The 115,343-nt window shown below is 49.5% G+C and carries 93 protein-coding genes, 1 pseudogene and 2 riboswitches (2 of these 96 cut by a window edge); of the genes and pseudogenes, 79 read left to right on the top strand and 15 right to left on the bottom strand.

What is annotated here, in order from left to right; translation table 11 throughout:
* Positions 1-857, top strand: the 3' portion of a protein-coding gene (locus AC506A_RS25830) for a glycosyltransferase family 4 protein (protein ID WP_495463870.1). 229 nt of this gene lie to the left of the window's left edge; only the last 857 of its 1,086 coding nucleotides appear in the window; its start codon lies off the left edge, out of view; it ends in the stop codon at positions 855-857.
* A gap of 75 nt (positions 858-932) precedes the next feature.
* On the opposite strand, the gene acnA is transcribed toward AC506A_RS25830, so the two are convergent.
* Complete coding sequence (acnA, locus tag AC506A_RS25835) at positions 933-3,650, bottom strand: aconitate hydratase AcnA (RefSeq protein ID WP_495463871.1); 2,718 nt, start codon at positions 3,648-3,650, stop codon at positions 933-935.
* A 304-nt stretch (positions 3,651-3,954) separates the two neighbouring features.
* Here acnA and AC506A_RS25840 point away from each other — a divergent pair, with 304 nt between their 5' ends.
* From AC506A_RS25840 to AC506A_RS25865, 6 genes are all read left to right on the top strand, one after another.
* Positions 3,955-5,163 carry an amidase domain-containing protein gene (locus AC506A_RS25840; RefSeq protein WP_495463872.1) on the top strand — a complete coding sequence of 403 codons (1,209 nt, stop codon included), beginning with the start codon at positions 3,955-3,957 and terminating at the stop codon, positions 5,161-5,163.
* Positions 5,164-5,233: 70 nt separating this feature from the next.
* Positions 5,234-6,424 carry a D-alanine--D-alanine ligase gene (locus AC506A_RS25845; protein WP_495463873.1) on the top strand — a complete coding sequence of 397 codons (1,191 nt, stop codon included), beginning with the start codon at positions 5,234-5,236 and terminating at the stop codon, positions 6,422-6,424.
* Between the two features lie 92 nt (positions 6,425-6,516).
* A complete protein-coding gene (locus tag AC506A_RS25850) occupies positions 6,517-6,834 on the top strand; it encodes a hypothetical protein (RefSeq protein WP_495463874.1) in 318 nt (105 codons plus the stop codon).
* Positions 6,831-7,832 carry a UV DNA damage repair endonuclease UvsE gene (uvsE, locus tag AC506A_RS25855; protein WP_495463875.1) on the top strand — a complete coding sequence of 334 codons (1,002 nt, stop codon included), beginning with the start codon at positions 6,831-6,833 and terminating at the stop codon, positions 7,830-7,832. Before AC506A_RS25850 ends, uvsE begins: the two co-directional genes overlap by 4 nt.
* Positions 7,833-7,976: 144 nt before the next feature.
* Positions 7,977-8,747 (top strand): enoyl-ACP reductase FabI, encoded by a 771-nt coding sequence (gene fabI / locus AC506A_RS25860; protein ID WP_495463876.1) that lies wholly within the window; start codon positions 7,977-7,979, stop codon positions 8,745-8,747.
* Positions 8,748-9,070: 323 nt separating this feature from the next.
* Positions 9,071-9,229: an anti-repressor SinI family protein gene (locus AC506A_RS25865; protein ID WP_495463877.1), complete on the top strand. Its 159-nt coding sequence runs from the start codon at positions 9,071-9,073 to the stop codon at positions 9,227-9,229.
* A 1-nt stretch (position 9,230) separates the two neighbouring features.
* Here AC506A_RS25865 and AC506A_RS25870 read toward each other — a convergent pair whose 3' ends face one another.
* Complete coding sequence (locus AC506A_RS25870; protein WP_495463878.1) at positions 9,231-9,575, bottom strand: helix-turn-helix domain-containing protein; 345 nt, start codon at positions 9,573-9,575, stop codon at positions 9,231-9,233.
* Between the two features lie 549 nt (positions 9,576-10,124).
* Between AC506A_RS25870 and AC506A_RS25875 the strand changes: the two genes are divergently transcribed.
* The 6 genes from AC506A_RS25875 (at position 10,125) to AC506A_RS25900 (ending at position 14,760) form a co-directional block, all read left to right on the top strand.
* A complete protein-coding gene (locus AC506A_RS25875) occupies positions 10,125-11,087 on the top strand; it encodes a hypothetical protein (RefSeq protein ID WP_495463879.1) in 963 nt (320 codons plus the stop codon).
* Positions 11,084-11,668, top strand: a complete 585-nt coding sequence (sipW, locus tag AC506A_RS25880) for a signal peptidase I SipW (protein WP_495463880.1) — start codon at positions 11,084-11,086, stop codon at positions 11,666-11,668. Before AC506A_RS25875 ends, sipW begins: the two co-directional genes overlap by 4 nt.
* A gap of 87 nt (positions 11,669-11,755) precedes the next feature.
* On the top strand, positions 11,756-12,433 hold the full coding sequence (locus tag AC506A_RS25885) for a TasA family protein (protein WP_495463881.1): 678 nt from the start codon (positions 11,756-11,758) through the stop codon (positions 12,431-12,433).
* A 282-nt stretch (positions 12,434-12,715) separates the two neighbouring features.
* Positions 12,716-13,558, top strand: coding sequence for an inositol monophosphatase family protein (locus tag AC506A_RS25890; protein WP_495463882.1), 843 nt, complete (start codon positions 12,716-12,718; stop codon positions 13,556-13,558).
* 99 nt (positions 13,559-13,657) lie between these two features.
* Entirely contained in the window at positions 13,658-14,068 is a 411-nt protein-coding gene (locus AC506A_RS25895) for a GntR family transcriptional regulator (RefSeq protein ID WP_495463883.1), read from the top strand.
* The gene (locus AC506A_RS25900; protein WP_495463884.1) at positions 14,065-14,760 is read left to right on the top strand and encodes a DUF5808 domain-containing protein; all 696 of its coding nucleotides are present in this window, start codon (positions 14,065-14,067) and stop codon (positions 14,758-14,760) included. The genes AC506A_RS25895 and AC506A_RS25900 overlap by 4 nt, the downstream gene beginning before the upstream one ends.
* Positions 14,761-15,282: 522 nt before the next feature.
* On the opposite strand, the gene AC506A_RS25905 is transcribed toward AC506A_RS25900, so the two are convergent.
* Together AC506A_RS25905 and AC506A_RS25910 are read right to left on the bottom strand one after the other, a co-directional pair.
* The gene (locus AC506A_RS25905) at positions 15,283-16,599 is read right to left on the bottom strand and encodes a glutamate-1-semialdehyde 2,1-aminomutase (protein WP_495463885.1); all 1,317 of its coding nucleotides are present in this window, start codon (positions 16,597-16,599) and stop codon (positions 15,283-15,285) included.
* Positions 16,600-16,737: 138 nt separating this feature from the next.
* Positions 16,738-17,820, bottom strand: a complete 1,083-nt coding sequence (locus AC506A_RS25910) for an LCP family protein (protein ID WP_495463886.1) — start codon at positions 17,818-17,820, stop codon at positions 16,738-16,740.
* A 261-nt stretch (positions 17,821-18,081) separates the two neighbouring features.
* Here AC506A_RS25910 and AC506A_RS25915 point away from each other — a divergent pair, with 261 nt between their 5' ends.
* Genes AC506A_RS25915 through bcp form a run of 4 tightly spaced genes read left to right on the top strand, consistent with a single transcriptional unit; the run spans position 18,082 to position 21,292 of the window.
* The gene (locus tag AC506A_RS25915) at positions 18,082-19,200 is read left to right on the top strand and encodes an ABC transporter ATP-binding protein (RefSeq protein WP_495463887.1); all 1,119 of its coding nucleotides are present in this window, start codon (positions 18,082-18,084) and stop codon (positions 19,198-19,200) included.
* A complete protein-coding gene (locus tag AC506A_RS25920) occupies positions 19,197-19,991 on the top strand; it encodes an ABC transporter permease (RefSeq protein WP_495463888.1) in 795 nt (264 codons plus the stop codon). Before AC506A_RS25915 ends, AC506A_RS25920 begins: the two co-directional genes overlap by 4 nt.
* Positions 19,992-19,996: 5 nt before the next feature.
* Positions 19,997-20,788, top strand: coding sequence for an ABC transporter permease (locus AC506A_RS25925; protein ID WP_495463889.1), 792 nt, complete (start codon positions 19,997-19,999; stop codon positions 20,786-20,788).
* Between the two features lie 21 nt (positions 20,789-20,809).
* The gene (bcp, locus tag AC506A_RS25930) at positions 20,810-21,292 is read left to right on the top strand and encodes a thioredoxin-dependent thiol peroxidase (protein ID WP_495463890.1); all 483 of its coding nucleotides are present in this window, start codon (positions 20,810-20,812) and stop codon (positions 21,290-21,292) included.
* A 389-nt stretch (positions 21,293-21,681) separates the two neighbouring features.
* Here the strand turns inward: bcp and AC506A_RS25935 are convergent, their stop codons facing one another.
* Positions 21,682-22,242: a GNAT family N-acetyltransferase gene (locus tag AC506A_RS25935; protein ID WP_495463891.1), complete on the bottom strand. Its 561-nt coding sequence runs from the start codon at positions 22,240-22,242 to the stop codon at positions 21,682-21,684.
* A gap of 179 nt (positions 22,243-22,421) precedes the next feature.
* On the opposite strand from AC506A_RS25935, the gene AC506A_RS25940 reads away from it, so the two are divergent.
* From AC506A_RS25940 to AC506A_RS25950, 3 genes are read left to right on the top strand one after another with little or no spacing between them, the layout of a single operon-like run.
* Entirely contained in the window at positions 22,422-23,468 is a 1,047-nt protein-coding gene (locus AC506A_RS25940; protein ID WP_495463892.1) for an AAA family ATPase, read from the top strand.
* Complete coding sequence (locus tag AC506A_RS25945) at positions 23,465-24,886, top strand: DUF58 domain-containing protein (protein ID WP_495463893.1); 1,422 nt, start codon at positions 23,465-23,467, stop codon at positions 24,884-24,886. The genes AC506A_RS25940 and AC506A_RS25945 overlap by 4 nt, the downstream gene beginning before the upstream one ends.
* Positions 24,864-27,584, top strand: coding sequence for a transglutaminase-like domain-containing protein (locus AC506A_RS25950; protein WP_495463894.1), 2,721 nt, complete (start codon positions 24,864-24,866; stop codon positions 27,582-27,584). The genes AC506A_RS25945 and AC506A_RS25950 overlap by 23 nt, the downstream gene beginning before the upstream one ends.
* Before the next feature lie 348 nt (positions 27,585-27,932).
* On the opposite strand, the gene AC506A_RS25955 is transcribed toward AC506A_RS25950, so the two are convergent.
* Positions 27,933-29,387 (bottom strand): bactofilin family protein, encoded by a 1,455-nt coding sequence (locus AC506A_RS25955; RefSeq protein WP_495463895.1) that lies wholly within the window; start codon positions 29,385-29,387, stop codon positions 27,933-27,935.
* Entirely contained in the window at positions 29,359-30,363 is a 1,005-nt protein-coding gene (locus AC506A_RS25960) for a M23 family metallopeptidase (RefSeq protein ID WP_495463896.1), read from the bottom strand. Before AC506A_RS25960 ends, AC506A_RS25955 begins: the two co-directional genes overlap by 29 nt.
* A 214-nt stretch (positions 30,364-30,577) precedes the next feature.
* Here AC506A_RS25960 and AC506A_RS25965 point away from each other — a divergent pair, with 214 nt between their 5' ends.
* The 7 genes from AC506A_RS25965 to AC506A_RS25995 all read left to right on the top strand — a co-directional run bounded on the left by AC506A_RS25965 (position 30,578) and on the right by AC506A_RS25995 (position 38,088).
* Positions 30,578-31,705 carry a ParM/StbA family protein gene (locus tag AC506A_RS25965; protein ID WP_495463897.1) on the top strand — a complete coding sequence of 376 codons (1,128 nt, stop codon included), beginning with the start codon at positions 30,578-30,580 and terminating at the stop codon, positions 31,703-31,705.
* Between the two features lie 569 nt (positions 31,706-32,274).
* Positions 32,275-33,813, top strand: coding sequence for a glutamine-hydrolyzing GMP synthase (gene guaA / locus AC506A_RS25970; protein ID WP_495463898.1), 1,539 nt, complete (start codon positions 32,275-32,277; stop codon positions 33,811-33,813).
* A 180-nt stretch (positions 33,814-33,993) separates the two neighbouring features.
* Positions 33,994-35,055: a peptidylprolyl isomerase gene (locus AC506A_RS25975; RefSeq protein ID WP_495463899.1), complete on the top strand. Its 1,062-nt coding sequence runs from the start codon at positions 33,994-33,996 to the stop codon at positions 35,053-35,055.
* 205 nt (positions 35,056-35,260) lie between these two features.
* Complete coding sequence (locus AC506A_RS25980; RefSeq protein WP_495463900.1) at positions 35,261-35,875, top strand: hypothetical protein; 615 nt, start codon at positions 35,261-35,263, stop codon at positions 35,873-35,875.
* A gap of 87 nt (positions 35,876-35,962) precedes the next feature.
* Positions 35,963-36,106, top strand: coding sequence for a hypothetical protein (locus AC506A_RS25985; RefSeq protein ID WP_495463901.1), 144 nt, complete (start codon positions 35,963-35,965; stop codon positions 36,104-36,106).
* A gap of 35 nt (positions 36,107-36,141) precedes the next feature.
* Positions 36,142-36,318: a hypothetical protein gene (locus AC506A_RS25990; protein ID WP_495463902.1), complete on the top strand. Its 177-nt coding sequence runs from the start codon at positions 36,142-36,144 to the stop codon at positions 36,316-36,318.
* Between the two features lie 141 nt (positions 36,319-36,459).
* Positions 36,460-36,559, top strand: a riboswitch (purine riboswitch).
* A gap of 134 nt (positions 36,560-36,693) precedes the next feature.
* A complete protein-coding gene (locus AC506A_RS25995; RefSeq protein WP_495463903.1) occupies positions 36,694-38,088 on the top strand; it encodes an NCS2 family permease in 1,395 nt (464 codons plus the stop codon).
* Positions 38,089-38,144: 56 nt separating this feature from the next.
* Here AC506A_RS25995 and AC506A_RS26000 read toward each other — a convergent pair whose 3' ends face one another.
* The 3 genes from AC506A_RS26000 to AC506A_RS26010 all read right to left on the bottom strand — a co-directional run bounded on the left by AC506A_RS26000 (position 38,145) and on the right by AC506A_RS26010 (position 40,527).
* The gene (locus AC506A_RS26000) at positions 38,145-38,756 is read right to left on the bottom strand and encodes a TetR/AcrR family transcriptional regulator (protein WP_495463904.1); all 612 of its coding nucleotides are present in this window, start codon (positions 38,754-38,756) and stop codon (positions 38,145-38,147) included.
* Between the two features lie 73 nt (positions 38,757-38,829).
* Complete coding sequence (locus tag AC506A_RS26005; protein WP_495463905.1) at positions 38,830-39,630, bottom strand: DUF2705 family protein; 801 nt, start codon at positions 39,628-39,630, stop codon at positions 38,830-38,832.
* 12 nt (positions 39,631-39,642) lie between these two features.
* Positions 39,643-40,527, bottom strand: a complete 885-nt coding sequence (locus AC506A_RS26010) for an ABC transporter ATP-binding protein (RefSeq protein WP_495463906.1) — start codon at positions 40,525-40,527, stop codon at positions 39,643-39,645.
* Between the two features lie 369 nt (positions 40,528-40,896).
* Positions 40,897-40,997: riboswitch (purine riboswitch) on the top strand.
* 206 nt (positions 40,998-41,203) lie between these two features.
* Between AC506A_RS26010 and purE the strand changes: the two genes are divergently transcribed.
* The 21 genes from purE to AC506A_RS26115 all read left to right on the top strand — a co-directional run bounded on the left by purE (position 41,204) and on the right by AC506A_RS26115 (position 67,416).
* Entirely contained in the window at positions 41,204-41,689 is a 486-nt protein-coding gene (gene purE / locus AC506A_RS26015; RefSeq protein WP_495463907.1) for a 5-(carboxyamino)imidazole ribonucleotide mutase, read from the top strand.
* A complete protein-coding gene (gene purK, locus AC506A_RS26020) occupies positions 41,686-42,858 on the top strand; it encodes a 5-(carboxyamino)imidazole ribonucleotide synthase (protein WP_495463908.1) in 1,173 nt (390 codons plus the stop codon). Before purE ends, purK begins: the two co-directional genes overlap by 4 nt.
* A 6-nt stretch (positions 42,859-42,864) precedes the next feature.
* A complete protein-coding gene (gene purB, locus AC506A_RS26025) occupies positions 42,865-44,160 on the top strand; it encodes an adenylosuccinate lyase (protein WP_495463909.1) in 1,296 nt (431 codons plus the stop codon).
* Positions 44,161-44,341: 181 nt separating this feature from the next.
* The gene (locus tag AC506A_RS26030) at positions 44,342-45,232 is read left to right on the top strand and encodes a phosphoribosylaminoimidazolesuccinocarboxamide synthase (protein ID WP_495463910.1); all 891 of its coding nucleotides are present in this window, start codon (positions 44,342-44,344) and stop codon (positions 45,230-45,232) included.
* A gap of 342 nt (positions 45,233-45,574) precedes the next feature.
* A complete protein-coding gene (gene purS, locus AC506A_RS26035; RefSeq protein WP_494821099.1) occupies positions 45,575-45,817 on the top strand; it encodes a phosphoribosylformylglycinamidine synthase subunit PurS in 243 nt (80 codons plus the stop codon).
* Between the two features lie 3 nt (positions 45,818-45,820).
* Entirely contained in the window at positions 45,821-46,516 is a 696-nt protein-coding gene (gene purQ, locus AC506A_RS26040) for a phosphoribosylformylglycinamidine synthase subunit PurQ (RefSeq protein WP_495463911.1), read from the top strand.
* Positions 46,494-48,737, top strand: coding sequence for a phosphoribosylformylglycinamidine synthase subunit PurL (gene purL, locus AC506A_RS26045; protein ID WP_495463912.1), 2,244 nt, complete (start codon positions 46,494-46,496; stop codon positions 48,735-48,737). Before purQ ends, purL begins: the two co-directional genes overlap by 23 nt.
* Positions 48,722-50,200, top strand: coding sequence for an amidophosphoribosyltransferase (purF, locus tag AC506A_RS26050; RefSeq protein WP_495463913.1), 1,479 nt, complete (start codon positions 48,722-48,724; stop codon positions 50,198-50,200). Before purL ends, purF begins: the two co-directional genes overlap by 16 nt.
* 249 nt (positions 50,201-50,449) lie before the next feature.
* On the top strand, positions 50,450-51,493 hold the full coding sequence (gene purM / locus AC506A_RS26055) for a phosphoribosylformylglycinamidine cyclo-ligase (protein ID WP_495463914.1): 1,044 nt from the start codon (positions 50,450-50,452) through the stop codon (positions 51,491-51,493).
* A complete protein-coding gene (gene purN, locus AC506A_RS26060; RefSeq protein WP_495463915.1) occupies positions 51,493-52,107 on the top strand; it encodes a phosphoribosylglycinamide formyltransferase in 615 nt (204 codons plus the stop codon). The genes purM and purN overlap by 1 nt, the downstream gene beginning before the upstream one ends.
* A gap of 239 nt (positions 52,108-52,346) precedes the next feature.
* Positions 52,347-53,894, top strand: a complete 1,548-nt coding sequence (purH, locus tag AC506A_RS26065) for a bifunctional phosphoribosylaminoimidazolecarboxamide formyltransferase/IMP cyclohydrolase (protein WP_495463916.1) — start codon at positions 52,347-52,349, stop codon at positions 53,892-53,894.
* 30 nt (positions 53,895-53,924) lie between these two features.
* Entirely contained in the window at positions 53,925-55,193 is a 1,269-nt protein-coding gene (purD, locus tag AC506A_RS26070) for a phosphoribosylamine--glycine ligase (protein ID WP_495463917.1), read from the top strand.
* Between the two features lie 135 nt (positions 55,194-55,328).
* Positions 55,329-57,707 (top strand): beta-galactosidase GalA, encoded by a 2,379-nt coding sequence (gene galA, locus AC506A_RS26075; protein ID WP_495463965.1) that lies wholly within the window; start codon positions 55,329-55,331, stop codon positions 57,705-57,707.
* A gap of 398 nt (positions 57,708-58,105) precedes the next feature.
* Positions 58,106-59,089: a polysaccharide deacetylase family protein gene (locus AC506A_RS26080; protein WP_495463918.1), complete on the top strand. Its 984-nt coding sequence runs from the start codon at positions 58,106-58,108 to the stop codon at positions 59,087-59,089.
* A 23-nt stretch (positions 59,090-59,112) separates the two neighbouring features.
* The gene (locus tag AC506A_RS26085; RefSeq protein ID WP_495463919.1) at positions 59,113-60,510 is read left to right on the top strand and encodes an FG-GAP repeat domain-containing protein; all 1,398 of its coding nucleotides are present in this window, start codon (positions 59,113-59,115) and stop codon (positions 60,508-60,510) included.
* A gap of 82 nt (positions 60,511-60,592) precedes the next feature.
* Positions 60,593-61,411, top strand: a complete 819-nt coding sequence (locus AC506A_RS26090) for a response regulator transcription factor (protein WP_495463920.1) — start codon at positions 60,593-60,595, stop codon at positions 61,409-61,411.
* Positions 61,408-62,934, top strand: a complete 1,527-nt coding sequence (locus AC506A_RS26095) for a sensor histidine kinase (RefSeq protein WP_495463921.1) — start codon at positions 61,408-61,410, stop codon at positions 62,932-62,934. The genes AC506A_RS26090 and AC506A_RS26095 overlap by 4 nt, the downstream gene beginning before the upstream one ends.
* Positions 62,935-63,592: 658 nt before the next feature.
* Complete coding sequence (locus tag AC506A_RS26100) at positions 63,593-64,699, top strand: DUF3048 domain-containing protein (RefSeq protein ID WP_495463922.1); 1,107 nt, start codon at positions 63,593-63,595, stop codon at positions 64,697-64,699.
* 36 nt (positions 64,700-64,735) lie between these two features.
* Positions 64,736-65,530, top strand: a complete 795-nt coding sequence (locus AC506A_RS26105; protein ID WP_495463923.1) for a class I SAM-dependent methyltransferase — start codon at positions 64,736-64,738, stop codon at positions 65,528-65,530.
* Between the two features lie 254 nt (positions 65,531-65,784).
* Positions 65,785-66,399, top strand: coding sequence for a DUF47 domain-containing protein (locus tag AC506A_RS26110; RefSeq protein WP_495463924.1), 615 nt, complete (start codon positions 65,785-65,787; stop codon positions 66,397-66,399).
* A gap of 18 nt (positions 66,400-66,417) precedes the next feature.
* Complete coding sequence (locus AC506A_RS26115) at positions 66,418-67,416, top strand: inorganic phosphate transporter (protein ID WP_495463925.1); 999 nt, start codon at positions 66,418-66,420, stop codon at positions 67,414-67,416.
* Positions 67,417-67,561: 145 nt separating this feature from the next.
* Here AC506A_RS26115 and AC506A_RS26120 read toward each other — a convergent pair whose 3' ends face one another.
* Positions 67,562-68,194, bottom strand: a complete 633-nt coding sequence (locus tag AC506A_RS26120; RefSeq protein ID WP_495463926.1) for a hypothetical protein — start codon at positions 68,192-68,194, stop codon at positions 67,562-67,564.
* A gap of 236 nt (positions 68,195-68,430) precedes the next feature.
* Here AC506A_RS26120 and AC506A_RS26125 point away from each other — a divergent pair, with 236 nt between their 5' ends.
* The 4 genes from AC506A_RS26125 (at position 68,431) to rlmD (ending at position 72,200) form a co-directional block, all read left to right on the top strand.
* Complete coding sequence (locus AC506A_RS26125; RefSeq protein ID WP_090978952.1) at positions 68,431-68,721, top strand: YerC/YecD family TrpR-related protein; 291 nt, start codon at positions 68,431-68,433, stop codon at positions 68,719-68,721.
* Positions 68,722-68,725: 4 nt separating this feature from the next.
* Positions 68,726-69,565, top strand: a complete 840-nt coding sequence (locus AC506A_RS26130; protein WP_495463927.1) for a sirohydrochlorin chelatase — start codon at positions 68,726-68,728, stop codon at positions 69,563-69,565.
* Between the two features lie 186 nt (positions 69,566-69,751).
* Entirely contained in the window at positions 69,752-70,666 is a 915-nt protein-coding gene (locus AC506A_RS26135; RefSeq protein WP_090978955.1) for a diacylglycerol kinase, read from the top strand.
* Positions 70,667-70,739: 73 nt separating this feature from the next.
* The gene (gene rlmD / locus AC506A_RS26140; RefSeq protein WP_495463928.1) at positions 70,740-72,200 is read left to right on the top strand and encodes a 23S rRNA (uracil(1939)-C(5))-methyltransferase RlmD; all 1,461 of its coding nucleotides are present in this window, start codon (positions 70,740-70,742) and stop codon (positions 72,198-72,200) included.
* 170 nt (positions 72,201-72,370) lie between these two features.
* On the opposite strand, the gene AC506A_RS26145 is transcribed toward rlmD, so the two are convergent.
* The gene (locus tag AC506A_RS26145) at positions 72,371-73,129 is read right to left on the bottom strand and encodes a site-specific integrase (RefSeq protein ID WP_495463966.1); all 759 of its coding nucleotides are present in this window, start codon (positions 73,127-73,129) and stop codon (positions 72,371-72,373) included.
* Positions 73,130-73,201: 72 nt separating this feature from the next.
* A pseudogene (locus tag AC506A_RS26150) lies at positions 73,202-73,330 on the bottom strand (tyrosine-type recombinase/integrase); the annotation flags it as partial.
* A gap of 504 nt (positions 73,331-73,834) precedes the next feature.
* On the opposite strand from AC506A_RS26150, the gene AC506A_RS26155 reads away from it, so the two are divergent.
* The 13 genes from AC506A_RS26155 to AC506A_RS26215 all read left to right on the top strand — a co-directional run bounded on the left by AC506A_RS26155 (position 73,835) and on the right by AC506A_RS26215 (position 98,911).
* On the top strand, positions 73,835-74,125 hold the full coding sequence (locus AC506A_RS26155) for a hypothetical protein (RefSeq protein WP_495463929.1): 291 nt from the start codon (positions 73,835-73,837) through the stop codon (positions 74,123-74,125).
* A 1,134-nt stretch (positions 74,126-75,259) separates the two neighbouring features.
* Positions 75,260-76,243, top strand: coding sequence for an AAA family ATPase (locus AC506A_RS26160; RefSeq protein ID WP_495463930.1), 984 nt, complete (start codon positions 75,260-75,262; stop codon positions 76,241-76,243).
* A complete protein-coding gene (locus AC506A_RS26165; protein WP_495463931.1) occupies positions 76,243-78,843 on the top strand; it encodes a S8 family peptidase in 2,601 nt (866 codons plus the stop codon). Before AC506A_RS26160 ends, AC506A_RS26165 begins: the two co-directional genes overlap by 1 nt.
* Positions 78,844-79,370: 527 nt before the next feature.
* A complete protein-coding gene (locus tag AC506A_RS26170; RefSeq protein WP_495463932.1) occupies positions 79,371-80,405 on the top strand; it encodes a Wadjet anti-phage system protein JetD domain-containing protein in 1,035 nt (344 codons plus the stop codon).
* On the top strand, positions 80,390-81,934 hold the full coding sequence (locus AC506A_RS26175; RefSeq protein ID WP_495463933.1) for a replicative DNA helicase: 1,545 nt from the start codon (positions 80,390-80,392) through the stop codon (positions 81,932-81,934). Before AC506A_RS26170 ends, AC506A_RS26175 begins: the two co-directional genes overlap by 16 nt.
* Positions 81,921-82,694, top strand: coding sequence for a DUF6063 family protein (locus AC506A_RS26180; protein ID WP_495463934.1), 774 nt, complete (start codon positions 81,921-81,923; stop codon positions 82,692-82,694). Before AC506A_RS26175 ends, AC506A_RS26180 begins: the two co-directional genes overlap by 14 nt.
* Positions 82,663-87,108 carry a coiled-coil domain-containing protein gene (locus AC506A_RS26185; RefSeq protein WP_495463935.1) on the top strand — a complete coding sequence of 1,482 codons (4,446 nt, stop codon included), beginning with the start codon at positions 82,663-82,665 and terminating at the stop codon, positions 87,106-87,108. Before AC506A_RS26180 ends, AC506A_RS26185 begins: the two co-directional genes overlap by 32 nt.
* A 1,076-nt stretch (positions 87,109-88,184) precedes the next feature.
* On the top strand, positions 88,185-88,691 hold the full coding sequence (locus tag AC506A_RS26190) for a hypothetical protein (RefSeq protein ID WP_495463936.1): 507 nt from the start codon (positions 88,185-88,187) through the stop codon (positions 88,689-88,691).
* Positions 88,688-90,280 (top strand): AIPR family protein, encoded by a 1,593-nt coding sequence (locus AC506A_RS26195; RefSeq protein ID WP_495463937.1) that lies wholly within the window; start codon positions 88,688-88,690, stop codon positions 90,278-90,280. Before AC506A_RS26190 ends, AC506A_RS26195 begins: the two co-directional genes overlap by 4 nt.
* A gap of 105 nt (positions 90,281-90,385) precedes the next feature.
* Positions 90,386-92,728, top strand: a complete 2,343-nt coding sequence (locus AC506A_RS26200; protein WP_495463938.1) for a DUF2726 domain-containing protein — start codon at positions 90,386-90,388, stop codon at positions 92,726-92,728.
* A 454-nt stretch (positions 92,729-93,182) separates the two neighbouring features.
* Positions 93,183-95,930 (top strand): MrcB family domain-containing protein, encoded by a 2,748-nt coding sequence (locus AC506A_RS26205; protein WP_495463939.1) that lies wholly within the window; start codon positions 93,183-93,185, stop codon positions 95,928-95,930.
* Complete coding sequence (locus tag AC506A_RS26210; RefSeq protein WP_495463940.1) at positions 95,902-98,331, top strand: DUF2357 domain-containing protein; 2,430 nt, start codon at positions 95,902-95,904, stop codon at positions 98,329-98,331. Before AC506A_RS26205 ends, AC506A_RS26210 begins: the two co-directional genes overlap by 29 nt.
* 40 nt (positions 98,332-98,371) lie before the next feature.
* Positions 98,372-98,911 (top strand): YkvA family protein, encoded by a 540-nt coding sequence (locus AC506A_RS26215; RefSeq protein WP_495463941.1) that lies wholly within the window; start codon positions 98,372-98,374, stop codon positions 98,909-98,911.
* An 80-nt stretch (positions 98,912-98,991) separates the two neighbouring features.
* Here the strand turns inward: AC506A_RS26215 and AC506A_RS26220 are convergent, their stop codons facing one another.
* Positions 98,992-99,411: a hypothetical protein gene (locus AC506A_RS26220; RefSeq protein WP_495463942.1), complete on the bottom strand. Its 420-nt coding sequence runs from the start codon at positions 99,409-99,411 to the stop codon at positions 98,992-98,994.
* A gap of 247 nt (positions 99,412-99,658) precedes the next feature.
* On the opposite strand from AC506A_RS26220, the gene AC506A_RS26225 reads away from it, so the two are divergent.
* The 12 genes from AC506A_RS26225 (at position 99,659) to AC506A_RS26280 (ending at position 111,121) form a co-directional block, all read left to right on the top strand.
* Entirely contained in the window at positions 99,659-100,672 is a 1,014-nt protein-coding gene (locus tag AC506A_RS26225) for a hypothetical protein (protein WP_495463943.1), read from the top strand.
* A gap of 13 nt (positions 100,673-100,685) precedes the next feature.
* Positions 100,686-101,690, top strand: a complete 1,005-nt coding sequence (locus AC506A_RS26230) for a hypothetical protein (protein WP_495463944.1) — start codon at positions 100,686-100,688, stop codon at positions 101,688-101,690.
* Positions 101,691-101,859: 169 nt separating this feature from the next.
* Positions 101,860-102,717 (top strand): metallophosphoesterase family protein, encoded by an 858-nt coding sequence (locus AC506A_RS26235; protein ID WP_495463945.1) that lies wholly within the window; start codon positions 101,860-101,862, stop codon positions 102,715-102,717.
* Positions 102,717-103,376 carry a glycerol-3-phosphate responsive antiterminator gene (locus AC506A_RS26240; RefSeq protein ID WP_495463946.1) on the top strand — a complete coding sequence of 220 codons (660 nt, stop codon included), beginning with the start codon at positions 102,717-102,719 and terminating at the stop codon, positions 103,374-103,376. The genes AC506A_RS26235 and AC506A_RS26240 overlap by 1 nt, the downstream gene beginning before the upstream one ends.
* A 209-nt stretch (positions 103,377-103,585) precedes the next feature.
* Positions 103,586-104,941 (top strand): ABC transporter substrate-binding protein, encoded by a 1,356-nt coding sequence (locus AC506A_RS26245; RefSeq protein ID WP_495463947.1) that lies wholly within the window; start codon positions 103,586-103,588, stop codon positions 104,939-104,941.
* A 108-nt stretch (positions 104,942-105,049) separates the two neighbouring features.
* The gene (locus tag AC506A_RS26250) at positions 105,050-105,967 is read left to right on the top strand and encodes an HAD family hydrolase (RefSeq protein WP_495463948.1); all 918 of its coding nucleotides are present in this window, start codon (positions 105,050-105,052) and stop codon (positions 105,965-105,967) included.
* Complete coding sequence (locus AC506A_RS26255; RefSeq protein ID WP_495463949.1) at positions 105,921-106,991, top strand: ABC transporter ATP-binding protein; 1,071 nt, start codon at positions 105,921-105,923, stop codon at positions 106,989-106,991. The genes AC506A_RS26250 and AC506A_RS26255 overlap by 47 nt, the downstream gene beginning before the upstream one ends.
* 1 nt (position 106,992) lies before the next feature.
* On the top strand, positions 106,993-107,865 hold the full coding sequence (locus tag AC506A_RS26260) for a carbohydrate ABC transporter permease (RefSeq protein ID WP_495463950.1): 873 nt from the start codon (positions 106,993-106,995) through the stop codon (positions 107,863-107,865).
* Positions 107,866-107,973: 108 nt separating this feature from the next.
* Complete coding sequence (locus tag AC506A_RS26265; protein ID WP_495463967.1) at positions 107,974-108,804, top strand: carbohydrate ABC transporter permease; 831 nt, start codon at positions 107,974-107,976, stop codon at positions 108,802-108,804.
* A gap of 30 nt (positions 108,805-108,834) precedes the next feature.
* Positions 108,835-109,575: a glycerophosphodiester phosphodiesterase gene (locus AC506A_RS26270; RefSeq protein WP_495463951.1), complete on the top strand. Its 741-nt coding sequence runs from the start codon at positions 108,835-108,837 to the stop codon at positions 109,573-109,575.
* A 287-nt stretch (positions 109,576-109,862) separates the two neighbouring features.
* Positions 109,863-110,120 carry a hypothetical protein gene (locus tag AC506A_RS26275; RefSeq protein ID WP_495463952.1) on the top strand — a complete coding sequence of 86 codons (258 nt, stop codon included), beginning with the start codon at positions 109,863-109,865 and terminating at the stop codon, positions 110,118-110,120.
* Between the two features lie 146 nt (positions 110,121-110,266).
* The gene (locus AC506A_RS26280; RefSeq protein ID WP_495463953.1) at positions 110,267-111,121 is read left to right on the top strand and encodes a metallophosphoesterase family protein; all 855 of its coding nucleotides are present in this window, start codon (positions 110,267-110,269) and stop codon (positions 111,119-111,121) included.
* Between the two features lie 431 nt (positions 111,122-111,552).
* On the opposite strand, the gene AC506A_RS26285 is transcribed toward AC506A_RS26280, so the two are convergent.
* On the bottom strand, positions 111,553-112,914 hold the full coding sequence (locus AC506A_RS26285; protein ID WP_495463954.1) for a GH1 family beta-glucosidase: 1,362 nt from the start codon (positions 112,912-112,914) through the stop codon (positions 111,553-111,555).
* Between the two features lie 131 nt (positions 112,915-113,045).
* Between AC506A_RS26285 and AC506A_RS26290 the strand changes: the two genes are divergently transcribed.
* Together AC506A_RS26290 and AC506A_RS26295 are read left to right on the top strand one after the other, a co-directional pair.
* On the top strand, positions 113,046-114,443 hold the full coding sequence (locus tag AC506A_RS26290; RefSeq protein ID WP_495463955.1) for an MFS transporter: 1,398 nt from the start codon (positions 113,046-113,048) through the stop codon (positions 114,441-114,443).
* A gap of 282 nt (positions 114,444-114,725) precedes the next feature.
* The coding region annotated (locus tag AC506A_RS26295; protein WP_495463956.1) for an immunoglobulin-like domain-containing protein crosses the window boundary (this coding region is incomplete at its 3' end): on the top strand, positions 114,726-115,343 show 618 of its 3,598 nt. Its footprint extends 2,980 nt past the window's final position.

Consider the following 115,343-nt stretch of genomic DNA (forward strand, 5'->3'; position numbering starts at 1 on the left):
CAGATGTGACCATGCTGCTGGCCATAAAGAAGGCCGGTTTCAAAGGACATCTTATCTTTGAAATACAAGGTTTGGGAACGCTCCAAACCGCCAGCGCGGTGCTCAAAGATATATCGGCCCGCGTGCTGCAGGCGGCAGACGGCGTGCTGTACCCGCAGACGAGTCATCTGCAGGAGCTGATGACGTCGTATCTGCAAGGACTCCCTCATTTCTGCTTTGACGATCCATTGGATACGGAGGGCTTCGGCTATAGTTCCTACCCGCCGAAGCCGTTTCCGATCATTGGCTGGGTTGGCCGAATTGAGGCGAATAAGAACTGGCGGGAGTTTCTTCTCATTGGTTCCCGCATGCTGCAAAAACATCCTGAAGGCTATCTGTGGATCTTTGGCGATACGACACTGGGCGATCCGGTGGAGAAGGAGCATTATGACAGATGGGTAAACGGCCTGCAATTACAGCATAAACTCATTGCTTATTCCAACATCCCGCATGAGCAAATTGCAGACTATTTCTCGGTCATTGGAGATTCGGGGGGATTTCTCTGCTCGACCTCCATTCTGGAAGGCTTCGGCTATGCGGTAGCGGAAGCGATGCTCTGCCGTTGTCCGGTGCTGACGACGGATTCGGATGGTATCCGCAGATTTCTAATTCATGATGTAACCGGGAAGCTGTATACGCGCGGCAACGTCAATCAAGCGGTTATCCAAGGGGAATCCCTAATGAAAGACACTACGCTTCGTACTACCATTCGCAAAAATGCCGAGAAGCATATTAAACAGCATTTTTCTTCCGAGAAATACACCACCAACTTTATGAACATGCTAAAGAGCTTATCGCAGCGAAAGCCGAGGTATTAGCATTTATAAATAGATCGATATACAAAAAGCGGGTCCGCTCCATGAGGAGCGGACCCGCTTGCGGTTGTGTTGCGATTAAGCGTTGTTTGCTGCGATCATTTGGCGGAGAACGGTTTGAAGAATACCGCTGTTCCGGTAGTAATCCACATCAACCATGGAGTCAAGACGAACGATGGCCGGGAATTCAAACGTTGTTCCGTCTTCACGAGTTGCGACGACTTGAACCGTTTGACTTGGTTGAACATCGTTGCTCAGTCCCACGATATCGAATGTTTCGCGGCCTGTAATGTTCAACGTCTTCCAGCTTGTTCCTGCTTGGAATTGCAGTGGCAGTACGCCCATGCCTACCAAGTTGGAGCGGTGAATACGCTCGAAGCTCTCAGCAATAACGGCTTTCACGCCGAGCAGGAACGTACCTTTTGCTGCCCAGTCACGGGAGCTTCCTGTTCCGTACTCTTTACCAGCGATAACGACAAGGTTCTTGTTGTTCTTCTGGTACAGCATGGAAGCATCGTAGATCGACATGACTTCTTCAGTCGGCAGGTAAGTCGTTACGCCGCCTTCTGTGCCCGGAGCCACTTGGTTGCGAATACGGATGTTGGCGAATGTGCCGCGCATCATAACTTCATGGTTACCGCGACGGGAACCGTAGGAGTTGAAATCGACTCTGTCTACGCCGTGTTTGATCAGGTATTCGCCTGCAGGGCTGTCAGCTTTGATGTTACCAGCCGGCGAAATATGGTCAGTCGTAACGGAATCGCCAAGAAGCGCGAGTACGCTCGAACCTTTGATATCAGCGATGTCGCTAATGTCTGGTCCAAGGCCTTCGAAGAATGGCGGGTTTTGGATATAAGTGGATTTGTCATCCCACTCGTAGCTTTCGCCTGTCGGTACATCGATCGCGTTCCAACGATCGTTCTGCGTAAATACGTTAGCGTATTTGTCACGGAACATGTCAGGACTCATTGCAGCAGCAATCGTATCTGCGATTTCTTTGGACGTTGGCCAGATGTCTTTCAAGTAGACAGGCTCGTTCTTGCTGTCATAACCGATTGGATCGGAGGACAGGTCGATGTTCACCGTACCTGCAAGCGCGTAAGCGACAACCAGCGGCGGAGATGCCAGGTAGTTTGCTTTCACTTGTGCGTGAACGCGGCCTTCAAAGTTACGGTTACCGGAAAGTACAGCTGCAACCGTCATATCGTTATCAGCGATTGCTTTGCTTACTTCATCCGGAAGCGGACCGGAGTTACCGATACAAGTTGCGCAGCCATAGCCGGCAACGTGGAAGCCTAGAGCTTCAAGGGACTCAAGCAGGTTCGCTCTCTTCAAATATTCAGTAACAACCAGGGAACCCGGTGTTAGGGAGCTCTTCACGTAAGCCGGTTTCTTCAAACCACGCTCAACTGCTTTCTTCGCTACGAGTGCAGCGCCGAGCATAACGCTTGGGTTGGACGTATTTGTACAGCTTGTGATAGCTGCGATTACAACTGCGCCTGTACCCATTTTGCTAACTTGGCCGTTCGTGTGTTTCACTTCTACGAATTCTTCGATCTTGTTGTCGCTCAGACCGTAGCCGCCTTTGTCGATCGGCGTGCGGATGATGCTGTTAAACGATTCTTTCATGTTCGTCAGCTCAACGCGGTCTTGCGGACGCTTCGGACCTGCAAGGGAAGGTACGATTGTGGACAAATCCAGCTCAACGATATCGGAGAAAGTCGGTTCCGGCGTATCGTCTGTACGGAACATGTCTTGTGCTTTGTAATAAGCTTCAACGAGTGCGATTTGATCTTCTTCACGGCCTGTAGCGCGCAGGAAGTTGATGGTTTCGCTGTCTACCGGGAAGAAACCAACTGTAGCGCCATACTCAGGAGCCATGTTGGCAACTGTTGCACGGTCAGCAAGGCTGATGTTGGACAAACCAGGGCCGAAGAACTCGACGAATTTGCCAACTACGCCTTTTTTACGAAGGATCTGTGTAACTGTCAGGGCAAGGTCAGTCGCTGTAGCGCCTTCTGCCAAGCTGCCTGTCAGACGGAAGCCGATAACTTCCGGCATAACGAAGTAAAGCGGTTGGCCAAGCATACCAGCTTCAGCCTCGATACCGCCAACGCCCCAGCCGACTACGCCAAGTCCGTTGATCATGGTTGTATGGGAATCCGTACCTACAAGGGAATCCGGGTAAACGACAGTTTCGCCGCCAATGGATTTCGTTGCTGCAACGGAAGCCAAGTACTCCAAGTTAACTTGGTGAACGATACCCGTTCCCGGCGGTACTGCGCGGAAGTTCTCGAATGCCGTTTGCGCCCAACGCAGGAAGCGATAACGCTCTCCGTTGCGTTTAAATTCGATGTCCGTGTTGTACTCAAGTGCTTCAGGAGTACCGAATGCATCCACCATAATCGAGTGGTCGATTACAAGGTCTACGGGTACGAGCGGGTTGATTTGTTTAGGGTCGCCGCCCGATTTCTTCACGGTATCGCGCATTGCTGCCAGATCGACTACAACCGGTACGCCGGTGAAGTCCTGCAGTACGATACGTGCAGGGATGAAAGGAATTTCTTTGTCTTCGCGGCCATCAGCCCAAGTTGCCAGTTGCTTAACATGTTCTTTCGTGATGGCACGACCGTCGAATTGACGGACAGCTGCCTCAAGAAGCACCTTGATGGAGAAAGGGAGCTTCGAGATTTTTCCCAGGCCTTGCTCTTCCAGACCGCCCAAGCGGTAGTAAGCAAAGGGCTTACCGCCGACTTCAAGCGATTCGCGAACGGAGTATTCGTTTTGATGTGTCATTTGCAATTCGCGCCTCCTTGGCATCCATAATCATTTTGTAGTTTCACTGTGTGAAACACAATTTCAAAAAACATTTGATACCCTAAGTATAGCGTTTTTTATTCCATTTAGAAAGTGCAAATATCACCTTACAGGGAAGATGTTTCGCCCGTTTTTACATGAATTCGTCTGCGAGCACATATAATGAACCAACTTTATCGGTCCAAGGAAAAACATGGCTATTGTTACGCGCGAACCGCTCACGCACGCATCAGGCGTTCGGTTCTGTGCTGTCCTTATGGTAGAAACAAGGAGGGGAACCAGCGTGCCGCGAACGCGAATATGGGTCGGAACCAATAAACCTGCAGCACCGAAAAAAAGTACCGTGCAGAGCCGGGCGACTCTACTGGGAGCGGAACCGAGAAGCAGCGGCAAACGGAGTCGCAGCCGCGAGACTCAGCCGGAGTCGCCATCTCAAGCTTCATCATCGCAGTCTCAGCTAGAAGGCTGGAAGGCTGCCGTTCATCGCTACGTGAAGCTGTACAATCAGGCCGAAATCGATCGTTATGCGCCGCCGTTTGAAGAAATCATCCGAGATGAGGATCACTTGCACCGGTTTACGCAGCGCCTTGACCGGCTGCGTGAACAGGAGCTGCTTCGCGGCGTTCTTCCTTCACGCAGCGAGACGAGCGCCGAGCTTATCCGTATCAGCGAGTCCAGTTCGCGGTCGGAGGTGGTGGTGCTTATTGAGCTGCGCATCAAACGAACGATTGATCATAATGGGCGTACGTATCAGGAGGAACGCTGTGATCGTGAACGGCTGTGGCTGAGCGCCGAGGAAGATGAATATGTTATCTCCCGTATCGAGCCAATCGTCTCGGAGCGGCGGCCGCGCTACAGCTCGTCCGATGCCATCCTTGCCGCTGAGCTGATGCAGGAGCGGGAAGCTTCCGCAGGCAGCCAGCAGCAATCCATACCTTATATAAATTATGATGTTTTGCCGTTTTTCAAACATAGTCGTGCGGGTATCAGGTACAGGAGGGATTTGGCTGCCGCTTATGCCGATCGTTGGTGGAACGAACCTAATCCTTCTTATGAGAATTTTGAGGTAAACTGCACCAATTACGTGTCCCAATGTCTCTTTGCAGGCAGCGCACCGATGAACTATACTGGTAAAAGGGATTCCGGCTGGTGGTACCGCGGCTTCAGCGGCGGCCGAGAAAATTGGAGCTACAGTTGGGCTGTATCCAATGCACTGAAGACTTATTTGTCGGCTCCTCACAGTTCTGCTTTGCAAGCGACTGTTGTCGATTCCGCCGATCAGCTTGCCCTTGGCGATGTGATCACGTATGACTGGAGCGGCGATAACCGATTCCAGCACAGTACGGTTGTGACTGCATTCGATGCAGCCGGCATGCCGCTTGTGAATGCCAACACGGTTGCAAGCCGTCACCGATATTGGGATTATCAGGATTCCTATGCATGGACGGAGCAAACGAAATACCGTTTTTTTCATATTGCGGATGAGTTTTAACTGCGCATTAACCCAGGATAGTATGACAACCCATACGCATGGGAATTTTAACATAACCGGAGGATGAATCATGGGGGAGAAAGTGCGCGTAGGACTTGTTTACGGAGGACGCTCAGGCGAGCACGAGGTCTCTCTACAAACCGCTCTTGCGGTCATGAAAGCTTTTGACTACACCAAATACGAAATTAAACCTTTCTATATTGCCAAAGACGGCGAGTGGCGCGCAGGGGATACGCTGCTGGCTCCGCCAAGCGCTTTGGACCAACTGCGTCTTGCCGGCGTTGATGCAATCATCGGCACAAGCGCGCTTATGCCGGTATTCGGCGGACAATCGGATAATCAGGACGCGTCTATCGCGATCTCTTCGGTGCCAGGTGCTGTGACGATATCTTCCGTGGGTCAACAGGTTGATGCGGTTGAAGCATCGGAAGACGGTCAGATTGACGTCATATTCCCGTTGCTGCACGGTACATTCGGTGAAGACGGCACGATTCAAGGCTTATTCGAAATGGCGAATATCCCCTATGTCGGCGCAGGCGTCCTGGCCTCGGCAGTCGGCATGGACAAAATCACAATGAAGAAGGTTTTCGCACAAGAAGGGCTGCCCCAGTGTGTGTACCGCTACTTCAACCGCACGCAGTGGCAGAAGGATTCGGACTTTTACATGCTGGAAATTGAAACTGCGCTCGGTTACCCTTGCTTCGTGAAGCCGGCGAACCTTGGTTCAAGCGTTGGGATATCCAAAGCTCGCAACCGCGAGGAGCTGGTTGCTGCGGTGGATTACGCGCTTCGCTTTGACCGTAAGGTCATCGTTGAAGAGTTTGTCGACGCACGTGAAATCGAAGTGAGCGTGCTTGGCAACGATGAGCCGCGCGCTTCTGTTGTCGGCGAAATTACGTCTTCTAGCGAGTTCTACGACTATAAAGCCAAATACATCGATGGCAAATCGATGATGCATATCCCGGCCAACATTCCGGCTGAAGTATCCGATTCCGTTCGCGAAATGGCGCTTCGTGCGTTCCTTGCGATTGACGGCTCCGGTTTGTCGCGTGTCGACTTCTTCATGCGCAAGGAAGATGGCCAGCTGTTTATCAATGAAGTGAATACGATGCCCGGCTTTACGCCGTACAGCATGTATCCACTAATGTGGAAAGAAAGCGGCGTTCCGTACACGGAACTTCTCGATACATTGATCGCGCTCGCGATTGAACGTCACGCAGAAAAGCAGCTTATCGATTATAGCGGAGGAAGTCCGGCTTAGACGCCGGTTTTCCCCGTTTTTTTGTACCATATACATAGCTCACGGCAACCGAAGATTTTACCACGCTATTATCAACCATTGGAGGTTTGTTCATGGGATTCCAAACCGAGTTTAATTCTGTATGCAAATTCAAATCGAAGCAAGAGTTATACGAGCTGCTGGAATACGGCCGCGGCAAAATGGTAAAGAGCGGCTTCCGCGTTTACCCAACCGGTCAGAAGGTCATAGCTTACACACCGGAGAACGAGGCTATTGCAATCGTGAAGATCCGCGTTTCTATCGCTGAAATTAATTTTCAAGGCGAGGAAGTAACCGAAGTGGAAATGGATCTCGTTCGTAAACTGACGGACGAAGAAGCGCGCGTGCAGACGGCGCTGGCTTATGAAATGTTCTTCGGGGATCAGGCATGATTGTTCGCTTCGGCTTCGTTGCCATGAGCGTATTGCTGGATAACGCTTCGCCCTCGCGGACGATGACGTATGCGACATTTTCCAAGCTGGATGATCGTGAGGCTGCGCTGCGCAGGCTGGAGCGGATTGCGGAAGATAATCTTCGCACGACGCTTCGCTTGATGCGGCATTGTGTGGGTCATGACGTGTTTGTGTATCGCATGACCTCGAAGATGATTCCGCTTGCCACACATGATGCGCTGAAGGATTGGGATCCATATCCGCCGCTGGAGCAAGCTTTCGCAGAGATTGGGCAGTATGCGAAGGAGAAGGGAATGCGGCTTTCGTTTCATCCCGACCACTTCTGCGTATTCAGTACGCCTCGCCCGGAGGTGCTGGCTAAGTCCAAGGAGGATTTGGAGTACCACGTTCGGATGCTGGAGCATATGGGACTCGATGAGTCAGCCAAATGCAACATCCATGTCGGCGGTGCATATGGGGACAAGCCTACATCTGTCGAGCGGTTTGTGCAGCAGTTCGGTCAGTTGGACAATCGAATTCGCAACCGGATCACACTTGAAAATGACGACAAAACGTTCACCGTCCGCGAAACGCTCGGCGCTGCCGAAGCGGTAGGAACACCGATGGTGCTGGATATCCACCATCATGCGGTCAATGACGGTGGCGAAATGGACAGTACGTTATATGGTGAGCTATGGCCGCGCATTCTGCGGACATGGACGGGGCCGGACGGGCAGCCTTTGGCACTGCCGCCAAAGCTGCATGTATCAAGCCCGAAGAGCGAGCGTGATCCGCGCGGCCATGCCGACAATGTGGACGTAGGCCCGCTGCTGCGATTTCTGCGGGAAACGGCAGGCTCGGTCGATCAGCTGGATGTCATGATTGAAGCCAAGCAGAAGGATGCGGCGCTGCTGCAGCTCATGGCGGATATGCGCCAGCTGGAAGCCGAAGGGGCGGGCATTCGCGTCATCAACGGTGGGAGTATTGAGATAACCTAAGGGACAGGAAAAGCTTGATCTTTTCGGTCCCTTAGGTTATTTTTGGTTAAGGAAGCGCTATCATTCTTGAGTTTCCCTAAGGTGCTATCACACCCTGGTCAATCATCATAGGCTCACAAATATTCTCGAGAGGATTGTGAAACGATGAATGGATTATTAGCAGGGAAAAATGTGCTTGTTATGGGTGTGGCGAATGACCGCAGTATTGCCTGGGCAATTGCTCAGTCGCTTGCTGCACAGGGGGCTCGCCTAGCTTTTACATACGAGAATGAGCGTGTAGAGGAACGGGTGCGAAAGCTGGCTGAGACGATTCCGGGCTCTTTGTTCCTACAGTGCAATGTCACGGTGGATGAGGAAATCGAGTCGCTCGCGGTACAGTTGAAAGAATCGTTCGGTGTACTGCATGGTCTTGTTCATAGCATTGCTTTCGCGAAAACAGAGGAGCTTGACGGCATGTACGTCGACACCTCACGCGCAGGCTTCGCTTTGGCACACGATATCAGTGCCTACTCGCTTGCGGCCGTTGCCCAGCGCGTACATCCGCTAATGACAGAAGGCGGCAGTATCATGACGATGACGTACCTCGGTGCCGAGCGTGCGCTTCGCAACTACAATGTAATGGGCGTGGCGAAGGCAGCGCTGGAAGCTTCGGTTCGCTATCTTGCTGCTGATCTTGGTCCGCATAATATCAGGGTGAACGCGGTATCGGCAGGACCAATCCGGACGCTGGCTGCCAAAGGAATCAAGGATTTCAACTCGATCCTGCGCCAAGTGGAAGAGAAATCACCGCTTCGCAAAACGACAGAAGCAGCGGAAGTCGGCGACACGGCGATGTTCTTGCTCAGCCATCTGTCCCGTGGGATTACAGGCGAAATTATTTATGTGGATAATGGTTATAATATTGTTGGGGTATAACGCAGGAGCGTAAAGGATATAAGCGATTCTTGGAGGGAAGTCGGCAGGTGCCGGTTTCTGTTCGGGGGTCGTTTTTTTTTGCATGTACTTGCTATTATTCTTGTTTCTTCGACAAGACTTGAAGGGGGTGCGAACAGTAAAATGCAGCAATTATGCGGATTAGAGAACAATATAAAATATTTTGCGGACAAGCACCGTTCGACAGTATTTTCTGTATACAGATTGTAACATAGTAATGGGACGAGGATCACATATTTGGGCATATATACCTAATTGTCCCTCGCTGTTAGGAAGAGAAATGACATGCTGGAGGTTCAAAGGTGATGTTAATTCCTACTAAAGATGAAGTCATTGAATCTGAATGGGTTTCCTTATTGCTTCAGGCGAAAGCCATCGGACTGACGATCGAAGAAGTAAAGCAATTCATTGAAAGTAGTAATCACAACTATGATTGTAGACGTGAGTTAGAGAGAATGATGTGACTTAATTGGTACCGTCGTTATTCTTTTTCCACTTTTGAAATTCTAAAAACTCTTTGAACTGACTCTTACTGATGCCTGATGCCATGGCTTCCTTCAGGAGGAGCTGCCAGTCCGCGTCAAGTTGTTGTGCAACCTCAGAAGTATCGCCGTTAATAATGGAGTGGATGGATACGTCCAAAGCAGTTGCCACTTTCTCCAGAAATTGAATGGAAGGATTAGATTGAAGGCCGCGTTCTACACTGCTTATATAAGATTTCGCTACTTCAGCTCGTTCCGCAAGTTCAGTTAATGAAATCCCTTTCTCGTTTCGGAGCTGTTGGATTCGTTTGCCGATTTCTTCAATCATTTACATGCATCCTTTTTTTGGGGAGAGTCGAGTAAAAGCGAGATGAACGAATAAAACTTACAAATACCTACACGGCTAATAACATCTTAAGGTGAAGCTTTTGATTTGTAAAGCGTTACGTTAGGTTAATTAACCCGACTCCTATTCATAAGTTACAGATCCGGCCATATGGCCGGATTTTTTTGTTGTGGAAACCATATGAAATGCGGGTTTGTTCGTTATAATGAACAATATCGGAGGAAACGAGAGGAAATAATAGGAATTAGGTGATTATCTATGATAATTCGGGAGTTTTGTTCTTAAATAAGAATATTTGACGTTATTCAAGACTTTTCAAAATTAGGGGTCTTGGGCTATATTAAATGTGCAAGACGTTCTCAATAACGAACGAAAATGTTCTTTGTAAAGGTAAGGAGGGGCTTCTTGCTAAAGAGATCTGAAAGACTAAATCGAAGGCGGAAAAATCCAAAACATAAGATACTCATACTAACAATGAACACATTCTCAATCCTCTTCCTGTTATTCGTTACCATATCGAGCCGTACAGGAATGACCTATGGATTCTTTACATCTACAGCTGAAGTAAATGGTGAAATTGGAATTTGCTCGGTATATCCAAGCGAGATCGAGAAGCTGCTGAGCCAATTCGTACAGCACATGAACTTGGCCGAGGCTGATTACTTAAGTATATCTGGTTATCCAGGTTCAACTAGCGAAGTGATCACCGATTTGACCTTAATAGAACTATCAGATGAGCAACTCAACCAATTGGCCAGTGCACTAAGCTCACAGCTAGAAATCATTTCAAGCCAGCAGCAATCCATTGCTAGCCTATCGACTGCAAATGCATCAGCGTTGGAAAGCGCACAAAATGAACTTACTTCAGCTTCTGCAGTGCTGGAACAACTTTCCGGCTATATAGGAAGCGTTAGCATGAACTGCATTACACCTAACAATGCTTCTAGCTTGGATAATTTCCTGGCTTCTATTCAAGGAAATAACGTCGCTTCAGAAGTTTTGAAAGAGCAAGCTCAGTCCATTTATGGAGCATTATCAGGCAGTCTACCGGAAATTAGCACCCTACAATTCCGTGTCAATGCCCCCGAAACGATTAGTGCCAATGCCGCAGCCGGCTATCAAGAAGCACAGCAATCACTAAGTGCTGCTAACAGTACATTAATCCAGCGGAATTCCGATTTGCAGCAGCAGCTTGCGCAAATAAATGATGAAATCGCTAATCGGGAGAAAGCAAAGGCTGAGGCAGAGATAGAAATTGATGCTGCTGAACCAACTGATGAGCAGGCAGATATAACTGAATTAGATGAACCAGTTTCGGAACAGACTCAGGATGAAGCAACCGATCAGAAACCATTACAACCCCAAGAGCCTTCAGAGACTCAAGATACTCCGTTACCTATTCTTTCAATGGGGCAAGAGGATAAAGCTGAATCCCCCACGGATACGGGAACGACTCAAACCAAGTCCAATGAATTAGGCGGTGTAACCAAATGAAATTATTGAAATCAATCATGAGTAAAGCTGTAACTGTGCTTTTGGTGAGTGCATTCCTCATTGTGGCCTTCTCTGTTGTCGTCTCTAAAGCATCTGGAGGAGCGCCTAAATTACTAGGATATGAGATCAAAATTGTATTATCGGGCTCTATGGAACCGGGTATACAAACAGGATCAATCGTAACAATTAAGCCTGGCGGCGATATGAACCGCTTCCAAGTCGGTGATGTCATCACCTTCAAGGACATGGAAGATCGGCTTATAACTCATAGAATTGCTGCAGTCGCAACCAAGGATGGACAACAGGTTTACACCACCAAAGGTGACAACAATCCAACAGCTGATATGAACCCTGTTCCAGCTGATCGTATTGAAGGTCAATATACAGGATTCACAATTCCTTATGTAGGTTATGGTATGAATTTTTCGAACACCAAAGAAGGCAGCCTTATGCTGTTGCTAGTACCAGGACTGCTGTTTCTCCTCTACTCCATTGTGACCATCTGGAAAGCCATATCTGAACTGGAGAAAAAGAAGTCAGTTCCGGCTCCGCCTACTACTAATCCTGATGCTTTATCGTAACTTTGGTTGTCCTCCTTGTGAGATTTCGCAGGGATACAATAAATATTACACACCTCAAATAAGAGGAAAATAAGGGAGGAAATGAAAATGAGTCTTAAAGTTAAATTGGGTCTTGGCTTGGCAACTGCAGTGATGGGTATTTCGCTGATTGGTGGAGGTACATTTGCATACTTCTCCGCAACAGCTAATACAACAGGTACGTTTGCTGCAGGTACGATTGGCTTGAGTGCAGGATCAGTGCCTGGTGGTTCGAGCTCGATTATTAATGTAAGCAATATCAAACCAGGGGACTCTTGGTTAAGAGATTTTGCCCTTAAAAACACAGGTACTGTTGATATTGGTAAAGTACTTTTGAAAACAAGCTATACAGTTGTTGATAACGGAACAAACAATACAGAAGATTTCGGAAGACATATTCGTGTTGATTTCTTGCGAAACACGAGTACAGAAAATCCACCTACTACAGCTGCAAATTCGATAGTATGGTCTACATCTCTTTATGATCTTCAATCTATGACACCTGACACTGTTGTAGCTAACTTAGTAGATACTTTTGGGGATGCAGATAGTGGGCTTTCAAATGGAACTCTACTATGGCCAGTAGGCGAAACAAATAATTTGATTGTCCGATTTACTTTCTTAGAAAGTGGAGCAGCTAATCAAAATCAATTCCAAGGTGACACACTGAACCTGAAATGGGATTTTGAAGCTAGAACTACACCAGGTCCAAATGGACTGACGGATCCAATTGGAATTCAACCGTAAATTATAATGTGACAAATAACCATTTAGTGAATGCAGTGTAACTTTGTTACACTGCATTCACTTTTGTAGTTTCGCACCTCGTGTAGCCGAATCAGGCGATACGAGGTGTTTTTCTTTTAATATAATAATCGTACCTTAAGGTCGCTAGCTATAAGGACATATATTGGAGTAAAATAGGTAACGATGTTTGTTATTGATCTCAACGGAACTTTGTCCAGCCATTTACGTATTGTACAAGTACGAAGTAGTAAATGAACTCATAGAAAGTAGCGTGGTTTAACCATGAGTGAGCATGTTATCGGAGGTAAGAGCTTTACCGCTGTCGCGATTAACTGTGCAGCGAAAGCCGGAGAATGGATAAAGACGAAGCTTGGCAACCATACAAGCCTATCGCTTAAATATTCCGCACAAGACCTGGTCACCGAAGTGGACAAAGGCGCGGAGGCAATGATTCGCAACTTGGTGATGACGCATTTCCCTCAGCATTCTTTTCTAGGCGAGGAAGGCGTTCAGCCGGGGCCGGAGGCATCGACCAAAGCACTGCAAAGCGTTAGGGATGCAGAGTATCTATGGATCGTAGATCCACTGGACGGAACGACGAACTTCGTGCACGGCTTCCCTTTCTTCTCAGTTTCGATAGCGCTTGCACATAAAGGCGAGGTTATCGTTGGCGTCGTATACGATCCCATCCGGGATGAATTGTTCGTAGCGGAGAAGGGGAAAGGCGCTTATGTGCGCGGTCGTCGCATGGGCGTATCCGCAGAGGAAACGCTGCGTGACAGCTTAATCGCCACAGGCTTCCCGGCGGATCAAGAGTATGCGCTTCCGCTCAATATGAAGGGGCTTCAAGCGCTAGTGCCGCAAGTGAGGAATATTCGTTCCGGCGGCTCGGCAGCGCTGCATATGGCGTATGTTGCATCGGGACGACTCAGCGGCTTCTGGGAGATCGGCCTGAATTCATGGGATTTGGCAGCAGGTGCGCTGCTGATTACAGAATCCGGCGGACGGGTAACAGATGTAAAAGGCAGTCCGTATGATTTGGGTGTACGCCATGTGGCAGCTTCAAACGGACATATCCATGACGAGTTTGTGCAAGCGCTCCAGCAAGCGGAATCAGGCAGCTAAGTAAAGAGAACGTCTCTGCAACCGTCAAGAATGACGGGAGAAGAGGCGTTCTTTTGCATATGATAGCGTAAGAAGCTTTCATGGGGGGAGGCGGGCAGGATGTTTATTGAGCTCGATGTGCATGGAGACGTGCCGCTTCAGGAGCAAATTGCGCACCAAATCATAGCGGGGATTGCCTCCGGAGCACTGAAGCCAGGCAAAACCTTGCCTTCGGCAAGGCGGCTTGCTTCGGATTTGCGGGTGAAATCAACGGTTGTTCATAAAGCCTATCATACGCTGATGTCGGAAGGGTTTCTGCAGGAGCGTTATGATGGCAAATTAGGCGTACTCATCCCTGCACTTAACGAAATGCCGCGAGTAACGGACGGCTACAGGGATCGGCTTGCGAAGCAGCTGCGTGCATTGGCGGCGGAGGGTCGGGCCAGAGGGATGACAGAAGCTGAATTCAGCAAAGCATGTTTGAACATATATCGAAGCGATTTGACGACGATGGGAGATTCACTGGAATGAAGACGGATCACAAACAGTCGGTTGCACCCGGCTGGTATTTGCTGCAAGTCGTACTTATAGCAACATCTGCATTATCTGCTGTACTACTGTGGGACCGGATTCCGACTACGCTGGCGGTGCATTATAATATCGCATTTCAACCTGACCGCTACGCCGCGAAGGGCTTTGGTACCGTGTTTCTATTCAATATCGTGCAGCTGTTTCTACTTGCCTTAATGATGGGAGCAGACTTCGTCGTTAAGCATGCCAAGCAGCAAGCAGGGCCGGAGATGACGAGCGAGAAGAGGCGGCACTATCGGTATGCGAACAGTGTTTTTCTATATGGACTGTCGCTCTTGCTTGTCTTGTACTTTAGTTATGTACAAGCAACCACATTGTACGGCTGGTCAAGGCCACTGCTAGTAGTGGTTACCATAGCCCTGTTCGTAATCATTATTGGAGGCCTGATTGCCCTGATTATGGTGGTGAGAAGGCTTCGATTACCGCAAAATGGGGATGGCGCGCTTGGTGAAGAGGGGCACTGGCTTGCAGGCGGTATCTACTATAATCCGCAGGATCCGACTGTCTTTGTACCAAAGAAATATGGTATTGGTTGGACGTTGAATTTCGGGAGGCCGATGGGGTGGCTGGTTATCCTAACGTTGTTGGCGATTCCGTTCCTCATAGCCGGTGTGGTTGCGCTGATGGAATAGTGGGTTCATTGGCGCGAATGGCCAATCACCACCTTCACATCAGCAACTCCAAGCCGGCCTTTCATTAGCCAATCGCCGCCTTCGATTTTCTAACGAATCGTAGAAGCCTTATTTGAGTGAAAAGAGCTCCTCAATAATTCTAACGAATCACAGAAGCCTTATTTGGTGGAAATGGGCAGAAATACCCGTGTTTTGGTGCAAATAAGGCCTGTAGGATTCGTTAGCATTTCAAATCGCTGCTATTTGATGAAATAAGGCTCGTACGATTCGTTAGAATTATGGGGGTTCGAAAAGTGAAAGCGCGCTAACGCATCTGACCGTTTGACACGAAGCGAAGCTCTGCAGCTGCTGCAATCTGTTTCATATACTGAAGCAGCTCAGCTGCAGTCTGTTTCATACAGATGAAATGTATTACCGGGAAGACGCAAATCCCAACGGATGTGGGAAGAAGGCCCGGACCGAGACCAAATTCATAACAAAAAAGGCTGAACAGGAGACCTACTCCTATTCAGCCTTATTCATTTATCGCGCCATCGCGGCAAAAGCTTTGTCAGCAGCGGCAATCGTCGCTGCGATATCCTCTTGCGTATGAGCAGTGGTTAGGAACCACGCTTCATACTTGGATGGTGCAAGGCAGATGCCTTGATCCAGCATGAGGCGGAAGAACTCAGCGAACTTCTCGCCGTCCGTATCCTGCGCTTCATCGTAATTAGTAACGGGATGATCGCAGAAATGAGCGGAGAACGAGCCGCGAATGCGGTTGATCGTAAGCGCGATGCCATGCTTGTCCGCCGATTGCTGCAGCGCAGCGGCAAGCTCTGCGGCCTGCGCATCCATGCGCTCATATGCGCCGGGCTGCTGCAGCACTTCCAAGCAGGCAATCCCAGCGGAGATGGACGCCGGATTACCGGCCATCGTACCCGCTTGGTAAGCAGGTCCAAGCGGCGCGACCTGCTCCATTACATGCTTGCGGCCGCCGTAGGCGCCGATTGGCAGGCCGCCGCCGATGATTTTGCCAAGCGCTGTCAGGTCAGGCTCAATTGCGGCATGATCCGGGAATGCGCTGTAGGTTTGCGAGCTGCCGTAGTGGAAGCGGAATGCACTGATGACTTCATCATAGATGACAAGGGCTCCGGCATCACGGGTCATTTTGCATAACCCTTCAAGGAATCCCGGCTTAGGCATTACCATACCGAAGTTGCCGACGATCGGCTCAACCATGACGGCTGCAACCTCATTGCCGAAAGTGTCCAGTGCTACGCGGAGGCCGTCAAGGTCATTGAAAGGCACCGTGATTACTTCGCTGGCAATGCTCGTTGGCACGCCTGCGCTGTCGGGAATACCGAGTGTAGAAGGACCGGAGCCTGCCGCAACAAGCACAAGGTCGGAATGGCCATGGTAGCAGCCGGCGAATTTAATGATTTTGCTTCGTTTCGTATAAGCGCGAGCGACGCGAATGGTCGTCATAACGGCTTCGGTGCCGGAGTTGACGAATCTCACTTTATCCATGGAAGGGATCGCTTCCTTCAGCATGCGGGCCAGCGTGATCTCTAGCTCTGTCGGTGTTCCGTAGAGTGTGCCGTTAGCAGCCGCGGTAGTGATCGCCTCCGTGATATGCGGATGTGCATGCCCGGTAATAATCGGACCGTAAGCGCACAAATAATCGATATAGCGATGGCCGTCAACATCCCAGAAATGCGCACCTTGCGCGCGTTTCATAAATACAGGCGCACCGCCGCCTACTGCTTTAAACGAACGGGACGGACTGTTGACGCCGCCGACAATATGCTCAAGCGCTTCGGCATAAAGCTCCTCCGAGCGCGGTCTTTGAATGGACATGGTGAAACCTCCTAAAAGTTATACGCTGCTGCCTGAATGACATGCAATACCTTATTGTAACCCCGAAAACTGCGGCATTACAACAAAAGAGAGGGTGAACAGACCGCTTTGGTCCATTCACCCTCGTTGCTGTGAGCATTATCTGCTTCCGTTTGCCGTATTACCGTCCGCGTTCGAACCGGAGTTCGTTCCATTGCCTTCGGCCCCATTGCCGCTGCCTGCAACGGCCGGTGGAGTAATGGTTGAATCCTTCGTCAGTTCATCTTGCACGAACTGCAGAAGTTCGCCTTCATCACGCACAGCAAGTACAGAAGCACCGCCGGCTTTCTTGTCGCCGATAAGCTCCATTGGCGGTACTTGCGCTTGGCCAGCAATATGCGTTTGAACACCGAGCTGTCCAAGTTTGATCATGTCGGAAACCTCTATATTGGATTCTACATAGGGTTGAATGCTATCCACAATCTTCTTCATCTTCAGCAGGTTCCAGCCGCTCTTCATCTTGTCCGCAACTGCATTCATCAGCTTGCGCTGACGCTCTGTACGAGTGAAGTCACTCATTGCATCGTGGCGGAAACGAACATATTGAAGTGCCGTCTCTCCGTTAAGATCTTGAATGCCTTTCTTCAAGTGAATGTCATATCTATTACCATCCGCATTATCGACATAATTCATATTCTTCTCAACTTCGAAGTTCTGAATGCCGTCAATTGCATCGATGAGGGATTTGAATCCTTCGAAGTCCGTATACACATAATATTGAATATCGAGACCAAGCAAGCCGCCGATGGTCTTCATAGCTAAATTAGGACCGCCAAGCGCCAGTGCCGTATTAATCCGGCCATCTTCATGACCTTCGATGTCCACGTACGTATCGCGCAGCACGGAGAACAGATGCGCTTTCTTCGAAACCGGGTCAACCGAAACGACCATCATGGAGTCGGAACGAGCCGTTTCGCTTTTCTTCAAGCCGCGGTTGTCGCCGCCCATGATGAGGATGTTGACGCGTTCTGTACCTTCCCATTCCGGAGGCTTCTCTTCTGCCACCTCTTCGAATTGACCGAAGCGGGATTCTTCCTTTGGCTTGCTGAAGCCGTCGAGTCCGTTATAGACACCGACACCTTGATAAACGAAATATCCGACTACCGCAGCAATTGCGACAAGTCCGCCAAACAGTGCCCATTTCCACGGCTTTTTCTTCTTATTTTTCTGGGAGCGTGACATTAAAGTTCTGTTCCTCCTTGTAATAGGTCCGTGTGCGGATGGAGAATCTGTAACCGACACGAAGCAGGGGTAATGAGACCTAATAAAAAAACTATGATTTAGGGGTAAATGACCGATGCTGATAAATTCACTATAGCATTACATATCATAAAATTATAAAATGGTTTGTCGTAGAGAAGCAAGTTTTATCTGATAGAATCGAAAAAGGCAGATATTTCCCAGGAAATGTCGAAGGCGAAGAAGAGAGGAGCTAAGCATCCTATGCTGGCAATAGATGTAAGGGATTTGCGCAAACAGTTCCAGGTTCAGAAGAACCGTGAAGGTCTCGGCGGTGCCCTGAAGGATCTGTTTAGACGGGAATACAATGATATTACAGCCGTCAAAGATATCACATTTCAAATCCCACAAGGTGAGATTTGCGGCTACATAGGCGAGAACGGGGCAGGCAAATCAACCACGATCAAGATGCTGACAGGCATTCTTGTGCCGACCTCAGGTCATTTGCAAGTAAACGGCTACGTTCCCTATAAGGAGCGGGAAAAATTCGTGCGCGAGATTGGCGTTGTTTTCGGCCAGCGCAGTCAGCTTTGGTGGGATCTCGGCGTAATTGAGTCGTTCCAACTGCTTCGCAAGGTGTACCGTGTACCTGAAGCGGAATTCCGTGCGCGGCTTGATGAACTGGTGGAGCGGCTGCACCTTGGAGAACTGCTCAATCGTCCTGTGAGGAAGCTGAGCCTTGGTCAGCGGATGCGCTGTGAGCTTGTTGCGTCGCTGCTGCACAATCCGTCAATTGTGTTCCTTGATGAGCCGACAATCGGACTCGATATTGTGGTGAAGACGGAAATTCGGGAGTTTTTGAAAAAAATCAACCGCGAGCATGGCACCACAATTCTGCTTACCACGCATGACCTGCAAGATATTGAAGCATTGTGCTCACGCGTTATTATGCTTGACGATGGACGGATTATTTATGACGGCAGCTTGGATGAGCTGAAGTCCAGATGGAGCAAAGGCCGCGAGCTGCAATTCCAATTTGGCGAGCTGCCGCCGCAGGATGTGTTGAAGCAGCTGACGGAAGGCTTAGAAGGCGTCCACTGGACGATCGACAATGAACTGACAGCAACGATGTGGCTGCCGCATGAAGTTAATGTGTCGGATGCCCTTGCCCGTGTTGTCGGAAGCCGAGCGGATATTCGCGATATTAAGATCACGGAGACGAACACGGACGATATCGTTCGTGAGATCTATCAGTCCGGCTCCGCTTCAACCGAAGCGACGGAGAAGCTGAGCCAAAGCTCGGTAACGGCAGAAGCCGTCAGCGAGGCTAGCAAAGTGCCGGTTGCTGCTGCCTCGGATAGGGAGAAGGAGCCGGAATCATGAATAGCGCCTACCTAGATCTCATTCGTATTCGGTTTCTCATGATGCTGGCGTATCGCGTCAATTACTACAGCGGTATTGTCATCTACACGATCAATATCGGAGCTTACTATTTCTTGTGGGAAGCGATTTACGGCGAACAGAAGCTGCTTGCCGGATTTACACTGGCCCAGATGACGACCTATGTGGCGGTCTCTTGGATGGCGCGGGCGTTCTACTTCAATAACCTCGACCGCGAAATCGCCAATGAAATTCGCGATGGCAGCGTGGCCGTCCAATTCATTCGGCCATATAACTATTTGTTAGTGAAGCTGATGCAGGGCTTCGGCGAAGGACTGTTCCGCTTGCTGCTATTCATGGGGCCGGGACTTGCGATTGTTTGTCTGATTTTTCCGGTGAAGCTGCCGACCGATCCCGGCGTATGGGGCATCTATGTGGTGATGCTGCTGTTCAGCTTCTTAATCAATACCCAAATCAATATGCTCGTGGGTTTGTTTGCCTTCTTCGTGGAAAATAACGAGGGCATGCTGCGGATGAAGCGCGTTGTCGTTGACTTGTTCTCAGGCGTTATCGTGCCGATTTCCTTCTTCCCAGGGTGGCTTGCCGTCACGATGAAATGGCTGCCATTCCAAGCAATCACGTATCTGCCAAGCTCTGTCTTCACCGGCCGAACTGTAGGCGATGACGTGCTGCGAGTGTTAGGAATTCAATTGATCTGGTTCGTTGTCTTAATCATTCCCATCGCATGGGTATGGCGTCAGGCGCGGTCCCGATTGTTCGTGCAGGGAGGTTGATTAAGATGTTCTATTGGTCGCTTGCAATGGAGTATATAAAGAACTATGCCAAAACAAAGCTAACCTACCGGATGGACTTCTGGATCGAGCTCTTGTCCGATCTGTTGTTTCAAGGGGTCAATTTGATCTTTATCCTGATCGTTTTTCAACATACTCCCTCACTTGGGGGCTGGTCGGAGGCGGAAGTGATTTTCGTCTATGGCTATTTCATGGTGCCGGCAGGCATCTTCGGTGCCGTCTTCAACATCTGGAATTTCAGCGAGCGTTATATTGTAAAAGGGGAAATGGACCGCGTGCTGACGCGGCCGGCCTATAATCTGTATCAGGTATTGCTGGAAAATCTCGATCCGCCGTCCTTGTTCGGCTCGCTTGTCGGCCTTATAATTATGGTGCTTGGCTGGGGAGATTTAGGGCTCGCGTTCTCGTTTACGGACATCCTCATGCTTGCCGTTTTTACAATGGGGTCCGTGATGATCTACGCAGGGCTGTTCACATCGCTGACGGCCATCTCATTCTATTCGGATGCACCAACGGGTATACTGCCGCTGATGTACAATATTTCAAACTATGGCCGTTATCCGGTTAACATTTATAACAAAATCATACGATTCCTGCTGACGTGGCTGCTTCCTTTTGCATTCGTCGGCGTCATCCCGGCCTCTTATTTCTTAGAGAAGGATCACGAAGGGTTATCGTCGCTGGCGCTGCTTACACCGGTTGTGGGGGTTGTCGTGTTCGCGATTGGCCTAACGATCTGGAATCATGGCGTGAAGCGCTACCGGGGTGCGGGATCTTAAGTAGTGGGGAGAAGAAGTCCGATGGCAAGAGCGATTAAAGCAAAAGCATTTCTAGGGAAAAAAGCACCCGACTTTACGCTGCCCGGCATGGGCGGACGTGAGGTCACTTTAAGTCAATTTGCCGGCAAGAAGGTCGTCTTGTTCTTCTATCCGAAGGATTTGACGCCGGCTTGCACGCAGGAGTCTTGCGATTATCGGGATTCGTATGCGGCATTCGGTGATAGCAATACGGTTGTTCTCGGTATTAGCATTGACGATGTGAATACGCATCAACGCTTTGCGGAGAAATATGAGCTGCCGTACGAGCTGCTTGCTGATCCGGAGCACCGCGTGTGTGAGCTGTACGGCGTGTGGCAGATGAAGAAGCTGTACGGCAGAGAGTATATGGGACTTGTACGCTCGACCTTCCTCATCGATGAGAAAGGCAAGCTGGTACGCGAATGGCGCAATCTGCGAGTGAAGGGGCATGTGCAAGAGGTGCTCGAGGCCGCGCAGGCGTTGTAGCCTGCAACAGAGAAAGGGGTTGTCCGGATTAGCCAAGTTGGCTTTCTGGGACAACCCCTTTTTGTGTATGTCGAAATGCTGGCCTGATGATGATCCCAAAATTGCTCGCAATTAACCGCTAATCGGATCTAACGAACCGTACGAGTCGTATAGATATTCGCGGACAGCTCTAACGAATCGTAAAGGGCTTATTTGCCTCAAAATAGCTCTCATAAGTTTCTAACGAATCGTGGAAGCCTTAATTGACGATTTAGGGGTGATCTAGAGCCGGTTTTCCCATAATAAGGCTCCTGCGATTCGTTAGAATCTCGGAGGGGAGAAATCCAGCTGAATAAGACCTCCATGATTCGTTAGCTTTTCGCGGACTGCCTGGTCGAATTGTGACTGACTTATTTAATTTTCGCGAAAATACACGTATCCCGCCACTCGCTCCCATCAGCGGAAAGGTCCTCGTTCCGGATAATCCCTTCCAGCTCAAAGCCAAGGCGCTGCGGAATGAGCATGCTCCTGGTATTGAGCGTATCGCAGCGAATTTCCAATCGCCGGGCTTGCAGCTGCGCGAAGGCGAAGTTACAGATCCCATCGACAGCTTCAATCATGTATCCTTGCCCGCTGTACCGGCTATCGATCCAATACCCGATTTCGAATTTGCGCACATCCCAATCCAAGCCATGCAAGCTCGATGATGCGACGAAGGTGCCGCAATCTTTGAGGAAAACATGCAGGCGAAGATTCTCCCGCTGCAAAAACTTTACATGAGCCTCGCGGATCCCTCGTTCGGCTTCATACTCCGAATGTTCTTCTTGTGCCCATTTCATCCATGGTTTCAGCTCGTTAATCGAGGCATTCACAGCCTCAAGAACTGCCTTGCCGTCTCCCGGCAATGGCATGCGAATGAGCAGCCGTTCCGTCGTAAATTCGTTCGGAAAATCAATCATAATGGGATCCATGGCAAACCCTCCATCACTTCGTCTAACGAATGAGTCACGTATGTAAAAATCATCCTACAGCCTGCCCTGTTCCTTGTAAATAGAAACGTGGATGGGAGGAGGGTGTAAAGAGAGCGTAGTCTGGCGAAACTATCAACTAGAGGAATTCATAGGTTGAAAGAGTAGGAGATGAAGCTCAAATGATACCAAAGCAAATGTCGGAGCAGCCGTACGGCAGCAGGGTGGCTGAGCCGGAGGATAAGGTTCATCAGGATGCTTGGCCGGAGGCGGCGCAGCAATCGCTGCAGCTCATGATGACTAGAGTGAATAGTGTACTGCTAGGCAAACGAGAGGTTGTCACCCAGGTGTTCAGCGCACTGCTTGCAGGCGGGCATGTGCTGCTGGAGGATGTACCTGGAGTCGGCAAAACGCTTCTCGTGCGAGCCATTGCTCGTGTCATGGGAGGCGAGTTCAGGCGCATCCAGTTTACTTCCGATATGCAGCCTGCCGATGTGGTCGGCGGGATGATTTGGGATGGCAAACGAGGCGAGCTCGTATTCCGGCAGGGGCCGCTTATGGCGAACGTCGTGCTTGCGGACGAGATCAACCGGACGCCTCCGCGTACGCAGTCTGCCCTGCTCGAAGCGATGGAAGAACGGAGCGTATCGGCGGATGGCGAGACGAGACTGCTGCCGCAGCCGTTCATGCTGCTCGCAACGCAAAACCCGCTGCGCGACGACGGTACGTATCCGCTGCCTGAAGCGCAGCTTGACCGGTTTATGATGCGGCTGTCAATCGGTTACCCGGCAGCGGAGGATGAGATTGCGATGCTGGAGGGGAAGACATCGCAGCGTCTGCATCCGGAATCGCTGCGTCCCGTCATCATACCGGAGGAATGGCTGCGCATGCAGCGGGATGCGCTGTCCGTGCATGTTCATCCCGCGCTGATGGCCTATTCGGTTCATATTGTCAGTGCGACCAGAACCTCGCAGGAGCTGCTGCTCGGGGCTAGTCCGCGAGCGACACTGGACTGGGTACGTGCGGCTCAGGCAACGGCCTATATTGCGGGACGGCGTTTTGTCGTGCCGGATGACTTGAAGCAAACGGCTGAGCATGTGCTTGCGCATCGACTTCTTGTACGCGACGAAGCGCTTATGCGCGGGAAAACCGCCGCCGCAGTGCTTGCGGCCATTATGTCTGCCCAGCCGATTCCGATCCCATCCGGTGATGGCGGGCGAAGGCGATGAAACGGGCGAAGCAAGCAGGGCAGGGATTTACAGGGCCTGGAGAGATGGGTGAAGGGGTGAAACTGCGCAGTCGCTTCGTGGCTCGCGCAGTGTTGATTCTGCTGCTTGGCGCCAGTATGGCGGCGCTGCATGCGCGAGGGGGCGCAGTGGAGTGGCTGCTTGCTACGGTTACGGCGGCGGTGGCGTTTTGCTGCCTTATTTTGCCGTATATGGCGGTTGGGAAGATAACGGTTGAGCGGTCGATTGAGGAAGCGGAGGGGCTGGTCGACGGCGGGGACATGCAGGTGATGCTAACGCTTCGGCTTAGCAGACCTGTGCCCTTCATGTGGCTGGGAATAAGCGAAGCAATCGTTCCGGCTGCCGCGCAGTCCGGGAAGGGACTGGTGGTGCAATATGCTTTTCTGCCTGGATTTAAGCGCGTATTCCACATTCGTTACTCGGTTCGCGGACTGCGGCGTGGTGAGTTTAACTACAGTCCGCTGCAAGTATCGGCTGGGGATATGCTTGGTGTGACGGTTCGTAAATTCGAAGTGGCGTGTCCGGGTAGACTGCTTGTTCATGCGATGGCGCCGGCTGGGGAAGCTTTTGCAGACTTGCCGGGATTTCGGCCTAGTGCGAAGAGCAGTGAGCGTCAGCCAATTGCGTCGCTTGGCGGACAGATGATTACGGCAGCTGCGCGTGCAAGCCGAGGCGGAGCGGGCCCTGATGTGCGAAGCTATATCCCCGGCGATTCGCCAAGGCGAGTCGATTGGCGGGCGATGGCTAGAGGGCTTGGGATGCAGACGCGGATTAGCAATGCGGAAGAGGCAGGTCAGCTCATTGTGCTGCTGGATACGTCAAAATCCGCATACGGCGGTGACATGAGGTTATTCGATGCCCATGTTGGGCGTGCGGTGCTTGTGATGAGGCAAGCGGTAAGGGAAGGCAAAAGCGTTGTTTTGCTGACCACGGAGGAAGTGGAGCTTATCGTGCGTGCCGGGGAGAGAAGTGTGCTGCTGGCTGCGGAGGAGAAGCTTGCCCGGTTGCAGTGGGAGACTTCGACTCGGAAGCCGATGTCCCAGTGTCTCTCTGATGTTGTTGCGGAGATGCCGCGCGGCTCGGCGCTGATTTGTTTGACCGCGGGTACGAAAGGTGCCGGTGCTGTAGCAAGGGAATCGAGCGCCTCGGAAAATGTCTTCTACGGCGCTAAACTCGCGGCAGTGCGGGGCGTGAAGCTGGTGCTGCTGCTTTCTTTTGCAGAGACCGAGGCGGCTCCGGCAGAAGTGAACTGGCGTACGCGTCTTCAAGGCACGGACTGCAGCGTGAAGGCGCTGCCTGTACCGCTGTCCTACCGGAAACAAGTGCCGGTCATGGCGGAATTGAGTTTGGCCACGAACAGGGAAGGGGGCGTCATGGATGTCAGCACAGCAAGCAGCTAACAGTGGTGGGAGCGGTGCACAGTTGTCTAACCGGCAGAGGGAGCGGACGGGGCTGGATTTTTTTCAATTGGGGTCGCGCCGACTTGTAACGACTTTGCTGCTGTTCGGGCTGATCGTAGAATGGCTGCTCCCGCTTGCACAGCTGAAGGAATATACGGAGTTATATCAGGTTGAGCCGCTGCTGGCGACGGTCGGTCTGTTTCTCGTTGTCGGTCTGTTTGTGCCCCCGACGTGGTTATCGATTGTGCTCAATAGCGTGATTACGATCGGGACGGTCCTTGTTCTTTTTCAGGGGCAATATGCTTCAGGACAGGATGCGTTAGTGGGGTTGCTGCACGCGTTCACGCATGATCTGGGCCAACTGCTTCACGGAAAAGTGATGCTGAGCGGAGAAATGCGAACGGTGCTGCTTGTCAGCGGACTTGGGATGATGGCGCTGGCGCTGCAGTCCTTAGTATGGCTTAGGCAGTGGGGGCTGGGGCTTGCCGCGCTGACGGCTGTGTATTTGCTCATGCTTTATGGGTTTCTGGGTTTGCAGGTGTTTCCGAATCTGATGCGCGCGCTGGCGGAAGGGCTGCTGCTCGGTGCGCTCCTTACGGTGCCGCGGATGGAGCGTTTAATCGGGATGAATCTGTTTGTTCGAGCACGAGAGAATGGCAAAAACCGAGCACAAGAGGATGGCCAAAACCGAGCACAAGAGGATGGCAAAAACCATATTGCGGGCTGGTCGCTTCCTTGGTGGAACGGCTCGGCTTGGCTGGTGGTTCTCATTTTGGCAGTTGGCATTGGTGCCGTATGGAGCTTAGCGAGGCAAACGCCGAACGAACCGGCACCATGGGCTGCGGAAGCTGTAGAGTGGGGACAGCAGCGGCTGCTAGAGCGTCAGGGCGATGGAGGGGCGGGGCACCGAGATACCGTTACCGCCGCAGAGGAAGCGATGGCTGCAGCGGGTTTTGGCGATTCAGGAACAACCGGTTATGGGGCTGATGACCAGGTGTTAGGTGGAGCATTATCGCAGGATCATTCGGTCTTATTCACCGTTGCTTCGAAGGAAGCTACTTACTTGCGCGGCGAAAGCAAATCCGACTACACCGGCAAAGGCTGGGTGCAAAATGTTCATGATTGGCTCACGCTGAATGTATCGACTTACGAAGCCGAGGAAGACGCACGTCTGCTGGTGCAAACGATAACGGCTGTTCATCCGACAGCAGGATGGCCGCTGCTTGCAGGCGGCGCGGAGGCGAAAATCACCGCTATTCGGATGCTGGACGGTGAAACGGCCGGCTATCGGCGCGATGCGGCGACAGGAGCACTCTATCCGATTGACGAGAACGATCGTGTGGTTAGTTATACGGTAGCTGCGGAGCTGCCGGAGCTGGCACTGGATGAGCTGAGGAAGCTTTCTGCGAGTGTAGAGCCAGTGGTTGGCGGAGCGGGGAAAGGTATTTCGGAGTACCGGGCAGGGACAGGGGCGAGTTCGAGCAGTGCGGGGAACGAGGCTACTGGGAAAGCGAGTGCGGGTAATGCGGGAAGCGGGAACACAGGAGAAGCTGGAAAAGGGACGGAGACAGCAGGGTCACGCGCTTTTGTTGAGACGGTAGCGCTTGAGGATGCGTATACGCAGCTCCCTAAGGAATTGCCTGCGCGAGTTGGCGAGCTGGCTTCGCAGATTGTTGCGGATGCCGGGAATCCGGCGAGTCGCTACGATCAGGTGGAGGCTATCGCATCGTATTTGCGCAGCCGATATGCGTACTCGCTGCAGTCGTCGGTGCCGGCTGAGGGAACCGACTTTGTGGATGATTTTCTGTTCCGCCAGCAGCAAGGGTATTGTGTTCATTTTGCATCGGCGATGACGGTTATGCTGCGGACGCAAGGGATTCCCGCGCGTTATGTGAAGGGGTTTGCTCCGGGCGAGGCTGTCGAAACTGCTGCCGGCGGCGGAGCGGGGCTGTACACCTTGCGTGCCAGTGATGCGCACGCTTGGGTGGAGGTGTTTTTCCCGGGTGTCGGCTGGCTGCCGTTTGAGCCGACGCCGGGGTTTGCGGCACCGGGCAGCGGTGCCGCCGGCGAAGCCTCATTGACGCCTGCTGCGGCAGGCAATGGGGCGCAGCCGGGAGTGGCCGCAGGCGCAGCGGGGGCTGCAGCTAGCGGCGAAGCCGCAAGCCACGCCCGCGCGCTGGCGGGGCGCTTGGCAGCGCAGCTGCAGGCGGCGGCGCAGCATGCCGCCGGTGCCGCGCAGCGCGGGGCGCATGCCCTCGCGCAAGCGGCGCAAGGCGCCATGGCGGCGAAGCCGTGGGCCATGGCCGCGCTAGCCGCGAGCGCCACCGGCGCCGCCGGGCTCGCCTTGGCGGCTGCGCGGTGGCGCAAGAGCGAACGCTTCGCGTTCGCAGCCGCGCTGCGCCGCTATGGCAGCGCCTTGCAGGCGGGCCGGCACACCGCGGCCCGCGGGCACTTCCTCCAGCTCGCGGATGCCTGCTGGCGCGAGCTGTACAACAGGTGCGGTGCGAAACCGCTGCACCGCACCACGCGCGAATTCGCGGCGGAGGCGCTGCCGAGCCTCCCGCCGGAAACCGCGAAGCTGGTCGCTGAATTTGTGCGCTGGGATGAAGCGGCGCGCTATGATGCGCATTGGCACAATCAGCCAACGCTTCAGCAGATGACCATACTTGTCGCGGGCTTACAATCGCGCCAAACTTAAAGATACAGCAAAGGCTGTTTCAAAATGTCCGCGAATTGCGACTTTTGAAACAGCCTTTCGTTTGACCCCTTCACGAGGCGGGGGCAGCCTGCATTGTGATTTCCTCCGATAAAATGTTGCAGAAAGAACAACAAATCACCGTTGCCGATGCTTCAAACCATAATTTGTTGCTCAATATGCAACATATACAGAAGATAAAACGGCCAATCGGCTTTATGTGCCGAAAATGTTGCAAACAGTGCAACATTCATCCAACCTGAGGCTGTATACCCTTGAAATATTGCAGATTGAGCAACATTTAGTTTTCTTTATATACACCCGGGTGCATTGCACAGATTATGCGCCTGCTTACCAGTTTTTGAGCAGAGCTGCAGCTTCCGCAGCATTACGTTGGCTAGACTTATTTTGGAAGTTCTCTCGTTCCGATTGATTCTGTTCGTTAGTCGAAGTACTGCCATTCGCATGTTCCTCGAAGCCATAACTATAAACGTTGACAGTGGACTTCAAAGGTTTCGATCCGTTATTCGCATTCATGGTCGTTACGTCGCTGGTTGCAGCGGGAGCAGCTGCTTTCTCGTCGGCCAGAGAGTCAGATACAATGCTTGGCTGGACGAAACGATCTCCTTCATCCATAGCTTCCACTGGAGTTACTACCTCATCTGCACCAACCTCAGTGGTGACCCCGTTCACTTCGACGCTCGCGCTATTGCTCAAGTCGACACTCGCCTCATCGGTCTCAAGGCTCTCCGCATTCGCTCCTATCTCGAAGCTCTCCGTAGTCGCTTCATCCATCTCGAAGCTCTTCACACTGGCCTCACCGGCCCCGAAGCTCTCCGCGCTTGCTTCCACCACGAAGCTCTCCTTACCGCCATCCAAGTCCTCATCCACTAGTTCCGAGTGCTCTCCTACAAGCTCCGATCCAGCGGCGACTTCACTTTGGCTCTGAGCAGCGGCAAGCTTGCTATCTATGGCAACCGCATCCGGCAAAATCATCCCGCTCAAAGCAGCGCGCTCCGCCTCGTTAACACCTTCACTCATTCTGGTGCTCACTTGGATGAACGCATCTTCGTCTTTACCCGCATCCTGATCTGCCAGCAACACATCATCACTGGGTGTAGCTGATGTTTTACCACCCCCACTAATACTGGAGATGAATGCTTTTCCGCTTTCCCGGAGCGGATCGCGTTTCGAATGCTCGTTGCTTGCGGCAGCATGGTCTTTATTTTCAGGCGCGATGCCTTCGTCTCCGACTGCCTCATCTGCTGCACTTGGCTTCTCAATAGCACGGTAGCTGATTTTTTTCGGAGCGGCCCACACAACTGCCCCGTCAGCGCCGACCACCATATCTCTGCGGTCGTATCCACTGCGTCGCTCTACACCTATATAGCCGTCGCTGTTCCCGCTGCGCCGTTCAATTCCGGTTCTGCGATCTGCAGGGTTGACTGCAGGCTCGTCCTGATCCATTGTGCTTTTCCCCTGGAACAGACCGCCGTCCTCGATGGTCAACGTAGCAGCAGTCATATCACCATATAGCTTGCCTGTGGAGGAGATGGTCAATTTGCCTGTGATATGGACATTGCCGGTGACTTGTCCTGCTAGAATGACATTGCGTGCCGTAATATTCGATACGGCAAAACCGCTTTCTCCCACGACGACATCGCCATCGCAGGATATATCTCCACGCAGCTGTCCTTCCAAGCGGACACCGCCCGCAGATCGGATCGTGCCTTCAACAATCGTACCTTCCCCGATGAACGTATCGGTCAGCTTGGAGCTAATCTTGTCTTTTTTCCAATTGAACATCAGTTGGTATCCCCTTTATCCCCATTTTTAAATATGGTTTTGGATCGACGGACACCCCATACTTCATCACTTCAAAATGAAGATGCGGTCCCGTGCTGCGGCCCGTTGAACCGAGTAAACCGATTAGATCCCCTTGCTCTACGCGGTCACCTTCTTGCGCGAGTACCTTGTTCAAATGCATATATTTTGTAGCAATGCCGTTCATGTGAGAGACGACAATGTAATTCCCGCGTTCCGTCATATAGCCGGTTTCTTGTACAAAACCATCTGCTGCTGCGAATACCGAGTCGCCTGTTTTGCCGGCAATATCCATGCCTTTGTGTACCCCGGGATGGTTCGTGAAAGGGTCGATTCGGACCCCGAACAACGAAGTAATGCGCTCCGATTCTGTGGGCCAATAGGTAGGCGTGAGTCGAAGGACTTGTTTCTTTTTTTGTACCTCTTTCGTGGTGGACGTCAGCCTGTTCTTCAAATCACTGATTTCGCCGCCGATAGAAGTAAAGAATGATTGGGTCTGAACTACGAGCTCTTGGATATCCTCATCGGTTGCGTCCAACTGCTCGCCCCCGACGCCATCACCGTCTGTTTCTTTAGCCGATTTGGCAGGAGAAAGGCCAACGAGCGATTTCATATCGGATTCCAATTTGTTCAGCTCTTCCATTCGGGCGGTTACGGCATCGGCTTGCTGGGCCAGTTGAACCAGATCGGTTTGCAGCTTGTTGATGAGCGCATCTTTGTCCGTGAGTTGATCTTGATGGGCCTCGGATTCCGATGCGAGCTGTAGTTGAAGCAGTTCCAGTTGACGACTGTTACGTTCATGAAGTAGGTATAGCGTTGATGCTATAACAATCAGCAAGGAAACAAGGATGGGAATCACCAGTAACAAGGCGGTGGAAATCCGAAACCGCAGCGCTGGCTTGCTGCCGTCTGGTAAGACAAGAAAGGTGAAATGCGCGTTGCGTGGAAAAAGTTTCATGCTTACCTCCTAGAAGTTTTTTGCTTCGAACTTATGTTTTCATAAGGATATAGACCTAGCAAAAAAACATATACACCGAACTATTTCGGCAGATTGATCCCGAAAACTTAGACGTTGCGAAAAAAGAATAATAAAAAAGGATTTTGTCGGCATATAGCGAATTGAATCACCTTAACAGCGGAATTAGGCTAAGACAATGAACGGAGGCACTCTTGTGATTAAAATTGCAGGCATTGACGTAGGAAACGATAGTGTGAAACTGGTGATTGATGGAGCTTCGGAGCCGATTGTAGTCCCGAGCATCCTCTCCCCGGGCTATGAGCGTCATATTTTTCAAGATGAGGATTCACCGCTCAAAGCACTAGACGTGCGTGTATACAGCCCTAAATTAAAGAAGAACAACCAGCGCTACTTCGTAGGCCTGCTGGCGATGGAAGATCAAGATATTTCGGAGCTCGAGGAGACGGATAACAAAGCAACGAGCGATCAAGCGTTGATCGTGGCGTTGACAGCACTTGCTTATGCAGGGCTGACGAGTCAAACTTATGAGCCGGTAGAAGGACAAACGACGCAAGCGGTAGAGTATATCGTGGGAACGGGTTTGCCGGTACGTACATATGCAGGTTTTCACAAAACATTTGAGGAACGCCTTGTAGGCGAGCATGAAGTGACATTCCTCTCCACGCCGAAGCTGCGCGGTCGCTCCATTCGCGTCATTATCAAACGTGCGGTTGTTTCCATCGAAGGCGCAGCAGCGCTGTTCCATATGGCCACACACGATAACCTGACCGTGAAGAATGAAGAGTTGTACTATGGCTGCATCGGAATTTGCGAAATGGGCGCGCTTACGACGGATTTCCCGGTTATTAAACGGATGAGCATCGACAACCAGTTCAGCACGGGCGAGCAATTCGGCCTTGCGACTTATTTGGACAATATCATCCGTGACGTCGAAGATCAGTTCGGCCACCGCTTCCCGAGCCGCACGAAGCTGATCCAGCGTATCAAGAACCGTGACTACATCATCCAGCGGATCGGTGAAGGTCAGGCGGATATTCGTCCAATCGTGGACAATTACTTTAACCGTGCAGCGAATAAAGTGCTTGATCTGATTCTGAAGCGTTGGAAGAAGAACCCTGACATTCAGTGCTTTTACGTGCTCGGCGGCGGCGCTTCCGCACTGCGTGAGTACATTAACGAGGCGGCAGGCTCTGTTCGACTTCGTTTCGTGAACGACAGCGAGTTCCAGAACGTATACGGCTACCTGAAGTTGGCCAAAAATAAAACGAATCAATCGATCGCGGCTACAACAACAGTTGCAGCAACAACCGAGCAAGAGTAGATGTAATATGTGAAGAGAGTCGAGCTGCCTATTGAGGTGGCTCGGCTTTTTCTATTGGCGGCTGCTCAAGTAGCTCACCTTGAGATCTACATTGACGAGAAACGCACCATATTGTAGAAAGAAGCTCACCCAGAGATCCACTGGCTACCCGAGAAAGTCGCTCCCCGAAGTCTAACGGTTACCAGAGCGCTTATTCCCCCATTTTTCGGTGTCCCATAATTGTAACGGTTGCCAGAGTAGCTATTTCGCGATTAAGGCATGATTTCCGCCCGTAAAAGCACAAATAAGGTCTCTGGTAACCGTTAGAGAAAATAAAAAGCAAAATAAGACCAAATAAGCGCTGTGGCATCCGTTAGAACACAGCCCTTCCGCCCTGGCAGGGGGATTGTATCTATTGCATCGGGATTCGCCAGGCCGCTGGAAACGCGGCAAGTGAGCGGAAGATACGCGCCACCCGCGTGACGGCCCAGCTGTTCACCATATCCACATCGCATTGCCCCCATTCGCCTTGACTGTCACTTAGCGCCTATATATAATTGACACAATGATTTGAGGGAGGCTTTAAAAAAGTGGACAAGCCAAATGAAATGATCGTCGTCCTCGATTTCGGCGGACAGTACAACCAGTTAATTGCAAGACGTATCCGGGATTTGGGTGTATACAGCGAATTGCTGCCATACAATACTTCGGTGGAACGGATCCGCGAGCTGCAGCCGAAAGGCATCGTGTTCTCGGGAGGACCCGCAAGTGTGTATGAAGAGAAATCGCCGCTTGTAGATCCTGCGATTTATGATCTGGGTTTGCCGATCTTCGGTATTTGCTACGGCATGCAGCTCATCGCGCACCAGCTCGACGGTAAAGTTGAGCGTGCAGGCAAGCGCGAATACGGTAAAGCTGACGTGGAATTCATCGCGGGCAGCGAGCTTGTGAAAGATCTAGACAACAGCCAAACGGTGTGGATGAGCCACGGCGACCATGTTGTGGAATTGCCGACAGGCTTCCGCGTAGATGCGAGCACGGACCATGCGCCGATCGCGGCGATGAGCCATCCGGAGCGCAAAGTATTCGCGGTTCAGTTCCACCCGGAAGTACGTCACTCCGTACAAGGGAACGAAATGATTCGCAACTTCCTTTATAACGTGTGCGGCTGCGAAGGCAACTGGAGCATGAGCACGTTTATTGACGACACAATCCGCGATATCCGTGCACAAGTAGGCAGCGGCAAAGTGCTTTGCGCATTGTCCGGCGGCGTAGATTCCTCTGTTGTAGCGATTCTGCTGCACAAAGCAATCGGCGACCAGCTGACTTGCATGTTCATCGACCACGGCTTGCTGCGTAAAGACGAAGCAGAAGGCGTTATGGAAACGTTCGTAGGCAAATTCGATATGAAGGTTGTCAAAATCGATGCCAAAGAGCGCTTCATGGGCAAGCTGAAAGGCGTCGACGATCCGGAGCAGAAGCGTAAAATCATCGGCAACGAGTTCATTTACGTGTTCCAAGAGGAATCTGCGAAATTCGACGATTTCGAATTCTTGGCACAAGGCACGCTGTATACTGATATCGTTGAGAGCGGTACAGCTACAGCACAAACCATCAAATCGCACCATAATGTCGGCGGTTTGCCGGAAGATATTAAATTTAAGCTCGTTGAACCGCTTAAGACGTTGTTCAAGGATGAGGTTCGTAAAGTCGGCGAAGAATGCGGTCTGCCTGAAGCGATCGTATGGCGTCAGCCGTTCCCAGGTCCGGGTCTTGCAATCCGCGTGCTTGGCGAAGTAACGGAAGACAAGCTGACAATCGTCCGCGAATCCGATGCGATTCTGCGTGATGAGATTGCCAAAGCCGGCTTGGATCGTGAAATTTGGCAGTACTTCACAGCATTGCCGAACATGAAGAGCGTTGGCGTTATGGGTGATGCTCGTACGTATTCGTACACGGTTGGTATCCGTGCAGTTACTTCCATCGACGGTATGACTGCAGACTGGGCTCGTATTCCGTGGGACGTTCTGGAGAAAATCTCGGTTCGTATCGTCAACGAAGTCGACAACGTAAACCGTATCGTTTACGACGTTACTTCGAAGCCGCCAGCAACAATCGAGTGGGAATAGATTCAGCTTAGCTACCAAAACTCCCTTCTATTTGCGTTATTTTGCAAATAGAAGGGAGTTTTTTATGACCATTTTAAAGATTGGATCAAAATGGTTTATGTATTCAAAGTAATGAGATAGAATCCTAGTATGAATTTCGTTATTAGCCATTATAAATGATTCCATCGGGAGGTTTATTTTGTGATTAAAAGTAAAGTTGGCGTAATCGCACTGGTCGTAGTCGGTATGACATTAGCGGCAGGTGCAGGAGCGTACGCTGCAACGAAGCTGACCTTGATTGTAAATGGTAAGAAATCAACTGTAGAACCGGTATCCATTAAAGGCGTTACTTACGTCCCTATCCGCTCCGCCGCTGAGATGCTCGGTGCAACTGTCAACTACAACGCCTCAACGAATTCAGTCATTATTGCCGGCAAGCCCGATAAGTCTCCATTAGGCGATGGCGGTAATGCGATGGTCGGCTCCGTTAATGGCGTAGCCATTACCAAGAACAAACTTTACGAGACGATGGCTGCAGTTGGCGGTAAGCAAACATTGGACAACCTGATTCAAGAAGAGCTATTCATTCAAGAGGCGAAGAAACAAGGTATCGTAATCAGTGATAAAGATGTGGATGCGGAAATCGCGAATATCAAGAAGCGCTTCCCGTCTGAATCGGATTTTCAAACGGCGCTGCAGCAAGCGGGCATGACGCTGGAAGATTTGAAGAAGCAAACGCCGATGCAGCTTCGCATTCGCAAGCTCGTAGAGAAACGCGTGAATGTGACGGACGAACAAGTGAAACAATATTTTGAGGCCAATAAGGCTGAGTTTGATCAGCCTGAGGAAGTGAAAGCATCGCATATTCTGGTCGCAACGAAAGCGGAAGCTGACGAAATTATGAAGCAGCTGAAAGCAGGCGCGGATTTTGCGAAGCTGGCGAAAGAGAAATCAACTGACACAGGCAGTGGAAGCGCTGGCGGGGATCTTGGTTTCTTCAGCAGGGGGGCAATGGTCCCTGAGTTCGAGGAAGCGGCGTTCTCGCTTAAGGTTGGCGAGCTGGGCGGGCCGGTACAGTCGGAGTATGGTTACCATATCATCAAAGTAACAGACCGTAAGGCAGCGAAGGCAGCTTCGTTCGAAGAGAAGAAAGCTGAAATCCGGGAACAGCTCGTTAGCCAGCAGGTTAACGAACTTTCCCCTGCATTGCTGGAAGAACTAAAGTCCAAGGCACAAATAACGAATACGCTTCAAGGTAAGTAATTGAGCCAAAGAACACGGTCGAAATCGTACAAATACTCTCTTTTATTTGCGTAATCCAGCATATAAAAGGGAGTTTTTTTTATAACACGGCATTAGACTGAGTTATGTTCCTTTCTGTAAGAATAGGTATAATTTAGAAATTTAGTGTGATACAGTTGAACGGAACGTTTCGATTACGACTAATGTAAAGGGGTTGTCTGCTACCATGATTCCCAGGTCTGAAGTGGTAAGAGAAGATGTCAGAAAATCAAACAAATCGTACTATTCCTTGCGAGACAAGGCCATTCATTATTATCAAATCCCCCAGATGCAGTACTTAATTGCTTCGGGATCCGGTGATCGGGATATTTACAGGATGTATGATTATAAAGAAGTTTGGACAATAGGTCGGTTCATCAATCGAGTCAAGTATCACACGGTGCGGGAGCTGGGGAAAAATTTCAGTAGAATGCCGATCGAAATGGCGTGGGAAACAGATCGTGAAGAGGGAACGGAATTTACAACCATGATGTGGGTTCCGGATTATATCAGCTGCGATTTATTTGACGTCACCATCCATGAGCTGAAGAATAGGCTTGATCGTTTCGACTTCGATCTTTCCCTGACGGCGGCCCCTAAGCGCTATTGTGCACAATTATTACATACAGGAAGCTATGATCATATCGAATCTTCGATACAAGCATTAGTGGATGGAGTCGCTGAAGAAGGGCATCAAGTAAAGGGAAGAACCCAAGAGATTTTTATGAATCACCCTCATTGCAATCCCCCGGAGAAGCTTAACATTCTTCTCAGACAAGAGCTCTATGTAACGGAGGGATAAAATTTTGGCCCCCAAGGCAGGAGCCTACGCGGCTAATGCCCGCAGCGCATAGGCTACTATCAGTTAACGAAACAAGGGGTAATCCAAATGGCGAGAGCAACAACGACCAACATTGATGTGAACGAATTATCTGCTGATGACCTTGCTTTGGTAGCGGCGATCATTCTGGTTGTCGGGGATCTGGTCGGGTTGCTTGCAGTGCTGAAAGCCAGAACAGAGAAAGAAGACTAATAAGGGTCATCTCTGACAGAAGGAGGGTTACGCGAATGTCGGAGGATAAGAAAATTACGGCTGACGATCTTGCGAAAATTTCCTCTTCACTTGGCATCCTCGGATATAGTTTGGGGCTGCTTGCACTCGAGAAAGCCGAATCGGAGAAACGAACTAAAGAGAAAGAGAAGATGTCGGCAGCGATCAAGCAGTTGATGAAACGATTTCATTAACATCGTAGTGGACGAGCAGAAGCTGCGATAATGCTCTCAAATAGGCGATTTTCCACTTAATAAGGACATTTTCCTAATTTGCAAACGTTTCCCATTGACAGGCTCAGGATTTCCTCGCTAAAATGTTCACAGATCAATACAAACAGAAACAGCATATCTTTTCGTATAATCTCAAGAATCGGCTTGAGAGTCTCTACGAGGTCACCGTAATGACCTGTCTACGAGAAGCAAGACAGAAGTAAGGCGCTGATGGGTCATGTCGCGCCTTCTTGTCTTGTTTTGCGTGGAACCTAGGGAGAAATGCCGACAACATCGGCATTTTTTTTCTGGGTTCTTGTTTGTTCTGAAACATTTTTTGGGGAGGGTTTTTGAAAAATGGGTAGTTTCTTTCGTTTGAAGGAACACGGAACAAATGTAAGGACAGAGATTATGGCGGGCCTTACGACTTTCATGACGATGGCTTACATTTTGGCCGTCAATCCGGGTATTCTCGGAACAGCAGGACTTGACGGGTATTCGGTATTTTTGGCAACAGCGTTAGCGGGTGGTATTTTCACGATTGCGATGGGCTTGTTTGCCAACTTCCCGGTTGCGCTCGCGCCAGGTATGGGTCTTAACGCATACTTCGCGGCAACAGTGCTTGCTTCCAAAGCAACAGACACCCCGATTTCGCCTTCGATGGCACTGACAGCTGTATTTATTTCCGGTATTGTGTTCTTCATCCTGACGATTACGCAAGTTCGTCAATTGCTAATCGTAGCTATTCCTGACAGCTTGAAGCATTCCATTACAGTGGGTATCGGTCTTTTCATCACGATCATCGGTTTGAAGAACAGCGGTATCATGACGGTGGGTGTTGAGAATACAGTTACGGATATTCCGAAAGGCGTATTCACAGATGTAATGGGTTTTGAGTCCGTATTCCACATGGGCAGCCTGGAGAGCTCCAGCGTGTACTTGACGCTGATCGGCGTATTGCTGATTGCGGTTCTGATGGTGCTTCGTGTACCAGGCGCGATTCTGTTCGGTATTCTTGGCGTGACGCTCATCGCGATTCTAACTGGCGACGTTAACGTATCGGAAGGCCTGAAAGGTCAATCGTGGAGCCCTGATTTCAGCAAAGGCAACTTCTGGGACTTTGACTTCAAAGGTGTTATGGACACCGGCTTGATCTCCATCATCGCAACCTTCACATTCGTTGAATTGTTTGATACATTCGGAACGCTTGTTGGTACAGCGAACCGTGCAGGTTATATGAAAGACCCTGAGAAGGGCAAGAAGCTTGTCGGTAAAGCGATGCTGGTTGACGCAGTTGGTGTAAGCGGCGGCGCAATGCTGGGTACCAGTACAGTAACGGCTTTCGTTGAAAGCTCTGCGGGTATCGCGCAAGGCGGACGTACAGGCCTTACAGCCGTAACGACTGGTGTTGCCTTCTTGGCAGCGTTGTTCCTGTGGCCGCTCATCTCGTTGATTCCGGGCTCTGCAACAGCAGCAGCACTGATCATCGTAGGTGTACTGATGGTCCAATCGATCAAAGAAATTGACTTCCAAGACATGGTTTACGCGATCCCATCGTTCCTGACGATTGCAATGATGCCTTTCACGTACAACATCGCGAACGGTATTTCCTTCGGTATCGTGTCGTATGTGGTACTTGCTACAACAGCTAATCTTGCCGGCAAAAAAGGCGGCTACAAAGTGCACTGGCTCATGTGGGTGCTTGCGATTCTCATCGTCGCACGTTACGCGTTTATCGGAAGCCAAGGCTAATAGAGATAGAACAAGAGGACGGCGCTCAATGAGCGCTGTCCTCTTGTTTATGCTGTCTATGTAGGCTGCCTATAGACGCCGTATTTAATCAAATCGATAAACGTATCGATTTCTTGGATCAGCTTCTTCTCGATCATGACGGGAGCGAGGGAGTGTGTCTTATGAAGCTGCAGATATTTGTTCGACAGTGCATTTAAGACGAAGGTGACATGGTTGAAAACCGTATCGGCGTCAAGTCCCTCCCGCAGTGGAGCGGCTTCGAGTAACTCGGCCTTATAGATGCTCTTCAGCATCGCCGGGGTCGTGAATGTCTTCTGATAGTCGGCGATCAGCATCTCGATTTCAGCTTCCACCGCCTTCGGAGGATGGCTGATCACGCGCTGCACCAGCTCAGTCTCATGAAAATATTGCAGTGTTACGCGCTGCTTCGCCAGCACAATCTCCTTGATATGCTCGAAGAAATCGGTCGAGCCGATCGCTTCCACCGAAGTAACCGTCTGCTCCACAAGCACGTCCATCGCATGCTGGACGACGGCGAGATAGAGGTTCTTTTTGCTTTTGAAATAATGAAACAGGATGCCTTTGGAAATACCGGCTCTCGCCGTGATGGTATCCGTGGAGGTAGTTGTGTAGCCGTTCTTGGCAAACTCCTCGATACAAATTGTCATGATGAGCTCCTGTTTCTCTTCAGGAAGCTTCGCGAATGCGGGATACACAGCCTACACCTCAGTTCCTCGTCAGCTAAACGGTGATGTCTTTTCTACTATAATACCAGTTAGCGGACAGCGCGCAACAGACGATAACGACGGCCATAATGGTGATGTACAGGGGATCGAAATACCGGTCTGAGATGATGGCTGCTGCTTCGGCATACTTAAAGGGACTGATATATTTGAACCAAGTGAAGTGCTCGGAGACGCCTGAAATGATGCTGAAGAAATAAGTGATGAACACCAGTCCGAGCGACAGGGACACGACGGATCGGGTTCTTTTCAATATCGTCGAGAACAAGAACGAGATGCTTGCGAAAGTTAGATGCATCATCAGAACGGCTGATTCCAGCAGGAAGAAGGTGGACAGTGATACTTCATTATCGTCGTTCGAGAATTGAAAGCCAATCAGACTGGCAGCCACAATGACAACATTGAAGAGCAGTACGTTGATAACAACGGCAGCAAGCTTCTGCGAGATGATCTGCGTGCGCGTAATGGGTCTTGAGAGCAGAAACTCGATCGTCTTCTCGTGCTGTTCCTTCGCTACAATATTAGAAGCCAATAACGATGCGAAAATACTCCCGAGCAAGGTCGTCATCAAATGAATCTCGATACCATAAAATCCGAGCAAGGAGCTCATGTTCAGCCGATCCATGCCAAAGGCTTTCTTCATCCCCTCGGGCAGCGAGCTCATCATATCGTCGAGTCCTTCCTGTGACTTCGCGAATTCCGGGTAGATGCTTAAATATAAGAGGATGATACCGGCCATAATAATACTCCAAATGATCAATCCCCGAAGATTCCGTTTGAATTCTCTTCTGAGAAGCATAGTGCGGCCTCCTTATTCTTTCTCGTAGTAATGAATGAATACTTCCTCAAGCGAAGGCTCTTCGATCAGAATATCCGTGAAGGCGCAATTCGCCAATCCCTGAATAAGTGCTTTCATATCGCCGCCATACAGCAGCTTCACATGGGAGCCGGTTGTTTCTTGCTTTAGAATGCCGCTTAGCTGCGGGAGGCCAATGGCTTCGGGACGGCTTGCCGTCAGGGTGATATTCTTCAAGTTGTTCTTCAGCAGCTGTTCGACGGATTCCACTTTAATAAGCGAACCCTCTTTAATAATGGCGACTCGGTCGCACATTTTCTGCACCTCGCTCAGAATGTGGGAGGAGAAGAAGATGGTTGTGCCATTCTTGCGCTCTTCTGTGAGCAGTTCGAAGAACGTGTTCTGCATGAGTGGATCGAGGCCGCCGGTCGGTTCATCCAGTATGAGCAGCTTCGGCCTGTGCAGCAGCGCTTGAACGATGCCGACCTTCTTGCGGTTGCCGAAGGAGAGGTCCTCGATTTTGCGGGAGAGATCAAGGTCGAGGCGTGCGGCCAGCTCTGTGATTCGTTTGGAATCCGTTTGGCCATAGAAAGCCGCGGAGTACTTGAGCAGATCCATAACCTTCATATCATCGTAATAAAATACTTCTGAAGGCAGATAACCGACTTGGCGGCGGATAGCCTGGGCATCCTTCACAATGTCCATACCTAGAATCGAAGCGCTGCCCGAGGTAGGAAAGACGAAATTGAGCAGCGTTCGGATTGCGGTACTCTTGCCGGCGCCGTTAGGCCCGATGAATCCGAACACCTCACCTTCCCCGATGGCGAAGGATACTTCTGATATGCCGCGGCTCTTGCCGTAAGCTTTCGTCAGCTGACGAAGTTCGACGATTGGTTTCACGCTTGGAGCCTCCTATCGTTTAGAGGGTTAACAATCTACGTTGACTGATAAGTCAATGTGATTGTAATCCTGCATTGACTTATGAGTCAATATTTTTTTTTATGCGTTTGAGGTGGAGAGTCCGTCGCTTAAATCGACTCGAATGAGGTGCGTATTTTGTCGGTTTTTGTAGTCAGGCGGAATTGGTGCGCGGCGTCACTAATGGTCCGAATAACCAACAAGATCACAGATTGTTCAAAATAATTCGTGAAAATTGAGAAAACTAGGCAAAACACGAACTTTATACTGATTATTTGAATTTAATGTTCGTGTTTTTTCGTTGACATTCTGCGTCAGGATTGATAAACTAGGGATAGCGAAAAACGAATCATATACTTACCATGCAAGACTCGTATATCCTTGGGGATTAGGCCCGAGAGTATCTACCCGAGAACCTTAATTTTCGGACTACGAGCCCATGCAGTTGAAGAACCAGGTTGCCGCCTTGACGGGGCAGCCTGATGTTGTCTATTGCCGTTCCTGTCTACTGGTTAGCAGGCGGCGATAGGGCGCAATCTTCATTGCTGGACTTGTAAGTCCCGAAGCCATCCATGTTGTGGAGCCTGTGCTGAGGGACTTTTTTTGTGGCTTGTCATGTAATCAGATTCCTTCATCAAACAAAGGTGGTTATAAGCAGATGTCAGCAAAAGTCGGCGTCATCATGGGCAGCAAGTCAGACTGGGAGACAATGAAGTTAGCCTGTGACGTTCTGGACGAGTTACAAATTCCCTATGAGAAGAAGGTTGTATCGGCTCACCGGACACCGGATCTTATGTTCCAATACGCAGAAACAGCAGTAGAACGCGGTTTGAAAGTTATTATCGCGGGTGCTGGCGGAGCTGCACATTTGCCCGGCATGGTCGCTGCGAAGACGATCTTGCCGGTTATTGGTGTGCCTGTGAAGTCTTCGAACTTGAACGGACTTGACTCGCTGCTGTCCATCGTACAGATGCCTGGCGGCATTCCGGTTGCGACGGTTGCGATCGGCAACGCCGGCGGCACGAACGCGGGATTGCTTGCTGCGCAGATGCTTGGCGCGTTCGATCCGGAAGTACAAGCCCGCGTGCTTGCGCGCCGCGAACGGATTGAGCAGGAAGTACTCGAAAGCAGTGAGACGTTATGAGCAGCGGTGCGGGTAAAGAAGTGAAAGTGATTTTGCCCGGCTCGACAATCGGTATCCTTGGCGGAGGCCAGCTCGGCCGAATGATGGCGAATGCAGGCAGCGCCATGGGGTATCGTTTCGTGGCACTTGATCCGACGCCGGATGCGCCTACTGGACAAGTTGCAGGTCAGATCGTTGCTGCTTATGACAATCGCGATGCGGCTCGCGAGCTGGCGACGCGATCGGATGTCATCACGTATGAATTCGAGAACGTCGATGCCGGCGTTGCGGCCATGCTGATGGAGGAATCTTACGTGCCGCAAGGCAGCGAGCTGCTCTATACGACGCAGCATCGCCTGCGTGAGAAACGCGCGATTGAAGCGGCAGGCGTGAAGGTGGCGCCTTATGCAGAGGTGCGCAGCGCGGATGAGCTTCGCGAAGCGGTTGGCCGCTTCGGACTGCCTTGCGTGCTGAAGACAGCCATGGGCGGTTATGACGGCAAAGGCCAATGGGTCATCCGCAGCGAAGCTGAAATCGATGAAGCGTTCGAGACGTTGAATCGTGCCGGAACGGAGCTAGTGCTGGAGCAGTTCATTCGCTTCCAGAAGGAGCTTTCGGTCATTGCGGCAAGAAGCCCGCAGGGAGAGATTCGTACGTTCCCGGCAGCGGAGAATATCCACGTCGATAATATCCTGCACCTGTCGATCGTGCCTGCACGAATCGATGAGGAACTTCAGCGGGAAGCGGAGCGCTTGGCTGCTAGGATCGCCGAAGGGCTTGGCGCCGTCGGCTTGATCGCGGTAGAGCTGTTCCTGACCGAAGACGGCGAGCTGTTCGTCAACGAGCTTGCGCCACGTCCGCATAACAGCGGCCATTATACGATGGAGGCTTGCCGGACGTCGCAGTTCGAGCAGCATGTACGCGCCGTATGCGGATTGCCGCTTGGCGATACAGCACTCCTTACGCCGGTTGTTATGGTGAACGTGCTCGGCGAGCATGTCGAACCGCTGCTTGAGTTGATCGCCAAGCAAGATGAGCATGCAGAACGTTTAGGCGTAGCGCCTAAAATTCATTTATATGGGAAACATGAAGCCAAACATAAACGGAAAATGGGTCATGTCAACGTGCTTGCTGCAGATGTCGAGCAGGCGCTGGCGTGGATTTCCGAAACGAACATTTGGAGGGATTAATTCACGATGTTAGAACGTTATAGCAGACCGGAAATGAGAGCGATTTGGACAGAAGAGAACAAATTCAAGGCATGGCTCGAGGTTGAGCTTTGCGCATGCGAGGCTTGGGTAGAGCTTGGCGTTATCCCGCGCGAGGATGTTGAAGCCCTTCGTAAAGGCGCGACTTTCAATATCGACCGCATCAACGAGATCGAGCTGGAAACACGCCATGACGTTATTGCTTTCACGCGTGCGGTTTCCGAAACAGTCGGGCCTGAGCGCAAATGGGTGCATTACGGCCTGACATCTACTGATGTGGTAGATACAGCGATGGGCTATCTACTCCTTCAAGCGAACGCAATCTTGGAGAATGACATCACGAACTTTATTGAAATTTTACGCGGCCAAGCGGTTGCTTATAAAGATACAGCGATGATGGGACGTACGCATGGCGTACACGCGGAGCCGACAACGTTCGGATTGAAGCTTGCCCTCTGGTATGAAGAAATGAAGCGTAACCTGGAGCGTTTCCGCCATGCGGCTGACGGCGTTCAATTCGGCAAAATCTCCGGTGCAGTTGGTACGTACGCGAACATCGATCCTTTTGTAGAAGAATTCACGTGTAAGAAGCTTGGCATTACGCCTGCTCCGATCTCGACGCAAACGCTGCAGCGTGACCGTCATGCCGAGTACATCGGCGCTTTGGCACTGATCGCGACATCCCTTGATAAATTCGCTACGGAAATCCGCGCTCTGCAGAAGAGTGAGTTCCGTGAAGTGGAAGAGCCATTCGCCAAAGGTCAAAAGGGTTCATCCGCAATGCCGCACAAACGCAACCCGATCGGCTGCGAGAACATCTCCGGTCTGTCCCGTGTTATCCGCGGCCATATGCTGACAGCGTACGAGAATGTAGTGCTGTGGCATGAGCGCGATATCAGCCATTCGTCGGCTGAGCGCGTGATCTTGCCGGATTCCACGATGCTGCTCAACTACATGTTGAACCGTCTGGGCAACATCATCAAGAACCTGCAAGTGTTCCCTGAGAACATGAAACGCAATATGCAGCGTACGTTCGGCGTACCGTTCTCCGGCCGCGTCATGACGAAGCTGATCGATAAAGGCATGAGCCGCGAGCAAGCCTACGACACTGTACAGCCGCGCGCGATGCAAGCATGGGAAGAGCAGCGCCAATTCCGCGACATCATTGAGTCGACACCGGAAATTACGGCTCATCTGAGCGCGGATGAAATCGCTGATGCGTTTAATCCGGCTTGGCATTTGAAGCACGTGGATACAATTTTCAGACGGCTTGAGTTGATCTAAGGGCATGACTGCGCATGCATGAACGTCCTACGATCGCTGTTGTACTTTGAATTTCTTTGAACTGTAGGAGATTAGAGGTGGAAATTCAAGTACAAAGGCGAACGCTAACGCTTCTTCGGACTGTTCATGCCTGCTCCGTCACTACTTAACAAACAACAACAAGCCAAAAGGAGAGAGAGAAATGACACAAGCGTTGTCCACGGCTGTGGATTATGTCAAAGCGCCGCTGCTTTATAAGGGCAAGGTTCGCGAGCTTTATGATCTTGGTGAGCACTATTTGATCGTCGTGACGGACCGCATCAGCGCGTTTGACTATGTGCTGGACCCGGCCGTGCCGGAGAAAGGCAATGTGTTGAACCGCTTGTCGGCTTTCTGGTTTGATCAAACGGCTGAGATGATGCCGAATCATATTGTTCACACGGACGTGTACAAGCTTGGCGATCTCGTAACGGAGCCGGAACTGTTGAAGAATCGCATCATGGTTTCCAAGAAAGCGGAGCGCATCGATATCGAATGTGTCGTTCGCGGCTATATCACTGGCGGCGGTTGGAGACAATATGTGAAAACATCGGCAATTAACGGCATCGAGCTGCCGGAAGGTCTGCGCAAGAACGAGCGTTTTGCAGCGCCGCTGTTCACGCCTGCTGCGAAGAACGACGTTGGCCATGACGAGGACATCCCGTTCGAGCGGATGCAAGAGATGGTCGGCGCCGAGCTTGCGGAAGAACTTCGCGATAAGAGCATCGCCTTGTACGAATATGCGCGAGGCTTCTGCGAAGAGCGCGGCATCATTCTGGCAGATTGCAAGTTCGAGTTCGGCCTTATAGATGGTAAAGTCATTCTCATCGATGAAATCTTTACCCCGGATTCCTCCCGTTTCTGGGCTCAAGACAACTATGCCTTCGACATCGAGATCGACAGCATGGACAAAGAACCGGTACGCACGTACTTGCTCGGCTCCGACTGGGATCGAGACAGCAAACCGGCTCCACTTCCGCAATCCGTCGTAGACGAAACAACCAACCGCTACCTAGCGATCTACAAAGCGCTGACAGGCGAAGCATTGGTATAGCACTTGCAGCGTAGGCTGCAATGCATTCAAAAAACCCGCGGGCCAAGCACAGATGGCTCGCACCACATAAATCAGGCGACGCAAGCGGTGGCGGATAGCCCCGCGAAGCGAGCCCAGGATGCTCAAAGAGCATCCTGTAAAAAGTGTTTTACCAGGATGGGCGAAGCAAATAAGTGGTATGTCGAGCCGTAGAGCGCTAGCGCTCGCCTTTGAACTTGGGAAACATCCGCTAGGATATTGTTCAAGTTTCCCAAAGTTCAACAGCGACGAAGGCCGACATATCCGCGTTTTGCGCAGCGCTCCCATCCCCCATCTCACATTTTCCAGGAGGCGACCCCCCAAATGAAGGCTAAAGTTTACGTAACGATCAAACAAAACGTGCTTGACCCGCAAGGCAGCGCCGTACAAGGCGCGCTTCACACAATGGGCTTCGAGGAAGTTGGCAAAGTCCGCATCGGCAAATATTTGGAACTGAACCTAGATACTACGGATCGTGCAGAAGCGGAAGTTCGTCTGAAAGCGATGTGCGAGAAGCTGCTGGCAAACACAGTAGTGGAAGACTACCGTTTTGAATTGGAGGGCTAAACGATGAAGTTTGCGGTTATCGTTTTTCCAGGCTCCAACTGTGATATTGACTGCTTCAAAGCCGTAGAAGATACAATCGGACAGCAAGTCGAATACGTATGGCATACGGCTACGGATCTTTCCGCCTATGATGCGATTCTGGTGCCGGGCGGATTCTCCTACGGAGATTACTTGCGCTGCGGCGCAATTGCTCAATTTGCACCGGTTATGAACGAAGTAGTGAAAGCGGCTGAGGCTGGCAAATTCATTCTCGGCATCTGCAATGGCTTCCAAATCCTTACGGAGGCGGGCTTGCTGCCAGGCGCACTGCTCCGCAACAACGGTATGAAATTCATCTGCCAGCAAACAAAGCTGGAAGTAGTAAACAACGCAACAGCATTTACTAGCCAATACGCACCTGGTGAATTCATCGATATTCCGATCGCGCATGGCGAAGGCAACTACTACTGTGACGACGAAACACTCGCGCAGCTGAAAGCAAACAACCAAATTGTGTTCCGTTATGCGGGTAACACGAACCCGAACGGTTCCATCGAAAATATCGCAGGGATCAGCAATGAGCGCGGCAACGTAGTCGGCATGATGCCGCATCCGGAGCGCGCAGTGGATCAACTGCTTGGCTCGGAAGACGGCAAACGGATGTTTACATCGATTTTGAATGCTTGGAGGGAACAACATGGCGCAGCAGTTAACGGCTAAGGAGCCGACAGCGGAACAAATTGCGGAGCAACGCATTTATACGCAGTTCGGTGTGACGGATCATGAATATGAACTGGTTTGCGGTTTTCTGGGACGCAAGCCGAATTATACGGAAATCGGCGTTTTCAGTGTTATGTGGTCGGAGCATTGCTCCTACAAGAACTCGAAGAAGATTCTGAAGAAGTTCCCGATCACCGGACCAAAAGTATTGATGGGTCCAGGCGAAGGCGCGGGTATCGTGGATATCGGCGACAACCAAGCGGTTGTATTCAAAATCGAATCGCATAACCATCCGTCCGCAGTTGAGCCTTACCAAGGCGCAGCAACAGGCGTAGGCGGCATTATCCGCGACATTTTCTCCATGGGTGCTCGTCCGGTTGCGCTGCTGAACAGCTTGCGTTTCGGTAACCTTGAGAATCCGCGCGTTAAATATCTGTTCGAGCACGTGGTTGGCGGTATCGCAGGCTACGGGAACTGTATCGGTATTCCGACAGTTGCGGGCGAAGTTATGTTCGATGAGAGCTATGAAGGCAACCCGCTTGTTAACGCAATGTGCGTGGGTCTGATCGATCATGATAAAATCCAGCGCGGCGTGGCAAAAGGTGTAGGCAACCCGGTATTCTACGTTGGTCCTGCTACCGGCCGTGACGGTATTCACGGTGCGACATTCGCATCGGTTGAATTGTCCGAAGAGTCCGAAGAGAAACGTACCGCTGTCCAAGTCGGCGATCCATTCATGGAGAAGCTGGTTATGGAAGCAACACTTGAGCTAATCGATTCCGGCATCGTCGTCGGAATTCAAGATATGGGAGCAGCCGGTCTGACTTGCTCCAGTGCCGAAATGGCGTCCAAAGCAGGTAACGGTTTGGAGCTGTACCTCGACGAGGTGCCGCAGCGCGAAGAAGGCATGACTCCTTACGAAATGATGTTGTCCGAGTCGCAAGAGCGTATGCTGTTCGTCGTTGAACCGCAGCATGAAGCGCAAGCGCAGGAAATTTTTGACCGTTGGGGCATTATCTGCGTGAAGGTTGGTAAAGTTACGGATGATGGCCGTCTGCGTCTGTTCCACCAAGGCGAAGAAGTGGCGAATATGCCGGTAACAGCGCTCGTTGACGAGTGCCCGATGTACGACAAGCCTTCCAAAGAGCCTGCTTACTACGCGGCAAATGGATTAATCGACACGACGGCTTATCCGGAAGTAACGGATCTGACGGGTGCGCTTAAGCAAGTATTGGGTTCACCAACGGTTGCGAGCAAAGAGTGGGTTTACAACCAATACGACTACATGGTGCGCACAAGCACTGCCGTTCAACCAGGCTCTGATGCTGCGGTTGTAACGATTCGCGGAACGCGCAAAGCGCTTGCGATGACAACAGACTGCAACGGTCGCTATGTGTACCTTGATCCAGAAGTAGGCGGACGTATCGCAGTAGCAGAAGCAGCGCGTAACATCGTATGTTCCGGTGCTGAGCCGCTTGCGATTACGGATAACCTAAACTTCGGCAGCCCTGAGAAGCCGGAAGTGTTCTGGCAAATCGAGAAAGCGGCAGACGGTATTTCCGAAGCTTGCCGTGCGCTTGATACGCCGGTTATCGGCGGTAACGTCAGCTTGTACAACGAAAATGCGAAAGGCGCGATTTATCCGACACCGGTTATCGGGATGGTTGGACTCGTGCACGACGTTGACCATATTACGACACAAGGCTTTAAGGCAGAAGGCGATGTTATTTTCATAGCCGGCGAAACGAAGCATGAGCTTGGCGGAAGTGAATTGCAATACGTGCTGCAAGGCAAGAGCGAAGGACGTCCTCCGCAAATTGACCTCGCTACAGAGAAGAAGCTGCTTGATGGCGTGCTTGGCGCAATTCGTGAAGGTCTTGTCGCTTCGGCGCATGACTTGTCTGAGGGCGGCCTAGCGGTTGCACTAGCAGAATCGGCAATCAGCGGCAAGCTTGGCGCTGAAGTGGACATTACGACAGACCTGCGTCCAGATGCCGCTTTGTTCAGCGAATCGCAATCCCGTATTCTGCTTTCGTCGAAACCGGAGCAAGCGCAAGCGCTGCAAAAGTACCTGACAGATAAGGGCGTAACAAACGCGGCACTAGGCGTCGTTCGCACAAGCGGACTTGTTGTTACTGTTAATGGCAAACCGGGCATCAACGCACCGGTTGATCAACTGGAGAAGGTTTGGAAGGATGCGATTCCATGTCTGATGAAATAAAACAGCTGCCGAAGCTGTGGACTGGCGATCACTATAACGAAGGCATTGGCCGTGACGATATTTTTGACAAATTGCGTGAAGAGTGCGGGGTATTCGGGGTGTATGGCATCCCGGATGCCTGCTCCCTTGGCTACTACGGGCTGCACGCGCTGCAGCACCGCGGCGAAGAGAGCTCCGGCATGGCCGCAGTGGAATCGACAACCGGCAAGTTTACGTATCACCGGGGCATGGGTCTCGTAAAGGAAGTGTTCGACCAGGCAACGCTGGAAGGCCTTCCGGGCAACTGTGTCATCGGCCATGTGCGGTATTCGACCGCAGGGGAAAGCAAGCTCGCGAATGCGCAGCCGCTTGTCTTCAAATATCGGGACGGCGATCTCGCTGTCGCTACGAACGGAAATATCGTGAACGCGCCTTCGATCCGCAAGGAGCTGGAGAGCCAGGGCTCGATCTTCCAAACGACAAGTGATACGGAAGTTATCGCCCATCTGATCGCACGCTCGAGCAAAGACTTTGTCAGTGCGGCAAAAGATGCGCTGCAGCGGATTATTGGCGGTTTTGCTTTTCTTATTATGACGAATGACAAGCTGCTTGTTGCCTCTGACGGCCATGGTCTTCGTCCACTCGTAATGGGTAAGCTTGACGGCGGTTATGTATTCGCTTCGGAGACATGCGCGCTAGAAACGTGCGGTGCTGAGTATGTACGTGACGTGCAGCCGGGCGAACTGCTTGTGCTGGATAAGAACGGTCTTCGTGAAGATCGTTTCGAGAAGCTGGAGCGCCGCGCGACTTGTGCGATGGAATATATTTATTTTGCAAGACCGGATAGCGATATTAATGGAATCAACCTGCACTCGGCGCGTAAGCGTATGGGGCAGAAGCTGGCGCTCGAAGCTTTCTTCGATGCCGATCTCGTAACAGGCGTACCGGATTCCAGTATCTCGGCAGCCATCGGTTATGCGGAGCAAACGGGCATTCCTTATGAGCTTGGTCTGATCAAGAACAAGTACACGGGCCGTACGTTCATTCAACCATCGCAAGAGCTTCGGGAAAAAGGCGTCAAAATGAAGCTGTCCGCGGTTCGCAAAGTGGTTGAAGGTAAGCGCGTTGTCATGATCGATGACTCGATCGTGCGCGGTACTACGAGCCTTCGCATCGTGAACCTGCTTCGCGAAGCAGGCGCGACTGAGGTTCATGTCTGCATTACTTCACCTCCGTTCAAGAACCCTTGCTACTACGGCATCGACACGCCTGACCGCAAGGAACTGATTGCTTCGCAGAAGACGGTCGAAGAAATTCGTCAGGCGATCAATGCGGATTCGTTATATTTTCTAAGCCATGATGGCTTCATAGAGGCTGTTGGCGGCAACGACGGCGAATACAATCGTGGTATGTGCTTGGCTTGCTTCGATAATGATTATCCGACGCCGGTGGATCCGACTTCGGAGAAAAGCTGCAGCTGCTAGTTTATTCGGTGCTAAAATCGTGACCTGCGGTCGATATGGGTCTCCACTCGCTGTTGTATTCGGATTCCTTGAACAAGTGTTATAAGGTTAGAATCCGAATACAAAGGCTGAATGATTTGCGTGGTCGAAGTTACGCCAATCATTCAGCCTAGGCGACCGCTATCGCTGTTCCGACTCCATATCAACCTCCGTTCACTTTGGCACCAAATAAAACAAGCAGCAAGATTGATAAATTAAGGAGTGACTATCGTGGCAGAAGCTTATAAAGAAGCCGGCGTTGATATCGCGGCTGGTAACGAAGCGGTCGAACGGATGAAGAAACATGTGAAGAAGACGTTCCGTCCGGAAGTATTGACGGATCTTGGCGGCTTCGGCGGACTGTTCGGTCTGAATAAAGACAAGTACGAGGAGCCGGTATTGGTTTCGGGTACGGATGGCGTGGGTACGAAGCTGAAGGTCGCTTTTGCCATGGACAAGCACGATACGATCGGTATTGATGCTGTTGCGATGTGCGTGAACGATATTATCGTCCAAGGCGCGGAGCCGCTGTTTTTCCTTGATTACCTCGCTTGCGGCAAAGTAGAGCCTGCGAAGATCGAAGCGATCGTTAAAGGGATTTCCGACGGCTGTGTGCAGTCCGGCTGCGCTCTGATCGGCGGCGAAACAGCTGAAATGCCTGGTATGTACCAAGGCGACGAATATGATATTGCTGGTTTTACGGTCGGTATCGTAGACAAGAAAAACATCATCGACGGCAAAACAATCGCTCCTGGCGATGTCGTGCTGGGTCTCGCTTCGAGCGGTATTCACAGCAATGGCTTCTCGCTCGTTCGTCGTTTACTGCTTGAGACTGCAGGTTATGGTCTTGGCGATGCACTGCCTGAGTTTGGCGGCAAAACGCTCGGCGAAGTTATCATCGAGCCGACTCGGATTTATGTGAAATCCGTTCTTGAGCTGATCAAACAAGTACAAGTTAAAGGGATGGCCCATATTACAGGCGGCGGATTCATCGAGAATATTCCGCGGGTTCTGCCTGAAGGCGTTAACGTTGAGATTGCATACGGTTCATGGCCGATTCAACCGATCTTCGGGCTGATGCAAGAAAAAGGCTCGATCACGAACCGCGACATGTTCACAACATTCAACATGGGTGTAGGTATGGTCGTTGTCGTTCCAGCTGAACAAGCCGAAGAAGCGCTGCGTATCGCACGCGAGCTTGGCGAGGATGCTTACATCATCGGTAAAGTAACGGAAGGCAGCCGTGTAGTCACCTTTACGGGAGCTGACGTTTAATGGCCGGAATTCGCGTCGCCGTGTTTGCCTCGGGCTTCGGCTCGAACTTTGGGGCGCTGGTGGACGCAGCAAAAAAGCAAAGGCTCGAGGGCGCAAGCCTCGAGCTTCTTGTTTGTGATAAGCCGGAGGCGCCTGTAGTTGCGCGCGCGAGAGAGGCCGGCATTGATGTTTTTGCGTTTCGGCCGAAGGAGTACGCTTCGCGTGAAGCATATGAAACGGAGATTCTGGCTGAGCTGCGGCGACGCGGAATCGAACTGATCGTGCTGGCCGGCTACATGCGGATTCTTACGCCGGTGCTCGTGGAGCCGTTCTTCGGACGGATGATCAACGTGCATCCGTCGCTGCTGCCCGCATTCCCGGGCGTGAACGGCATCGGTCAGGCGCTGGCTTACGGCGTGAAGGTGACGGGAGTCACCGTTCACTTCGTCGACGGTGGACTGGACAGCGGCGCGATTATCGCGCAAAGCACGGTTGAGGTCGCGGACGGCGACACGCTGGAGACGCTGGCGCCGCGGATCCACGCGGCAGAGCAAGCGCTGCTCCCGTGGGTCGTCTCGCGAATCGCCGCCGGGGCGGTTGCGATCGACGGTCGGAACGTGACCGTTAGAGAGTAGCAGGGTTAGTTGAGTAGAAGAGGATCACTTGGTGAGCTACATTGGTGGGAATCGGTGGTTTGAGTAGAAGAGGATCTGCTGGTGAGCTACATGAGACGCAAGAGTGGCACCTAGAGCAACACATGGGCTAGAAAACGACGAATGAAGCGTAAGAGTGGCCCCTAGGGCAACACAGTGGCGGGAATTCGGCGGAGTTAGGCAAGTTAGTAGGAATGAACAAACTTTTAGGAGGTTCTATTTTGACCATTCGCAGAGCACTTATTAGCGTATCGGATAAGACGGGGATTGTGGAGTTTTCGCGGGCGCTTGCTGGCCTTGGCGTGCAAATTATTTCGACGGGCGGAACGGCGAGCCTGCTGGAGAAGGAAGGCGTTCCGGTTATCGGCATCTCCGATGTAACGGGCTTCCCGGAGATTCTGGATGGTCGCGTGAAGACGCTGCATCCTGCAGTGCACAGCGGTCTGCTTGCGGTTCGCGATGATGAAGAGCATCAAAAAGCGATGCAAGAGCTTGGCCTCGACTACATCGATCTCGTTGTCGTGAACCTGTACCCGTTCGCAGCGACGATTGCAAAACCGGATGTATCCTACGAGGATGCGATCGAGAACATCGATATCGGCGGACCGACGATGCTTCGTTCGGCAGCAAAGAACCACGCTTTCGTAACCGTTGTCGTAGATGCGGCAGACTACCAAACCGTGCTCGACGAAGTGAAAGCGCAAGGCGACACTTCGCTTGAGACTCGTAAGAGCCTCGCTGCAAAAGTATTCCGCCACACCGGCGCTTACGATGCGCTCATTTCGGACTACCTCTCGAAACTGCAAGGCAATCCGCTTCCGGAGAGCTACACCGTGACGTACGAGAAAGTGCAGGATCTGCGTTATGGCGAGAACCCGCATCAGAAAGCAGCTTTCTACCGCAAGCCGCTTGCATCGACAGGTAACATCACAACTGCTGAGCAACTGCATGGCAAAGAGCTGTCCTACAACAACATCAACGACGCGAACGCGGCGCTTGCCATCGTGAAAGAATTCAACGAACCGGCCGTCGTAGCGGTTAAACATATGAATCCTTGCGGCGTGGGCATCGGCAGCGACATTCACGAAGCGTATCAGAAAGCATACGCAGCAGATCCGACGTCCATCTTCGGCGGTATTGTAGCGGCTAACCGTACAATCGGCGTTGATACAGCGCAACTGCTGAGCGAAATTTTCCTAGAGATCGTCATTGCACCGGACTTCACGCCTGAGGCGCTTGAAGTGCTGACGAAGAAGAAGAACATCCGTCTGATGAAGCTCGGCGAACTCAAAGCAGCAGGCGAGCGCAAGCCGGAATGGCTCGTAACAAGCGTAGACGGCGGCATGCTCGTGCAAGAAAGCGATGTGCACAGCCTGACGGAAGAAGATATTAAAGTCGTGACTAACCGCAAGCCAACGGATGAAGAGCTGAAGCAGCTGTTGTTCGGTTGGAAAGTTGTGAAGCATGTGAAATCGAACGCGATCCTACTGGCATCGGACGATATGACTGTAGGCGTAGGCGCAGGTCAAATGAACCGTGTCGGCGCAGCACGTATCGCGATCGAGCAAGCTGGCGACAAAGCAAAAGGCGCAGTTCTTGCTTCTGACGCATTCTTCCCAATGGGCGACACGCTGGAACTGGCGGCAAAAGCCGGTATTACAGCAGTAATTCAACCAGGCGGTTCGATCAAGGACGAGGAATCGATCGCAGTAGCCAATGCGCATAACATTGCGATGGTGCTGACAGGCGTTCGTCATTTTAAACACTAGTACAGACTTGTTATAAAAGGAGGGTTTCCTTTGCGGATTATGGTCATCGGCGGCGGCGGGCGTGAGCACGCCATCGTTTGGGCGCTGAATAAGAGCGATAAAGTAAGCAAAATCTTCTGTGCGCCGGGCAATGCAGGTATTGCGGAGCTGGCAGAATGCGCGCCAATTCCGGTTAACCGGTTTGACGATCTCATTCAATTTGCATGCGATAACGCAGTGGATCTAGTATTCGTAGGACCGGATGATCCGCTTGCGGACGGCATCGTGGATGCTTTCGAAGCGCGCAATATTCCAGTCTACGGACCTAGTAAGAAAGCGGCTGAAATCGAAGGCAGCAAAATCTTCATGAAGGATCTGCTGAAGAAATACGAGATTCCGACAGCTAAATACGAGACGTTCACCGAGTACGAAACGGCACTGGCTTACTTGCGTCAGCAAGAGCTGCCAATCGTCGTGAAAGCAGACGGCCTCGCTGCAGGTAAAGGCGTGACGGTTGCGGCAACGTTGGAAGAAGCAGAAGAAGCGCTCCACGGCATGATGGTGGGTAAAGTGTTCGGCGAATCCGGCGGACGCGTCGTGATTGAGGAGTTCCTTTCGGGAGAAGAGATGTCCATCCTCGCATTCGTGGATGGCGAAACGGTGCGTGCAATGGTGCCGGCTCAAGATCACAAGCCTGTGTACGACAACGACAAAGGACCGAACACAGGCGGTATGGGCACGTATTCTCCGCTGCCGCATATCGACCCGGCAATCGTGGAAGAGTCCATTGAGAACATCATTAAGCCGACGGCGCGCGCGATGGTCAGCGAAGGCCGTCCGTTCCGCGGCGTTCTTTTCGCAGGTTTGATGATTACCAAGGACGGCCCTAAGACGATTGAGTTCAATGCACGGATGGGCGATCCCGAGACACAAGTTGTCCTGCCTCGCCTCAAGACCGACTTGCTCGATATCGTTCTCGCATCCCTGAACGGACGTCTCGATCAGCTTGAGATCGAGTGGAGCGACGAAGCTGCGGTGTGCGTCATTGCTGCATCCGAAGGCTACCCGGCAGCGTACCCGAAAGGCCGCGTTATTACTGGCCTGGAAGCGGCAAAAGCGCAAGGCGCGCTCGTATTCCACGCCGGTACGGCTCTCTCCGGCGACGGCGAGATCGTAACGAACGGCGGACGCGTGCTTGGCATCGTCGGCCGTGGCAGCGATATTGCAGAAGCACGCGCGAAGGCGTATGAAGCAGCGGCTGCGATTCATTTTGACGGCATGCACTGTCGTACCGACATTGCGGCGAAAGCGCTGAAATAGCAAAGATATATAGGAAGAGAGTTGTCCGCGATTGTGCAACTCTTTTTTTGCGTATCATCACATTTTCTCACACCATCCGCTCACAGATTCAGGTATCATTCGAAATGAGGGATATTTTTCCGGAGGTGTCGAGTGATGGGGAGACGGGCCAAAACGAATTTTGACAGGGACTGGTTGTTCTACAAAGGAAATCTCGAAATTCCGCTTGCGGTGAAAGCGGGAGGCGTCGGCAGCCTTACTGATTGCGAAAAAGGTGAAGAAGGCCAGTGGCAGCAGATCGCTTTTACGGATAAGAAGGCAGGCGTTTCGGTTGCGCCGGACGAATGGGAGAAGGTTCACCTGCCCCATGACTGGCTCGTTGAAGAGGAGTTCTCGAAGGATGGCCCTCTGGAACGCGGATACAAAAAATCCGGAGTCGGCTGCTACCGCAAAATGTTCGATATTCCCGCCACTGATCTAGGCAAGAAAATCATCATCGAGTTTGATGGCGTTATGCGTCACAGCAGCGTATGGGTGAATGGACATTTTGTCGGCACACATCCTAGCGGCAGCGTTCCGTTCTACTACGATATTACGGATATCGTTCGTTATGGAGACGAAGGACGAAATGTCATCTTTGTCAAAGTGGATGCGAGGGATTTTGAAGGCTGGTGGTATGACGGTGCGGGCATCTATCGGCATGTGTGGCTGAGCACAATGGATCGGCTGCATGTCGGTCAGTGGGGGACGTATGTCACAACTCCATCGGTATCAGAGGAAGTATCGACTGTACGGGTAGAGACGACCGTGAACAATGAGTATCGGGCTGCAAAAGATTGCGAATTGCTGGTTGAAATTCGCGATGTGAATGGTCTGCTTGTTGCATCTGCGAGATCGACAGCCACGATACCGGACGGAGAGGCCCATACGTTTGTGCAGCAGGTCGATGTGTCCAAGCCGCTTCTATGGTCCCTCGAAGCACCCAATCTATATAAAGCTATAGCCATTGTTAGAGAAAACGGAGACGCGGAAACCGATCGCTATGAAACGGAATTCGGCATTCGGACAATCGAGTTTACGACCGACAACGGTTTTTTCTTAAACGGCAAACGGACTGTTATTAAAGGGCTTTGCGTGCACCAAGACTTTGCTGGTGTCGGCGTTGCACTTCCGGATTCCATCATCGAATATAAATTGCAATTGCTGCAGGAGATGGGGGCAAACGCCTACCGCTCTGCGCACCATCCGCCAACGCAGGAATTGCTGGACATGTGCGACCGCATGGGCATCATGGTCATCGATGAGAATCGACGGTTGGACAGCTCTCCGGAGGGGATCAAGAACCTTAAACATATGCTTTATCGTGATCGCAACCACCCTAGCATTATTGCATGGTCGCTCGAGAATGAGGAGCAGCTCGAAGGCACCGTCATGGGCGCACGCATCTTGGCTACACTTGTACAAACGACGAAGAAAATCGACCCTACACGGCCAACAACGGCGGCGCTGAATCATGGTTTCAATGATGGCGGCTATAGCGATGAAATCGATATCGTCGGCTATAATTACGGGCATAAATGGGGCAGCTTCATCAATGACCATGCCAAACATCCCGAACGCATCATATATGGCAGCGAAGTGTCCGCATACGCGGTTACTCGTGGTATCTACGAGCATGATGAGTCCAAAGGCTACTGCTCGGAATATGGTACAAGCTGGCGGGAGAATGACTGGCTGAATAGCTGGACGACATCACCGGAGCAATCATGGGGTGCAGTTGCAGACAATCCGTTCCTGGCAGGGATGTTTATTTGGGCCGGTTTTGATTATCGGGGCGAGCCATCGCCATTCAAGTGGCCGAATATTAACTCGCAATATGGCACGATGGATACATGCGGGTTTCCGAAAGACAACTATTACTACTACAAGTCCGCTTGGACGGAGAAGCCGATGATTCATTTGTTCCCACATTGGAATTGGGCGAGCAAGGAAGGCCAGGAGATTGACGTCTGGGCGTACAGCAACCTGGATTCGATCGAGTTGTTCGTCAACGGCGTTTCTTTCGGAGAGCAGAAGCGGCTGCCAAACGGACATGTGGAATGGAAGGTTCCTTATGAGCCGGGCAAGCTGCTGGCTGTGGGAAAAAGAGACGGCGAAGTTGTTGCGGAGGTAGCTGTAGAAACGACGGGTGCTGCCCATCATATTCGACTGGAACCGCATGTGAATACGATGCAGGCAAATGATACAGATGCTGTCGCCGTACGTGTCTCGATCTGTGATGCAGAGGGACGGGTCGTTCCAACTGCGGACAACCTGGTGTATTTCTCCGTAAACGGAGACGGGCGAATTATTGGGGTAGGCAACGGCGATCCGATCTCGCATGAAGCGGATAAAGCGAGCAAGCGCAGGGCTTTTAACGGCTACTGTCTCCTTATCCTGCAAGCGGGAACTGAGATTGGGGAACTTGAGCTGCGGGCTCATTCAACGGGACTGCTGGATGCCAGTGCGATAATTGCGGTAGGACCGGAAATGTAACCACAAGAAGCAGAACCCGATGCATCCCGGAGATTACCTGAATGGGCTTGGCTTAGCCCGATGGTGATAGAAGTGTAAGCGTAGGTAAGTGTAGGAGTTAAGTGGAAGAAGAGTGGCTCTCGGAAGAACACAAGCATAGGATTAGCAAAATCGGCAACGGCAAAGTTACTCTGGGAGTAACTTTGCCGTTTTTGCGCCGATGATAATCGAGCATATAGATAAGGCCGCCTCAAAAGTCGCGTGTACTTTTGAGGCGGTCTTTTTGCATATTAGCAACCTACCATTGTTTAGGAACCGGGCCATAGTTTGGTATGCCGGGTGTTACTTCTTTGTAACTACTAAATCGCCTAAATCTACTAGCATAGAAGATAGTAGAAGAAGTGCGAGGGGATGGTAGGATGCGACAGCTGCGAGGATTGCGACATCAGAGAAGATTAGCCTCATTGATTGTGGTTACGCTAATGATAGGCATATTGTCGTCCAGCTGCGGGCTGCGTAAGGATGAATTGGTGTCAGCCGGGCACCCGCCGCTTCCTCCGGGACAAAGTGACAGCGATATTGGGACGCATAACAATAACGGCAAAGATTCGGAGTCAGCCGAGCATGCAGATTGGAATCAATCGGACGGCGGCGATAAAGGTAATGAGCTCGTTGTATCGGTACCTGGAAAACCGCTGCTTCATCCACAGCCGCCGGCTGTTACGATGGAGCCGCCTATCAAGCTGGATCAACCAACCGAGCCGAATACGGATTTTCTAACGAATAAAGGCGAGAAGCTGGTTGCTCTTACGTTTGATGACGGACCGGATAGCCATTTCACACCGGCCATACTGGATATTTTGAAAGCCAAGAAGATACACGCCACTTTCTTTACCGTAGGGATACAAGTGAAGAAGAACGCGAAAGTGATGAGGCGCATCCGCGATGAAGGCAGCGAAATCGGCAATCATAGTTATGCGCATAAAGATTTGTCAAAGCTTGACAGCAATCCGGTAATGAATCAAATTAAATGGACAGACGCATTAATTAATAAAGAGATCGGCTACGTGCCCCGATTGGTCCGAGCGCCGTATGGTGCTACCTCGCCGCTGCTAAAGCAAATTGTGAAGGATAACGGGCGTGAGTTGATCGGATGGACAGTGGATACGCGCGATTGGGCTGGCAGCTCCGTTGCTGCAATGCGTGCTAACGTGAATAAGAACACGCATCCCGGCGGTATTATCCTCATGCATTCTTTTGGGAGTAAACATGTCAGCAATACGGTAGAGCTTCTGCCGCTCATCATTAAGGATTTGCAAAACAAGGGCTATACCTTCGTTACGGTGAGTGAACTGCTGGCTGCGAAAGCGCATAGTAAATCTCTTCGGACGAAGAATGGCTGACGGCGCGGAAGGAGCGCATAGCGATGAAAGTACCGCAATGGATGAAACAAACGGCGCTTTTAGTAGGCGGCCTGATCTGCTTCTTCGTTATATCCGGCTGTCAGTATACCGCGACTCCGGCTGATCTGCTGCTGAATCCGCGGTCAACGCCAGAGAACGCCGAGCTGGCTTCTGCCATTCGCGATCATCTCCCGGCGAGAGCCAAGCTGTCGCTTGCCATGCAGGAGCGGTCGAATTCGGCCGTGGTTAAGATGGATGCAGACGGGGATGGGAAGCAGGAAGCTTTCGTCATCTACTCGGATGAGAGCGGTACGGAGCATGTGATGGTACTCAAGAGCAGCGTGGATATCGGCTGGCAGCAGTGGTTTACTTTTGACGAGACTTCCAGCTATGGGATCGATGTGCTGCGTACGGTTGATTTAGACCGGGACGGGCAGCCTGAAGTGCTTATCGGGTGGAATCAGTATGGGGAGCCGCAGCATATGTTGACCCTGTATCATGTACCTTTAAATAGTGGAATCGCAGCACCGAAGCCAATTGCGGAGCTGCCTTACGATACGTTCGGAATCGGCGATGCGGAAGGCGACGGTCACGATGAGCTTGCCTTAATCCAATTGCAGCGTCAGAAGCTGACGGCCTCGATTGGGATTTATCATTTTGCAGGAGACAGTGCGACGAAGATGGCTTCCACCACGCTGGATGGCTCCGTGAACGAATATTTGCAGGTCAAGCTTGGCAAAATTGCGAAGGATCAATATGGCGTGCTCGCAGATGCAGCTATCGGCGCGAGCTCATCGACAACGACGATGTATGCGTGGAATGCCGGAAAGCTGACGCCAATCTATCCGCCTAAGCAATCCGGCGATGAGAATGTACAGATTAATGCGACCATGCAGTTGAGCGATGATGGCAATGGGGACGGCATTCTGGATGTGATCGAGCTGCGTGAAGCTCCAGGTCAATCTGAAGGAGTCGCCTACAGCGATCTGCTGTGGATTGAGCAGTATAAGCAGTGGAATGGTGTCGATGCGTTTGACGTGGTTGGCGAGCAATATGTGGACACGAATCGATCCTATGCGCTTTCTCTGCCGCTCGAATGGAGCCAGTACACGTTCCGGAGACTAAGTGACGGAAGCAGCAACGATGTTGCGCTTGATCGCTTTGAGGAGGAGTCGAATCGGCGCGAGGAAATTTTGGCGCTGCGCGTTATACCGATTGCGGAGTGGAATAAGAAAGAACAACAGCTGCAAGAGGATGGCAGCCGCTTCGAGCAGCTTGGCAGTGGAAGCGGGCTTGTCTATGTAGCGATATGGCATGCGCCTCTACTGAAGGAAGATGCCGAGAAGCCTAGCGTTAGCGGGATATTCCCGCCGGATGAGGCGACGCTTCGCAAGCTCTTCAAGCTGCTGCCGGAAGAATAGGTCGTTATGAAACGCGCTGCGCCGCCAAGAGGAGGGCGACAGCCGTTTCACCTTGGATGAGAAAAGAGGGGGAACTGCTGCTTTGAAAATATTAATTGTTGAGGATGAAGAAGCGATTCGCGGGTTTGTCCGCATTAATTTAAAACGAGGCGGCATGGAAGTCACGGAGGCCGAGGATGGGGAAACCGCTTTGGCGCTTGCGCAGGCGGCTTCCCCGCCTTTCGATGTGGCGCTGCTTGATTTGATGCTGCCCGGCATTAGTGGGTTTGACGTGTGCGAGCAGCTGAGACAGCAATTTCCCCGTATGGGCATCATCATGCTGACGGCGAAGTCGCAGGAAGAAGATAAGATTCGCGGTCTTGAGCTTGGCGCGGATGATTATGTGCAGAAGCCGTTCAGTCCGGGCGAGCTTGTCGCCCGGCTGAACGCGCTTAAGCGGCGTATGCAGCCGCTTGGGGAGGAGCCGGCTAGTGGCGGTGACGGGGCTGCAGGAGCTTCCGCCGCCGAGGCAGCAGCCTTGCCCGAAGCGCAAGCGCAAGGCTCTGTCGTCTCGGCTGGAGGCGCTGCGCAGCCTGTGCCGCAGCGGGCCGGCGAGCTGAGCTCGGGGCCGTTCCGCCTGTCTTCGGCGGAGCGCCGGCTGTGGAAGGATGGCGTCGAGATCGTGCTGACGCCGACGGAATGGACGCTTGTGAAGCTGCTTATGGAGCGGGAGGGCGAAGGGCTGAGCCGCGATGATATTTTGAACGCGGTGTGGGGACGCCATTATGTCGGCGATCTGAAGATCGTTGACGTGAACATTCGCCGTATCCGCCAGAAAATCGAGATCCAGCCATCTGATCCGCATCATATCGAGACGCTGTGGGGTTATGGCTACCGCTGGAAACGGAGCGACGAGCAATGAGAAGCCTGCGCACACGCATCGTATGGAGCTACGGCATCCTGATCGTGCTCGTAGTCGTGATGCTCGGTTCGATGTTCGTGACACTCGTCTGGAACTACTATTACAGCAGTGCGGTCGGCTCTGTTCTGCAGCGTGCAGAGACGGAGGCGGCCCTACATAATCGGATGATCGCGTATGAACCGATGAGAGAGAAAGCCAGATACATGCTGCAAAATATGTCCGAAGGCACAGCCCACCTCCAGCTCCTTACCGGTTCCGGCGTTATCGTAGTCGACAGCAACGGTCTTGGCGGCGATGGCAAGCTTGCGGAAACGCCTGATGTCAGGCGGGCGATCTATGGCGGGAAAGGGGTCTGGCGCGGGACAGACCCGCTGACGAACGAGCGGATTGCAGCGGTTACGCTGCCGGTCAAGCAAGGTCAGCGCGTGGTCGCGATGTTTCGCTATACGGCTTCACTGAAAGAAGTGGACACAACGGTCCGCAACGTGCTGTGGATTACGCTGCTTGTCGGTTCGGTTGTCGTGCTGCTGTTCTTTGCGATGAGCGTGCTGATCGCGAACCGAATCGCCAGACCGATTCGCAATTTGACGCGAGTCGCCGAGAAGATGGCCGAAGGGGATTGGACTCGCCGCGCAGCGCCGCATGATCGGGATGAGATTGGTCGTTTGGGGGAAACGCTGAACACGATGGCCTCCGAGTTGACGCGGCGTGAGAAGCTGAAGGAGGACTTCATCTCCTCCATATCGCATGAGCTGCGGACACCGCTCACCTCGATTAAAGGCTGGAGCGAGACACTGGCCTCGGGCGATCCGAGCGATGTCGAGGAGCTTAATATGGGGCTTGCGATCATTGACCGAGAGACGGAACGTTTGGCAGGACTCGTCGAGGATCTGCTCGACTTCTCGAAGCTGTATGCCAAGAGCATTGTGCTCCATCCCGAAGCGCTCGACATTCGGAAGACAATCGAAGAAACGCTGCGGCAGTTCGAAGCGCGAGGGCAGCGTGAATCGATCGCGATAACAGGGAACATCGGAGATAAGCCGCTCGTTGCGGAAGTGGATGCCAATCGGCTCAAGCAGGTGTTCATCAATGTGCTCGACAATGCGCTAAAGTTTACACCGCGGAATGGGACGATTACGGTAACCGCGGTGCAAGGTGAAGGGATGGCGCGAATCCGGATCCAAGATACGGGAAGCGGCATTTCGCCTGAGGATTTGCCCCATGTCACCGAGAAGTTCTACAAAGGGACAAGCCAGCGCTCCGGAAGCGGACTTGGCCTGGCCATCTGCAAAGAGATCGTCGAACTGCATGGCGGCAGCTTCCGTCTGGAGAGTACCGTTGGCGAAGGCACAGCCGTGACGATTGCACTGCCGCTGCTCCATACGCAGCAGCAACAGCAGCAACCAGCACAGCAGCAACAGCAACAGCAACCACAACAGCAACAACAACCACAACCACAACAGCAACAGCAAAAGCAAAAGCAACCAGAACAACAGCCGCCAGAAGCGACAAACCTCAAATAACCCGATCGGCAGCGGCCGACCGGGTTATTTGAGGTTGTATCTATTCTTTATAAAACAGCGACTTGTGATTCTTGGTTACATAGGCGATCGCAAGGATGGCCAATAGGATAACAAGGCTGGAGAACCAATGTGCGGTGATCCAGTCGATAAAAGCTGGCATACACAGCCCCCTCGGGTGAAGCGAGATAGAGTTAGTATGCCAATTATTAGGGGAGGTATGCGATGAGTTGAACGTTCGCAGTACGAGGCCGCCTGCTTCGAAAAGCTAACGAACCGTAGGGACGTTATTTCGCCGGATTTCTGGGCTCCAAAAAGCTAACGAACCGTAAAGGCGTTATTGTGGGGAAATCGGCTCCTAAACACCCATAATCAATCAAATAGAGCCTCCAGGGTTCGTTAGAATTTTATTAGGGCTATTTTTGGGTGAATAAGCGCTGTGTGGTTCGTTAGAGCATCCCACAACTCACATCTCGCCATCCCGAGTGCTGAGTCGCTAATAGTCACTGCACGTAACAACGGCAAGCTTGCAGGTTGGTAACACCGGTCCGTCCTTGCACCTTATGTTCATTCTTAGCAACAGCGGAAGACAATTCCACCGCTCTTATGGTTTAATAAAGAAATATCCTTACTCAAACTCTTCCAGAAGGTGGGCTCGCAGATGAAGCATGCTAAACGGTCATCCTTTCGCTTTACGCTCGTGCTAGGCGTAGTCATGCTGCTAGTAGCAAGTATGGTACTCACAGGCTGCAACGAGAAGAAGCTTAACGTCAATGATACGCCAACGGTTGCTGAAGAACCGGCAGAACCAGCGGAAGCGCCTGTAGAGACGGCGCCGGTTGATCCGCCCGCTGTCGATCCGCCTCAATATATTGCACCGCTGACCGGCTTGCCTCTGGACAGTGATTCCACGCTGCGTCCTATCGCCGTGATGGTCAACAATTTCGCTGCGGCGCGTCCTCAATCGGGACTGCCGAACGCCGATGTCGTCTGGGAAGTGCTTGCCGAGGGCGGCATTACTCGGCTTGTAGCCATCTTCCAAAGTGACACATCAACGAATCCGATCGGCCCGATTCGCAGCAACCGCCCTTATCTGATTCGTATCGGCGAAGCCTACCATTCTGTATTGGCTCATGCTGGGGCGAGCACAGAAGGCTACGACCTGCTGCAGCATCATAACAAAGCTTACTTAGACGAAATCTCCAATGCTGGGGCCTACTTCTACCGCGAATCGTTCCGCAAACCCCCGCACAATCTGTACTCCAATCTGGAGAAGCTGCGTGCCGGAGCCGCGAAGAAGAAATATGAAGAAACCGTCGATATCCCGACGTTTACATGGTCAGACCAAGGGGCGACGGCAGCCGGAACAGCGGCAACGACGGTCGAGATTCATTTTCTGCTGAAGGATTATAAGCTGTCTTACCGCTACAACGAGGCGACTGCGCTGTTTGAACGCTCGATAAACGGCAAACCGCATACCGACCTCACGACGAACAATCAGCTGACGGCAACGAATCTGGTCATCATCGGCGCGAAACATAAGACTTACGACGATTATGGCCGGCTTGAGATTGATCTCGAAAGCGGCGGTCCGGCGATGCTGATCCAGAAGGGCAAGGAAGTCGATTGTACGTGGGAACGCAGCGGTGACGGCGTCATTCGCCTGATGAAGGACGGGCAGGAGCTGCCATTCGTACCTGGCCATACGTTCTATCACATCGTTCCGATGACGCCGACGTTTGCGGGGCATGTGAAGCTCGGCATATAATGTATAGATTAGACGTGTAACGTGGAGGAACTGAGATTGGAATCGACAACGAAGCAAAATGAACAGTCCTGGAATACCGGCGCATACGCGGCGTGGCTGAAGCGTTTCGGCACACCGGCAGAGGCGGCGGACAAAATCAAATCGGCACCGGAGAAACGCGTCGGTTCAGCACTTGAGCATATGGGCGATGTGAGCGGGAAGCGAATCGTCAATCTGCTTGGCTCGAACGGCAACAAAGCCGTTGCGCTTGCACTGCTTGGCGCAGAAGCAACAGTCATCGATTTCTCCGCGGAGAACGAGCGTTATGCAACGGAACTAGCTGCAGCAGCAGGAGTTCCACTCACCTACATCGTTGCAGATGTGTTGAAACTGCCTGAAACGGTGCTAAATGGCAGCTACGATATCGTGTACATGGAGTTTGGGATTCTGCATTATTTTCAAGACCTGCTGCCGCTGTTTGAGGTTGTAAACGGGTTGCTACTACGTGGCGGTACGCTGGTGCTGCAGGATTTCCATCCGGTTTCAACGAAGCTGATCTCCTCGCGCGGCACAACGGCTAACATCCGCAAGCATAAGGTGGACGGCGATTATTTCAGCACAGAGCTGGAGGAGAAGGAAGTCGCGTTCTCTAAGTTTATGTCGGAGCTGGATGGGGCAGTGGCCGAGATCCCCAAAGTCCTGCTGCGCAACTGGACACTCGGGGAGATCGTAACGGCGGTTGCTTCCGGGGGCTTGTGCATCAAGCTGCTGGAGGAGCTGCCTAACGCCTCGTCCGACGTGTTCGACAAAGGGATTCCGAAGACATTTACAATCGCAGCCGAGAAGCTGTAGAGCAGGAGAAGCCGGAGAGGATCCGGTTTCTTTTTTTTGCGCTGGAGGCGGTTAAAATCGGATGTGCCGGAAAACAATAGAAGTGCACGGAAGCCTCAAATGAAAATATTGAACGGAATTTGAAAATAAGTCATAAAACCTTTACATTCCCTTAACAATTGGGTTGTAAACTGTGTTAAGATATTGTCGGTTTCATATGGCAATTGTTGAAATTTACCGGCAACCAAATTAGCGCGATAGCGAAGGGGATAGTTATGTTTAAGAAAAAGAACGATGTGTTCTTTACGACACTGGAAGCGATGGCCGATACGATTCTGGAAGGCGTGCTCTACTTTGAGCAAAACGTCTCTAAAATCAAAGATGTCGGACAGTTTGCGAAAACAATGAAAGAGTATGAGAGCAAATGCGACCGTCATGTACATACGATTCTGACTGAGCTAAACAAAACGTTCATTACGCCAATTGAGCGTGAAGATATTATGAAACTTACAACATCGCTTGATGATGTGCTTGATGGCATTGAAGCTTGTGCTTCCCGTTTCGAAATGTACAACATTACGGAGCCGGACGAGTATGTTACCTTGTTCGCAGAGAACATCCTTCGCTGCGCGCAGCAAATCAAGAAAGCGATTTACCTGCTCTCCGAGAAGAAGCTGCTTGCCATGCGCGAGCCTGCTATCCATATCAACGAGCTTGAGAACCAAGCCGATGACCTGCTTCGCATCAGCGTAAAGAGCTTGTTCGCGAACGTGAAGGACCCGATTGAGCTGATCAAGCGTAAAGAGGTTTATGAGCGTCTGGAGCAAACGACCGACTATTGTGAGGATGTCGCAAACACACTCGAAACCATCATTATGCGCAACAGCTAAGGAGCGGGACGAGCAGGTATGGACATTTACATTTGGGTCGGCATCGTTATTTTTCTAGCACTCGGTTTTGACTTTATTAACGGATTCCACGATACAGCGAACGCAATCGCGACGACCGTGTCCACGCGGGCATTGTCGCCGCGGAAGGCGATTCTCCTTGCGTCCGTGATGAACTTTGTCGGGGCGATCATGTTTACAGGCGTGGCGAAGACGATCGGGGGCAAGATCGCGAATCCGGCTACGCTTGACCATGGCGTGCAGGTTGTAGTTGCGACGCTGATCGGGGCGATTGCATGGAACCTGCTGACATGGTGGTTCGGTATTCCATCTTCATCTTCACATGCTTTGATCGGGTCGTTGACCGGGGCTGTTGTCAGCTCTGCGGGACTAGACGCTATTAATGGCAGTGGATTTATCGATATCTTAAAGGCACTTATTCTTTCGCCGCTCATTGCATTCGCCGGAGGCTTTATCGTGATGTGGATCTTGAAGCAGATTTTTGCCAAATCCAGTCCGCATCATGTCAATAAGGTGTTCCGCTCGAGTCAGATTCTGACGGCGGCGTTCCAATCGTTCACGCATGGTACGAATGATGCGCAGAAGGCGATGGGGATCATCACGTTCGCGCTCGTTACAGCCGGCATCCAAGATAATACGGACCATATTCCACTGTGGGTTAAGATTTCCGCAGCTACGGCTATGGCGCTTGGTACTTCGATCGGCGGCTGGAAGATCATCAAGACGATGGGTACGAAAATTTTCAAAATCGAGCCGATCAACGGCTTCGCGGCAGATATTACATCGGCAACCGTTATCTTGACGGCAACGATGACGCATTTGCCGGTTAGTACGACGCATGTTATCACGTCTTCCATTCTCGGCGTGGGCAGCGCGAAGCGCTTCTCTGCCGTGAAATGGGACTTGGCGGGTAAGATTATCATCTCATGGATCATCACGATTCCGATTACGATGATTCTTGCGGCATTGATTTATCAATTGATTGCGTTGTTTATCTAAAAGAAAAAGGCTGGGAGCCTCGTCGATGCGCATGGTGCGCATGGGGCTTTCAGCCTTTTTGCTGTAGTAGGCGCTGGCGCGGGGCATGAGAAAGGCCGGACCCACAGGTGGATGTGGGTTCCCGGCCTTTCTAGTGCTGGTGTGGTTATCTGCGCGGGCGTCTGCGGCGGCCACCGGGTGTTACACCGGATTTGCCTGTGGTACGCCGACGCTTCCTCTTGCGGCGCTTCGGTGGTGCGTCATCGTCGTCGTCAGTGCTAGTCACGGATGCGCCTTTCTTCCCGAAGGAGCCCGCGAGTACTTTGATCAGCGGTGCCATCTGGGAGATGCTGCCGACGACCTTCTGCACCTTGCCCATCGTGGTCACAATACCGTCAATTCCGCCCATGCGATCAACTACGCCTTTCAGGTCATTGAGGCTGGTGGCGAGGTTGAAGCCGGACTTGGTGTCGGTCTTGGCTTCGGACTTGTTGGCATCGATCTTCCCTGCTTCAATTAGAGCTGGGAGATTGCCGTCGGACTCCGGAAGCGGTATAATTTGCTGGCCTGACGCCGGCCCAATCGTAATCGATGGGACACCGGTCGAGAACTCGGGGGATGGGAATGGGACCGGTGTTTTACTGAGCCCGATGCTCTTGTTGTTCAATCCTTGAAAGGGATCGGATATGCCTGGAAAAGGACTTTGCTGCCGCTCGTTATGCAGGCCTTGACCTTGCCCGCCGCCGCTCTGGCTCTGCTGCTCGTAGCTGCCGGCGGGTGGATCATAGCGGTATTTCACGCAGATCACAACCTTTTTTGGCGTTTTATATAGTAGTCTATGGGATAGGCAAACATACGGACTGGACGAATGCCCGTATTTTCGGAATAAATTTCCGCTGATGTTGGGGAACATTGGCCGCTGGTCGTGGGCCGAGTTGGCCTTCTGTTCTGTGAAGCGCTACAACGGTGATGCTTGAATAATAGTAGAGAAACGAATACAATTAGCTTAATAGTTCAAGTAGGAGTGTGCGGACGATGCAATTAAAGAAGCTGAATGACAAGACGTTCGACCAGCTGTTTGAAGCAATTCTAACGCTGGAGACGGTGGAAGAATGTTATGTGTTCTTTGATGATTTGTGTACGGTAAACGAGATCCAGTCGCTGTCCCAGCGGCTTGAAGTGGCACGCATGCTTGGCAAGGGTGCGACATATAATCAGATTGAAGCAGAAACCGGCGCAAGCACGGCGACGATTTCGCGCGTGAAGCGGTGCCTCAACTACGGCAACGACGGGTACAAGATGGCGCTGGAGCGCGCAGGGCGCTAACGCGATGAAGTTTGGTGTGTTAGTGATTAGTCACGGCTCGCGCGAGGCGGGCTGGGTGAAGCTTGTTGATGAGGCGGTAGCGGCGGTTGGTGTAGGGGGAGAAGGTGGCGCTGGTCGTGGTGACGAGCAAAACCGTAGTAACCCTGCTGGCGCCGATGTGCCGGTAGTCTCGGCTTTTCTGGAGATTGTAGAAGGACGTCTGATTCAAGACGGCATAGATCAGCTAGAAGCGGAAGGCGTGACGGAGCTCTACGTCCTTCCGCTTTTTGTGTCGTCTGGCAGTACGCATGTGGACGACATTGCACAGGCGTTCGGCGTTTCGCCGGTATCGGCGGAGCGCCGCGGTGAGCTGGCGCCGTTTCGGGTTGGCGCGGGCATGAGCGTACGCTTCGGCTTGCCGATCGACGACGACGCGGATATTGCCGAGCTGCTGCTAGGCAATATTGCGGAGCTGTCGGCGGAGCCCGCGCGGGAGCGATTGCTGCTCGTCGCGCATGGTTCGCGCGAGGCGGTCTTTCACGGCCGCTGGCGAAGCGGCATGGGGCAGCTCGCGGCGCGTGTTCGCGAGCTTGGCGGGTTTGGCGGCGCGGACATTGCGATGCTGCTGCCGAATCAGGCAGCCTGCAAGCTGCGTGCGCTGCAGCGGCGATACCCAAGTGACTCGTTCCTCGTCGTGCCTTTATTTCTGAGCGAGGGTTATTTTACAAGAACCGTTATTCCGGGTCGGCTTAATGGGCTGGCTTACCGGTACAATGGCCGCGCGCTGCTGCCGAATCCGTACATTGTACGCTGGATGGAGCGTCAGATCGAGAGCTGGCTGAGTGAGCTGAATAGTGCGAGATAACGTCCTTGTGGGTGCTGGGAATAACTGGCGTGGGGCGTTTGGGAAGTTCGCCATTTAGGTGTATAGTAGAGGGTAGAGAACTTGAGAAGATACGGGCAGCAGGATGCTTGACGGTTGCCGTGTTTACGGATGCGCGGAAGGCGCTGCCGTGCACGGTCCGGAGTGAATGTGCCGGAGGTGGACTAGGTGACGATTAAGAGGGCGAGATTGATCTATAACCCGACATCGGGTCGGGAAGAAATTAAGAAGCGGCTGCCGGATATTCTGCAGCGGCTTGAGCGCGGCGGCATCGAGACGAGCTGTCACGCCACCGTGAGTGAAGGCGACGCGACGATTGCGGCATCTGAAGCTGCGGACCGCGGCTTCGATATGATCATCGCGGCCGGCGGCGACGGGACGCTGTATGAAGTGATCAACGGCTTGGCGGAGAAGGACGTACGGCCGCCGCTTGGGATTTTGCCGCTGGGGACAACGAATGATTTTGCCCGGGCGCTTGGCATTCCGAAGCATTGGGAGTACGCGTGCGATCTCATCATTCAGCAGTACACGAAGTCGATCGATCTGGGACGGGCGAATCAGCGGTATTTTATCAATATCGCGGGTGGTGGCTCTTTAACGGAGCTGACCTATGAAGTGCCGAGCAAGCTGAAGACGATGATCGGGCAGCTGGCCTATTATATGAAGGGTCTTGAGAAAATGACCCGCCTGCGGCCAACGGAGCTGCGGCTCCAGGCTAAGGAGATCGGCGAGATCCATGAGGAGATTATGATGTTCCTCATCTGTAACAGCAATTCGGTCGGCGGCTTCGAGAAGCTGGCACCTGAGGCGAGCTTAAGCGACGGCCTGTTCGACGTGGTCGTGCTGAAGAAATGCAACCTCGGCGAATTCATAAGGCTTGCGTCACTGGCGCTGCGCGGCGAGCATTTGCATGATCCGCATGTGGTGCATTTTCAGACTCGGGAGCTTATCGTCACGACACCGGATTACGTGCAGCTGAACCTGGACGGCGAGTATGGCGGCACGCTGCCATGTACGTTTACCGTGCTGCCGTCACATTTGAACATTATCGTAGATGAAGCGGGCAATTCTACTTATAAATAAACGGAACGAAGCAAATAGATGGATAAGGCTAGGCGAGACAACTGACTGAGGAAAACGGAGCGGGTTAAGAACAATGAGCAACAACAAGGTAAAAGTACCGACAGTAAGCAAAAATGATGAAGTCGTCGTCGACATTGTCGGCTTGACGCATGAGGGCGAAGGGGTAGGCCGTGCAGACGGCTTTACCCTTTTTATACAGGGAGCCCTTCCCGGCGAACGCGTCCGTGCGAAGGTGCTGAAGGTGAAGAAGACGTATGGCTACGCGAAGCTGCAGGAGCTGCTGGTAAAGAGCACGGACCGCGTGGATGCGCCATGCCCGATCTATAAGCAATGCGGCGGCTGCCAGCTGCAGCACCTGAGCTACGAGGCGCAGTTGGTGTGGAAGCGGCAGCATGTGGTGGACAATCTAGAGCGGATTGGAAAGCTGCGGGTTGCTGGGGCGGACGGCGAAGCGGATGCAGTGATCGTCCATCCCACTGTTGGGATGGACGAGCCATGGCGCTATCGGAACAAGGCGTCCGTGCCGATGGGCATGGCCGCTTTGGCAACTGGGGGAGATGGAGACGGACTCTTCTCGGAGGAGCGCCTGATCGGCGGCTTCTACGCGAGAGGCAGTCACCGCATCATTGATATGGACGAGTGTATGATTCAGCACTCGCACAATGACGATATTGTGGCGCGTGTGAAGGCGATCGGCCGCGAGCTTGGCATTTCGGCCTATAACGAAGAGACAGGCCGCGGGCTGCTGCGTCATGTGATGACGCGTGTTGGTTTCGTATCTGGCGAAGCGATGATCGTGTTGATCACGAATGGCCAGCATATCCCTCAAGCGGAGCGCTGGATCGAGATGATCCGTGAAGCTGTGCCTAACGTGAAGAGTATCGTGCAGAACGTGAACAAGCGCGATACGAATGTGATCTTCGGTGATGAGACCCGCGTGCTATGGGGTAGCGAGGTTATCTATGATGAGCTCGATGGCATTCGCTTCGCTATCTCGGCGCGATCGTTCTATCAGGTGAACCCTGTGCAAACGGTGGAGTTGTATCGTAAAGCTGTTGAGTATGCTGCGCTAACGGGTAAAGAGCGGGTTATCGATGCTTATTGTGGCATCGGTACGATTTCACTGTTCTTGGCACGACAAGCCGGCCATGTATATGGCGTCGAGATCGTGCCGGAGGCGATTGCGGATGCGGAGCGGAATGCGAAGCTGAACGAGATTGATAATGCTTCGTTTGAGGCTGGCCCAGCTGAGGTTGTGATCCCACGCTGGAGGAAGGAAGGCATCGTGCCCGACGTGATCGTTGTCGATCCACCGCGCAAAGGCTGTGATGAAGCTTTGTTGGATACGATCCTTAAGATGCGTCCGGAGCGTGTGGTGTATGTGTCGTGTAATCCTTCGACACTGGCACGCGACTTGCGCGTGTTGGAGGGCGGCGGGTACTTGACGGTTGAGGTGCAGCCGGTGGATATGTTTCCGCATACGACACATATCGAAAGCGTCTGCTTGCTAGTTAAGACTAATACAACTGCTTAAAAGTCCTTTATTTATAAGGATTTATACAGTGATACAGACCGATTTAAGTGACTGCAACAGGTGCGATTTTCACGGATTGATGTGAATCTGATGTGAAATAGTATGATAATAGATGCGAAGACAAATGAAATTCGATAAATTCAAAGGGAAGAAAGACGCTGGGAGAAAGCTTATCCCAACGTCTTTTTAGCATTCAGATAGAACAGATTTTCAAACTTATCAGCAGCAGCTTGATCGGCAGATTGGAGGACATGACCGTAGATGTTCATTGTTGTGGTGATGCTTCCATGACCGAGCCGTTCGGAAATTATCTTAGCATGAACACCTTGGTTAATGAGAAGTGTGGCAGAGGTATGGCGCAGATCGTGGAACCGGATATATCGGAATCGGTTCTTCTTGATGAATTGACGGAACCATAGATATGGGCGCTCATGATGGAATGCCGATCCGTCCGCATGGGAGAACATGAAGAAGAAATCGCCGCCCTTCCAGGCATCACCGAGCTTGTCCCGCTCCTTCACACGATAGGCATAATATTCTTTTAATTCAGCTTGTGCAGATACCGGCAGTGCGACTTTCCGTTTAGACTTCTTTGTCTTCGGCTCCTTTACGACGATCTCACCTTTTAAGGCGTGAACGAGGCTTTGAGAAACGTCAATAAAGCCATTCTTCCAGTCCATGTGCTTCCACTCAAGGCCAAGCAGTTCACCGCGCCGCATTCCTGTGGTTAAAGCCAGTGTAATCATCACGCGCCAGTGGTACGGTTCTTTCTGGAGCGCTTCAAGGAGCTGCTGCACTTCCAGTTCGTCATAAGGGACGATTTCCTTGTAAGTGACTTTAGGCTTTTGCACTGAACCGACAGGATTTTGTTTGATGAATTGCCACTCTACGGCTCGCTTCATGATGTTCTTCAGGATACGATGATTCATCTGGATCGTGCCGGAGGCTAGACCGCCTTCCTTCGCATCGCCGCGCCCGCCATCTTGTCCGAGTTTCTCCAGAAAGTCCACAATGTGAATCGGCTTAATATCTTCCAGTTTCATATGACCAAAAGCAGGCAGAATACGATTCTTCAAATTTGACTCATAACCGTACAGCGTTTTAAGTTCCAGTTGCTTGTTTGCATACTTAGACCGCCATTCGTCATGCGTCTAGCTTGTATATACGCGCTGTTGGATAAATCTCTCGTTGTCCGTGAGGAAGACTTAAAAGCTGCACTTGCCATATGGAAGTACTGTTATAAATCTGTTGTGTTTATCTTCGGCGAGCAGAACATGCAACATGATCCAGTGATTGGCCGTATTCTGGAGGCACTTAAGGCAAGGCCAGAAGGATTAAGCTGTACAGAAATATATGTTGATGTATTTCAGAAGCATAAAGCTTCAAAGGCAATACAAACTGCACTAAAGAGCATGGCTGAAAGTGGTCTGATTATTGTCGAGAAAGTAAGCGGTAGAGGCAGACCTAAAGTTTTGTACCGCCTTGCGTGTTGATTTTATTTAATGCGTAATTAATCCGTAATTGATGCGCACGAATATAAACCCAAAAACCATCGCCATGACTGGGTTTTTGGGTTTAATACGCTTAATACGGTTTTTGCGCAAGGTTATAAAAACATTTCAAAAAGGTGCCCTATGCCGACGGTAAACGAAATCATACAACAAAACGAAATCGAGCGTAGGAACAAGTTAGCACTAGCTGCTGGCTTCCTCTCACTGCTCTCTGGCGAAGTGTATGAAGCTCAATATAGACCCTCGTCCCATGTATTCGTTATGCACGTTGAGCTTGGCTGGAGCTCGTGGCGTGAAACTTGGCAAGCAGGGCGTCTTCGTTCTGTGTCCACAAAGGTGCTTGCAGAGCGCGTGACGTTTGAAATTGCTCTTCAGAGGGCGAAAGTATACCTGGATTTTATTAAGACTATTTAGTCGAAGAAACGAACAGGTATGACGTAAGATGATATGAGATTGGCTGATCTCTCGAAAAAAGTCAATTGTGACCGAGAGGGTCGAATAAGCATCTCGCCATAGCATTAATTTAATGAGAGATTGAAAGGTTTCCAGCTTGTGTGATTGGTAAGCTGCATCAATGTTGAACATTGTTGAGATACTCATACTATAAGAGAAAGAGGGATCGTATGCCCGCTCCCGTTAAGTATAATTGGCCGGCAGCTGAACAGTGTTATTTGAACGCACCGGATGATTACCCCCGCCTGACAATTAAAGACGTTAGCACCCACTTCAACATCCCATATCAGACCGCTAGACGATATGCAGCTAAGCACAGTTGGATGGTGCGACGTGATGATGTTTGGTATCTCGCTCGCAAGCAAAATTCACCTCGAATGAGGAGATCATATCCTTTTTCGAGATCGTTAGTGGCGCTACTGAACCGGCATTGATATGCTACAAAACCTGATAAAACTTAACATTTCTCGCGCGCACTGAAGCACCATTTACACAAACTCGGTGAAATAGAGAATAGACATACAAATTCAATTTGAGGCTGCCGAGCTTACGGTATTGATTATCCTGGAGTGTGGCAAAATTGACGCTGCCGCCGCCTGTCGTAAGCAGGTGTGGATTGAAACCCAGTGAATAATACAAAAAATGGTCTAATGCAACGTTTACCTATGGGCGAAGAAGTTGATTACTATAACCAAGAGAAAAGTGAATTAGCCACTCGATGAATTACGTGGCAAGTACTATCTATTTAAGCTAAACTGTCGCGAATCTTTTAGTTTACAATCTTGGTGTGTTACATTCCATTGAATACCTTCCAATAGAAGGCTCATTGTCCCAGCAGATGACGCCATGTCTAATTCCAAGCCTTGTTCATCAAACTCAACCATGTAACTGTCTGGTTATTGGGGTTTCCCGGAGGATGCCACGGAAGCGCCTTAATGAACTGAAATGAACAGTATGAAACTGCGTTAAACTGTATCAAAAGAACTTGTCACGAGTGATTGGAGTAGTTACAGACACATGAAAAACATTTGACCAGAACATAATCAAATAACATATAATAAATGTATCTGAAATCCTTGGGAAGGAGGTAACTGTATGAATGGTGCGCTAATGAAAAGACTTTTTCGAGCAGTGTCGAATGGTAATCAAGAAGACTTACAAAAAATTGCACATATTATAATTGCTGATGAAGAGAAAAAGGGTCATATTCAATTAGCGAGCGAATTGAAAAATACCTTGAAGCCGATTGTTAAACATGAACCCGAAAATATATTTCAATTAAAGCCTCAAACTTTAAGCTTACTGCCTAAAAGCAAGAGAAATGATACACCGCTTACAAGCTACTTCTCGCCCGATCAACTTCAACATGAGATGATCCTTCCCCGAGTGGTTGAGGATCGATTTAATCGGATTGAAAAAGAGTATGCAGCTCGAGAAAGGCTTGCTTTGTATGGATTAAAGCCTCGGAAGAAAATATTAATGTATGGTCCACCTGGTTGTGGCAAAACTTTAGGCGCTCAAAGACTGGCATGGAACACGGGGTTACCTTTAATTAAAGTTAGATTTGAATCCCTGATATCTTCTTTCTTGGGAGAGACCGCCATAAATTTACGCACTATATTCGATTCTGCAGCCCAAACACCATGTGTGATTTTTTTCGATGAATGCGACTCAATTGCTAAGTCCAGAAGTACATCACAAGAAGTTGGAGAAATAAAGCGGGTGGTGAACAGCTTTTTGCAATTTCTGGATGAGTATGATTCGCCAGGGCTATTAGTAGCTGCCACCAATCTGACAGAAGAATTAGACCCAGCTATCTGGCGAAGGTTTGATGATGTTTTTGAAATTCCAAAACCAGGACCAGACGAACTGAAGCAGTTAATAAAAATGACATTGTCATCTATGTCTACAGAACGTTTCGGCTGGAATGAAATACTTCAATCAGCTATTGGTTTTTCTGGTGCACAAATCGTCAGGGCAGCTCAGGATGCTGCAAAGCAAATTATCCTCGATGCTCAAGATGTAGTAACTCATGATGCATTATTAAGAGCTGTCAGAGAAAACAGGAGCGTAGAGTAATGGCTGAGAACAATTCCTTCCAACATATCCAATTACGATTAATAACAGATGCTCCGGTTAGACCGAGTCCGCCCAGAGTAATAACCAGGAATACTCATACTGATCAGCTTCGAACAACAGGTCGCGTGCAACACGTTCAAACTTTATCCCAAAGTCGACTAACATTATTGGAAGAACGGCGGCTAATGGAACAAGGAAGACAACAAGACAACCTCCCGGAACTTCCAGCGGCGTTGTCTCTTTTTTTACAAATTGATCCTCGAGAATTGCCGATAGAGAAATTAAGGAGCTACGGAATTGAAGTAGTTAGCGAATTGGAAGATGGTTTTATTATTGGAGCTTCTGCAGATACATCTTTGGTAACGCTTAATCAGAAAATCGAACGATTTGCACAAGGAGCACAGCATCAAATTGCAGGCTTGTGGAATATTGTCAATGGAGAGGCATGGAGATATGATCATATACTTTCCGAGGCATTAAGACAGGAATGGCATACTATACAGGACCATCAAACATTTGTAGTTGATGTAGGTATCGCTTGTCTTGGAACGGAAGAGTTTCCTGAGCATCCAAAAAACAAAAGAGCCCAATATAACTCGCAAGAAGCATATAATAATGCGATCACTCGATGGGAGAATAAGAAAAACGAAATTTACGAACGATGGGATGAAAATTTAGATACCCGATATCAGCAATTAATGCGGGTTGTTCGTGCCTACGAAGGTGAGGATATGAGTGGCTACATGACCGAAAGTGTTGACGAAGATGTAGCACTACCAGATAGTTTTACTGTGCGACTGAGAATATCAGGGCGTGGTTTGAAAGATATAGTACGAACTTTCCCTTACGTCTTTGACGTTTCAGAAGCTGAACAAATGAATGCACCTTTTAATGTTGGTGAAGAAGGAATTACAGAAGATCTACCGGGGATAACATTGCATCCACCGGATGAGGATGCTCCTACAATATGTGTAATTGATAGTGGTATCCAGGAAAGACATGTGTTGTTAAGGGCGGCTATTGATGATTCTTCATCGTATAGTTGGATAAATAGTCCGACAGATGTTGCAGACGGAGTTAGTGGTGGCGGTCATGGAACTAGAGTAGCGGGAGCCGTTTTATACGCGAATGATATTCCTTCATCTGGAGATAAGTATCCTGTGTGTTGGATTCAGAATGCTCGGGTTCTGGATAACAACTGTATGATGCCGAATTCATTATTTCCTCCAAAAATAATGAGAGATATAGTTAATCACTTTTATCATGGTCCTCGTAATACTAGAATTTATAATCATTCAATAACGGGAACGTACCCATGCCGTACAGTTCATATGAGCTCTTGGGCTGCGACAATGGACATATTAAGCTGGGAAAATGACATCATCTTTATAGTTGCAACCGGAAATTTATCGAGGAGTAATCAACATAGATCAATCATAAGGTTAAGTATTAGTGAGCAAATCCAGCGGGGGATAAATTATCCAGATTATCTATTAGAGCCTTCGAGTAGAATAGCTAACCCTGCTCAAAGTCTTCAAGCTATTACAGTTGGTTCTATTGGAATAGCCGAACTCGATGATTTATACAGAAGTTTTTCAAATCATACTGAACCATCTAGTTTTTCATGTACTGGACCAGGTGTGTTTCAGACAATAAAACCAGAAGTTGTTGAGTACGGTGGATGTTATGCTTTCGATCAAGGCACTCCTCCTGCTATTGTATTAAATCATCATTTGTCTCCACAGCTGGTTTGTTCTACTTTACATGGCGGACAAGCTATAAGGAGGGATCAGGTAGGTACTTCATTCGCCGCTCCAAAAATTGCTAATGTATTAGCATCAATCCAAAAGACTTTTCCATCTGAATCTACATTGTTATATCGTGCTTTGCTAATTCAGTCGGCAAGGTGGCCAGAATGGGCGGAAAATCATCCGAATAAAGGAAATGTTATTCGGCATATTGGTTACGGATTGCCGGATATCGAAAGAGCAACAGTAAACACTCCTCATCGAATTACACTAATTACACAAGGTGAAGCACGAATAGCTAGTAAGCAGGTTCATATTTATGAAATCAAAATACCAGAAGAACTTCGCAGACCAGGCGAAGAACATAATATAAGAATAGATATCACTCTATCTTATAAAGCACAACCTCGTAGGACGCGGAGAAATCGACAACGCTATCTTTCCACTTGGTTAGAGTGGCAAACAAGTCGCAGAAATGAAAGCATGGAATCATTTTTAGAACGAATGATACAAATAGCAAGTGAAGATTTGAACCCCGACAGGATAGAGGATCGAGGTACAACTATTTCATGGATGATTGGCCAACAAAGCAACCATGGACTAGTAAAGGGTTTTAATAGGAATGATAATACTGTACAAAAAGATTGGGCTTCTATTAAATCACATGAATGGGATAGTGGTTTCTATATTGCTGTTATTGGTCACAGTGGTTGGAATCAAGATATGAGTTCAACAGTGCCTTATTCCATGGCTGTCACGTTTGATGCGGTAGATGAGGAATTGGAAATTTATGTACCGATTGTAGTGGAAAACGCAATTGAAGTAGAACTTGAGGCAGAGGTAAATCGATAAGGCAAACTTTTTCATATAATGGCAATGACCTTATAGCCACATTGTACAGATATTTCTTCCCGTAACATTCCCAGCGTTGGCAAGATTGGAGATCATAGCCAGTCACGTCACTGTAAGGCTTTTACAAGGGCCACTAATTGCCTAAATTACAGCGGCATTGATGGTTCTATTCTTAAAGACTTCGGCGTTGAAGTTCTCCTTGGTAACTTCAACAATCTGAAACCATATATCGTAAATCTACTTATGTTTGCTGGATGACTTCCATTGGAGTCATGCAGCTCTTTTTTTTTACCTAGTTTGTTACAATCGGGGAGTCTATGCTGCTTATGCAGCCGATGAGTGAGGGACCTCTTACATATGCGCCATTGTTCTCGAAGACCATCGCAGGAGCAGAATTAATCGGTCCATTGAACTAAGTGTTCCACCTAGTTGTGACTGGCTACCCAGTAAACCTTGGCGAATGTTATTATACTACTATGTATTATAATGTAATCCTTGGAATAAGTAAGGACTTGGGGAGGATGATCATGGAAATCAGATCCGTGCTGGTAGAGGCTATTCGAAACTATAAAAAGTCCACGATAGAACTGGTAGAGCTAGAGAGGCTATTCTCTGGAGAACGGGTGGATTATGAAGCGTTTGCAGGGGCTGTGATCCAGTTGGAGCAGGCGGGAGTTATCGAAGCTGTAAAATCTCATGGCAGGAATGGGAAGCCGATTCAGCTAGCCTATCAATATCGTATTCGCAGACATAGATTACAAGAGGATCACGTAAAACTACTGCAAATATCCGGATTGAAGCTGCATCCACTTATTAATCTCGATGCCTATTACGGGCTTAGTGAGGCTGTGTGGATTGAGGATATGACCTATATAGAGCGTGTTGATTCCTACCTAAAGGGGTCTTCTCTTCCGACGAAGGAAGCCCCACCTCCGGAGCGAAGCTTCGAACTGGTTGGAGATGAGAAGTGGATTACGGACAAGGGAGGACAAGCGCTGCTGGAACGGATTGGATTATGGGATCGATTACTCGTTATACCTGTCAGCGACCCGCTTATGATGGCGGTTAATCCGTCTATCCCATTCGAACGAGAGCGACACTTACACCTAATTGTGGAGAACAAGACGACTTTTCAAGGTTTGCTTGCAGGCTTGTCTGAGACGCCCTTCTCCACTTTGATTTATGGCTGTGGTCGCAAGATTGTGGGCAACATGGGGATATTTCGGCTGCAATATCCAGTTCGCAGTGGAGAGCACCTGTTTACCTATTTCGGTGACATTGATCTGGAAGGTATCTTGATTTGGTATGATCTGCAAAATAAATATTCGGTGCAGCTTGCGTTTCCCTTTTATAAAGCATGTATGGATAAGCCGGCTGTATGCGGAAAAGAAAATCATCGATTGAATGAAATGGCGCTCAAGGCTTTCATGAGTTGCTTCACTGTAGAAATGGCGGATCGGTTGGAGTGGTATTTAAGAAATGGCTATTATATCCCACAGGAGACGCTAAAGAGCGAAGAGCTGATGAACATAGGGAGGTCAGCGGTTTGGAACAGCATCTAAATTCATTGGAAGTTAGCGAGATGCTATCTGGATTTCAGGAACGGATGACGAAGATAGCTCTATTCGATCCATTATTCGAGCTTGAACGGCTAAGGAAGACGGATAAGCATGACAAGCCGGTAGCGATGATGGAGCTGGGGCTTCTCGCTCTGTTGTTTTTTTTCGAAAAGAAGCTGCTTCGCAGCCGGAAAACGAGTGTGAAGGATTTCGTTAACTTCCTTGCATCCGCCATCTCCGAGCATTATACGCTAGATCATGAAGAGTTAGAGGATATTGCCCGCAAAATCATTCAAGTATTCCGTCCGGCCTCTGGCCGTAAGCGTGAATTTGCTTTTTATCATATAGGAACGGGAAAAGAGGAGATTGTGTATACCTCTATCCTGCGAACGGATTCGTACGATTCTCAAAGTAATACACAGTATTACGCACTTGATGAGGACGGGCTGGAGCTCGTATTCGCGACGAAGGAATTTTATCTGGAATTTCAGCTATCCATCCATCAGTTACTGCTTCGCAAGCAGTTGGAAAAGGGAGAGTTCCAAGGGGCTCTCCGTCAAATCGATGAGATGCATGTGGACGTAGAGACGCTGCAGGACCGTATACATGCGCTGGAGCATGAGATCAAACGGAGTATTGTATCGGAGGAAACGCTGAATCGGTATAGCTCTTTGCTTGAGGATATTTATATGCGCTTGAAGCGGGAGAATGAGGAGTTTAATGAACTGAGGGAGTTCGTGAAGGAGACAAGAAATCGCATATATGCAGAGCGGGAGCAGCTGAAGCAGCAACGTCCTTACGAGCTGATCGTAAGAATTGGCGTTGAACTCGAGAAGGTGCATAACGAACATACTCTTCTGCTGCAGCGCAGCATGGAGCTGGAGTCGCATGCTTTACGAGCAGCAAAGGAATCGCTGTATTATACGGGAATGAATGCGTTTAATTTCGAGCAGGACATCGTATCGTTCGTGTTTGGTACACCGCTTCCTATTGAGGCTATGAAGGGAGTGCTCACGCCTTTTTTGAAGGTCGAGCAGAAGAAGCAGTGGTCCCTATTGACCGTATTTGACAAGCAGCAAATTGCTAGCGGAGAAGAAGGGGAGCCAGCGCAGGATAGCTTTCTGGAGATGGGAGAAGAGCACGGTGATTCCACATTTGTTCTGCGAAGGAAGCAGCGTTTTTGCCAGATGCTTGACGCTTTGTTAGTTTGTCTCCGTGATCGTAGCCGTTCTGAAGTACTTCTCAGTGAATTTATCGACTATTTGCAACAGAATGGGTATGAGGACATGACGGGTAGAAGGTACTTTTACGACTTCTGGATGATTGCCCATCAGCGTAGTCCGATACGCGCATTGGCACCGGGTGAAGATATAGAGGATACGCAACGCGGGCTGTATGAGGCATTAACAGATGTGCTGAAAGGTCAGACGTTGAAGGTGCAGGAGGCGGATGGTCTAATCCAAGTAAGTGATCGGTATTCGATCCAAGAGATGACGATTCGACTAGGAGGTGAGCCGGATGAACTACAGTAATGATGAGGTGATGAAGGCGTTCCGCATTTACACGATACTGGCTAGAAACGGTGTGGCGGATAAAGATAGCCTTCTACAGGTGGAGGCGGATGACCGGGTTCGTGGTCTGTTGAATCAATACGCCTCCGAAGTGGAATGCGTTACGCTGGCGGCAGGTGATCAGTTGTATATGATTCCGCTGGCGAGGCTATCGCCTTTTCATATGAGCAATGATACTTTAAAAAGAATGAATTTGCGTGGGAGCGCTGTCAATGCGGATTTGTATCTGATGTATGTGATCATTATCGTTTTAATTGGCGCGTTCTATGACAGCTATCAGACGACGGAGCCAACGCGCAACTTTCTTATGATTGAGGAATGGATGTCGCTTGTCCAGACGAGAATAGATAGCCTTAAAGAGCATTCCGCAGAGGAATTGAAGTCATTTAGTCAAGAGTATTCGTACCATTGGGCCGATATCATTGAGAAGTGGGAAGCGATGGACGATGTGAAGGAAACGGCGAAGCGCCAGAGTGGTGCGACAATAAGTAGGATGAGCTTCATGGATACGGTGAGACGATTTTTGCTGGAGCAGGAGCTTGTCAAGCAAATGGGACCGGACGAAATCGATCTAACGGAAAAGGCGAAAATCGTCGTGCAGCGCTATTACATGGAGTTGGAATATAACCGAGGTATATTGGAATTTTTATACGGATTAGAGAAGGCGCACAAGAAGGAGGTCGAGCCAGATGCCAGCCATATCAAAGATCAGGTTTACTAATGTGGTGTATGAAGGCGGGGCGAAGCGCTACAACAATTCGGTTTTTTATTTTGACGGGCATAACGGGGCGATTGTTCTTGAAAATGGCGGCGGAAAAACGGTGTTTATCCAGACGGCGATTCAGGCCGTGTTACCGCACGAAGAGGTGGCGGGTCGCAAGATGAAGGACACGCTTTCGCTTGAGAACGGGCCTGCCCACGTTGCCATCGAATGGCTGCTTGCCGAGAAGCCGCGTCGCAGGTACGCGGTGACGTGTGTCAGCTTGTTTATGAGCTCCACCGGGCTTGATTCCCTACGGTATGTGTACGAATATTCGGAGAATGATGATTATGCCCTTGGTAAGCTTCCTTTTACGAAGGAGAGCAGTGGCGGGAAGGAAAGGGTTACGGAGAAGGGCGAAATTCAGGAGTACTATCAGTCGATGATCCAGAGGCATCCGCTGCTGGCAAAAACGTTTGATACGATAAAAGGCTTTCACGAATATATAGAGCTGGAGTTCCACATTATTCCTTCCGAATGGAAAGAGATTGTGAAGATTAATTCGAATGAAGGCGGGATTGAGGCATTCTTTGATGAATGCAAGACGACATCGCAGCTGGTTGATCGATTATTAATTCCGACGATTGAGGATTCAATGGAGGGCTTCAAGCAAGGGACTTTCATAGATTTGTTCCAGGTGCAGCGCGAGGGCTTCAAGCAGTATAAGGAGCTGCGGGAAAAAATCGAAGAGAATCGCCGCATCCTCTCCGAGCTGAATAAATACGTGGTGGGATATGAGAAGCTCTACCTTCGGCAACTTGAATACAGTGATTTACAAAAGGAAGCGAAGACTTATTTGCAATTTGCTACGAACCAGAAGCAAGAGCAGGAGTCTGAGCAGGTCAGGCTGCACGGTCGTATGGCCGAATGGCAGCACAGAAACACGCTGTGGCGCAAGAAGGTGGCTTCTTTGCGTATTGCAGGGGAGCGCCAGTCGGAAGGAGTACTAGAGACAGCGCTGTATGAGATTGCGAACGAGAAAGAGAAGCTGGAGGATCAGGTGTCTGTGGTGAGGCGGCACTATTACTCGCTTCAATTTGCGGAGCACCGGGAGAAGCTGCGGGAAGTGGAAGCTAAACTTGTTTATTTGAATGAGCAGATTGGTCGGCTGGCACAGTCCCAGGATGAGCAGGAGTTGCAACGCTTGTGGGAACGCAATGGCAGCAAGCTGAGGGCGTTGTTTATGCAGGAGGAGGAGCGACTAATTGAACTTCAGCGGAGTATAGAGAGAGCGGCTAGCGAGCTTAAGATTCAAAAGCGAGAGGCTGTGGATGGAAAAGAGGCGGCTGCTAAGGAGCACGAGCAGTTGTTGGTGAAGATCGCTAGCATCGAGGGGCAGCAGCAGGAAAAACAAGAGCAGAAGGACGACATTGCTCGGCGTATTCTAAGCAATTTTCAGTCGCAATCCGTAGAAGATGAGCTGCCTCTGTGGCTAGAGGAACAACGACAGCTGGAGGAAGAGTGCTTGGAGTACCAGCGGAAGTTGCAAGAAGTTGAGCGGAAGAAGGGAGAGCTGCAGCGGCAATGGAAGGAAGCGGCTGACGATCAATTAAACATGAAAGCGGAGCTCACGACCCTACTAGGACAACAGGAGCGTTATGAACTGGAGCATCAACAGGTGAGGACGCAGTTGTCGCTTCTTCGCCCGTCATGGGAGCGTCTAGGTTCTGTTCATGAGAAGATGAGCTCTCTTGTAGAGCAGGTAGAGGAGGAAATCGAGCGCCGATTGCAGCAGAAGCTGCAGCTTCTGTATAAGGAGCGGATTGCTTTCCGTTATGTGGATGATTATGACGAACAGCAGGTGTTTTTCGCTGATCCGCAAGCGGCGAAGCTTGTCCAACAGTGGAGTAATCAGTTCTCCATGCTGGAAATCGGCGTGCAGTATGCGGCGAATACAGCTCGGTCGGGTGCCCATGAACTATGGGCTGTGTCGCTGGTGACGACAGTTCAGGAGAAGCCACTCTTACAGCGAAAGCTGGCAGATGCAGCGGATCAGTTACAATATCCAATTCGCGTCTTATCGACGTACGAGGCGAGGGAGCTGGCGAGTCGAGGCGATTCAGAGTTGGTGGTGCAGCAGCGCACAGCGGAAACGAGGGAGCAGTGGGTTGAACCTGCCCATTGGCAACCACTGCAGGATGCAGGACAATTTGCTGAATGGAAGCGAACAGCTGGGGGAGCTGCCGAGGAGGCTGCACAGAAGCGGAAAGAGAAGGAAAGGGAGATCGATAGGTGGCGGGATGCTCAGAAACTGCTGTTGTCATTTTTTACTGTGTATCCTTTGGCAAGTGTACAGGAGTTGGAACGGAAGCTTGCGCTGCTGTCTGATCGGCAGCTTCGTCTAGCAGAGCGGATCAGCTACATGAATAAGGAGCTTTATCAGTTAGATCGTCATAAGGACGAGCTTCATGCTGCTTTTAGGCTAAATGCCCAACAGCAGCAGCATGTCGAGAACCGGCTGGAGCAGGGGTATCTGTATGTGAGGCTGGAGAAACAGCTTACGATGCTTACACGGGAGCTGCAGCCCGTTCACGAGAGCATGCTTCGGGCAAAACGAGCAGTCGTGAGCTGGGAGCGCAGACTGGAGGAGCTGGAGCGGGAGCTCAATCAGCGGCGAATCGAGCTCAGCGATGTGCTTGGCAAGCTGCAGCGTCAGCAGGAGGACGACATATATGCGGAAGTCAGCGGTTGTGTGCCGCTGGTGACGGACGAGTCTATCAGTCGATTGCGGGAAGAACGCAAGGATTTGGATCGGCAACGGCATCGTATTATGAAGGAACGCTCTGAGCTAGAGTTGGATCTACGTCACCAGGAAGAGAGGCGAGATGCATCAGTTCGTGAGATGAATCGTCTGCAAGATGAGCATATGGATTTGTTGACAGAGCTTGAGCTACCTGTGCATGTGGAGTCGCGCTTGAAGAAAGTACTGATAGAAGTCCGTGAGCTGGAGCAGCGACTTGATAAAGTGAGCAAGGAATTGTCTGATCAAGAACGGGCGCTTCTTAAGCAACAAACGGAAGTTGCGACACTTGTCCGGCAGTATGCGGAAGCGTTCGACTCGGAGCAACCGCTGGTTTTTCAAGAAACGCTCAGTCGTGTGCAGGTGGAGCAAGAACAAGAACGTAGGACGTTAGAGGAGGAGAGGAAGGAGCTGGATCGGCTTCTCCATTCTGCAGAGAGCGGTTTGCAGGAAATTCACGTCGTCCTACAGCTTTGGAATAGCTATGTTAGGGTGCATAAGTTGGATGATCCTAATCTCGACTTGTTGGAATTAAGCTTCGAGTCGGCCAGCAAGCTGTCATATCAACTCGAGTCGCGGAGTCGTGATGCAATTGAGCGATTAGAGCGTCAGCTGAACTTGATTACAGAGGAACGGAAGCGGGTTGCGACCAATAGACAACGATTTAAAGACTTTTGCGGCAAGCAGGTGCAGGATGTGAAGCTGAGAGAGATGGCTGAGCGCGGCGTCGATGTCAAGGAGAGCTATGCGGAGTTGATTGAATTCGAAACGATGATGGAGACAAGCATCCTAAAGGCGAACCATATCGCGGAGCTACGTTTGCAGACTGAGGATCAGAAGCTCCAGCAGTATATTGCGCATATTCAGGCACATTTGAAACAGATTACACAGGAGCTAAGAGACTTGCCGAAGAAAACAAGGGTACGCACGGAGACTGGAAATAAAGAAATATATGTGTTTCACATTCCGGAATGGGATGAACAGGAAGGCAAAGAGCGTATCCGCACACATATCGAGTGGATCATCTCGCAGCTGGACAGCGCCAAATATAAGGGCGAGCAGGGAGAGGAGCAGACATCAACGGTTCGCAGGGATTTGGACAAATGGCTCGACGCAAAGCAGCTTCTGCAGAAAGTATTCCAGCAGGGAGCGATACGGATTAGCTGCCGCAAGGTAACTAATGATCAGCAGGTGACGGGTGCAACGTATTCGTGGGAGGAATCAAACCGCTGGTCCGGCGGCGAGAAATGGAGCAAGAATATGACGTTGTTCCTCGGTATTCTCAACTATGTGGCAGAGAAGCGACAGCATATCCATAGCCAGATGAAGCGTCACCGTACAGTCATCATGGATAATCCTTTTGGCAAAGCGTCAAGCGACCACGTGTTAGGCCCAGTGTTCTACATCGCAGAGCAGCTAGGGTTTCAGATTATCGCACTAACCGCGCATGTGGAAGGGAAATTTCTGCAGGATTATTTCCCAGTTGTGTACAGTTGCCGCCTGCGGTCTGTCGCTGGCGACTCAGGCAAGCAAATCATCGATTCAACGCAGAAGATTCAGCAGGCCTATTTCCGCGACCATTCACCGGAGTCACTCGACCGCATTGGCGAATTGAAGCAGATTGAGTTATTTTAGGGAAGCCCGGTCTTTCATGCCATCACGGTGGAAGAGGGGCTGAACTCCGTTCGCGATAGCCGCGGTCGAGCACAATTGAACCTGGGATACCTGAAATTACAACATTAGTAAAGTGGCAAGTCGTTCATTCCTCGATGATGGTAATGATGTGAATTTGATGTGAAACACGATGTTAAACCATTATGAATCAAGATGACGTAGCATAAACCGTGTCTACATTCCTTGGTTATTTGCGAAGTTATGGTACTATAACAGAAGGGTAAATAGTGCGGTGTTTGCCCGCATACGGTGCATGTTGAGTGTTGCTCATTGTTGGTCAGGAAAGACAAAAGTTGAGGTGTATTGGCGTTACGGCAACGGAGCGGGGTAAGTCCTGCTTCTTTTTTTTTTCGTAAGCTCGATTGAAGGTGGCTATAGAAAGTGTCCTTTGCTTTGCCCCAACCCAGTGCCTAGTGAAAAAGTTAATGCACATGCATTGAAGTTAAGCTCGTAACTTTCCTTGCATTTCGCTTGATAGGTTGTTGATCGATGGTGTACCTGAATGAAATCCAAGGTGCAATGATATTGTTGGCTTCTTCAGGGGGTCGCTGATGCTCACGTTAAGGTTATAACAAAACTATCACAGAAAGTCGATGAAAAATAGGCACATTTGCGTTGGCATATTGACGTAAGCCAATGAATGTGCCTTGGTTACATAAAACTGTGGTTTTATCTAAGTGTTCAAAAGGCGCAGGATGCCTTAACTGCCATGCTATGCTTCATAACGAAAGCCTGTTACGTATTCAATTCAGGAACTTAAGGCTATAATTAAAAATCAAAAAAAGCCATTGCTCATTGATTGAGCGATGGCTTTTTACATATTACGTAATATTGATTATACAACCAAAAAATATTACTCCCATGGAAGGATTCTAAGAGAACTGATGGATAGCTATGCAATTCGACTTAATTCGCTATAATGTAACAAAGTCACTTAATAATTCCTAAAAAAAGTAATATATTAATATATTGACAATAAATTCCTTGGGTGTTATTATCCAAACAAAGGGTTCTTTTGGATAATTGGAGGGACGCGAATGTCCAAAGTAATAGAATTGTATGGAATAAATTTGTTGAAATTTCCTCTTTTTGTACAAAAAAGAATCATAGAATTGGAAAATGAAAGACTAATATCTGGACTAGATGAAGAAAGTTTTTTCGTCCAGAAGTTGAGGCGTTCAAGGATAGAGAACCTCACAACAACAAATCACTCCAATGCATCAGATGATGGTGTGGACTTTACAATACTAAGCGATGATATAACATATATTGGTCAGCTTAAGTGGTGGAGACAGCCACTTAGGTTGAAACAAACCAAAGCATTTTTCGGTGAAATGATACTTAGTGAAGTGGCAGATACTTATCGTACTGAAAATAGAAAAGTAATATTTCTATTGGTAGCACCGTTGATTGGACAGCCTATTGATACTCAACTTTGTAGATTCAGCAAAGTCGATTGTCAAATCATTCATGGTAATGAATTTGTACAGTTTGTCTCGAATCCATATTACTTTATAAAATTCCGATTAGGGGTGGGAGAATGATTATTGCCAGTCCAGAAGTTCAACATGATTTATCCAAAGTACAGATGGGGTCTTTAAAATTAATTGAAAATAATGCATTTATTCAATCGACTACCTTTCTAATGTACTTGCTGACTGTCTCATACAAGGAAAGTGCAGCAGGATCTAATCCAAGAGAGTTTCAGGGCATGAAAAGTTCGACAAATCAAAAAATACTTAAACATTTATTGGATAACTTCAACATAAATTTTACTGCTCATAATCAAGGGATTACGCTTACAGCAATTGGTGTTGAATATGATAGTGATGGAAATATAGAATTTGAAGATGCATGTCTGGTGAATGGACTTCAAACAGTTACAATTCTTAGAATTTTAGCTTTATTGAAAGCTTACCAAACTAAGAGATCACGTTCTGAAGTACATAAAAAAATAGGTAAATCTGATACTTGGTACGAATTTATTAAAGAAGTGTTTCCAACAGATGCTGTTGAGCAACTGAGTTCTATTACTATCGATAGTGTGAATAGTGTAGTGAATTGGATTCAAAAGTCTGAAAATAAAATTTCACTTGAAAAATTTAATGAAATTACATTTGATGAAATATTAATGTTGCCATTGAGTGTAAGAATAATATTAATAGACAAAATACCACCTTCATCTAATAACAAAAACGAGTTAGATAATGAAGACGAATACTTAACCGATCTTGGTATGAGCATTGCTGAAGCCAATAATGACACTCAAAATGTAAAAGCTGGCGATCAATTCGGCACTAAATATAATGATATATTAGAAAAAATGTTTTTATGTGTAAATCATAATCCGAACTCATTATATAAAGTGGAATTTGTTCACTTATTTTATGATCGATTTGAAGCTAAAAATAAGTATAAAATTATACACGTACTAGAAATGTTCCGTGCAATTCTTCCCACTACTTTAGTAATGAATAATGAACAACAAGATGTAGACGCGTTTATTGCGAGTTATGGTAATCACAAAGATAGAGTCTACAATTTTTTCAAGCGCTTTTTTGGGATATTAACAAATGATAAGCACCAAGATTATCATAAAGTTTTAAGTGTATTTACTATCCTTTCGACTCTTATTCCAGATATTGTTGAAATAAGAAATGAAGTTGATCTTGTTATAACGGAAATTCAGAAAAAACTTTCTGAGAGTTATTTGGAAAATGAGTGGAGAATAAATATTAAAGGAAACAGGCAATACTATCAAAAAATCTATATTGATGACGAAGGTAATCAATTAGGCGAGGATGAAATTAACAAAGCCATAAAAGAACATTTTAGTTTCTCTTTAAAAAATCTATTTCCTGTATTTGTGTACTCAACTCGTTCAATCATAACAATTGACTGTGATTTAAAAGGTTCTTATAAATTGGATTCAGGAATCATTAAAGAAGTAGTGAATGAAATCTATTCATTATTAATTGAGTTAAGACTTAATAGATCATATAGTTCAACATCAAATATGTTTAGAGCTACCCACTTGTATAGAAGTGCTTCTCAGGCTGTCTGGAAGATATTGAAGAGAAACGGCTTAGACAGTCGTCATGACTATACACAAGATTTTAGAGTGAACATTTAATCTCTGCCGTGATTGTAAAATAGACCTTGATCAAAAACATGATTAAGTCGCTGACCATACCAATAGGTCAGCGTCTTTTAAAATATGGAAACAGGAGGGTCATAGATGTTTAATGCTGAATCACCTCAAGAGCTTATTCAAATACTTAAACCTGAAAAGAATTATAGAGATTTTGGGAATAGTGATGATTTTGAAACTTATATTGATGAATTCTATCTGAATGATAATATGGAACCAAGAATCGATTATGTACTTGAAAATCACAAAGCAATATTTACTAAGCCTGAATTCATAGATGAACAGTATTATTGGGACTACTTGTTGGTCTATTACGTTCAAGGTGCATTAGTAGTTGGGGAACAATATCATCGGGCTTTTGAGATGTTTCAAAAGTTTGTTGCAAGAGAGATACAATTATATATTGAAGATGAGCGTTCACAGACCGAAAATGGATTTGATTACTCATCCAATTTATTTTTTATTGCACTTCAAGTATTTCTTGAATATAAGAATACTTCAACAATATCCGATTCTTTATTAAGGCTCTGGACACTGATTTGTCCAGAGAAGATAGTACATATTTTGGTTTTTCCATCAGATTCAGAGCCAAACCATTTGCCGCGTAATGTAAATTTTTATGAAATATATGTAGATGTCATAGGAGTCATGAAGGAGAAAGGCGAAACGGGAATATCCTTTCAAAGACATGTTCATAGTTGTCTTAAGTTACTTTACGATAACGTTCAATACTTTGAACTCGAAGGTCGTTCGAAATACCTGTTGTATGTTGAAAAGCTGAGGGCAATATCAAATGAAACTGATATTCCAAGTGAAGTTTTTGATCTATATCATTTTTTAATAAATATCCAATTGGAAATAGGTCAAGAGTTATCTTTCTCGGATATCGACCTTTCGGCAAATCAGATTAATTCATTAATAAAATTAGAAAATAGAGTTTATAAGTGGTCTTTAAGTACATCAAATTTTACTCTATTGAAAGATTATTTTGATGTGATTTCACATAATGAAGACAAAAAGAAATTGAAATTAGTTACAAATGCTTGCAATAATATTCTGACATTATCTCTAGATCAGGTTAAACAGATCATGGGGTTTCATTTATCAGCGGTGGACTTTTTATTTGAAAACAAGCAATATGATATTCTTGCGAATTTTTATCTGAAAGGGATTATTGAATCGAAGAGAATCTGGTTTGAAATTGCATACTCGTTAAAAGAGCAAGGAAATTCTGAGCAGGCGCAAAAAGTATATGAAGAAGCAGTTGAGAACAATGTTAGTTCAAGTTCGGTCTATAATAATCTCGGTGTAATATATGAGGATTACAGAAATGATTATGCAAAAGCATTGGATTATTATTCTAAAGCACTTGAACTCAGCCCGAAAGAAAAAACGATTAACAATAACGTGAAGCGAATTAATGACATACTTAAGAAACAAAAGGAGCGCCCAAAGTTACTCAAAGATACCTACTTCAACAAACTAAACAAGTATCAAAGAAGTATTCTCATTATCATACATAAATTGTCATCACTAAACTTAACAGTTGAAGATATTGTTCAAGCCAGTAAGCAAAGTGAACCGAATGTAAGGCGTAATTTATCTGAACTCATAAAACACGAAGTAATCCAAGAGCAAGGTAATGGGAAATTCATGATTGAACCAATTATTCAAAATCTTATTGCTGATTACGTGGATCCGAAACTTGAACGGCAAATTATCAAAGTGGACAATTCAATCTTGTATCGACCTATTTTTTATCATGAATCAGAAATTAATTTGTACAAGGTTTTAATTGAATTGTTCCCACAACATTTCATCTTTCCAAATATTAGTTTGAAAACCATTATTGATGTGGACAAATTAAAAGAGCTCGTTTCGGGCGACCAGATGAATTACTTATTCATGGCGCATGTTGATTTTGCCATAATTAGCACCTCAACATACACGCCAGTACTTGCTTTTGAAAAAGATAGTGTTTATCACGATAATAAGGCTGCAATAAATCGTGACGAATGGAAAAATTATATCTTTAAAATGAGTGGTATTCCGCTTATCCGAATTCGTTTTAATAACAATATGTTAGCTGAGACCTTGAAGCATCAAATTAAGGAGGCGACAAAAGACTTAATCATTGAAACACAACGAGAGCAAATTGAAAGTCGCTTGCTTCAAGAAATCGATATAAGGAAATTTGGTGTGACCACTAATTCTCAATACGACATTAATCAAATTCAAGAGATATGGAAGAAAATTGTCGGGGAAGGGATAGCTCAAAAATCAAAGATTGAGGATATTGTAGAGCATGATTTAATCATATCCGTCTCTAGGGAATTAGAACCAATAATAGTGATGAGTCACGATAAAATCTCATTGCAAGTTAAAAGTGAATTGCCAAAATTAAAAAAAATTCTTTATGAGTATTATTAATTATAAAGAAGTAATGGAAATGGATTCTTATTAAAGCGTGGTTGCCTTATTTAAAGTATTGGAGTTTAACTTTAACAGAATAAACGCAGTCTAGAGAAAAGTTGAGGGAAAATGGATAATCAAAACGATTATGAGAAGGTTAGTCAAAAGCACAATTCGAGTGGTTACGGATTTTTTTGTTATGGTTTATTCGATTTACTGAGTTATTAATCTATAAAGCAGAGAACGAACAAAGATAACCCAGAACAGCTAAATCGTTTAGTGAAAAATATTTATTAAATCCTCATGTCGAGAGGGATGAGGGGCTGTTTTGTATATTGCAGAGACGAATCATTACACAGGTACCTAATGGACAGGATAGCAATTAACAACTAACCCCTCCAGAAGGACTTTAGCACTATCATATCGAATCTTAATCTGAACTCTAGTCGATTAAAGTTTGGAGCGAAACGATATGACACTTCCAGTAGAGCTGGCTTCCATATTTCGAGTAAAGCAAAAATCTTATAAAATGGTATTATTCTTGTCCATTCTAGATGAGTACCAACAAACCAAGCTTCAATTCCTACCGCTCAACTCTGTTGCTGAGCGGTTTTTGTCGTATTATCGTAATGCTATAAATGAGGGAAGCGTTGTTGACTCCCCACCCCAGAAAGTAAATGAGAGTTGGGATTCCTTTACCTTGTCTCAGACAAAATCGTTGTTACTGACACCAATCGATGCTCTAAAGTCTGTCTTAGAAGTGAATTCTGAGGCGATTAGCTTTAAGTCGCATATTTGGACACAGTTGAATGAGCAAACTCTCTCTGAGTTGAGGGAATATGCACATTCCGAGTTAGCAGAGTACAATAGCGTGTTAAAAGCAGCGTCGACGTTCTCCATTAAGGATTCATTTGACCAGATCTTAAATCATTATTTAGAGTACAAGACGCAAGGATTCGGCAGTCATCCTGTAGGTGCATTGATGAGGAAGACGATTCCTGAATATTTACTTTCGCAGGATTTTATTGGTCCAAATTACAAAGTACAAGGTTCTATTGGTCAAGGGAATTGGGTTGGTATCCCTTGGATTGCGATTCTAGACAAGCGTCTGAATATATCTATTCAGAGTGGAGAATATATTGTCTATTTATTCGCTGAAGATATGAGTGCTGTGTATCTTACGCTTGCACATGGGGTAACGGAGCCGCAGAGGCTTTATAAGAAAAAAGGGGCTAATCTATATTTCAAGCAAAAATCCGGGGAGATAAGAAGCTATCTGCCTCTTAAAAATATGCAAAAAGACGATATTGTACCTGGTACAGGAGATGACTACCAAGCTGCAATCATCGCGTCAATCCGCTACGGCCGTAATCATGTTCCTGATGATGCGCAGCTACTAGCCGACCTAGAAAATGTCGTTAATAATTACAAGCTATATGCGGATAAGGTTCTTCAGGAACAGCCACAAGTAGAGAAGCCAGTCTTCACTTTTACGATTGCGCATCTCTATTTAGGTCAAGGTATTATTCATTATCTAGGTCAGAACAACACTAGATATGTGCCTCTTGATGAACTAGTTGTGAATCAAGCAACGGTGCTGAAATCGGGAGATGAGGTTAAGAATCCGAAGGAAAGAGTCCAGCACATCGGACGTGCCTTCCAAGAACTTGGTTTGTTAGCAATAGAAGACGGCCAGTACGCTCTCACCGCTCAGGGCTTAGAGTATTATCAAGCCTTTGATCAAACGATATGGTCACTAAATTCAGTACAAGTACAGCTGGTCAGAGCAATCTTGTCGAGCTCGGAGAACGAGGAGCAGGCAAGCCGACTAACAAAGTGTATCAATCTTGGAGTTGCAACTGCTGAGGAACTCGACACATTTAAGTTAGAACAGTTCAAATCCTTATTCATCTCCGCCATGAACATGGAGAACGAGTGGGGCGAAGTGACTCAAGTGAATCGTTCTCGATTTATGTTGAATTGGTTAGAAGAGCTTGGATATGTTCACAAGTCTAAAGATGAGTATCGGTTTATAACTGAGGTGGAGGTGGAACCAATAGATACGTTAACGGTAGTGGAGCGTGTTAATTACATAAGCTCCTATATTGAGAGTAAAGGCTTCCACTTCCCTGAAGACCTTATTGAGAACTTCTACTTATCGCTTAAGACCAAACCTTTCGTCATACTTGCTGGTGTTTCCGGAACGGGGAAGACCAAACTAGTGAAGTTATTTGCTGAGGCGCTAGGTGCAACAAGTGCGAACAAGCAATTCAACCTTATCCCGGTCCGCCCAGATTGGAGCGACCCTTCCGACCTGCTTGGTTATAAGGATTTAACCGGTGCTTTCCGACCAGGCTTATTGGCTGAAGTGTTGGTTGAAGCTTCTAAAGATAGCAATCGAAACAAGCCTTATTTTGTGTGCTTGGATGAGATGAACTTGGCGCGAGTTGAGCATTATTTTAGTGACTTGCTCAGCGTTATTGAGACGCAAGAGTGGAAAAACGATAGAATCGTCACAGTGCCGCTTATTCAGAAGGACAGTTTGATTACTGAGGATCAACCCATCTACGGCGGTCTTGAGCTCCCAGATAACGTGTATATCATCGGAACGGTGAACATGGATGAGACGACACATCCTTTTAGCAAAAAGGTGCTAGATCGTGCCAACACAATTGAGTTCAATTATATCAATCTAGAGCAGTTCCCTAGTGGTTTCAGCAATCAAATCAAACCAGATCGAGTGTTCAATTCATTCTTACGAAGCGAGTATCTACAATTAATTGATGCCTATGATCGCAACGAAGAGCTTGTAAAGAAGGTTACGACGAAGTTAGTTAAGATAAACGAAATTTTAGAACTAGTTCATTCTCACGTAGGTTTCCGTATCAGGGATGCCGTCTGTTTCTATATGATCTACAATAAGCAGTTTGAATTAATGAGCGAGGATAAAGCTTTCGATCTGCAGCTATTACAAAAGCTTTTACCGCGTGTACAAGGAAGCAGCTCATCTGTAAAACGAGTGTTGCTCCAACTCCTACAGGAAGCACTAGGAAAGTCATTACCTATCCAAGATTTAATGGATGATGCATCGGAGCTATATTCCGGTAAGAGAGCAAAAGAACAAGAAGCTGAGGCTAAGTATCCACTTAGTGCTCGTAAACTGGCTTTCATGCTGCGGAGGTTAGAGGAAGATGGATTCACCTCCTATTGGCTCTCCTAATTTAAGTACTGAGCTACTTCGCATTGAGACGAATCTATTTATTCTGTATCTGCACGGTAAGCCGTTTCACCCCACAGTGGATTCGCTTCAGCTTCATAGAACGGATGACAATCAACTCATTCCAGCTCATTTCCATCTAACATCACCATCTTCGTCTTTGGAGATAGAGAAGATACTTATGTTCAATCCCGAGAAGCGGGAGCTAATTGAATGGCAACCCGGTGGAGCATCGTATCCTCTCTTCTTCGAAACGCAGCCTTATGAGCTCGTAATTGAGAAGAAAGGGGATGTGCCCCTTAGCTTCTACCATGAGAATTTGAATATTCGACAAGCAGTTAAACCGCTGGGTAGAGGGCAGATCCTTTCGGGCGTATTAAACTTTCAGAACGAAGTGGGCTTAACCGATCTGGAGCTTCGGCTACATGGACAGGTCATTTTGGGGCTGCAGCTTGAGATTTTTCCGGTGAAAATGGATTATAAACGCGACTACCAGATGATTTTGAACGATGTGAATCAACAGATCTATAATCTTTCGTTCGATTTCTTGCGCAAAACTTATCATTTAACCGGTCTGAAGGAAACTAGAAATCAGAGTTTGACGGAGTTTTTCTCGATACTGAAGCATGTGTTTGGACAGTTGGTTCAAGCCGTAGAGAGAATACAAAGTGCACCGCATACCAAGCATCAAACGGAGAATCGAATCGTAGAGTCCGGTCGAGTGAGGAAGCCAGGTAAGAAGAACATTGCGTTTCTCGCCAAGCATCCTCATTTGTTGAAACAGGACGATAAGCTGGGGATCGTGTCCATCAATGGAAAACGCTATTATCCCAGCCACGCCATGGAGACAAAGCGGTATGTGGATTACGACACGAATGAGAATCGATTCGTCCGTTGGGTACTTCTGCGCATTGCTCAGAAGTTAAAGGATTTGAAGTTACGCATATCTGATAAAGGAAGACTCAAAGATCCGCTATTATCACGGCAGCTTACTGATATGCAATCGCACTTGCAAAGACTGCTTGGGTTGGATTTTTTACAGGTGAACGATATGCGGCAACTCTCGATTTCGCTAGTACTCCAAATGGCCCCAGGATATCGTGAGGTTTATCGGAACTATCTCATGTTAATGAAAGGCTTATCGATCCAGAGTGATTTATTCCATCTATCGATGAAGGACCTGGCACAGCTTTATGAATGTTGGTGTTTTCTGAAGATCCATGACCTGCTGAGCCGTAAATATGAGCTGCTAAAGCAAGATATTATTAAGGTGAATCGGGCTGGCGTATTCGTTACACTTGATAAAACGCAGAAGGCTAAGATGCTCTATCGCAATCCGAAGAACGGTGAAGTGTTCACGCTGTATTACAATACTTTGCCACAAGGAGAGCAGACACCGACCATTTCTCAACGTCCCGATAATGTTCTGACACTGAAGAAGAATGATTCTAAGACCGTGTACAAGTACATTTTCGATGCCAAATATCGGCTAGATCCTGCGTACGAGGGCACCCCCTATAAGAGAGATTACAAGACACCAGGACCAGTGGAATCAGATATTAATACGATGCATCGATATAGAGATGCGATTGTTTACAAAGATCTCCAGGAAAATGAACTCGAGCGCAGCATGTTTGGAGCTTATGTGCTTTTTCCTTATCAGAATGAAGAACAGTTTCAAGATCATCGATTCTATAAGAGTATTCAGCTCGTAAATGTTGGGGCATTCCCATTCTTGCCAAATGCTACGAAGCTTATGGAAGCTTTCCTGGATGAGATTATTATGGATAGTCCGGAGAAGGCGTATGAGCGATCTACACGTCCAAAGGGAACAAAGGATTATTATAAAAACAAGCTAGGTGGACGTAATGTGCTTGTGGGCTCCCTTCGAGGCGTCGAGCAGCTAGACGATGTGCTTAAGCATGGTTTCTATTATGTGCCACTCGAAAATATCACCGACCATAGAATGCTCACGCAACTGGAATATGTAGCTCTATATCAATCCGTTAAGATGTTCGAATCTCGTGGAAGAGAGTCAGGCATTCATTGGTCTGGGAGAGTCAAGGATTGGAGAGTTTTGAAGCGTCGCGAGATTACCGAGTTTCCTGCTAGAGCGGGAACCGAGGAGAAACTCTATGTGAAGTTCACGGTAGAAGAGTGGATTAAGCGAGCGGCTCCCATTATTTCTGGGGGACGTGGGATTTACACGCTTCTATATACATCAAAGTATGTCTTTGATCGTGCGGTTGAAATCGCGGAGTTGAAGCTAGATACGGAAGAAGAAATCTCACTGTGGCGTGAACAAAGGCGTAAGGGCCAGGTTAAGGTTGAACTCGATCATGAGCAGGTAGATTTGGCTAATCGTGTATTGAGGATTACAGAGAGATTGAACCAAACCCAATAGTGGTAATTATTATAAATATTTAAAATAAGGAGGAATAAACATGCTAATGATCGTCGAATGCTCGAATTGTGGACAGAAAAACAATGTGGAAGCACTAAAAATCAAATCCACTCTATGTGGAGCTTGCAAGGATAAGTTGGTTGACGCTGACGTGATTCCGGCCGCATTTTCAGAGGATGAAATTGCTGCCGCGGTAGAAACAGCCCCTTCGAGTATTGCTAACGAAGAAGTCGATACAAGCATGTGGACCTCCAAAATCGGTGATCATGATCAGCAAGTAAAGTATGTAAATAAGGGCTTCTGGTCAAAAGTCAAAAAGTATGCGGCAAAAGTACCTTTTTCCAATGAGGTTGTTTCGATGTACTATTGCGCAATGGACTCGGCTACACCGACTGCTGCCAAAGTGACAGCGATTAGCGCATTAGCCTACTTTATTCTTCCGATCGACGTTATTCCTGACTTTATTCCAATTGCAGGATTTGCGGATGATGGGACAGCGATATTTATCGCTTACAAAACAATTAGTGCTTTCATAACAAAAGAGCATCGTGCTAAGGCTGAACAATTTTTCGCACAATAATAAAGGAAAGCAGAAAACCACTTCGATATGAAGTGGTTTTTTCGTTGTTCCATGACTAAATATGTTGGCAGTTCCCCAATCTAAGCCCCCATTTTGATCGGTTCATACAGAGGCACGCCCCACTCCGTAATATCGATCGGGTACACTTCTTTGCCGTCCTTCTTATAGTACAGCCGCGCTTCTCCATTCATTGGATCCTCTGCGGTCAAGGTGAAGACGCTGTAATCGCCGCTCTTGCGCTTGGAAAGTGGCAGTTGCCGCAGAAACTCCGGTTCCAGACAGAACACGACCGATTCATGGCCGCAAACGAACAGGCACATGTCTGCAGAAGGGTGCAGGCGGGTTCCGAAGAAATAGTCCTTGGAAGCAGGCTCTGACGCATGGATCTCTATGGTTAGATGGTTGCAAGTATAGAGGGAACCTTCGATATGGTGCAGTTTGTGATTTTGAAATACGTAACGCTCCAGCGCGGGGATGTACTCTTTAACGGATGTTTTCATGTTTGTTTCGCTCCTTGTCGGGTTATCGTTTGTACAAATAGATTGTAGCCCATCATTCGACCCGGTTTTTTGCAGAAAAAAACTATTTTCAAAACTGCAAAACTGCAAATCGATTCCGGTAAAGATGCGGTACCTTGAATAAGCAGCTCATGAAAACAAGGGGAGGAGCAATTGTAGAGGGAGGAAAATCATGGTACGATCAGCAGAATAAACTTCCAATATAAGGCATAAAGAAAGGGTAGTGGAGATGAACGTACATGACAAGCCGTTCAAACGAATTGTGCAAATAATGAAGGATGCAACAGCAGGTGCAAGTGATCAGAAAACGGAGCGAGACAAGGCTGATAATTGTACGAGCCTATGTGAATTACTTCTAGAGGTAATCATGAATCATAAGACGCCTGCAGAGCGGAAGAAATTGCGGCTTTATTCACCCCGGCTGGATGAGGAATCAATTGACGATCTGGAAGAGTTGCAATCAGAAGAGGAAGCAGCAGATGAGAGCACGAAGCAGCTCCCGTTTTATTCGAGAGTAAACCGGATGATGCATAAGGAACTACTTGAGCTGTCACGTGGCACCAAGTTGATGAAAGATCTTCATGAGATGTGCGAACTTCTGAAAGAGGGAATCAAGCTCAATGCAAATGGACTTTTTCACAATCCTGAGAAGCGGGAACTAGCCATTGTGCAAATAGACGAAGAGTTGAAACGGTGCGAATCACAAATAAAGGAACTGAAAACGAGCAAGGAAAAGCCAGTTCAGTCATCCGATAAATTAAAACCCGTGGGAGGAACTTTGATCATGGCCGTGAACGTGAAGATGACAAAAATGATGTACGAACTGAATGAACTATTCGGTCTGCTCGAGCAGGCGCAAGAAGCTATCCCTGAATTTGTCGAAGATTATATATGGGATGAAGACTTCGAGAAACTGATTGCGGTGCGATGCCAGGAGCGTTTCGTATTGAAAGGTGTGGACAGAGTAGTCGTGTTCTCGGTTCTGGAGACGCCTCTCACTGGCAATGTGCAGCTGATCCGCCTCGGATCGGATTACTGGAAGGACGCGGAGGATGTATCTGGAGTGGACGAAGGGGCTTTCTATATCGAGTCATACAATAGCATGGTGGAAGCATTGGCTGAAATCGTGGACACGATCAACCGTGAAGTAGATCTTGAGCTAGCTTATACGGATAACGGCGTTACATCGCTTTACGAAACGCACTCTTCTTTAAGTACCAAACTCACCCAATTACTCGCTTAGTCGGAGGCCAGCTATGCTTATCTCGATCCAAGTAGATAACGGTTTGAAGAAGACAGATACGGAATTGGAACAAGTGACTTTTCGCGAGCTGGGATTAAAAGAGGAGCATATTGAGGATTTCATACGTGACAATATTGATCTATTGGCTGATGACCAGACGCTGCTTGTCGTCGGCCAGCAGGTACGCAACAAGGAAAGAGGGCGCTGCGATCTGGTCGCCGTTGATCAGGACGGCAATCTGGTGCTTATAGAAATCAAGCGTGACCTTGATGACATTCGAACCCGGAAGGAGCCATTTGAGTTTCAGGCGATCCGCTATGCCGCTAACTATGCGAAGATGGATACCGTAGACGAGTTGGTGGACCGTTTGTTCGTGCCTTACATAGAACGAAATAGGAACAAGTTCGGCAATCCCGAATTAACGGTTAACGAGCTGGCTAAGCGGAGGATTGAACAATTTCTAAGCGGAAATAAGGCAGAACGAACGTTTAACCGCAAGCAGCGGATTATACTTGTAGCTTCGGACTTCGACCCGCAGACGCTATCCGCTTGTGCATGGCTGGTAAGCAATCAAGTGTCAATCAGTTGCTTTAAACTCATCCCCTACAGGCTTGGCACACAATACTTGCTTCAGGTTGAGCAAGTGCTGCCGCTTCCGAAATTAGACGATCTATATGTCGAAGTGGCTGATTCAAAGGTCAAAAGGTCTGAGCCTTCTGAACAAGGCCGAACCTTCTTGCCCAGAATGGATAAACTGTTCGAGTGGGGAATCGTAAGGCAGGGAGACGTATTGACGATAAAGAATTTCAGTGACTCCGAGGCCACCGTACTCAATTACAAGGAAGTTGAGTTCCAGGGGGAGCGGCTTAGCTTCAATAAATGGGGGCAAAAGGTGACCGGATGGTCCTCCATCGGAATCTATGAATGGGCTTATTCGGAACGGCTGCAGAAGCTCTTGGATGATGCCAGAGAGGAAGAATTACAACGGCAATTAAATGAAGTGGAAGATGAGTCCTGAAAACGAAGCCTGCGAACTCACTGAGATCGCAGGCTTTTATTATGTAAATCAGTAAACTACTACACAACCTTTACAAAAAAACCTCCTCCAATTAATCGACAATCAACACTCCCTCTTTACCATAAGGGAGAGAGTTCAAAAATTGGATTTTTCCAGGAGGAGAGAACTTATGAAATTACTGCTAATAGGAGACTTGCATTACCATGAGATCGATACCACGATTCCGGGGCTGCCGGAGGCTAGGACGGCTTTCTATCAGACGCTGCTGGAGCAATTTCTGAATACGGATGCCGATTTGCATATATCGCTTGGAGACCTGACGAATTTCGGCTCGCCTTCGGAGCTGCTGGAAGTGTATGATCTGCTTTGGCATGAGAAGCGAAATTTCATTCATGTGCTGGGCAACCATGATCTTTACTCGCAGACGCGCGAGCAAGTGCTCGAGATAACGGGGCAGGAGCGTTATCACGCCATCGATACGGACGCAGCGACGCTGGTGTTTCTGGATACGGCCAGAGAGATGAACACCGCCGACTGGAGCGGCTGGATGGATGAAGAGCAGCTGCAGTGGTTGGAATATTGTGTGGAGAAATCCGGCACGAAGCCGCTGCTTGTCTTCGGTCATCATCCCGTTTATCAGACCACAACGAGATCGGAGAAGGACAAAGGCTCCATTCATCCCAGCATCGACATGTGGCGTATTCTGAATCGGAAACAGGGGACAGGCGTCTATTTCAACGGGCACACGCATGTAAATTCCATCGTAGCGCAGAACAATTGGACGTTCGTGCAGCTGGCCGCAGCTTTGGATCAACCGGCCTTTCGGATCGTGGAGCTGGAGGAAGAGCAAATCCGGATCTCGACCACGGATCTCACAGACGATGGAGGCTTGATGGAGCATGCAGCAATGCTGCACAGACATATCTCACATTTCGGCCACAATCCGAACGCTCGCGGACTAGACACAGACCGTGAATACAACATTCCCTTGTCTCCAATAACAGCAACAGCGGAACAGCCGCAGTAATGGAGACGACAAGAACGAAGAACGCTGCACAGAACCATGCCTTATTTCTGGAACGCCTAGCCGCGCACAGAATGATCGCTTCCATTAAGGACCCGAGGCATATCGAGACCGCCCTGTCCTTACGCAACCAAATGAGCGGGGTCTTCCTGTTAACCGGGCATATTGGTGTTATCAAAGGGTATGTGGACCTGTTCAAGGAACATCAGCTCCCAGTCTTCCTGCATCTGGAGAAGATCGGCGGCCTCAGCACGGACAATTACGGGCTGGATTATCTAGCGAAGGTCATCAAGCCGACGGGCATTATTTCGACGAAGACCAATGTGGTGAAAACCGCGAAGAAGATGGGGCTGCTCACCATTCAGCGTTTCTTCCTCGTCGATAGCGAAGGCTTGGACAACATTGCGAAGAGCCTGCTTCAGAGCGAGCCGGACATTATCGAAGTCATGCCTGCACGGATCCCTGATATTTTCGACAAGGTGAGGGCGTTCACTACGCTTCCGATCATTACCGGGGGTTTGCTGTTCGAACCGGAGCAGGCAGAGGAATGTCTAAGACACGGGGCCGCTGCCATCTCGACGTCAAAGCCGGCGCTATGGAAAAGCATAGGCTCTTCACTCAGCACCCGTTCACTCAGTACCCCTTCACTCCTTACCCGCTAAAATAAAAATCCATATAATCTTTGCAATCGGATAACCTGGCGTTAACGAAACACCTGTATCATTCATTATGAAAAGTAAATAGCGATCGGTTGGAGTATTGGAGAAACCTTATCCGCTTGAGGGCATATAGCCTTCGGCAGGATTAAGGTTTCTTTTTTGCACCCCTCCGATTAGACAAAATCAGGTAGAGAAAAGGTGGAGATTGGACGATGGTTAAGAAGCTTACTACTGTGACACTTGCAACAATGCTGATGACAACAGGTGTGCTGTCGGCATGCGGAGCGAGCGACACGAACACGAACACGGACAACAACACTAGCGCAAACACGAGCAACACAACAGCCGGAGCAGCAGAGCCTGCGAAAGCAGATGCATCTGAGAAGATCGTCATTAAATATTGGTATGCATTCGGCGAGAAGATCGAAGAAGCCAAGCAGCACATGGTTCAGACCTTCAATGAATCGCAGGATAAAATCGAAGTCGTGGCCGAGCATCAAGGCAACTACGAGGATCTTCACGCTAAAGTGCAAGCGGCCTTCGCAGCCGGAGACGCGCCTGCTGTAACCGATCTTGAAATCTCATCCACAGGTGTATTCGCTCACTCCGGCATGCTGGAAGAACTGACGGCTTACGCAGAGCGTGACAAGGATCAGCTGAAGCTGGATGATTTCAACCCGGGTCTGATGGGCAATGCCTACGTAGACGGCAAGCTGTACGGCCTTCCATTCATGCGCAGCACGCCGATTCTCTATAAAAATGTAACCATGCTCAAAGACGCCGGACTCGACCCTGCCGGTCCGAAGACATGGGATGAGCTGGAAGAATACTCCCGCGTCCTGAAGAAGAAAGGCAAACTCGGCATGACCGTGCCGGCAGATATCTGGTTCTATGAGGGCCTCGTTGCTCAAAGCGGCGGCAAAATGCTAAGCGAAGACGGCAAGACGGCCACGTTCAATTCGCCTGAAGGCGTAGCACCGGTTGAGTTCTGGAAGAAGCTGTCCAGCGAAAAGCTGATCAAGATCCCGATGGGCGATGAAGCGGGAGCAACGGCAGACAAAGACTGGGCCAATCAGTTATCCGCATTCAAATTTGCTTCAACGGCTGGCGTAACGGGAAGTCTGGAGCTTGCCAAAGCCAATGGCTTCGAAATGGAAACAGCGTTCATGCCTTCCAATGAGAGCTATGGCGTCCCTACAGGCGGCTGTCAGCTTGTCATTACGTCGAAGATCAGCGATGAAGAGAAACAAGCGGCTTGGGAATTCCTCAAATGGATGACGTCGAAAGAAAATACAATCTACCAACACAAGCATGTCGGTTACTTGCCGACTCGTATGTCTGCCGTAGAGAGCGATGAGCTGAAGGCGCATTTTACCGAGTTCCCGCAGTTCAAAGTAGCTGTAGATCAATTGCAATACGCTAGACCGCGCCCGATGGAGAACGCGTATCCGGAAGTGGCGAAGATCATCAGAGAAGCCATCGAGAAAGCCATTCTCGATCCGAAGGTTACCCCGCAGGAAGCGCTTGATCAAGCGGCAGAGAAAGCCAATAAGCTGCTCGGCAAATAATTTTGCATCCCATCACTCACTTCATAGCTAGTTAAAACCAAGGAGGAGCCTTGCGCTCGCAAGTGTCTTCTCCTTGTCATCCTAAGAGCAGGGGAGCTTGGTGCATCGATGCACAATGACAACTGGTTGTCTGCGATAAAAGTGGTTATTTTAGATATGGACGGGACGCTCTACCAAGAAGACACCTACCTGGATCGGTATATCCGTTACCTGCTGGAGGGAACGGCACATGAAGGAGAAACCGAGGCGGCTATTAGCTTAGGGAGAGCTATTCGGGCAGGCGAGCATGAGATCCAATTTGGACATTTCTATCATAGGCTGGATGATTTGTGGTTGGTTCGTGAGGGAGAACGCTTCGTAAAAAGCCATACCTGGGAAGGGATTGAAGTGGTCAATGAACAAGCGCATGGATTTGGACATGTGCCCGCTCAGGCGCCGTATCTCGTTCATATTGGTGACCCATGGGGAATTGCAGCGGTGCTCAACCATAGATATAAGCTTCCCGAGCACAATTTGAAAGCCGCGTTCGATCGGGTCCGCAAGGAGATGGTCGAAGAAGCACCCTATCAATTCATCTGCCACACTGACCTGTTTCAGGCCATCAAAGAACTTGCGGCTGTGGAGAAAAAAGTGCTCATGACCAACACCCACCACGAATCCGGCATCGCGTTCACGAGCTACATGGGGATCCGTCATATGTTCGAAGATGTCGTGTACGACGCCAATAAGCCTTACGGTCTTCATTCTTACGTCACAGCGCTGCTTGAGCAAGGTTATCAGGCACATGAAATTCTGTCGATCGGGGATAACCCGTGGAACGATCTGCATCCGGTGAAGCAGCTGGGCGGCAGAACGTGTTTTATCTCTCCGTATCCGAGCAGTGACCCAGAGGTCTGGGATTTGCGGCTTCATCATCTGGAGGAGCTGGAGCAGCTCATGCGTACGATTCAAGAATCCATCACAAGGAGGAATGTAGCGGATGGCCAAGATCGAGCTGAAGCATATAGGCAAGAAGTTCAAGGATGAGACTGTCATCGAAAATTTGAACCTGACCATCAAGGATGGATCGTTCACCGTTCTTGTCGGGCCTTCGGGCTGTGGGAAATCCACGACGCTGCGCATGGTAGCGGGGCTGGAGAAGCTGACGAGCGGCGAGATCTGGATTGACGATAAATGCGTGAATGATACGCCGCCGGGGCTGCGGGATGTGGCAATGGTTTTTCAGAATTATGCGCTATATCCGACGATGACCGTTCGCGGCAATATTGAATTCGGTCTGAAGAACAGGGGCATTGCCAAGAGCGAGCGCGAGAAGCTGATCATGGATATCTCCGAAATTGTCGGATTAGCACCGCATCTGAACAAGAAGCCTCAGAACCTATCCGGCGGACAACGCCAACGGGTAGCACTCGCCCGGGCTATGGTGAAGCAGCCGAAGGTGTTCATCCTCGATGAGCCCTTGTCCAATCTGGACGCGAAGCTGCGCAACCAGATGAGAACCGAGCTGATTCAGCTGCACAAACGTCTTGGCACGACGTTCGTCTACGTTACGCATGATCAGGTGGAAGCCATGTCGATGGGTGATGAGATCGTCGTCATGAACAAAGGAGTTATTCAACAGGCGGATACGCCAATGAAGCTCTATCACGACCCGGCTAACCAATTCACCGCGGAATTCATCGGAACACCGGCCATGAACATGATGGATGTCCGAGATATCCACGAGCTGGAGATCCAGTCCTCTGCCACAGTAGGCCATGTTGGATTCCGTCCGGAGCAAGCGCTTATTGGCGCGGCCGAAGCGGTTGAAGGGTACGTCATTGAAGGCGAGATTCTAACCCGTGAGAGTCTTGGGGCGGAAAATATTTATCAAATCCAGTCGCGCAGCGGCATCTTCTTCGTCAAAACCTTCCTTGCGCCGCTTGAGACCGCTGCACATGTGAAGGTCACGATTCCGTATGAGCAGCTCTATTATTTCGGCCTGAACGGAGAAAGGCTGCGCGGCGTGGAGGCAAGCTCCAAACGTTTGGCGACGGCTGGAGGAAGATGATATGAGCGTATGGGAAAGACTGCGTCCGTATAGCATGGTCGCTCCGGCGATTATCATATTTTCCTTGTTCTTCATCTATCCGATCTTCTACATGATGTACTTGAGCATGTTCGATTGGAATTTTGTCAGCCCGACCAAAACCTTCGTTGGTCTTCAAAATTTCAAAGACCTGCTGTCGGAGCCGGATTTCCGGCAGGTGCTTACGAACACGACGATCTATACGCTGCTGACGGTAACGTTGACGACCGGAATTGCGCTGCTGCTCGCCCTGTGGCTGAATCGCAAAAGCTTCTTCCACGGCTTCGTCCAAGGCGCGATTTTCAGTCCGCACATCATATCGCTCGTGTCGATATCACTGCTGTGGAGCTGGCTGATGGACCCCGAATATGGACTGCTGAACTGGGTGATCGGGCTAGTGGGTTTCGGCAAGCTGGCGTGGTTGTCCCATCCGAGCACATCGCTCGTCTCACTGGTCATCGTAGCGGTATGGAAGGGACTCGGCTATAACGCATTGGTATTCATCGCGGGGTTGCAGAGCATTCCGCCGGATATCTATGAAGCGGCCTCCCTGGATCGTTCCAAGCCGTGGACGACCTTCAGGAAGCTGATCTTGCCGATGCTGTCGCCATCGATATTCTTCCTGGTGATCATTAACATGATCGGTTCGTTCCAAGTGTTCGAGACCATCGCCATTATGACGCAGGGCGGCCCGATCAACTCTACCAATACGCTAGTCTATTACATCTACGAGAACGGGTTCCGGTTCTTCAAGATCGGCTATGCGTCTGCAGCTGGCGTCATCCTGCTGGTCATCATCGGGGTCCTTACGATTATTTATTTCAAACTGTTGTCGAAGCGCGTTCATTATCGTTAAGAAGAGGTGAAGCTCTTGAAAGCCGTAGACAATACGATCAGCGGCCCATCTATCGGGACTGCTGCTCCAAGCAGCCAGTTGAGCCATATACGTAGCCGTGAAGTGACGATCAGACGAGCGATATCCGCTATTCTGAGCGGATTGAATACGATCGGCCTTCTGGTACTGGTGCTGGTTTTTGCAATGCCATTCATTTGGATGCTCTCCACATCGCTGAAGACGCTGAACGAGACGATGGTATTCCCACCGCAGTGGATTCCGCTTGATCCGGTCTGGAAGAATTACTCGGATGCCTGGAACACGGGTCCCTTCCTCAATTATTTCATGAACAGCGTCATCATTGCGGTCGGCATTCTGATTCTGCAGATGCTGACGATTATTCCGGCCGCGTATGCTTTTGCCAGATACAAGTTCGTCGGCTCAGGCTTCCTGTTCGGGATCGTCATGGTGACGCTGATGATTCCGGCCCAGCTGATCTTTCTGCCCGTGTACCTGGAGCTCAGTGCATTCAAGCTGCTCAATACGCATCTTGGCTTAATCCTGCCCTTCGCGTCCAGCGCCTTCGGCATCTTCCTGCTGCGGCAGGCATTCATGCAAATTTCGGATGAGTTAATCGAAGCGGCACGACTGGATCAGGCAGCGGAATGGAAGGTCATTGTGCAAATCATGGTACCGCTCGTGAAGCCGGTGCTGGTGACTTTCGCCTTGTTTAGCTTCATTGCGCATTGGAACGACTACTTCTGGCCGCTTGTCATGACCACGAACGAAACGGCAAGAACGCTCCCGCTCGGTATCGCCAAGATCCGAGAAGTGGAGGGCGTTGCGACTTGGAATATTTTAATGGCCGGCAACGTGATTCTTGTAGTGCCGATCCTCATCGTATTCTTCTTGTCGCAGCGGCAGATCATCAAGGCTTTCGTGTACAACGGCGTCAAATAAAATAAGAGTAATGGGAAGGATGAAGAGACGATGATTACAATTGTGGCGCACCGCGGATGTTCGGGAGAAGCACCTGAGAATACGATGGCGGCATTTAAGCTGGCGGTGAGCGAGCCGGATATTGCGTCAATTGAGCTTGACGTGCACTTGTCTAAGGACGGAGTCCCTGTTGTCATTCACGATCATACGCTGGAGCGGACGACAAGCGGAACAGGGCTGGTAAAAGCCTATACGCTGGAGGAGCTGCGGCAGTTGGATGCGGGGAGTAAGTTTGATCCTGCTTTTGCGGCGGAACGTATTCCAACGCTTGAAGAGGTACTGGAGCTTGTAAAAGGACGCTGTAAGCTGCATGTGGAGCTGAAGATGCTGGCCAATGAATATGACTTTATCGAGGAGCGGGTCATCTCGCTTATACAACGGCATGGCATGCAGGAGCAAGTCGTGCTCTCTTCCTTCAATCATGATTCCATGAAGCGGGCGCAAGAGATAGATCCGTCGATCGCGACGGCTTTGATCTTCCTGGGCAAGCCGGCTCTGCTTGCGGAGCAGCTTCGTTATACAGGTGCATCGGGTTTGTCGATGCATTATGCATTTATTACGCGCGAGCTGGTGGATGAGATGACGGCGCTCGGGATGGATCTGGGTGTTTGGACGGTAGATGAGCCGGAGCTTCTGGCGCGGATTATCGAGGCGTACCCGAATATCCGGATTACAACGAATTATCCGGATCGTGTGCTGCGGATTGTGCGGGGAGACGGAGTAAGGGCATAGTCCGTGGAGCTCTTTGGCATCCGCGAAACTTCGCTCAGGCGGTTTGATACCGTAGTCGGCGGAATGCGCTAACGAACCGTACGGGTCTTATTTGCCCAATAATGACTCCGAAAATATTTTAACGAACCGTAGGGGCTCTATTTGATGGATTTGGAGGTTGTGGGAGCCAATTAACCTCAAATAAGACCTCCACGGTTCGTTAGATTCTCGATGCCCCGAAATTCGGCCGAATAACGCCTCTACGATTCGTTAGATTTTCGCGGCATGCAAGATGAGTGGTGTGAGATATGAAAAGACCCAAGTTCGTGGACGGGCTGGCGGATACGTCGATTGTGGAAGCCATTCTGAAGGCGCTTATCGTATCCGGCAGCGATCTGAACCGTGACCCGGCAGCGATGCCGACGGCAGATGAGATTCGGACTACGCTCATGATCAATTCCTCGGCCGAGTATTACTGGCCGCGGATCGCGCTTCCGATTGCGTTTGGTCTGCCTGTTCTGCTGCTGCTCCTGCGCCTGATGCTGGGGAAGAAGCTCCGAACGTAAACAACAAGCCCTCGATCTCGCGGAGATTGGGGGCTTTCACATTCGCTTTTACAAAAAGTTCTTCTCCATTTAACGGCTAATCAATACTTGCTCTTTACCATTAGGGAAGGAGTTGCAAATTAGCTTTTTCCAGGAGGAGAGAACTAATGAAATTGATTCTGATGGGTGACTTGCATTATCACGAGATCGATGCCTTGATTCCGGGGTTGCCTGAGGCAAGGACTGCTTTCTACCACAAGTTACTGGAGCGATTCCTGAACACGAACGGTGATTTGCATATATCGCTTGGAGATCTCACGAATATTGGCTCAGCTGAGGAACTGCAGGAGGTTTATGCGCTGCTGCAGCGCGAGGAACGAAGATTCATTCATGTGCTGGGCAACCATGATCTCTTACTGCAGACACGTGCGGAGGTGCTGGAGATCACGGGGCAGCAGCGCTATCATGCCATAGATACGGATGCAGCGATGCTGGTGTTTCTGGACACGGCCAGAGAGTTGGACATCGCCGACTGGAGCGGTTGGCTGGACGCTGAGCAGCTGCGCTGGCTGGAGGCTTGTGTGGAGAAGTCGGGCTCGAAGCCGCTGCTCGTCTTCGGTCATCACCCCGTTTATCGGACCACAGCACGATCGGAGATGGATAAAGAATCGATTCATCCGAGCATCGACATGTGGCGCATTCTGAATCGGAAACAAGGGACCGGTGTCTATTTCAACGGCCACACGCATGTGGAATCCATCGTTTCTCAGGAAAATTGGACGTTCGTGCAGCTGGCTGCCTGTCTCGATCTGCCCGGCTTCCGGATCGTGGAGCTGGAAGAGGAGCAGGAGCTCATCCGAATCTCCGCGGTGGATGTGATGGACGAAGGCATGATAGAACATGCAGAACTAATGCACAAGTATATGCCGTTCTTTGACCCGAATCCAGATGCCCGCGGACAATATGCAGACCGACACTATGTGATTTCCTTGCGGACATCGACAGCGGCGCAGTCGCAATAAGGTTGCGGGAGCCAAGAATAGCCGATGTGAAAGACACGGAATTGTTCTTCCGTGTCTAACTGCTCTCTAAAGAGCGGTTCGGAATGCGCTAACGAACCGTACAGCGCTTATTAGCCCATTCACGGCACCGAAATATTTCTAACGAACCGTAGGGGCACTATTTGACGGTTTTGGCTTATATGGGAGCCGATTATCCCCAAATAAGAACTCCACGGTTCGTTAGAATTTCGAAACCCCGAAATTCGGCCTAATAACGCCCCTACGGTTCGTTAGATTTTCGCGGCATTCAAGATGAGGAGTGCGAGATGAGTTTTGTACGAAATGAACGCGGAGATGTGTTATACCAATAGATGAGAAACGGCTGCGGAGACTTTATCGACAGCCTGAAGACACGGAATCGTTCTTCCGTGTCTTTTCTGCGTCTTACAGCATTAACGCCTGCTCACTTGCTGCGCGATCAGATCCCGCAGCCAATAACCGCTGTCGCGGACGGTCCGCTGCTGTGTCTTGTGGTCCACCTTAATGATGCCCATCGGGCAGGATAAGCCGGAACTCCATTCAAAGTTGTCCAACGTCGCCCAATGGAAATAGCCCCGGATATCGGAACCCTCATCGATCGCTTCCTTTAATGCTTGCAAATAGTGGGACATATATTTGATGCGGTACTTGTCATCGATACGCGTCGTTTCCTCCAAGTTGTCGCCCGGTTCGGTCGTCCCGTTCTCGGTAATGTAGACGACAGGGTTCCCGTATTCTTCCCGGTATCGCTTGGCCAGCTCTTTCATCCCATCAGGAAACGCATGCGCGCCGAGTTCGGGATGACCGTACCGCTCGTCGGATGGATTCCGGTCAACCCAGGTCTTCAAGAAGGGAATATACCACTTTCTTGTGGCGTACATGCGGGTGTAATAATTGACACCGAGAAAATCTATGGGCTGACGGATCGTTTCCATATCTCCCGGCGCAATCTTCGGCACGATCGGCCATAGCTGCGAGAATAGTTTCTCGGGGTATTTTCCTTTATACACGCCGTCCAGGTAGAACCGGTTGACGAACATATCCGCCATTTCGACTGAATCCAGTTCCTTGGCACTTGGCTCAAAGCTCGCCGGGTAGACTGGGAATTGACTCAGCGTAACGCCGATATTCAAATCATTTCGTTCGCTCCGCATCGCCTGCACCGCTAGGCCGTGACCCAGAAGCTGGTGATGTGCGACCTTGAAGTACGTCCACGGATTCTTGATGCCCGGTGCGTGCTCGCCGAGGAAGTGTCCAAACATCGCGTGCTCCCAGGGTTCGTTCAGCGTGATCCAGTCTTTGACGCGGTCACCGAGTCTCCGGGCGACCAGCCTTGAATATTCTCCGAAGTACTGGGCCGTCTCTCTGCCGGCGAACCCTTTGTATTGTTGGAACAGCGCATAAGGCGTGTCCCAATGGAAGAGCGTGACAAAGGGCCGGATCCCCTTCTCAAGCAGGGCGTCCACTAAGCGATCGTAATAATCCAACCCCTTCTGATTGACCGCACCTCTTCCTTCCGGCAGCACCCTCGACCAGCTCACGGAGAAGCGGTATGCATCCATTTTCAAACTGCTCATCAAGTCGATATCGGTCTGGAAATCATGATACGTATTGCAAGTCACATCTCCGTTACTGCCGTCGCGAATCTTCCCTTTGGTATGCGAAAATACATCCCAGATCGACAACCCCTTGCCGTCCTCGTTCCAGCCGCCTTCAATCTGATAAGCAGCCGTGGAAGTTCCGAATATAAAGTCCTTTTTAAATTGAATCGACATCGTCGCACCGCTTCTCTATCAGGATTGGTAGCTTATTATATCATCTATAAGAAAACGCTTTCAATAATTTGTCGACAAATATATAATACTGTCTATCAAAGCTTGTTCGAGATCGATCTAGGAGGCATTCGATGCGTGCAATCGACGACAATAACTCACGCAGGCTGACGGGATGGCAGAAGTTCATGATCTCCTTCCCAACGATGCCCGGCAATCTGAGTACGGTACTAATTCACAATGCATTTCTGAAGTACTATACGGACATTATCGGACTGAATCCAAAGTATATCGGGATCCTGTATGCGATTTTCGGAATCTGGAATGCGATCAATGACCCGGCAATTGGCGTGTGGCTGGACAGATTGAAGTACAACAAACAGCGTGGCAAATATGTCTATGTAATGCGGTTAAGCGCACCCGTTACGCTAGTGGCGTCTTTTGCGATGATCTTCGCGCAGCCCTCCTGGAGCCAATGGGTTATTTTCGCCTTTATGCTGATCTTGCTTTTCATTTACGATACGTCGATGACCACCTTTAGTATCGCGCACGCCAACTACAAGCTGCTTGCTGCCAAGACGAGCGAGGAGCGAGTGGATGTGTCCGTATTTACCAGTTATATTGCAAACATCGGAGGCTTTCTGGGTACGGTAATCCCGACACTGCTTCTGGTAGGCAACAGCGACAAAACGTTAACGACCATTCTGTTCTGTGCGGTTCTGGCGCTAAACTCCATTCTCTATTTGGTTGCGCTAAGGCCTTTGAAAGACACGGAGGAGATGTATGTAAAGGAAAACGTCCAGATTGCGGGAAGAAAAGGCGTCTTCGGCGATGTGTTTGACAATGTAAGAGAGGCTGCTAAGTCTAGAGCATTCGTGACCTTCGTTCTCGTACAAATCCTGGTCGGCGGTCCAAGCGCCTTCTACTTTACTCCCTTTCTGTATATGTCGGATTACGTGTTGCAGCTGCAGGGCATACAGGCGACCCTGATGGATGTGCTGATGGGACTTTCTTTGTTCGCGGCGGCACCGTTTCTGGGCAAGTTTATTAAGAAGCGAGGGATGAAAAATGCCATGCTCATGGCGCTTGTTCCAAGTGCGTGCGGTTTTCTGTTACTGGCTTTTGTCCAAAATTACTACCAAGCCATTGCGGCCTATATCATCATGTATGTGTTCACCCAAGCCGTTAGCATTGCTAATAGTCCCATGCTCGGCGCTATCATCGACGAGGATGAGCAGCGCACTGGTCTGCGAAAAGCAGGCATGTTCACCGGGTTGAACGCGCTTCTGACCATCCCAATGTCCGGCATTCAAGCGTCGCTCTTCATGGGCACCATCAGCTATTTCGGTTTCCAGGCAGGCTCGGATGTGCAGAGCGCTCATGCTTTGCTAGGTATCCAAATCGGCGCGGGCGTACTGCCGTTCGCGTTCATACTGCTGGGCATCATTCCGTTGTTGCTTTCCCCGATTAACAAGAAGAAAGAACTGGAGCTCTCGGAGTTTTCGAAAAATAGGCAAATGGAGCTTTCATAGACAAAACCTCCCCGTTTGGGGAGGTTTTTATTTGAGATGATAGTTTAACAAAAAAATGTTTTATTTTCGACAAAATATGACTAGAAAGGTAGCTTTATAAGATATAATAGTGATGCTATTGTACTAGCGTGAAGCGAGCGTGTCTCTTGGTCTATGTTAATAGGGATGCTTGAATATATAGGGAAAATGGAAGGTCGTGATAGGATCCTTGTTACTAGCAATTAGCAGGTAACTAACTGTTTTAATTATCGGTTCAAACTAATCGTTAATAGGGGTGCACTAGTGAGAAGAAATCTTTCAAGATCCGTAATCATAATCATTTGTTTTATACTTGCTTTTGGCGTGTTTTTTCAGCAAAAGTCAGTCGTTTCCGCCGCATCGTCCGGTCCTTTGACCAGCTCCATTCCTAACGAGCAAATAAACGGTGCCGCATATGGAAATGGGGTCTATGTTGCAGTAGGCTATTACGGCAAAATCCTGACGTCTGCGAATGGGCTTGATTGGCAAATTGCCGCAGATAAAACGCGTCTTGATACTACCTATACAGGTGTTGCTTTTGGCAATAACGTATTCGTTGCCGTTGGGTACGACGGCACGGTCATGACGTCGCCGGATGGTGCGGTTTGGACGCAGCAAGACTCTACTGTCACGAGCAGGATTACAAGAGTCATTTACGTTACACTGGGCTCTGGCAATAAATTTTATGCTGTGACCAGCACAGGCACTTTGCTAAAGTCGTCCGATGGCGTTACGTGGGCCTCGACTTCTATAGGGACGAGCAATGATCTTACCTCAATCGGGTTCAACGGAACTGCAATTGTAATTGGGGATAATAAGGGGTACGTACATACTTCGATAGATGGAGCTAGTTGGTCGCCGAAGAAACTGGATGATTCTTAC

The organism is Paenibacillus sp. N22P23 (assembly GCF_059383735.1).

Excerpts from the sequence above, each read along its gene's own strand:
- AC506A_RS26180 (WP_495463934.1), top strand. The coding sequence starts at position 81,921 with ATGAACTACAGTAATGATGAGGTGATGAAGGCGTTCCGCATTTACACG.
- AC506A_RS25905 (WP_495463885.1), bottom strand. The coding sequence starts at position 16,599 with ATGTCCATTCAAAGACCGCGCTCGGAGGAGCTTTATGCCGAAGCGCTT.
- AC506A_RS26230 (WP_495463944.1), top strand. The coding sequence starts at position 100,686 with ATGCTTATCTCGATCCAAGTAGATAACGGTTTGAAGAAGACAGATACG.
- AC506A_RS25995 (WP_495463903.1), top strand. The coding sequence starts at position 36,694 with ATGGGTAGTTTCTTTCGTTTGAAGGAACACGGAACAAATGTAAGGACA.
- AC506A_RS25980 (WP_495463900.1), top strand. The coding sequence starts at position 35,261 with ATGATTCCCAGGTCTGAAGTGGTAAGAGAAGATGTCAGAAAATCAAAC.
- AC506A_RS26155 (WP_495463929.1), top strand. The coding sequence starts at position 73,835 with ATGCCGACGGTAAACGAAATCATACAACAAAACGAAATCGAGCGTAGG.
- purB (WP_495463909.1), top strand. The coding sequence starts at position 42,865 with ATGTTAGAACGTTATAGCAGACCGGAAATGAGAGCGATTTGGACAGAA.
- AC506A_RS26160 (WP_495463930.1), top strand. The coding sequence starts at position 75,260 with ATGAATGGTGCGCTAATGAAAAGACTTTTTCGAGCAGTGTCGAATGGT.
- AC506A_RS25950 (WP_495463894.1), top strand. The coding sequence starts at position 24,864 with ATGTCAGCACAGCAAGCAGCTAACAGTGGTGGGAGCGGTGCACAGTTG.
- AC506A_RS26190 (WP_495463936.1), top strand. The coding sequence starts at position 88,185 with ATGTCCAAAGTAATAGAATTGTATGGAATAAATTTGTTGAAATTTCCT.
- AC506A_RS26130 (WP_495463927.1), top strand. The coding sequence starts at position 68,726 with ATGAAGTTTGGTGTGTTAGTGATTAGTCACGGCTCGCGCGAGGCGGGC.
- AC506A_RS25870 (WP_495463878.1), bottom strand. The coding sequence starts at position 9,575 with ATGATTGAAGAAATCGGCAAACGAATCCAACAGCTCCGAAACGAGAAA.
- AC506A_RS25920 (WP_495463888.1), top strand. The coding sequence starts at position 19,197 with ATGAATAGCGCCTACCTAGATCTCATTCGTATTCGGTTTCTCATGATG.
- AC506A_RS25850 (WP_495463874.1), top strand. The coding sequence starts at position 6,517 with ATGGGATTCCAAACCGAGTTTAATTCTGTATGCAAATTCAAATCGAAG.
- AC506A_RS26200 (WP_495463938.1), top strand. The coding sequence starts at position 90,386 with ATGTTTAATGCTGAATCACCTCAAGAGCTTATTCAAATACTTAAACCT.
- AC506A_RS25865 (WP_495463877.1), top strand. The coding sequence starts at position 9,071 with ATGTTAATTCCTACTAAAGATGAAGTCATTGAATCTGAATGGGTTTCC.
- AC506A_RS26170 (WP_495463932.1), top strand. The coding sequence starts at position 79,371 with ATGGAAATCAGATCCGTGCTGGTAGAGGCTATTCGAAACTATAAAAAG.
- AC506A_RS26285 (WP_495463954.1), bottom strand. The coding sequence starts at position 112,914 with ATGTCGATTCAATTTAAAAAGGACTTTATATTCGGAACTTCCACGGCT.
- AC506A_RS26280 (WP_495463953.1), top strand. The coding sequence starts at position 110,267 with ATGAAATTGATTCTGATGGGTGACTTGCATTATCACGAGATCGATGCC.
- AC506A_RS26205 (WP_495463939.1), top strand. The coding sequence starts at position 93,183 with ATGACACTTCCAGTAGAGCTGGCTTCCATATTTCGAGTAAAGCAAAAA.
- AC506A_RS25945 (WP_495463893.1), top strand. The coding sequence starts at position 23,465 with ATGAAACGGGCGAAGCAAGCAGGGCAGGGATTTACAGGGCCTGGAGAG.
- AC506A_RS25960 (WP_495463896.1), bottom strand. The coding sequence starts at position 30,363 with ATGAAACTTTTTCCACGCAACGCGCATTTCACCTTTCTTGTCTTACCA.
- AC506A_RS26215 (WP_495463941.1), top strand. The coding sequence starts at position 98,372 with ATGCTAATGATCGTCGAATGCTCGAATTGTGGACAGAAAAACAATGTG.
- purS (WP_494821099.1), top strand. The coding sequence starts at position 45,575 with ATGAAGGCTAAAGTTTACGTAACGATCAAACAAAACGTGCTTGACCCG.
- AC506A_RS25955 (WP_495463895.1), bottom strand. The coding sequence starts at position 29,387 with ATGTTCAATTGGAAAAAAGACAAGATTAGCTCCAAGCTGACCGATACG.
- purN (WP_495463915.1), top strand. The coding sequence starts at position 51,493 with ATGGCCGGAATTCGCGTCGCCGTGTTTGCCTCGGGCTTCGGCTCGAAC.
- AC506A_RS26225 (WP_495463943.1), top strand. The coding sequence starts at position 99,659 with ATGAACGTACATGACAAGCCGTTCAAACGAATTGTGCAAATAATGAAG.
- rlmD (WP_495463928.1), top strand. The coding sequence starts at position 70,740 with ATGAGCAACAACAAGGTAAAAGTACCGACAGTAAGCAAAAATGATGAA.
- AC506A_RS26195 (WP_495463937.1), top strand. The coding sequence starts at position 88,688 with ATGATTATTGCCAGTCCAGAAGTTCAACATGATTTATCCAAAGTACAG.
- sipW (WP_495463880.1), top strand. The coding sequence starts at position 11,084 with ATGAAATTATTGAAATCAATCATGAGTAAAGCTGTAACTGTGCTTTTG.
- fabI (WP_495463876.1), top strand. The coding sequence starts at position 7,977 with ATGAATGGATTATTAGCAGGGAAAAATGTGCTTGTTATGGGTGTGGCG.
- purQ (WP_495463911.1), top strand. The coding sequence starts at position 45,821 with ATGAAGTTTGCGGTTATCGTTTTTCCAGGCTCCAACTGTGATATTGAC.
- AC506A_RS26260 (WP_495463950.1), top strand. The coding sequence starts at position 106,993 with ATGAGCGTATGGGAAAGACTGCGTCCGTATAGCATGGTCGCTCCGGCG.
- AC506A_RS25885 (WP_495463881.1), top strand. The coding sequence starts at position 11,756 with ATGAGTCTTAAAGTTAAATTGGGTCTTGGCTTGGCAACTGCAGTGATG.
- AC506A_RS25900 (WP_495463884.1), top strand. The coding sequence starts at position 14,065 with ATGAAGACGGATCACAAACAGTCGGTTGCACCCGGCTGGTATTTGCTG.
- AC506A_RS26290 (WP_495463955.1), top strand. The coding sequence starts at position 113,046 with ATGCGTGCAATCGACGACAATAACTCACGCAGGCTGACGGGATGGCAG.
- AC506A_RS26085 (WP_495463919.1), top strand. The coding sequence starts at position 59,113 with ATGAAAGTACCGCAATGGATGAAACAAACGGCGCTTTTAGTAGGCGGC.
- AC506A_RS26220 (WP_495463942.1), bottom strand. The coding sequence starts at position 99,411 with ATGAAAACATCCGTTAAAGAGTACATCCCCGCGCTGGAGCGTTACGTA.
- AC506A_RS25985 (WP_495463901.1), top strand. The coding sequence starts at position 35,963 with ATGGCGAGAGCAACAACGACCAACATTGATGTGAACGAATTATCTGCT.
- AC506A_RS26110 (WP_495463924.1), top strand. The coding sequence starts at position 65,785 with ATGTTTAAGAAAAAGAACGATGTGTTCTTTACGACACTGGAAGCGATG.
- AC506A_RS26275 (WP_495463952.1), top strand. The coding sequence starts at position 109,863 with ATGAAAAGACCCAAGTTCGTGGACGGGCTGGCGGATACGTCGATTGTG.
- galA (WP_495463965.1), top strand. The coding sequence starts at position 55,329 with ATGGGGAGACGGGCCAAAACGAATTTTGACAGGGACTGGTTGTTCTAC.
- AC506A_RS26030 (WP_495463910.1), top strand. The coding sequence starts at position 44,342 with ATGACACAAGCGTTGTCCACGGCTGTGGATTATGTCAAAGCGCCGCTG.
- AC506A_RS26210 (WP_495463940.1), top strand. The coding sequence starts at position 95,902 with ATGGATTCACCTCCTATTGGCTCTCCTAATTTAAGTACTGAGCTACTT.
- AC506A_RS26245 (WP_495463947.1), top strand. The coding sequence starts at position 103,586 with ATGGTTAAGAAGCTTACTACTGTGACACTTGCAACAATGCTGATGACA.
- AC506A_RS26100 (WP_495463922.1), top strand. The coding sequence starts at position 63,593 with ATGAAGCATGCTAAACGGTCATCCTTTCGCTTTACGCTCGTGCTAGGC.
- AC506A_RS25940 (WP_495463892.1), top strand. The coding sequence starts at position 22,422 with ATGATACCAAAGCAAATGTCGGAGCAGCCGTACGGCAGCAGGGTGGCT.
- AC506A_RS25875 (WP_495463879.1), top strand. The coding sequence starts at position 10,125 with ATGACCTATGGATTCTTTACATCTACAGCTGAAGTAAATGGTGAAATT.
- bcp (WP_495463890.1), top strand. The coding sequence starts at position 20,810 with ATGGCAAGAGCGATTAAAGCAAAAGCATTTCTAGGGAAAAAAGCACCC.
- purL (WP_495463912.1), top strand. The coding sequence starts at position 46,494 with ATGGCGCAGCAGTTAACGGCTAAGGAGCCGACAGCGGAACAAATTGCG.
- AC506A_RS25925 (WP_495463889.1), top strand. The coding sequence starts at position 19,997 with ATGTTCTATTGGTCGCTTGCAATGGAGTATATAAAGAACTATGCCAAA.
- AC506A_RS26000 (WP_495463904.1), bottom strand. The coding sequence starts at position 38,756 with ATGACAATTTGTATCGAGGAGTTTGCCAAGAACGGCTACACAACTACC.
- acnA (WP_495463871.1), bottom strand. The coding sequence starts at position 3,650 with ATGACACATCAAAACGAATACTCCGTTCGCGAATCGCTTGAAGTCGGC.
- AC506A_RS26145 (WP_495463966.1), bottom strand. The coding sequence starts at position 73,129 with ATGAATCATCGTATCCTGAAGAACATCATGAAGCGAGCCGTAGAGTGG.
- AC506A_RS26165 (WP_495463931.1), top strand. The coding sequence starts at position 76,243 with ATGGCTGAGAACAATTCCTTCCAACATATCCAATTACGATTAATAACA.
- AC506A_RS26125 (WP_090978952.1), top strand. The coding sequence starts at position 68,431 with ATGCAATTAAAGAAGCTGAATGACAAGACGTTCGACCAGCTGTTTGAA.
- uvsE (WP_495463875.1), top strand. The coding sequence starts at position 6,831 with ATGATTGTTCGCTTCGGCTTCGTTGCCATGAGCGTATTGCTGGATAAC.
- AC506A_RS26005 (WP_495463905.1), bottom strand. The coding sequence starts at position 39,630 with ATGCTTCTCAGAAGAGAATTCAAACGGAATCTTCGGGGATTGATCATT.
- AC506A_RS25910 (WP_495463886.1), bottom strand. The coding sequence starts at position 17,820 with ATGTCACGCTCCCAGAAAAATAAGAAGAAAAAGCCGTGGAAATGGGCA.
- purE (WP_495463907.1), top strand. The coding sequence starts at position 41,204 with ATGTCAGCAAAAGTCGGCGTCATCATGGGCAGCAAGTCAGACTGGGAG.
- AC506A_RS26250 (WP_495463948.1), top strand. The coding sequence starts at position 105,050 with ATGCACAATGACAACTGGTTGTCTGCGATAAAAGTGGTTATTTTAGAT.
- AC506A_RS25845 (WP_495463873.1), top strand. The coding sequence starts at position 5,234 with ATGGGGGAGAAAGTGCGCGTAGGACTTGTTTACGGAGGACGCTCAGGC.
- AC506A_RS25935 (WP_495463891.1), bottom strand. The coding sequence starts at position 22,242 with ATGGATCCCATTATGATTGATTTTCCGAACGAATTTACGACGGAACGG.
- purF (WP_495463913.1), top strand. The coding sequence starts at position 48,722 with ATGTCTGATGAAATAAAACAGCTGCCGAAGCTGTGGACTGGCGATCAC.
- AC506A_RS26270 (WP_495463951.1), top strand. The coding sequence starts at position 108,835 with ATGATTACAATTGTGGCGCACCGCGGATGTTCGGGAGAAGCACCTGAG.
- AC506A_RS26255 (WP_495463949.1), top strand. The coding sequence starts at position 105,921 with ATGGCCAAGATCGAGCTGAAGCATATAGGCAAGAAGTTCAAGGATGAG.
- AC506A_RS26235 (WP_495463945.1), top strand. The coding sequence starts at position 101,860 with ATGAAATTACTGCTAATAGGAGACTTGCATTACCATGAGATCGATACC.
- AC506A_RS26240 (WP_495463946.1), top strand. The coding sequence starts at position 102,717 with ATGGAGACGACAAGAACGAAGAACGCTGCACAGAACCATGCCTTATTT.
- AC506A_RS25990 (WP_495463902.1), top strand. The coding sequence starts at position 36,142 with ATGTCGGAGGATAAGAAAATTACGGCTGACGATCTTGCGAAAATTTCC.
- AC506A_RS25890 (WP_495463882.1), top strand. The coding sequence starts at position 12,716 with ATGAGTGAGCATGTTATCGGAGGTAAGAGCTTTACCGCTGTCGCGATT.
- purK (WP_495463908.1), top strand. The coding sequence starts at position 41,686 with ATGAGCAGCGGTGCGGGTAAAGAAGTGAAAGTGATTTTGCCCGGCTCG.
- AC506A_RS25895 (WP_495463883.1), top strand. The coding sequence starts at position 13,658 with ATGTTTATTGAGCTCGATGTGCATGGAGACGTGCCGCTTCAGGAGCAA.
- AC506A_RS26080 (WP_495463918.1), top strand. The coding sequence starts at position 58,106 with ATGCGACAGCTGCGAGGATTGCGACATCAGAGAAGATTAGCCTCATTG.
- AC506A_RS25915 (WP_495463887.1), top strand. The coding sequence starts at position 18,082 with ATGCTGGCAATAGATGTAAGGGATTTGCGCAAACAGTTCCAGGTTCAG.
- AC506A_RS26095 (WP_495463921.1), top strand. The coding sequence starts at position 61,408 with ATGAGAAGCCTGCGCACACGCATCGTATGGAGCTACGGCATCCTGATC.
- AC506A_RS26185 (WP_495463935.1), top strand. The coding sequence starts at position 82,663 with ATGCCAGCCATATCAAAGATCAGGTTTACTAATGTGGTGTATGAAGGC.
- AC506A_RS26115 (WP_495463925.1), top strand. The coding sequence starts at position 66,418 with ATGGACATTTACATTTGGGTCGGCATCGTTATTTTTCTAGCACTCGGT.